110 protein-coding genes and 2 tRNA genes (2 of these 112 running past the window's edge) are annotated in these 114287 nt (G+C 68.5%); 89 read left to right on the top strand and 23 right to left on the bottom strand.

The window, feature by feature from the left end; translation table 11 throughout:
* A protein-coding gene (locus tag AUC47_RS13650; RefSeq protein WP_096715701.1) for a DNA polymerase Y family protein crosses the window boundary here: on the bottom strand, positions 1-713 show its start. Its footprint begins 826 nt before the window's first position; the window shows 713 of its 1539 coding nt (coding positions 1-713); the start codon lies at positions 711-713; the stop codon falls past the left edge of the window.
* Positions 710-1495, bottom strand: a complete 786-nt coding sequence (locus AUC47_RS13645; protein ID WP_096715700.1) for a hypothetical protein — start codon at positions 1493-1495, stop codon at positions 710-712. Before AUC47_RS13645 ends, AUC47_RS13650 begins: the two co-directional genes overlap by 4 nt.
* Before the next feature lie 116 nt (positions 1496-1611).
* Here AUC47_RS13645 and AUC47_RS13640 point away from each other — a divergent pair, with 116 nt between their 5' ends.
* The 7 genes from AUC47_RS13640 to AUC47_RS13610 all read left to right on the top strand — a co-directional run bounded on the left by AUC47_RS13640 (position 1612) and on the right by AUC47_RS13610 (position 6342).
* The gene (locus AUC47_RS13640; protein ID WP_096715699.1) at positions 1612-1902 is read left to right on the top strand and encodes a DUF1905 domain-containing protein; all 291 of its coding nucleotides are present in this window, start codon (positions 1612-1614) and stop codon (positions 1900-1902) included.
* Between the two features lie 63 nt (positions 1903-1965).
* The gene (locus AUC47_RS13635; protein ID WP_096715698.1) at positions 1966-2436 is read left to right on the top strand and encodes a prepilin peptidase; all 471 of its coding nucleotides are present in this window, start codon (positions 1966-1968) and stop codon (positions 2434-2436) included.
* A 35-nt stretch (positions 2437-2471) separates the two neighbouring features.
* Positions 2472-2687: a response regulator gene (locus AUC47_RS13630; protein WP_096715697.1), complete on the top strand. Its 216-nt coding sequence runs from the start codon at positions 2472-2474 to the stop codon at positions 2685-2687.
* Positions 2680-3312 carry a CYTH domain-containing protein gene (locus tag AUC47_RS13625; RefSeq protein WP_096715696.1) on the top strand — a complete coding sequence of 211 codons (633 nt, stop codon included), beginning with the start codon at positions 2680-2682 and terminating at the stop codon, positions 3310-3312. The genes AUC47_RS13630 and AUC47_RS13625 overlap by 8 nt, the downstream gene beginning before the upstream one ends.
* Positions 3313-3363: 51 nt before the next feature.
* Positions 3364-4521 carry a type III polyketide synthase gene (locus AUC47_RS13620; protein WP_096715695.1) on the top strand — a complete coding sequence of 386 codons (1158 nt, stop codon included), beginning with the start codon at positions 3364-3366 and terminating at the stop codon, positions 4519-4521.
* Positions 4518-5240 (top strand): methyltransferase domain-containing protein, encoded by a 723-nt coding sequence (locus AUC47_RS13615; RefSeq protein ID WP_096715694.1) that lies wholly within the window; start codon positions 4518-4520, stop codon positions 5238-5240. The genes AUC47_RS13620 and AUC47_RS13615 overlap by 4 nt, the downstream gene beginning before the upstream one ends.
* Positions 5227-6342 (top strand): FAD-dependent oxidoreductase, encoded by a 1116-nt coding sequence (locus AUC47_RS13610; RefSeq protein WP_096715693.1) that lies wholly within the window; start codon positions 5227-5229, stop codon positions 6340-6342. The genes AUC47_RS13615 and AUC47_RS13610 overlap by 14 nt, the downstream gene beginning before the upstream one ends.
* Positions 6343-6399: 57 nt before the next feature.
* On the opposite strand, the gene lpdA is transcribed toward AUC47_RS13610, so the two are convergent.
* Both lpdA and AUC47_RS13600 read right to left on the bottom strand, forming a co-directional pair.
* Positions 6400-7797, bottom strand: a complete 1398-nt coding sequence (gene lpdA / locus AUC47_RS13605) for a dihydrolipoyl dehydrogenase (protein WP_096715692.1) — start codon at positions 7795-7797, stop codon at positions 6400-6402.
* Positions 7798-7806: 9 nt separating this feature from the next.
* A complete protein-coding gene (locus AUC47_RS13600; protein ID WP_256999582.1) occupies positions 7807-8487 on the bottom strand; it encodes a copper resistance CopC family protein in 681 nt (226 codons plus the stop codon).
* Between the two features lie 100 nt (positions 8488-8587).
* Here AUC47_RS13600 and AUC47_RS13595 point away from each other — a divergent pair, with 100 nt between their 5' ends.
* The 3 genes from AUC47_RS13595 (at position 8588) to AUC47_RS13585 (ending at position 10401) form a co-directional block, all read left to right on the top strand.
* Positions 8588-9073, top strand: a complete 486-nt coding sequence (locus tag AUC47_RS13595) for an FHA domain-containing protein (protein WP_096715691.1) — start codon at positions 8588-8590, stop codon at positions 9071-9073.
* Positions 9073-9756, top strand: a complete 684-nt coding sequence (ftsR, locus tag AUC47_RS13590) for a transcriptional regulator FtsR (RefSeq protein WP_096715690.1) — start codon at positions 9073-9075, stop codon at positions 9754-9756. Before AUC47_RS13595 ends, ftsR begins: the two co-directional genes overlap by 1 nt.
* Before the next feature lie 99 nt (positions 9757-9855).
* Entirely contained in the window at positions 9856-10401 is a 546-nt protein-coding gene (locus tag AUC47_RS13585) for a MerR family transcriptional regulator (RefSeq protein ID WP_096715689.1), read from the top strand.
* Positions 10402-10488: 87 nt separating this feature from the next.
* Here the strand turns inward: AUC47_RS13585 and AUC47_RS13580 are convergent, their stop codons facing one another.
* Positions 10489-11301: a ParA family protein gene (locus AUC47_RS13580; RefSeq protein ID WP_096715767.1), complete on the bottom strand. Its 813-nt coding sequence runs from the start codon at positions 11299-11301 to the stop codon at positions 10489-10491.
* Positions 11302-11394: 93 nt separating this feature from the next.
* On the opposite strand from AUC47_RS13580, the gene AUC47_RS13575 reads away from it, so the two are divergent.
* The 3 genes from AUC47_RS13575 to def all read left to right on the top strand — a co-directional run bounded on the left by AUC47_RS13575 (position 11395) and on the right by def (position 17250).
* Positions 11395-14802, top strand: coding sequence for a pyruvate carboxylase (locus AUC47_RS13575; protein WP_096715688.1), 3408 nt, complete (start codon positions 11395-11397; stop codon positions 14800-14802).
* A gap of 67 nt (positions 14803-14869) precedes the next feature.
* Positions 14870-16759, top strand: coding sequence for a MinD/ParA family ATP-binding protein (locus tag AUC47_RS16950; protein WP_256999581.1), 1890 nt, complete (start codon positions 14870-14872; stop codon positions 16757-16759).
* Positions 16759-17250, top strand: a complete 492-nt coding sequence (def, locus tag AUC47_RS13565) for a peptide deformylase (protein WP_096715687.1) — start codon at positions 16759-16761, stop codon at positions 17248-17250. Before AUC47_RS16950 ends, def begins: the two co-directional genes overlap by 1 nt.
* Positions 17251-17349: 99 nt before the next feature.
* Here def and AUC47_RS13560 read toward each other — a convergent pair whose 3' ends face one another.
* Positions 17350-19182 (bottom strand): AMP-dependent synthetase/ligase, encoded by a 1833-nt coding sequence (locus AUC47_RS13560; protein WP_096715686.1) that lies wholly within the window; start codon positions 19180-19182, stop codon positions 17350-17352.
* Positions 19183-19333: 151 nt separating this feature from the next.
* On the opposite strand from AUC47_RS13560, the gene AUC47_RS13555 reads away from it, so the two are divergent.
* Both AUC47_RS13555 and AUC47_RS13550 read left to right on the top strand, forming a co-directional pair.
* Entirely contained in the window at positions 19334-20032 is a 699-nt protein-coding gene (locus AUC47_RS13555; RefSeq protein ID WP_096715685.1) for a lysophospholipid acyltransferase family protein, read from the top strand.
* A gap of 38 nt (positions 20033-20070) precedes the next feature.
* Entirely contained in the window at positions 20071-21411 is a 1341-nt protein-coding gene (locus AUC47_RS13550) for a class II 3-deoxy-7-phosphoheptulonate synthase (RefSeq protein WP_096715684.1), read from the top strand.
* Between the two features lie 76 nt (positions 21412-21487).
* On the opposite strand, the gene pknB is transcribed toward AUC47_RS13550, so the two are convergent.
* Positions 21488-23434: a Stk1 family PASTA domain-containing Ser/Thr kinase gene (gene pknB, locus AUC47_RS13545; protein WP_096715683.1), complete on the bottom strand. Its 1947-nt coding sequence runs from the start codon at positions 23432-23434 to the stop codon at positions 21488-21490.
* Between the two features lie 79 nt (positions 23435-23513).
* Complete coding sequence (locus AUC47_RS13540) at positions 23514-24698, bottom strand: muramidase family protein (protein ID WP_256999580.1); 1185 nt, start codon at positions 24696-24698, stop codon at positions 23514-23516.
* Between the two features lie 196 nt (positions 24699-24894).
* Here AUC47_RS13540 and AUC47_RS13535 point away from each other — a divergent pair, with 196 nt between their 5' ends.
* Complete coding sequence (locus tag AUC47_RS13535) at positions 24895-25200, top strand: Rv2175c family DNA-binding protein (RefSeq protein ID WP_096715765.1); 306 nt, start codon at positions 24895-24897, stop codon at positions 25198-25200.
* 36 nt (positions 25201-25236) lie between these two features.
* Here AUC47_RS13535 and AUC47_RS13530 read toward each other — a convergent pair whose 3' ends face one another.
* The gene (locus tag AUC47_RS13530) at positions 25237-26325 is read right to left on the bottom strand and encodes a polyprenyl synthetase family protein (protein WP_256999579.1); all 1089 of its coding nucleotides are present in this window, start codon (positions 26323-26325) and stop codon (positions 25237-25239) included.
* Positions 26326-26422: 97 nt separating this feature from the next.
* On the opposite strand from AUC47_RS13530, the gene AUC47_RS13525 reads away from it, so the two are divergent.
* From AUC47_RS13525 to AUC47_RS13385, 29 genes are all read left to right on the top strand, one after another.
* On the top strand, positions 26423-26797 hold the full coding sequence (locus tag AUC47_RS13525) for a DUF3040 domain-containing protein (protein ID WP_096715680.1): 375 nt from the start codon (positions 26423-26425) through the stop codon (positions 26795-26797).
* A gap of 264 nt (positions 26798-27061) precedes the next feature.
* On the top strand, positions 27062-27493 hold the full coding sequence (gene mraZ / locus AUC47_RS13520; protein WP_067120554.1) for a division/cell wall cluster transcriptional repressor MraZ: 432 nt from the start codon (positions 27062-27064) through the stop codon (positions 27491-27493).
* A gap of 115 nt (positions 27494-27608) precedes the next feature.
* Entirely contained in the window at positions 27609-28544 is a 936-nt protein-coding gene (rsmH, locus tag AUC47_RS13515) for a 16S rRNA (cytosine(1402)-N(4))-methyltransferase RsmH (RefSeq protein WP_096715679.1), read from the top strand.
* Positions 28541-29113: a hypothetical protein gene (locus tag AUC47_RS13510; RefSeq protein ID WP_096715678.1), complete on the top strand. Its 573-nt coding sequence runs from the start codon at positions 28541-28543 to the stop codon at positions 29111-29113. Before rsmH ends, AUC47_RS13510 begins: the two co-directional genes overlap by 4 nt.
* Positions 29114-29144: 31 nt before the next feature.
* On the top strand, positions 29145-30932 hold the full coding sequence (locus AUC47_RS13505) for a peptidoglycan D,D-transpeptidase FtsI family protein (RefSeq protein WP_096715677.1): 1788 nt from the start codon (positions 29145-29147) through the stop codon (positions 30930-30932).
* Positions 30933-30959: 27 nt separating this feature from the next.
* The gene (locus tag AUC47_RS13500; protein ID WP_096715676.1) at positions 30960-32372 is read left to right on the top strand and encodes a UDP-N-acetylmuramoyl-tripeptide--D-alanyl-D-alanine ligase; all 1413 of its coding nucleotides are present in this window, start codon (positions 30960-30962) and stop codon (positions 32370-32372) included.
* Complete coding sequence (gene mraY, locus AUC47_RS13495; RefSeq protein WP_096715675.1) at positions 32369-33481, top strand: phospho-N-acetylmuramoyl-pentapeptide-transferase; 1113 nt, start codon at positions 32369-32371, stop codon at positions 33479-33481. Before AUC47_RS13500 ends, mraY begins: the two co-directional genes overlap by 4 nt.
* A complete protein-coding gene (murD, locus tag AUC47_RS13490) occupies positions 33471-35009 on the top strand; it encodes a UDP-N-acetylmuramoyl-L-alanine--D-glutamate ligase (RefSeq protein WP_096715674.1) in 1539 nt (512 codons plus the stop codon). The genes mraY and murD overlap by 11 nt, the downstream gene beginning before the upstream one ends.
* Entirely contained in the window at positions 34978-36246 is a 1269-nt protein-coding gene (gene ftsW, locus AUC47_RS13485) for a putative lipid II flippase FtsW (RefSeq protein ID WP_096715673.1), read from the top strand. Before murD ends, ftsW begins: the two co-directional genes overlap by 32 nt.
* Positions 36243-37319 (top strand): UDP-N-acetylglucosamine--N-acetylmuramyl-(pentapeptide) pyrophosphoryl-undecaprenol N-acetylglucosamine transferase, encoded by a 1077-nt coding sequence (locus AUC47_RS13480; RefSeq protein ID WP_096715672.1) that lies wholly within the window; start codon positions 36243-36245, stop codon positions 37317-37319. The genes ftsW and AUC47_RS13480 overlap by 4 nt, the downstream gene beginning before the upstream one ends.
* A 53-nt stretch (positions 37320-37372) precedes the next feature.
* Positions 37373-38770: a UDP-N-acetylmuramate--L-alanine ligase gene (gene murC, locus AUC47_RS13475; protein WP_096715671.1), complete on the top strand. Its 1398-nt coding sequence runs from the start codon at positions 37373-37375 to the stop codon at positions 38768-38770.
* Between the two features lie 3 nt (positions 38771-38773).
* On the top strand, positions 38774-39697 hold the full coding sequence (locus AUC47_RS13470; protein WP_096715670.1) for an FtsQ-type POTRA domain-containing protein: 924 nt from the start codon (positions 38774-38776) through the stop codon (positions 39695-39697).
* A 178-nt stretch (positions 39698-39875) separates the two neighbouring features.
* Complete coding sequence (gene ftsZ / locus AUC47_RS13465) at positions 39876-41033, top strand: cell division protein FtsZ (protein WP_096715669.1); 1158 nt, start codon at positions 39876-39878, stop codon at positions 41031-41033.
* Positions 41030-41710: a YggS family pyridoxal phosphate-dependent enzyme gene (locus AUC47_RS13460; protein ID WP_096715668.1), complete on the top strand. Its 681-nt coding sequence runs from the start codon at positions 41030-41032 to the stop codon at positions 41708-41710. Before ftsZ ends, AUC47_RS13460 begins: the two co-directional genes overlap by 4 nt.
* A gap of 43 nt (positions 41711-41753) precedes the next feature.
* Positions 41754-42227, top strand: a complete 474-nt coding sequence (locus AUC47_RS13455) for a cell division protein SepF (protein WP_096715667.1) — start codon at positions 41754-41756, stop codon at positions 42225-42227.
* A 3-nt stretch (positions 42228-42230) separates the two neighbouring features.
* Positions 42231-42527, top strand: a complete 297-nt coding sequence (locus AUC47_RS13450; protein ID WP_096715666.1) for a YggT family protein — start codon at positions 42231-42233, stop codon at positions 42525-42527.
* A gap of 153 nt (positions 42528-42680) precedes the next feature.
* A complete protein-coding gene (locus AUC47_RS13445) occupies positions 42681-43274 on the top strand; it encodes a DivIVA domain-containing protein (protein WP_096715665.1) in 594 nt (197 codons plus the stop codon).
* A 96-nt stretch (positions 43275-43370) separates the two neighbouring features.
* Complete coding sequence (locus tag AUC47_RS13440; RefSeq protein ID WP_373557867.1) at positions 43371-43937, top strand: signal peptidase II; 567 nt, start codon at positions 43371-43373, stop codon at positions 43935-43937.
* 2 nt (positions 43938-43939) lie between these two features.
* Positions 43940-44860 (top strand): RluA family pseudouridine synthase, encoded by a 921-nt coding sequence (locus AUC47_RS13435; protein ID WP_096715663.1) that lies wholly within the window; start codon positions 43940-43942, stop codon positions 44858-44860.
* A gap of 82 nt (positions 44861-44942) precedes the next feature.
* Positions 44943-45530 carry a GNAT family N-acetyltransferase gene (locus tag AUC47_RS13430; RefSeq protein WP_096715662.1) on the top strand — a complete coding sequence of 196 codons (588 nt, stop codon included), beginning with the start codon at positions 44943-44945 and terminating at the stop codon, positions 45528-45530.
* Positions 45531-45561: 31 nt separating this feature from the next.
* Positions 45562-46170 (top strand): RNA polymerase sigma factor, encoded by a 609-nt coding sequence (locus AUC47_RS13425; protein ID WP_096715661.1) that lies wholly within the window; start codon positions 45562-45564, stop codon positions 46168-46170.
* The gene (locus AUC47_RS13420) at positions 46167-47297 is read left to right on the top strand and encodes a hypothetical protein (RefSeq protein WP_096715660.1); all 1131 of its coding nucleotides are present in this window, start codon (positions 46167-46169) and stop codon (positions 47295-47297) included. Before AUC47_RS13425 ends, AUC47_RS13420 begins: the two co-directional genes overlap by 4 nt.
* Before the next feature lie 41 nt (positions 47298-47338).
* Positions 47339-47944 (top strand): RNA polymerase sigma factor, encoded by a 606-nt coding sequence (locus tag AUC47_RS13415; protein ID WP_096715659.1) that lies wholly within the window; start codon positions 47339-47341, stop codon positions 47942-47944.
* Positions 47919-49031 (top strand): hypothetical protein, encoded by a 1113-nt coding sequence (locus AUC47_RS13410; protein WP_096715658.1) that lies wholly within the window; start codon positions 47919-47921, stop codon positions 49029-49031. Before AUC47_RS13415 ends, AUC47_RS13410 begins: the two co-directional genes overlap by 26 nt.
* Positions 49032-49144: 113 nt before the next feature.
* Positions 49145-52663 (top strand): DNA polymerase III subunit alpha, encoded by a 3519-nt coding sequence (gene dnaE, locus AUC47_RS13405; protein ID WP_096715657.1) that lies wholly within the window; start codon positions 49145-49147, stop codon positions 52661-52663.
* Between the two features lie 111 nt (positions 52664-52774).
* A complete protein-coding gene (locus AUC47_RS13400; protein ID WP_256999578.1) occupies positions 52775-54043 on the top strand; it encodes a hypothetical protein in 1269 nt (422 codons plus the stop codon).
* A gap of 2 nt (positions 54044-54045) precedes the next feature.
* Positions 54046-55350: a histidinol dehydrogenase gene (gene hisD / locus AUC47_RS13395; RefSeq protein WP_096715656.1), complete on the top strand. Its 1305-nt coding sequence runs from the start codon at positions 54046-54048 to the stop codon at positions 55348-55350.
* A 10-nt stretch (positions 55351-55360) separates the two neighbouring features.
* Positions 55361-55831: a transcriptional regulator NrdR gene (nrdR, locus tag AUC47_RS13390; RefSeq protein ID WP_096715655.1), complete on the top strand. Its 471-nt coding sequence runs from the start codon at positions 55361-55363 to the stop codon at positions 55829-55831.
* A gap of 10 nt (positions 55832-55841) precedes the next feature.
* The gene (locus AUC47_RS13385) at positions 55842-56873 is read left to right on the top strand and encodes a quinone-dependent dihydroorotate dehydrogenase (RefSeq protein ID WP_096715654.1); all 1032 of its coding nucleotides are present in this window, start codon (positions 55842-55844) and stop codon (positions 56871-56873) included.
* Positions 56874-56952: 79 nt separating this feature from the next.
* Here the strand turns inward: AUC47_RS13385 and AUC47_RS13380 are convergent, their stop codons facing one another.
* Positions 56953-57543 carry a DUF3043 domain-containing protein gene (locus AUC47_RS13380; protein WP_096715653.1) on the bottom strand — a complete coding sequence of 197 codons (591 nt, stop codon included), beginning with the start codon at positions 57541-57543 and terminating at the stop codon, positions 56953-56955.
* A 46-nt stretch (positions 57544-57589) separates the two neighbouring features.
* Here AUC47_RS13380 and AUC47_RS13375 point away from each other — a divergent pair, with 46 nt between their 5' ends.
* From AUC47_RS13375 to AUC47_RS13355, 5 genes are all read left to right on the top strand, one after another.
* Positions 57590-59011 (top strand): dipeptidase, encoded by a 1422-nt coding sequence (locus AUC47_RS13375; RefSeq protein ID WP_096715652.1) that lies wholly within the window; start codon positions 57590-57592, stop codon positions 59009-59011.
* A 109-nt stretch (positions 59012-59120) separates the two neighbouring features.
* A complete protein-coding gene (gene erpA / locus AUC47_RS13370; protein ID WP_096715651.1) occupies positions 59121-59486 on the top strand; it encodes an iron-sulfur cluster insertion protein ErpA in 366 nt (121 codons plus the stop codon).
* 97 nt (positions 59487-59583) lie between these two features.
* Positions 59584-60486, top strand: coding sequence for an aa3-type cytochrome oxidase subunit II (gene ctaC / locus AUC47_RS13365; RefSeq protein WP_096715650.1), 903 nt, complete (start codon positions 59584-59586; stop codon positions 60484-60486).
* 3 nt (positions 60487-60489) lie between these two features.
* Positions 60490-62223 carry an aa3-type cytochrome oxidase subunit I gene (gene ctaD, locus AUC47_RS13360; RefSeq protein WP_179297632.1) on the top strand — a complete coding sequence of 578 codons (1734 nt, stop codon included), beginning with the start codon at positions 60490-60492 and terminating at the stop codon, positions 62221-62223.
* A 3-nt stretch (positions 62224-62226) separates the two neighbouring features.
* A complete protein-coding gene (locus tag AUC47_RS13355) occupies positions 62227-62661 on the top strand; it encodes a cytochrome c oxidase subunit 4 (protein WP_096715649.1) in 435 nt (144 codons plus the stop codon).
* A 69-nt stretch (positions 62662-62730) separates the two neighbouring features.
* Here the strand turns inward: AUC47_RS13355 and AUC47_RS13350 are convergent, their stop codons facing one another.
* The 6 genes from AUC47_RS13350 to ctaE all read right to left on the bottom strand — a co-directional run bounded on the left by AUC47_RS13350 (position 62731) and on the right by ctaE (position 68285).
* On the bottom strand, positions 62731-63150 hold the full coding sequence (locus AUC47_RS13350) for a rhodanese-like domain-containing protein (protein ID WP_096715762.1): 420 nt from the start codon (positions 63148-63150) through the stop codon (positions 62731-62733).
* Positions 63151-63238: 88 nt separating this feature from the next.
* Complete coding sequence (locus AUC47_RS13345; protein ID WP_096715648.1) at positions 63239-63742, bottom strand: GNAT family N-acetyltransferase; 504 nt, start codon at positions 63740-63742, stop codon at positions 63239-63241.
* A 138-nt stretch (positions 63743-63880) separates the two neighbouring features.
* Positions 63881-65698, bottom strand: a complete 1818-nt coding sequence (qcrB, locus tag AUC47_RS13340) for a cytochrome bc1 complex cytochrome b subunit (RefSeq protein ID WP_096715647.1) — start codon at positions 65696-65698, stop codon at positions 63881-63883.
* Positions 65695-66771: a cytochrome bc1 complex Rieske iron-sulfur subunit gene (qcrA, locus tag AUC47_RS13335; protein WP_096715646.1), complete on the bottom strand. Its 1077-nt coding sequence runs from the start codon at positions 66769-66771 to the stop codon at positions 65695-65697. The genes qcrB and qcrA overlap by 4 nt, the downstream gene beginning before the upstream one ends.
* Positions 66772-66807: 36 nt before the next feature.
* Positions 66808-67611, bottom strand: a complete 804-nt coding sequence (gene qcrC / locus AUC47_RS13330; RefSeq protein WP_096715645.1) for a cytochrome bc1 complex diheme cytochrome c subunit — start codon at positions 67609-67611, stop codon at positions 66808-66810.
* 20 nt (positions 67612-67631) lie between these two features.
* The gene (ctaE, locus tag AUC47_RS13325; protein ID WP_096715644.1) at positions 67632-68285 is read right to left on the bottom strand and encodes an aa3-type cytochrome oxidase subunit III; all 654 of its coding nucleotides are present in this window, start codon (positions 68283-68285) and stop codon (positions 67632-67634) included.
* A gap of 192 nt (positions 68286-68477) precedes the next feature.
* On the opposite strand from ctaE, the gene trpD reads away from it, so the two are divergent.
* Positions 68478-69542: an anthranilate phosphoribosyltransferase gene (gene trpD / locus AUC47_RS13320; RefSeq protein ID WP_096715643.1), complete on the top strand. Its 1065-nt coding sequence runs from the start codon at positions 68478-68480 to the stop codon at positions 69540-69542.
* An 8-nt stretch (positions 69543-69550) separates the two neighbouring features.
* The gene (locus AUC47_RS13315; protein WP_096715642.1) at positions 69551-70537 is read left to right on the top strand and encodes a PHP domain-containing protein; all 987 of its coding nucleotides are present in this window, start codon (positions 69551-69553) and stop codon (positions 70535-70537) included.
* Between the two features lie 3 nt (positions 70538-70540).
* Here the strand turns inward: AUC47_RS13315 and AUC47_RS13310 are convergent, their stop codons facing one another.
* Positions 70541-71476, bottom strand: a complete 936-nt coding sequence (locus tag AUC47_RS13310) for a 5'-3' exonuclease (protein ID WP_096715641.1) — start codon at positions 71474-71476, stop codon at positions 70541-70543.
* Positions 71477-71687: 211 nt separating this feature from the next.
* Between AUC47_RS13310 and rpsA the strand changes: the two genes are divergently transcribed.
* The 11 genes from rpsA (at position 71688) to AUC47_RS13255 (ending at position 84268) form a co-directional block, all read left to right on the top strand.
* Positions 71688-73142 (top strand): 30S ribosomal protein S1, encoded by a 1455-nt coding sequence (rpsA, locus tag AUC47_RS13305; protein ID WP_096715640.1) that lies wholly within the window; start codon positions 71688-71690, stop codon positions 73140-73142.
* Between the two features lie 153 nt (positions 73143-73295).
* Complete coding sequence (locus tag AUC47_RS13300) at positions 73296-74150, top strand: ABC transporter ATP-binding protein (protein ID WP_096715639.1); 855 nt, start codon at positions 73296-73298, stop codon at positions 74148-74150.
* Positions 74147-75190, top strand: a complete 1044-nt coding sequence (locus AUC47_RS13295) for an aliphatic sulfonate ABC transporter substrate-binding protein (protein ID WP_096715638.1) — start codon at positions 74147-74149, stop codon at positions 75188-75190. Before AUC47_RS13300 ends, AUC47_RS13295 begins: the two co-directional genes overlap by 4 nt.
* Positions 75187-76047, top strand: a complete 861-nt coding sequence (locus AUC47_RS13290) for an ABC transporter permease (protein WP_096715637.1) — start codon at positions 75187-75189, stop codon at positions 76045-76047. Before AUC47_RS13295 ends, AUC47_RS13290 begins: the two co-directional genes overlap by 4 nt.
* 2 nt (positions 76048-76049) lie before the next feature.
* A complete protein-coding gene (gene acs, locus AUC47_RS13285) occupies positions 76050-78050 on the top strand; it encodes an acetate--CoA ligase (RefSeq protein WP_096715636.1) in 2001 nt (666 codons plus the stop codon).
* Entirely contained in the window at positions 78047-79351 is a 1305-nt protein-coding gene (locus AUC47_RS13280; RefSeq protein WP_096715635.1) for an O-acetylhomoserine aminocarboxypropyltransferase/cysteine synthase family protein, read from the top strand. Before acs ends, AUC47_RS13280 begins: the two co-directional genes overlap by 4 nt.
* Positions 79348-79929, top strand: a complete 582-nt coding sequence (locus AUC47_RS13275; protein ID WP_096715634.1) for a CoA-binding protein — start codon at positions 79348-79350, stop codon at positions 79927-79929. Before AUC47_RS13280 ends, AUC47_RS13275 begins: the two co-directional genes overlap by 4 nt.
* Before the next feature lie 30 nt (positions 79930-79959).
* A complete protein-coding gene (gene coaE / locus AUC47_RS13270) occupies positions 79960-80559 on the top strand; it encodes a dephospho-CoA kinase (RefSeq protein ID WP_096715633.1) in 600 nt (199 codons plus the stop codon).
* Complete coding sequence (locus AUC47_RS13265; protein ID WP_096715632.1) at positions 80556-81785, top strand: MFS transporter; 1230 nt, start codon at positions 80556-80558, stop codon at positions 81783-81785. The genes coaE and AUC47_RS13265 overlap by 4 nt, the downstream gene beginning before the upstream one ends.
* Before the next feature lie 60 nt (positions 81786-81845).
* Complete coding sequence (gene uvrB / locus AUC47_RS13260; RefSeq protein WP_096715631.1) at positions 81846-83918, top strand: excinuclease ABC subunit UvrB; 2073 nt, start codon at positions 81846-81848, stop codon at positions 83916-83918.
* Positions 83919-83935: 17 nt separating this feature from the next.
* Entirely contained in the window at positions 83936-84268 is a 333-nt protein-coding gene (locus AUC47_RS13255) for a TfoX/Sxy family protein (protein WP_096715630.1), read from the top strand.
* A 54-nt stretch (positions 84269-84322) separates the two neighbouring features.
* Here AUC47_RS13255 and AUC47_RS13250 read toward each other — a convergent pair whose 3' ends face one another.
* Positions 84323-84562 (bottom strand): hypothetical protein, encoded by a 240-nt coding sequence (locus AUC47_RS13250; RefSeq protein WP_096715629.1) that lies wholly within the window; start codon positions 84560-84562, stop codon positions 84323-84325.
* A 44-nt stretch (positions 84563-84606) separates the two neighbouring features.
* Here AUC47_RS13250 and AUC47_RS13245 point away from each other — a divergent pair, with 44 nt between their 5' ends.
* The 11 genes from AUC47_RS13245 (at position 84607) to AUC47_RS13195 (ending at position 96636) form a co-directional block, all read left to right on the top strand.
* Positions 84607-85047: a MarR family winged helix-turn-helix transcriptional regulator gene (locus AUC47_RS13245; protein WP_096715628.1), complete on the top strand. Its 441-nt coding sequence runs from the start codon at positions 84607-84609 to the stop codon at positions 85045-85047.
* A 202-nt stretch (positions 85048-85249) separates the two neighbouring features.
* Positions 85250-88138 carry an excinuclease ABC subunit UvrA gene (gene uvrA / locus AUC47_RS13240; RefSeq protein ID WP_096715627.1) on the top strand — a complete coding sequence of 963 codons (2889 nt, stop codon included), beginning with the start codon at positions 85250-85252 and terminating at the stop codon, positions 88136-88138.
* Positions 88138-90042 carry an excinuclease ABC subunit UvrC gene (gene uvrC / locus AUC47_RS13235; RefSeq protein WP_096715626.1) on the top strand — a complete coding sequence of 635 codons (1905 nt, stop codon included), beginning with the start codon at positions 88138-88140 and terminating at the stop codon, positions 90040-90042. Before uvrA ends, uvrC begins: the two co-directional genes overlap by 1 nt.
* 44 nt (positions 90043-90086) lie before the next feature.
* A complete protein-coding gene (rapZ, locus tag AUC47_RS13230) occupies positions 90087-90959 on the top strand; it encodes an RNase adapter RapZ (protein WP_096715761.1) in 873 nt (290 codons plus the stop codon).
* A gap of 68 nt (positions 90960-91027) precedes the next feature.
* Complete coding sequence (whiA, locus tag AUC47_RS13225; protein WP_096715625.1) at positions 91028-92005, top strand: DNA-binding protein WhiA; 978 nt, start codon at positions 91028-91030, stop codon at positions 92003-92005.
* A 184-nt stretch (positions 92006-92189) separates the two neighbouring features.
* Positions 92190-92816: a superoxide dismutase gene (locus tag AUC47_RS13220; RefSeq protein ID WP_096715624.1), complete on the top strand. Its 627-nt coding sequence runs from the start codon at positions 92190-92192 to the stop codon at positions 92814-92816.
* 115 nt (positions 92817-92931) lie between these two features.
* Positions 92932-93942, top strand: a complete 1011-nt coding sequence (gene gap / locus AUC47_RS13215) for a type I glyceraldehyde-3-phosphate dehydrogenase (protein ID WP_096715623.1) — start codon at positions 92932-92934, stop codon at positions 93940-93942.
* A gap of 10 nt (positions 93943-93952) precedes the next feature.
* Positions 93953-95167: a phosphoglycerate kinase gene (locus AUC47_RS13210; protein ID WP_096715622.1), complete on the top strand. Its 1215-nt coding sequence runs from the start codon at positions 93953-93955 to the stop codon at positions 95165-95167.
* Positions 95158-95949 (top strand): triose-phosphate isomerase, encoded by a 792-nt coding sequence (gene tpiA / locus AUC47_RS13205; protein WP_096715621.1) that lies wholly within the window; start codon positions 95158-95160, stop codon positions 95947-95949. The genes AUC47_RS13210 and tpiA overlap by 10 nt, the downstream gene beginning before the upstream one ends.
* Positions 95950-96034: 85 nt before the next feature.
* A complete protein-coding gene (secG, locus tag AUC47_RS13200; protein WP_096715620.1) occupies positions 96035-96283 on the top strand; it encodes a preprotein translocase subunit SecG in 249 nt (82 codons plus the stop codon).
* Positions 96283-96636, top strand: a complete 354-nt coding sequence (locus tag AUC47_RS13195) for an RNA polymerase-binding protein RbpA (RefSeq protein ID WP_096715619.1) — start codon at positions 96283-96285, stop codon at positions 96634-96636. The genes secG and AUC47_RS13195 overlap by 1 nt, the downstream gene beginning before the upstream one ends.
* 75 nt (positions 96637-96711) lie before the next feature.
* Here the strand turns inward: AUC47_RS13195 and AUC47_RS13190 are convergent, their stop codons facing one another.
* A complete protein-coding gene (locus tag AUC47_RS13190) occupies positions 96712-97914 on the bottom strand; it encodes a hypothetical protein (RefSeq protein ID WP_096715618.1) in 1203 nt (400 codons plus the stop codon).
* A 112-nt stretch (positions 97915-98026) separates the two neighbouring features.
* Positions 98027-98097 (bottom strand) — tRNA-Gly (locus tag AUC47_RS13185).
* A gap of 121 nt (positions 98098-98218) precedes the next feature.
* On the opposite strand from AUC47_RS13185, the gene AUC47_RS13180 reads away from it, so the two are divergent.
* From AUC47_RS13180 to AUC47_RS13130, 11 genes are all read left to right on the top strand, one after another.
* Positions 98219-98292 (top strand) — tRNA-Pro (locus AUC47_RS13180).
* 63 nt (positions 98293-98355) lie between these two features.
* On the top strand, positions 98356-99825 hold the full coding sequence (gene tig / locus AUC47_RS13175) for a trigger factor (protein WP_096715617.1): 1470 nt from the start codon (positions 98356-98358) through the stop codon (positions 99823-99825).
* 78 nt (positions 99826-99903) lie between these two features.
* Complete coding sequence (locus AUC47_RS13170) at positions 99904-100398, top strand: tetratricopeptide repeat protein (RefSeq protein ID WP_096715616.1); 495 nt, start codon at positions 99904-99906, stop codon at positions 100396-100398.
* A gap of 81 nt (positions 100399-100479) precedes the next feature.
* On the top strand, positions 100480-101070 hold the full coding sequence (locus AUC47_RS13165) for an ATP-dependent Clp protease proteolytic subunit (protein WP_096715615.1): 591 nt from the start codon (positions 100480-100482) through the stop codon (positions 101068-101070).
* A 19-nt stretch (positions 101071-101089) separates the two neighbouring features.
* Positions 101090-101731 (top strand): ATP-dependent Clp protease proteolytic subunit, encoded by a 642-nt coding sequence (locus tag AUC47_RS13160; RefSeq protein WP_096715614.1) that lies wholly within the window; start codon positions 101090-101092, stop codon positions 101729-101731.
* 153 nt (positions 101732-101884) lie between these two features.
* The gene (locus tag AUC47_RS13155) at positions 101885-102820 is read left to right on the top strand and encodes a sugar-binding transcriptional regulator (RefSeq protein WP_096715613.1); all 936 of its coding nucleotides are present in this window, start codon (positions 101885-101887) and stop codon (positions 102818-102820) included.
* Positions 102817-103818: a deoxyribose-phosphate aldolase gene (deoC, locus tag AUC47_RS13150; RefSeq protein WP_096715612.1), complete on the top strand. Its 1002-nt coding sequence runs from the start codon at positions 102817-102819 to the stop codon at positions 103816-103818. The genes AUC47_RS13155 and deoC overlap by 4 nt, the downstream gene beginning before the upstream one ends.
* 9 nt (positions 103819-103827) lie before the next feature.
* Positions 103828-105270, top strand: a complete 1443-nt coding sequence (locus AUC47_RS13145; RefSeq protein WP_096715611.1) for an aldehyde dehydrogenase family protein — start codon at positions 103828-103830, stop codon at positions 105268-105270.
* Complete coding sequence (locus AUC47_RS13140) at positions 105267-106118, top strand: aldehyde dehydrogenase family protein (RefSeq protein WP_096715610.1); 852 nt, start codon at positions 105267-105269, stop codon at positions 106116-106118. The genes AUC47_RS13145 and AUC47_RS13140 overlap by 4 nt, the downstream gene beginning before the upstream one ends.
* Positions 106119-106353: 235 nt before the next feature.
* Positions 106354-107622, top strand: a complete 1269-nt coding sequence (clpX, locus tag AUC47_RS13135) for an ATP-dependent Clp protease ATP-binding subunit ClpX (RefSeq protein WP_096715609.1) — start codon at positions 106354-106356, stop codon at positions 107620-107622.
* A 2-nt stretch (positions 107623-107624) separates the two neighbouring features.
* Entirely contained in the window at positions 107625-107924 is a 300-nt protein-coding gene (locus AUC47_RS13130; RefSeq protein WP_256999577.1) for a Type 1 glutamine amidotransferase-like domain-containing protein, read from the top strand.
* Positions 107925-107934: 10 nt separating this feature from the next.
* On the opposite strand, the gene AUC47_RS13125 is transcribed toward AUC47_RS13130, so the two are convergent.
* On the bottom strand, positions 107935-109983 hold the full coding sequence (locus AUC47_RS13125; protein WP_096715608.1) for a M3 family metallopeptidase: 2049 nt from the start codon (positions 109981-109983) through the stop codon (positions 107935-107937).
* Complete coding sequence (locus tag AUC47_RS13120) at positions 109980-110882, bottom strand: LysR family transcriptional regulator (protein WP_096715607.1); 903 nt, start codon at positions 110880-110882, stop codon at positions 109980-109982. The genes AUC47_RS13125 and AUC47_RS13120 overlap by 4 nt, the downstream gene beginning before the upstream one ends.
* A gap of 81 nt (positions 110883-110963) precedes the next feature.
* On the opposite strand from AUC47_RS13120, the gene tdh reads away from it, so the two are divergent.
* The 4 genes from tdh to AUC47_RS13100 all read left to right on the top strand — a co-directional run bounded on the left by tdh (position 110964) and on the right by AUC47_RS13100 (position 114062).
* Positions 110964-112007 carry an L-threonine 3-dehydrogenase gene (tdh, locus tag AUC47_RS13115; RefSeq protein WP_096715606.1) on the top strand — a complete coding sequence of 348 codons (1044 nt, stop codon included), beginning with the start codon at positions 110964-110966 and terminating at the stop codon, positions 112005-112007.
* Positions 112007-113185, top strand: a complete 1179-nt coding sequence (locus AUC47_RS13110; protein ID WP_096715605.1) for a glycine C-acetyltransferase — start codon at positions 112007-112009, stop codon at positions 113183-113185. The genes tdh and AUC47_RS13110 overlap by 1 nt, the downstream gene beginning before the upstream one ends.
* A 65-nt stretch (positions 113186-113250) precedes the next feature.
* Positions 113251-113847, top strand: a complete 597-nt coding sequence (locus AUC47_RS13105; RefSeq protein ID WP_096715604.1) for an ArsR/SmtB family transcription factor — start codon at positions 113251-113253, stop codon at positions 113845-113847.
* Positions 113844-114062: a hypothetical protein gene (locus AUC47_RS13100; protein ID WP_096715603.1), complete on the top strand. Its 219-nt coding sequence runs from the start codon at positions 113844-113846 to the stop codon at positions 114060-114062. The genes AUC47_RS13105 and AUC47_RS13100 overlap by 4 nt, the downstream gene beginning before the upstream one ends.
* Before the next feature lie 123 nt (positions 114063-114185).
* On the opposite strand, the gene AUC47_RS13095 is transcribed toward AUC47_RS13100, so the two are convergent.
* Positions 114186-114287, bottom strand: the 3' portion of a protein-coding gene (locus AUC47_RS13095) for a hypothetical protein (protein ID WP_096715759.1). It continues 114 nt past the right edge of the window; the window shows 102 of its 216 coding nt (coding positions 115-216); its start codon lies off the right edge, out of view; its stop codon occupies positions 114186-114188.

Raw genomic sequence — 114287 nt, 5'->3', positions numbered from 1 at the left:
CGCACGAGCTCCGGGTCGGGCGGTCGGGGCACGACCGCCCGGGAGTCGGCGCCGGCCGCGAGGGCGTGCAGTCGTGCTCCGCGCTCGCCGAAGCGGTCGCGCACCTCGATCGCGTCGAGCCGAGCGAACTCGCCGAGGGTGCGCACTCCGAGGCGGGTGAGCAGCCCGGTGAGCTGCTCGTCGCGCAGCACCCCGACGGGGAGCGGATGCAGGAACTCCTCGGCACGCCCGGAGGGGACGACCGTGCAGGGCCCGGAACCGCGGGCGGCGAGTTCGGCGGTGAAGGGGCCGTCGGCGATCCCCACGCGCACCTCGGGATACCCCGCCTCGGCGAGGATGCGGATCAGAGCGTGACCGGCTTCCGGTTCGCCGTCGTGATAGCGGGAGATGCCCCGTGCCCGCAGCGCGGCGAGGCCGGGGCGCAGCAGGGCGGCACCCGGCGCGTGCTTCTCGATGAGCTGCAGCACGGGCAGGAACGCACGCTCGTCCCGCGCCGGGTCGTGCGGGAGCACCCGCAGCGACGAGATGTGCCCCTGCGCGACGCGGCGGCGCTGGCCTGCGCGCACGCCGTGCTCTCGCGCCGACGCCGTGCAGGCGACCACCGTGTTGGCATGAACGATCGCGGTGGGCGGATGCGGCGGCGCTCCGCCCAGGGCCGCCCGGAGCGGCCAGTCGGGGAACCAGAGGACCAGGACGCGGAGGGGAGCGGTCATCCGGCCACCGCCAGCGGGTACTCGGGCGGGCTCGCGTCGCCCTCACGCAGGGTCGGCAGCGCGGTCAGCTCGGTGATTGTCTCCGCGGCAGCCTGCTCGGCGATCGCCTCGACGGCACCGTGGCTGCCCGGGAGTCGCACCCGCACGCTCGCACCCGTCGGGGTGTGCCTGGTGCGTGCGGTCACGGTCGCCGTCGATCCCTCGATCAGTCCCCAGCCCTCGCCGATGCCCTCCCACTGCTGGTCGTGCAGGCGGATGGCCCCCTCGCTCTGCGGCCACGCTCCGAAATGCTCGGACTCGGTGACCAGCAGCGTGCTGCCGCGGTCGCGCAGCCGGGCGCTCAGACGGGAGACATCGGCATCGCGCACCCGTCCTCCCGGCTGCACGGCGATGAGGGGCACGACCTCGGCGAGAGCGGAGGTGGCGGCGAGCCAGCGGTCTCCTGGGTCGGGGACGAGGATCAGCCGGGGCAGCTCGATCCCGAACGCCGAAGCGGCCTCGACGCCCAGCGTCGGCATGCCGACCACGGCGCACCAGAGACCGCGTCGGGAGGAAGCGCTGAGCAGAGCGAGCACGAGGCTGGGGGAAGGAGACACCGTGTACGCGGCACCCGCCTGCAGACCCTGATCGGGGAGCAGCGGGGCGAGGGCCTCGTCGATCGGGAGCAGGGGGAGGTCGCTGCGGCGACGCTGCATGCGGCTGATCTCCCGGCGCAGCCGGAGCACCTCCCCGGCGCGGGCGTCGCCCGCCGGGGAGATCGTCGACACCGCATCGAACCCCATGCATCCATCCTCGAAGCTATGTACGAATAAATCAACTGGATCAGATGACGCTAGTTCGAACCTCCGACATCCCTTCGCGAACGGTCATGTCGGAGACTCCGGCTACGCTGTGGCCCATGCAGATCGAGTTCGAGAGCGCTGTCACCCGCTGGGAGAAGCGCGTCGACGACTGGTTCTTCGCCACCATGCCGGAGGAGATCTCACTCGAGATCCGAGAGCTTCCCGCCCCGCAGCGTGGATTCGGATCCCTGCGAGTACGGGCGCGCATCGGCTCGTCCCTCTGGAGCACCTCCATCTTCTTCGACGGGGTCGCATTCGTGCTCCCGCTCAAGAAGGCGATCCGCGACGCGCAGGGCATCACCGAGGGAGACGTGGTGCTCGTCGACCTCGACATCATCGACCTCTGACCAGGCGGCGGGTTATCCACACCCGGCGGCGCACGGCATCCGGGCATTCCCTAGCCTTCCCGGATGGATCCGCGTCCCGTGCTCATCGTCCTCGTGCATCTCGGCCTCGTCGTCGTCGCCGCCCGGCTCGTCGTGATCGACCTCCGCGCCCACCGACTGCCCGATCGCATCGTGCTCCCGACCCTCGGCGCGCTGCTCCTCCTCGCCGTCGTCGACGCCGCGCTCACTCGCGACGCGGCATCGCTGATCAGGGGCGGGTTGGGGCTCCTGATCCTGGGCGGCTTCTACGCGCTGCTGCGCCTGATCAGCCGCGACGGCATGGGCGGGGGAGACGTGAAGCTCGCCGCCGCGATCGGCCTGGTGCTCGGCTGGCACGGCTGGCAGGAGCTCGTCGTCGGCGCGGCGGCCGCCTTCGTGCTCGGGGCCCTCTTCGCCGGCGCACTGATGCTCCTCCGTCGAGCGGACGGAGCCACCCGCATCGCCTTCGGGCCGTGGATGATCGCCGGAGCGGTGCTCGGTCTCGCCGTGGGCTGAGAACGGAACCGAGGCGACGGGACTAGGGTGAGGGCATGGCACTCGCACGACTTCACGGAGGCCCGCTCGACGGGCAGATCATCCCTCTCGACGGCGACGCGGACGACAAGCTGATCGTCCCCTACAGCGAGACGCAGGTGGTGTACAACCGTCGCGGAGACGCGCAGAACACCGGCGACTCCGACGGCCCCACCGAACTGGACTACTGGTACGACGAGTCCCTCGAGGAAATCAACCCAGCGGATGACTGACGCGCACGACCCCGCCGAGCCGTCGCGCGTCGTCGAGGTCGAGCGCAAGTACGACGTCGATGCGGGAACACCGCTGCCGGACTGGCACGGCCTCCCCGGTGTCGACGCGGTGTCGGAGGGCGAGGTGCGCGAGCTCGACGCCCGCTACCTGGACACCGCGGATGCCTCGTTGTCGCGCTCCGGTGTGGCGCTCCGCCGCCGCACCGGCGGCCCCGACGCCGGCTGGCACATCAAGGGTCCTCGCGAGGGCGATGGGCGCCTCGAGATGGGGTGGCCGCTCGGAGACGACGACTCCGTCCCGCAGGCGATCCTCGACACGCTCGCGCGCTGGACCAGCGACGAGCTGTCGCCGCTCGCACGCATCGAGAACCGTCGCACCGCCTACCTGCTCTCCGGGCCGCGCGGCGTGATCGCCGAGTTCGTCGACGACCACGTCAGAGCCACGGATCTGCGTCAGCACGTGCAGCGCGAATGGCGCGAGTGGGAGCTCGAACTCGGGCCCGCGGCCCCGACCGAGGCCGCCGCCCGCGAAGCCTTCTTCGCGGCAGCCGAAGAGGCGATCTCCGCCGCGGGCGCGCGCGCAGCGGCATCGGACTCGAAGCTCGCCAGAGCACTCGGGTTCTGAGAGAGCGCAACCCCCTTCCAGCGCCGGGGCGGCTCATGCTTGAGTGACAGCATGAGCCGTCCCGCTGTACTCCGATCGCTGCACACGATCGTCCCCGCCACCGTCCTCCATCAGAACGAGGTGCGCGACGTGTTCGCGTCACAACCCGACGTCGGCCGTCTGGGCCAGCGTCTCATCGGAGCATCGTTCAACGGGTCGGGCATCGACACGCGCCACACGGTCATCGACGAGCTCTCGCTCACCACCCACGCCGATGATCCGACGTTCTTCGATCGCGAATCGGGCAGGCTCCTCGCGCCGGGCACCAAAGCCCGCAACGAGTTCTACGTGGAGCAGGCGACCCCGCTCTTCATCGCGGCGGCGCGGGGTGCGCTCGATGCGGACCCCGACGTGCAGGCCGCAGACGTGACCCACGTGATCACGGTCTCCTGCACGGGCTTCCACGCTCCGGGGCCGGAGTACGAGATCGTCCGGGCGCTGGGGCTGCGCGACAGCGTGCAGCGCTTCCACCTGGGCTTCATGGGATGCTACGCCGCGATGCCCGCGCTGAAGGCGGCGAGCCAGTTCTGCGCGGCGGACCCGGAGGCCGTGGTGCTGGTGGTCAGCGTCGAGCTGTGCACCCTGCACCTGAGGTCCTCGGACGACCCCGATCTCATCGTCGCGTGCTCGCTCTTCGCCGACGGCGCAGCCGCCGGCATCGTGACGGCTCGCGATCTTCCTGCGGGGGAGCGCGGCGTGGTGCTCGACGGCTTCCACACCGCGATCGCCGAAGAGGGCGAGAAGGACATGGCGTGGACCATCGGCGACAGCGGCTTCGAGATGATCCTGTCGACGGCCGTGCCGCAGATCATCGGCGAGACGATCATCGGCGCCATCCGCCCCCTCTACGCCCGAGACGAGGACCTGGCCGAGGCCTTCGACCAGGGGCGCGTCGGCGATCGGGTCGAGCACTGGGCCATACATCCCGGCGGTCGCAGCATCCTCGACCGCATCCAGGACCGGTTGCATCTGAGCGACGAGCAGATGATGCCGGCGCGCGAGACGCTGCGCGAGAAAGGCAACATGTCGAGCGCGACCATCCTCTTCGTGATCAAGCGGATCCTCGACGAGGGGGCGCGGAACGGGTCGCGCGTGGCGGCGATGGCCTTCGGCCCTGGGCTCACCGCCGAGAGCGCGCTGATGACCGTCGTCGCGCCTGACGCCGCATGAGGCACGACCTCTCCGTCCGCGACGAGCGGGTGCGCGAGCTCATGGACGAGACGGACGCCGATCTCGAGATGCTGGAGCGCACCTACGAGCGGTTCGGACTGGTGAACGCACTCGTCTCCCGCCCGGGACTGCTCTACCGCAGAGACGTCCGTCCGCGGGCGCGGCGCGGACCCGTGCGCGTCCTCGACATCGGCGCCGGGGGTGCCGATGCGTGCCGTCTGCTCGCGGCCCGTCTGCGCCGCGACGGGCTCACCGGCTCGATCACGGCACTCGATGCGGATGCGCGGGCGATCGACTGGGCGGCCCGGCACGACGACGGCGCAGGCATCGAGTACCGTCACGCCCTGTCGTCCGATCTCGTCGCCGAAGGAGTGACGTTCGATGTGATCTTCTCCAACCACGTGCTGCATCACCTCGACGACGGCGAGCTGCTTGGCATCCTCGACGACTCCCAGCGTCTCCTCGCGCCGGGCGGAATCGCCGTGCACCGAGACATCGCGCGCAGCTCGACGGCCTACGCGCTTTTCGCTTCGGTGACCTGGCCGTTTGCCGGCAGTCTCTTCCGTGGTTCATTCATCCGCGAGGACGGCCTGATCAGCATCCGTCGCTCGTACACGCCACGAGAGCTCGCCACCGTCGTTCCGGACGGATGGCGAGTGGTCGCAGGGCTCCCGGCCCGGCTCGAGGCGAGGTGGGAGGCGGTCGATGCCCGCCCATGAGGTGATGGTCGTCGGAGGCGGCCCGGTCGGCCTCCTCTTCGCCACTTTGCTCGTTCAGCAGGGCGTGGATGCCGTGGTCTTCGAGCGACGAGGCGCGGCGGACACGAGGACGAGGGCGATCGGCATCCACCCGCCCGGTCTCGACGCTCTCGATGCCGCGGGGGTCGGCGCAGCCGTGCGATCTGAGGCTCTGGTGCTCGACGGTGGTGAGGTGCGCAGCCGACGCCGTCTGCTCGCCGCCGTGAGCTTCGATGCTGAGCGGCCCGTGCACGTCCTCGCCCAGCCGCGCACGGACGCCCTGCTGCGGGCGCGACTGCGAGAGCTCTCTCCCGAGGCGCTGCGGACCGGTCGCGCGGTGAGGTCGCTGCGCGACGACGGTCGCGAAGTGACCGCGCAGGTCGAGGGAGCCGAGGGCGCTTTCGAGGTCTCGGCGGCGGTGGCTGTCGTGGCCGACGGCGTGCACAGCGGACTCCGTCGGGCGCTGGGAGCGGGCTGGCGACGGAGGCCCGGATCGGCACCGTATGCGATGCTCGATGCGGATGACCCCGAACCGGATCGCGTGGCCGTGCTGCACTGCGAGCCGGAGGGACTCGTGGAGTCGTTCCCCCTGCCCGGAGGGCGTCGTCGGTGGGTGCTTCGTCAAGGGCGCCCTGCGGCGATCGATGCAGAGGACTTCCGTGCTCGGATCATGCAGCGCACCGGCATCCGCCCACCCATCGACCCGGCGGCGCAGCCTGCGCGGTTCCTGGCGTCGCAGCATGTCGTCGAGCGGTTCGCACACGGCCGGATCGCTCTGCTGGGCGATGCGGCCCGCGAGATCAGCCCCATCGGAGGGCAGGGGATGAACCTCGGCTGGTCGGATGCCGTCACGCTGGCCGACATCGTCGGCCGCGCTCCTCGGCGTCGTTTCGATCTCGAGCCCTATGCGCGCGCCGCCCGGCGGTCGGCGGTGCGCGCACAGCGCCGGTCGGCCTTCTACATGTCGATGGGCGCTCCGGCCACGGGCACGCGTCTCGTCGCCCGGGAGGCGCTGATGTCGGCGCTCGGCGCACGTCCGATGCGAGGATGGACGGCGGGGCTGATCACCATGCGCGGTCTGTGACCGGACGCACGAAGGCCCGACTCCGCATGAGCGGGCCGGGCCTTCGAGACGTCGGGATCAGAAGTTGATCATGTGACCCGCGAGACCGTGGAAGCCCTCCTGCAGAGCCTCGGACAGCGTCGGGTGGGTGTGCACGTTGCGGGCGAGTTCGAGCGCGGTGAGGTCCCACTTCTGCGCGAGGGTGAGCTCGGGCAGAAGCTCCGAGACGTCGGGGCCGATCATGTGCGCGCCGATGAGCTCGAGGTGCTCCGCGTCGGCGATCAGCTTGACGAAGCCCACGGGCTCGCCGAGGCCGTGCGCCTTGCCGTTCGCCATGAAGGGGAAGGTGGCGACCTTGATCTCGCGACCCTCGTCCTTGGCCTGCTGCTCGGTGAGACCGAACGACGCGACCTGCGGCGAGCAGAACGTCGCGCGCGGCATCATGCGGTAGTCGCCGAGCGTCTGGGTCTCGGCCTTGCCGATGGTCTCGGCCGCGACCACGCCCTGCGCCTCTGCCACGTGGGCGAGCTGCAGCTTCATCGTCACGTCGCCGATGGCGTAGATGCCCTCGACGTTGGTGCGCATGTGGTCGTCGATGTCGATGGCGCCGCGCTCGGTGAGCGTGACGCCGGTCTTCTCGAGTCCGAAGCCCTCGACATTCGGAGCGAATCCGACCGACATGAGCACCTTGTCGGCCTCGATCGACGACTGCTGGCCGTCCTTGCCCGTGTACGAGACGGTGACGGACGAGCCGTTGTCGACGACGCTCTCGACCTTGGTGGAGGTGAGGATGTCGACGCCGTAGTTCTTGTACTGCTTCGTGATCTCCTTCGACACGTCGGCGTCCTCGTTGGGGAGCGCGCGGTCGAGGAACTCGATGATGGTCACCTTCACGCCGTAGTTCGTCATGACGTAGGCGAACTCCATGCCGATGGCGCCGGCGCCGACGATGACGATCGACTTCGGGAGCTCGCGACTGAGGATCTGCTCCTCGTAGGTCACGACGTTGTCGCTGAGCTGCACGCCGGGGAGCAGACGGACCTTCGAGCCGGTGGCGATGATCACGTTGTCGAACGTGACCTCTTCGGTCGTGCCGTCGGACTTGGCGACCGAGATGGCCTTCGGGCCGGTGAAGGTGCCGCGACCGTCGTACTCGGTGACCTTGTTCTTCTTCATGAGGAAGTGGATGCCCTTGACGCGGCCGTCCGCGACGACGCGGCTGCGGTCGAACGCCTTGCCGTAGTCGATCGTGAACTCGCCCGAGATGCCGAAGAAGTCGGCCTTGTGGTTCAGGGTGTGCGCGAGTTCCGCGTTCTTGAGAAGGGCCTTGGAGGGGATGCAGCCGACGTTGAGGCAGACACCGCCCCAGTACTTCTCTTCGATGATGGCCGTGGAGAGGCCGAGCTGTGCGCTGCGGACGGCGGCGACGTATCCACCAGGACCGGCACCGAGGATGACGACATCGTAGTGAGGCATGGATCCAGCCTATCGCTCCGCCGGGCCGTCGGAACCGGGATCGGAGGGGTCCGCGACGGCGGTCTCGGAGTCGCGGGCGCGGCCCTTCAGGGCGACGGCGATGACACCCGCGACGGCGGCGGCGAGCACGCCGGCGATCGCGAGGAGCCAGATCCACGTCGTGGCCGATGACCCGTCCTCCGGGGACTCCGACGGCTGCGGCGTCGGAGTCGCAGCCGGAGCGGCGGTCGCCTCCGCGGACGGCGTCGCCTCGGCGGTCGCGCTCGGGTCTGGAGTCGGGGCGGTGACCGTGCTGTTCGCGACCGTGAAGTCGAACTCGCCGGAGGTGGGGTGGCCGTCGCTCGAGACGATCTTCCAGATCACGTGGTAGCCGCCCGCCGTCGCCTCGGCGGCCAGCGGCTGGGTGACGATCGCGCCGTCCACGCTCGCGGGTCCGTCGGTGACCGACGCGCCCGAGGCGTCGGTGACGACCACCTCCGTCGCACCCTCGCCGTCGATGAGCTTCGCGCTGAAGGTCAGTGTCAGCGCGGCCGGGAGGGTCTCGACGGTGCTGTCGGCCTCCGGGGAGGATGCGATCAGGCTGTCGTGGGCGGATGCCGACATCGGGGCGACCAGGATGAGGAATGCCGTCAGCAGCGCGGCGGCCAGGGCGACGGGGACGAGGGGACGGCGGCGGGCGACGGTTTTCACGCTCCCAGCCTAGGAGCGTCCGATATACGACGGCTGAGTGGCGCTCGGCCCTCCCGCGAGCGCCCGGCGATCAGTTAGTCTGGACGACGAGGAGGGCACAGTGACAGACAGCGACAGCCGACCGGCCCACGACGCCGCGATCCACCGTTCCGGCGAGCAGCGGCACGACGTGACGCAGACGTTCGGGCACGATTCAGACCTCTCGTTCGTGCCGTTCGGCGTGGAGTTGACCGACGTCGAGCAGAGCGCCATCGCAGCCCTCCCCGCGGGCTCGGCACTCCTCCTCGTCCGCTCCGGTGCTCTCGCCGGAGCCCGATACCTCCTCGACACCGACGTCACCACGGTCGGGCGTCACCCCGAGGCCGACATCTTCTTCGACGACGTGACGGTGTCGCGTCGTCACGCCGAGATCACCCGCAACGGGTCGACCTTCGAGATCATCGACCAGCGGTCGCTCAACGGCACGTATGTCAACGGCGAGCGGGTCGACCGCAGTGTCCTGGTCGACGGCTCGGAGCTGCGCGTCGGCAAGTTCCGGTTGAACTTCTTCGTCTCCCCGGTCGATCGCCCAGCGGCGAACGCCTGATGGCGGCGTCCCCCGCCCGTGAACGCTCGGCGTCCGCGGGCCTTCTGAGCATCGGTCAGGTGCTCGCCAGGCTCACGCCGGAGTTCCCCGATCTCACGTCGAGCAAGCTGCGCTTCCTCGAAGTCCAGGGCATCGTCACCCCGTCTCGGACCGAATCGGGGTACCGCAAGTTCTCGCAGGCCGACATCGAGCGTCTTCGGCTTGGCCTCACGCTCCAGCGCGACCACTACCTCCCGCTCAGCGTGATCCGCGAGCAGCTCGACGAGGCGCAGGCCGGCGGGGATGCCGCGCTGAGCGCCCCTCCGTCGATCGCCCCCACCCCGCGGCGGTACCGCCGCGACGAGCTGCTGTCCGCCGCAGGAGCGGGCCCGCAGCTGCTCAACGATGCGATCAGCACAGGCGTCGTCACGGCACAGGAGACCTATCCCGAGTCGACGGTGTCGCTGCTGCGCGGCCTCGTCGCTCTCGACCGGCACGGCATCGAACCGCGTCACCTCCGCTCGCTGCGACAGAGCGCCGACCGCGAGGTGGCGCTCATCGAGTCGGCACTGTCTGCGCTGCTGCGCCGGACCGATGCCGCCTCCCGCGGCAAAGCGGGGGAGATGGCGCCGAGTCTCGCCGCCAAGATCGACGAGGTGCGCTCGCACTTCGTGAAGGAAGCGATCGCGAAACTGCTTTCGTAACGAACTGATTGCGACACGCCTTCGGGGTGGCGCGGATGTCGTTGCCGCTGCCGAGGGCCTGCTCTACCGTGGAGGTAACGGCTCCAGAGAGGAATTCAGATGAATGCGGACGAGCGTGCAGACGACCCGCGGTTCGTGACCGAACTCCTCTTCACCGACGGTCTGCCGGCGATGGACGACGAGGTCGGCTACCGCGGTGCGGTCGCCGCCCGAGCCGCAGGCATCACCTACCGTCAGCTCGACTACTGGGCCCGCACCGAGCTCGTCGAGCCCACCGTGCGGGGCGCGAGCGGCTCCGGCTCTCAGCGTCTCTACGGGTTCCGCGACATCCTGGTTCTCAAGCTCGTGAAGAGCCTGCTCGACACCGGCATCTCCCTGCAGCAGATCCGGACGGCCGTCGACGAACTGCGCCGAGCGGGCATCCGCGATCTCGCCGGGACCACGCTGATGAGCGACGGCGCGTCCGTCTACCTGTGCACGTCGAATGACGAGGTGATCGACCTCGTGAGCCGCGGCCAGGGAGTCTTCGGAATCGCCGTCGGCAAGGTGCTGCGCGAGGTGGAGTCGACGCTGGTCGAGTTCGACCCGACCGCGCCGGATCCCGTCGACGAGCTCAGCGCCCGTCGCGCCAAGCGCTCCGCCTGAGTCGCTTCGAACTGCAGCGACAAACGGAGAACGCCCGCTCGATGAGCGGGCGTTTCGCGTGTGTGCCGGCCTCCTGGCCGCTGCGGATCAGGCCTGCGCGCCGGACTCCGAGACGGGGATGCGACCGGTGCGGATGATGCGGTCGAGCAGCGAGTCGAAATCGGCGGCGAGCTCCTGAGCGGAGTCTCCGGGCCAGATGTGCAGGGGCTTCGCCGCGCCCTGTGCCTGCTGCAGCGATGTGCGCTCCGGCAGCTGGGGCGAGAGGACGAGCGGGCCGAACATGTCGCGCAGCTCCTTGATGCGGAACTGGTGCTCGATGGACTGGGGTCGCACCCGGTTCACGACGATGCCGAGCGGCTGGAGACGAGGGGAGAGGCCGCGGCGGATCTCCTCGATCGCCCGCAGGGCGCGGTCGGCCGCGGCGACGGAGAACAGCCCCGGCTCCGTGACGACCATGACGCGGTCGCTGGCGGCCCATGCCGTGCGGGTGAGGGCGTTCAACGACGGCGCGCAGTCGATGAGCACGAGGTCGTAATCGGCCTCGACGGCGGCGAGCGCCTCTTCGAGCTTCCAGACATCGCGGACGCTCGGGTGGGGGCCGTCGAAGTTGATGGCCGAGGGGCTGCCGATGAGCACGTCGATGGTGCCGGGGTGCACCTTGGCCCAGCCGCTGGAGGTGATCGCCTGACGGACCACCTTTTCCTTGGGGTTGGCGAGGACGTCGGCGATGTTGAGCCGACCGGCCACCTGAATGTCCATTCCGGTGGACACATCCGACTGGGGGTCGAGGTCGACGACGAGAGTGCGGACACCGCGGGCGAAGGCCGCTGAGGCCAGTCCGAGTGTCACGGTCGTCTTGCCGACGCCTCCTTTGAGAGAGCTGACGCTGAGTACGTGCACGGACTCCACGTTACCTTCCCCTAGGCTGGGTGCACACTCAGCCCCGCCCCATGCGCGCCCATCACGTCGCGCATCGAGCTCTCAGAGGTGTGCATGTTCCAGAAGATCCTGGTGGCGAACCGCGGCGAGATCGCGATCCGTGCCTTCCGTGCAGCAGTCGAGGTCGGAGCGAGGACGGTGGCCGTCTTCCCGCACGAGGACCGGGGCTCGGTCCACAGGCTGAAGGCCGACGAGGCCTACGAGATCGGCGAGCGAGGGCATCCGGTCAGGGCGTACCTCGACGTCGACGAGATCATCCGGGTTGCCAAGGAGGCGGGCGCCGATGCCGTCTACCCCGGTTACGGCTTCCTGTCGGAGAACCCCGACCTCGCCGAGAAGGCCGCGGCGAACGGGATCGCGTTCATCGGCCCGCCTGCGTCGGTGCTCGAGATGGCCGGCAACAAGGTGGAGGCCAAGCGGCACGCGGTCGAGGCCGGCGTGCCCGTGCTCCGGTCGACCGAGGCGTCGGACGACGTCGACGTGCTTGTCGCGCAGGCCGAGGAGATCGGGTTCCCCCTCTTCGCGAAGGCGGTCGCCGGCGGCGGCGGCCGCGGCATGCGGCGCGTGGAGGCCGCTGCAGAGCTCGCTCCCGCACTCTCCGAGGCGATGCGGGAGGCGCAGAGCGCGTTCGGCGACCCGCGCATGTTCCTCGAGCAGGCCGTGGTGCGGCCGCGGCACATCGAAGTGCAGATCCTCGCCGACAAGACCGGCGAGACCGTCCATCTGTTCGAGCGCGACTGCTCTGTGCAGCGACGCCACCAGAAGGTCGTAGAGATCGCGCCGGCCCCCAACCTCGACGACGACGTGCGTGCCGCCCTGCACGGTTACGCGGTCGCCTTCGCCCGGTCGATCGGGTACGAGAACGCCGGCACCGTGGAGTTCCTGCTGGAGACAGCGGGGGAGCGAGCCGGCGAGGTCGTCTTCATCGAGATGAACCCCCGCATCCAGGTCGAGCACACGGTCACCGAAGAGGTGACCGACGTCGACCTCGTGCAGAGCCAGATGCGCATCGCGGCCGGTCAGACCCTCGCCGACCTCGGCCTGCAGCAGCAGGACCTCCGCTTGCGCGGTGCCGCGCTGCAGTGCCGGATCACGACGGAGGACCCCACGCAGGGCTTCCGACCCGACACGGGGAAGATCACCACCTACCGCTCGCCGGGCGGCGCCGGCATCCGCCTCGACGGGGGCACGGTGCACCAGGGCGCGCAGATCAGCCCGCACTTCGACTCGATGCTCGCGAAGCTGACCTGCCGCGGACGGGATTTCCCCGCAGCGGTCGCCAGGGCGCGTCGAGCTCTCGCCGAGTTCCGCATCCGAGGAGTCTCGACGAACATCCCCTTCCTCCAGGCTCTGCTCGACGACGACGCGTTCGTCGCGGGAGATGTCAGCACGTCGTTCATCGACGAGCGTCCGGAGCTGCTGCGCGGCCGAGCCTCGAAGGACCGCGGCACGAAGATCCTGAACTGGCTCGTCGACGTCACGGTCAACAAGCCGCACGGCGCGCATCCCGGCGTGATCGATCCGCGTGCCAAGCTCCCGACGATCGACCTCTCGGCTGAGCCGGTCGCCGGTTCCCGGCAGCGACTGCTCGAGCTCGGTCCCGAGGGATTCGCGCGCGGTCTGCGCGAGCAGAGCGCTCTCGCGATCACCGACACGACGTTCCGGGATGCGCACCAGTCGTTGCTCGCCACCCGGGTCCGCACCCGCGACCTGGCCGCCGCCGCACCCTACCTGGCGCGCCTGACTCCCGGACTCCTCTCCGTCGAGGCCTGGGGAGGGGCGACCTACGACGTCGCGCTGCGGTTCCTCGGTGAAGACCCATGGGAACGCCTCGACAGACTCCGGGCCGCGCTGCCGAACATCGCCATCCAGATGCTGCTGCGAGGGCGCAACACGGTCGGGTACACGCCGTACCCGGCAGCCGTCACCGACGCGTTCGTGCAGGAGGCCGCCGCGAGCGGCATCGACATCTTCCGCATCTTCGACGCGCTGAACGATGTCGGTCAGATGCGTCCGGCGATCGACGCCGTGCGCAGCACGGGCACGGCCGTGGCGGAGGTCGCGCTGTGCTACACGGGGGACCTGCTGAACCCCGCCGAGAACCTCTACACGCTCGACTACTACCTGCGCCTCGCCGAGCAGATCGTCGACGCCGGTGCGCACGTCATCGCCATCAAGGACATGGCAGGGCTCCTCCGGCCGGCGGCCGCAGCGAGGCTCGTCACGGCGTTGCGCGAGCGCTTCGACCAGCCCGTGCACCTGCACACCCACGACACTCCCGGCGGACAGCTCGCCACGCTGCTCGCCGCGAGCGCCGCGGGAGTGGATGCCGTCGACGCGGCATCCGCTCCGCTCTCCGGCACCACGAGTCAGCCGTCGCTGTCGTCACTCGTCGCGGCCCTCGCCCACACCGAGCGGGACAGCGGCATCGATCTCGCGGGGGTCTCGGACCTCGAGCCGTACTGGGAGGCGGTGCGGCGCCAGTACGCGCCCTTCGAGTCCGGCCTCCCCGGACCCACGGGGCGCGTATACCACCACGAGATCCCGGGCGGTCAGCTCTCGAACCTCCGCCAGCAGGCCAAGGCGCTCGGCCTCGCCGACGATTTCGAGCTCATCGAGGAGATGTACGCGGCTGCCGACCGCATCCTCGGCCGGGTGCCGAAGGTGACTCCGTCGTCGAAGGTGGTCGGTGATCTCGCCCTGCACCTCGCCGCCGTGAAGGCCGACCCGGCGGACTTCGAGGCGAACCCCGAGAAGTACGACGTGCCCCACTCGGTCGTCGGTTTCATGGCGGGTGAGCTCGGCGATCTGCCGGGCGGATGGCCCGAGCCGTTCCGCTCGAAGGTGCTGGCCGGCCGCTCGATCCGCGCCGGTGTCACCGACATCTCCGCGGACGACGAGCGCGCTCTCTCCGGGAAGAGCGCGGAGCGGCGTGAACGTCTCAACACGCTGCTCTTCCCCGCTCCGACCCGCGAGTTCATGCAGGTTCGCGAGCAGTTCGGCGATCTCTCGGTGCTCGACACCGGCGACTACCTGTACGGCCTCGTCCAAGGGCAGGAGCACCTGGTCGAGATCGACCGCGGGGTGCAGCTGTACGTCGGCCTCGAAGCGATCGGAGACGCCGACGAACGCGGCATCCGCACGGTCATGACGACGCTCAACGGTCAGCTGCGCCCGGTGTTCGTGCGCGACCGATCCGTGGCGGTCGACGCGCACGAGGTCGAGAAGGCCGACACCTCGGTACCAGGTCAGGTGGCTGCTCCGTTCTCCGGTGTCGTCACGCTCAAGACCGAGGTCGGAGCATCGGTGTCGGCGGGGGAACCGGTCGCGTCGATCGAGGCGATGAAGATGGAGGCGGCCATCACCGCCCCCGTCTCGGGCGTCGTGGAGCGCCTCGCCATCGGAGAGACGCAGCAGGTCGACGCGGGAGACCTTTTGGTCGTCATCCGTCCTGCGCACTAATCTTGTGCGGGCGAGGGCCGCGCTCGCTGCAGCGCTCCCGAGGCCCGACCGAGCTTGGAGTGACGACGTGACCCCGAAGAACGTGGCAGAGCCGCCGGACGACGAATCCCGCGGTGTGCTCGACGACGCCGCATCCCTGGACACCACGGGGATCGGCATCCTCGGACACACCGCTCAGGTGAGCGTCCAGCTGCCGAAGGACGAGGACGACGCACTGGAGGACGACGGCGTCGTCGAGGGCGAGGTCGTCGCCGAGCTCATCGTCGACGAGCCTGTCGCCGCCGCGAAGGCGGCTGCCGAGATCTCCGAGGTGTCGCTCTCGACGCCGATGATCATCGAGCTGCCCGCGGAGCGGGCGGACGCGAAGCCGGACCTGGCGGAGGCGGCCGACGTTCCGAAGGCCGAGGCCGACTCCGAGAGGGCGGACGAGGAACTCTCCGTCGTCGACACCGACGAGGCGATCATCGAGCAGGAGCCCTCCGTCGAACCGGAGGCCGATGGCGAGAGTGACGGGCTCGACGACGAGATCATCGAGCCCGGCCCCGTCGCGGAGTCCGATGAGGTCGTGAAGCCCGACGAGGCTGCGGATGTCGAGGACGCACCCGAGTCGCCGGAGCCGGAGACGATCGTCGAGCGCGAGCCGGCAGCCGAGACCGTGCCGGAGGAGGTCGCGGCATCCGACCGTGCCGACGACGGGCTCCCGGAGCACAGGGAGCCCGAGCACACGGAGCCCGAGCACACGGACCCCGAGGATGCCGCGCCCGCGCTGCCTGCCTCGGCATCCGAGCCGGACCATGAGGCGGAGGCGGCCGCGGCGGCGGCGTTCATCGCACGCGCTCGTGCCGATCTCGACACCCGCTCGCGCACCCGCGCGAGCGGCGTCGTGCGACCGAAGGAGGATGCCGTGGTGGAGCAGCCCGAGACACCGGTGCCGACGCGTCACGCGGCCCGTGCGTCGAGATCCGATGTGCAGCTGACGGCGAAGCGCCTCGACGACCTGAGCGATACCTCGCGCGAGAGCGCCGACCTGCTCACGGCCGACCGACTGCTCGATCCGCACCGCGTCACGAAGCCCGAGCCCGAGGGCGCGTGGAGTCACTTCCTGTACACGATCTCCGGGCGACGCATCAACATCGGCGACGGTCGACGCGCGCGCGAGCGCAAGGCGCTCACGACGCGCATCGCAGCACCGCTCGCGGGCGGGGCGCGATTCGTGCCCGTGTTGTCGCGCAAGGGCGGTGTGGGCAAGACGACTCTGACGACGCTGCTCGGCATGGCGCTTGCCGATGCCAGGGACGACCGGGTGATAGCGGTGGACGCCAATCCCGACCGCGGCACCCTGGCCGACCGCGTGGTGCGCCCGCAGCACAACCGCTCCGTGCGCGACCTCGTGCGCATCCACGACGACATCAAGGGGTATCACGACATCTCCGCGGTCGTCTCCCGCGACGCCACGCGCCTCGACGTGCTCGCCTCGGACTCCGACCCTCGCATCGCAGAGGCCTTCAGCGACAGCGATTACCGCGACGTCGCCGAGGTCGCAGCGCACTACTACTCGCTCGTGCTCACCGACACGGGCACGGGGATCGTGCACTCGGTGATGGCGGCGACGCTCGACCTCGCCGATCAATTCGTCATCGTGTCCGGGCTCAGCGTCGACGAGGCGCGGCTCGCGTCCGAGACCCTGACCTGGCTCGAGACCAACGGCTACGCGGAGCAGGCGAGGGATGCCGTCGTCGTGCTCAACCAGTCGCACCCCGGCGCTCCGCTGGTGCGTCTGGACGAGCTCGAGAACCACTTCCGCACGCGGGCGAAGCATGTCGTGCGGATGCCGTACGACGCGCAGATCGCGGGCGGAGGTCCGATCGTGTTCGCCAACCTGCAACCCGAGACGAGGAGGGCGGCGCGGGAGATCGCGGCGCTGCTCGTCGAGGGGCTCCGAGCGAAGGCCGCCTGATGACGGTCCGTGAGATCAGGGTGTTCGGCGATCCGGTGCTCCGCACGATGTGCGCCCCGATCGAGGAGATCGACGACGGCGTGCGTGCACTCGTCGCCGATCTCGTCGACACCGTCGAGCTGCCGGGGCGAGCCGGTGTCGCCGCGCCGCAGATCGGCGTCGCGCTGCGCGCGTTCAGCTACAACATCGACGGCGACATCGGGTACGTGATCAATCCCGTGCTCACCGAGGTCCGCGGCGAGCCGGTGCCGACGGGGGAGGGCTGCCTGTCGGTCCCGGGTCTCTGGCACGACGCACTGCGCCACCCCTGGGCGCGGGTCGAGGGGATCGACCTCGACGGCAAGCCGGTGGTGCTCGAGGGCGAGGGGCTGCTCGCCCAGGCCCTGCAGCACGAGACCGACCACCTCGATGGCAAGCTCTACCTCTCCCGGCTCGACGCCGAGACCCGCAAGCGCGCGATGCGCGAGGTGCGCGAGAGCTCGTGGTTCTGACCCTCCGGCCCTCGTCGAGCCACCCCGTCACGGACGAACCCGCCCTCTGCGATCGGTACGCAGAGGGCGGGTTCGAGCCATAAGGGGTGGCTCGGCGGATCAGCCGCCGATCGCGACGTTGGTGGTCGACACCGGTTCGTCGTAGATCGCGGCGATCTCGTCGGCGAAGTCGTTCATGATCACGTTGCGCTTGATCGAGAGCTTCGGCGTGAGGTGGCCCGAGGCTTCCGTCCACTCGCTCTCGAGAATCGTGAACTTGCGGATCGACTCCGCGCGCGAGACACGGGTGTTCGCGGCATCCACCGCACTCTGCACCTCGGCGCGGACCGCCGCGTTCTTCGCAGCCTCGGCGAGGGACATGTCCTTGTCGAGCCCGTTGTTGGCGAGCCAGGTCGGCAGCATCTCGGGGTCGAGGGTGACGAGCGCCGAGATGAACGGGCGCTGATCGCCGACGACGACGACCTGGCCGATGATCGGGTTCGCGCGGATCGGATCCTCGAGCGCGGCGGGGGCGACGTTCTTGCCGCCGGCCGTCACGATGATCTCCTTCTTCCGGCCGGTGATGGTGAGGAACCCCTCGGAATCGAAGCTGCCGATGTCGCCGGTGCGGAACCAGCCGCCGTCGCTGAAGGCCTCGGCCGTGGCCTCGGGGTTGTTCCAGTACTCGCGGAAGACGTTGATGCCGCGCACCTCGATCTCGCCGTCGTCGGCGAGACGCACGCCGACGCCGGGCAGGGCGGGGCCGACCGTGCCGATCTTCGACTTGTCGGCCAGGTTCACGGTCGCCGGAGCGGTGGTCTCGGTGAGACCGTATCCCTCGAGGATCACGACTCCGAGACTGTGGAAGAAATGGCCGAGGCGCGAGCCGAGCGGTGCGGACCCGGACACGGCGTACACGACCCGGCCGCCCATGGCCTCGCGCAGCTTGCCGTAGACGAGCTTGTTGAACAGGGCGAATTTCAGACGCATGCCGAAGGGAATGCTCTTGCCCTGCTCCAGCAGCTTCGAGTGCTCGATCGCGACGTCGGCGGCGGCGCGGAAGATCTTGCCCTTGCCCCCGGCCTCGGCCTTCTGCTCGGCGGAGTTGTAGACCTTCTCGAAGACACGCGGAACCGCGAGGAGGAACGTCGGCTTGAACGAGCCGAGCGCCGGGAGCAGCTGACGCGTGTCGGGCTGGTGCCCGGTGCGAACACCCGCGTGCACGTTGAGGATCGAGATGAACCGCGCGAAGACATGCGCGGTCGTGATGAACAGCAGGGTGGACGACCCGGGCGTCTGCACGACCTCGTCGAGAGCCTTGGCGGAGTTGCGGGCGAGCTCGACGAAGTTGCTGTGGGTGAGGACGCACCCCTTCGGGCGACCGGTGGAGCCCGAGGTGTAGATGAGGGTCGCGATGTCGGAGCCGACGGCGATGCTGCGCAGCCGCTCGATCTCCTCGTCGGCGACGGACGCGCCCTGCGCGGTGAGCGTGTCGATCGCTCCCAGGTGCAGCTGCCAGACCTCGCGCAGCAGCGGCAGGTCGCCGCGCACCTCGTCGACGCGGGCGAAGTGCTCCGGCGACTCGACGAGCAGCGCGATGGCACCGGAGTCTTCGAGGATCCACTGGATCTGCGCGGGGGAGCTGGTCTCGTAGATCGGCACCATCACGGCGCCCGCGTAGAACAGGGCGAAGTCGACGAGCGACCACTCGTAGGTGGTGCGGGCGAGGAAGCCCACCTTCTCACCGGGCTGGATGCCGGCCGCGACGAAGCCCTTGGCCAGCGCGATGACCGCGGACTGGAAGTCGGAAGCAGAGATGTCGCGCCATCCGCCGTTCTCCGGGATCGCGAACAGCGGGCGATCGGGAGTGGTCTTGACGCGCTCGACCAGCAGATCTGAGATGTTCGCGTCGGGGTCGGCAGGGACGACGGCGGGGACTTCAAACTGGACCACGGCAGCTCCTTCGGTACCGGTCGGGCACGGGGTTGCTCCCGAGTCTAAGGCATGGGACCGGGTCGCATGGAGGGTGGAACTCAGTCGCCTCAACGCCGTCGCCAGAGTCCGTCGCCGACGTGACCGGCGTGCGGCGCTAGACTTCACATCGATGTTCTACTGGCTGATGAAGTACGTCGTGATCGGCCCCGTGGTCAAGGCGGTGTTCCGCCCCTGGATCGTGGGGCGCGGCAACGTGCCCCGGACCGGTGCGGCGATCCTCGCCAGCAATCATCTGTCTTTCGCGGACTCGATCTTCCTGCCCCTCATGATCGACAGGTCGATGTCGTTCCTCGCCAAGAGCGACTACTTCACCGGCCGCGGCCTCAAGGGCTGGGCGACGAAGTTCTTCATGAAGGCGACCGGCCAGATCCCGATCGACCGTTCAGGGGGCAAGGCCTCGGAGGCATCGCTCAACACCGGTCTGCAGGTACTCGGGGGAGGCGAACTCCTCGGCATCTATCCGGAGGGGACGCGCAGCCCCGACGGCAAGCTCTACCGCGGCCGCACCGGACTCGCTCGGATGGCGCTCGAGGCAAAGGTTCCCGTCATCCCGGTCATCATGGTCGACACGGACACGGCGATGCCGATCGGGCAGCGTCTGCCGCGCGTGGTGCGTGTCGGCATCGTCATCGGCGAGCCCCTCGACTTCTCGCGCTACGCGGGCATGGAGAACGACAGGTACATCCTTCGCTCCGTCACGGACGAGATCATGGTGGCCCTGCAGAGGCTCGGCGAGCAGGAGTACGACGACGTCTACGCGTCGACCGTGAAAGACCGTCTGCCGGCGCGCGTCACACGGCGCTCCTGAGGCATCTGCGCGTCGCCGCGCCCAGTAGGCTGGGAGCCATGCTCCAGCACCACATCGACGCGCTCGACGCGTGGCGTTCGCTCCCGATCAAGCAGCAGCCTCAGTGGCCCGACGCCGAGCGCGTGGCCGAGGTCTCCGCTCAGATCGCAGCGCTTCCGCCCCTGGTGTTCGCCGGCGAGGTAGACAACCTCCGCGATCGGCTCGCGCGCGCCGCCTCCGGGCAGGCCTTCCTGCTCCAGGGCGGGGACTGCGCCGAGACGTTCGCCGGCGCCACCGCCGACCAGATCCGCAACCGCATCAAGACGGTCCTGCAGATGGCGGTCGTGCTGACGTATGGCGCCTCGATGCCGATCGTCAAGATGGGTCGCATGGCCGGGCAGTTCGCCAAGCCCCGCTCCAGCGACACCGAGACGCGTGGTGACGTCACTCTGCCCGCGTACCGAGGCGACATCGTCAACGGCTACGACTTCACCGAGGGATCGCGCCAGGCCGACCCGGGCCGGCTGCTCCAGGGCTACCACACGGCTGCGTCGACCCTGAACCTGATCCGTGCCTTCACGCAGGGTGGATTCGCCGACCTCCGCGAGGTGCACTCGTGGAACAAGGGCTTCGCGCAGAACCCGGCGAACCAGCGGTACGAGCGCATGGCTGCCGAGATCGACCGTGCCATCAAGTTCATGGAGGCGGCGGGCGCAGACTTCGACGAACTCAAGCGCGTCGAGTTCTTCACCGGCCACGAGGGCCTGCTGATGGACTACGAGCGTCCGATGACCCGGATCGACTCGCGCACCGACACCCCGTTCAACACGTCGGCTCACTTCCTCTGGATCGGTGAGCGCACCCGCGAGCTCGACGGCGCGCACGTCGACTACTTCTCGAAGATCCGCAACCCGATCGGCGTGAAGCTCGGCCCGACGACGACGCCCGAGACGGCGCTCGCACTCATCGACAAGCTCGACCCGAATCGTGAGCCCGGCCGGCTGACCTTCATCACGCGTATGGGTGCGGGCAAGATCCGCGACGCGCTGCCGCCGCTGCTCGAGGCCGTCCGTGAATCAGGGGCTCAGCCGCTCTGGGTCACCGACCCCATGCACGGCAACGGCATCACGACCCCGACCGGCTACAAGACGCGCCGATTCGACGACGTGGTCGACGAGGTGCGCGGCTTCTTCGAGGCGCACCGTGCGGTGGGCACCTTCCCCGGCGGCATCCACGTCGAGCTCACAGGCGACGACGTCACCGAGTGCCTCGGCGGTTCCGAGCAGATCGATGAGGCTGCACTGGCCACTCGCTACGAGAGCCTCTGCGATCCGCGTCTCAACCACATGCAGTCGCTCGAGCTGGCGTTCCTCGTGGCCGAGGAGCTCGAGAAGCGCTGACGACGGCATCGACACGACGAAGGCCCTCCCCGAATCGGGGAGGGCCTTCGTGGTCTGCGATGACGACGGATGCCGCTCAGCCGCTGAGCTGGATGGAGAGCTTGACCGTTCCCCCGCGGGGGAGCTGCTTGTCGGCCCCCGGATCCTGCGCCGTGACCTTGGCCAGATCGGCGAACCCGGGCAGGTCGCCCCAGGCGGCATAGGTCGCCGTGAAGCCCGCGCCCTCGATGATCTGCTTGGCCTCGACCAGCGTCTTGTTCGTGACGTCCGGGACCGGGAACAGCTCGGGTCCCTTCGAGACGATCAGCTGCACGGTGTCGCCGGGACGCCAGTTGCCCTCTTCCGCGCGGTCGGACACGCCGATGACGAGGTCCTTCTGAAGCTTCTCGCTGAACGCATAGACGATCTCCGGTGAGACCTGCAGCTGCTTGTCTGTGAGCGTCGTCGTGGCCTGATCGACCGACATCCCGCTGACGTCGGGGAACTGGCCGGCAGAGACGTAGAGTTCGACGGAGTCGTCTTCGAGCAGATCGCACCCGTCGCCGCAGCCGTACACCTCGCCGCCGTCGCGCGGGGTCACGAAGGCGTTGATGACCCGCCCGGCTTCGGCGTCGGAGAAGAGGAGCAGGGGCTGCTCCGCGACGTTGACCTTGATGTCGCCGAGGTAATCGCGCGCCTCCTGCTCGGTCTTGCCGTTCAGAGCCTCCGCGGTGTGGCTGGCGGGACCGATCGAGATGTACACCGTGACCTCGGCGCCCTTGTCGAGGCGCTTGCCCTCTTCAGGGTCGGTGCGGATCGTCTGATCCCTCGCGACCTCGATCGAGTTCTCCTCACCGCGGACCGGGACGAAGCCCTCCTCGGTGAGAGCCGACGCCGCTTCGTCGTAGGTGAGTCCTGCGACATCGGGCACGGCCACGAGAGAACCGGGGCCGGAGCCGAACCACCAACCCACCCCGCCCGCGACGGTGGCGAGCAGCAGCACGAGGGTGAGGAGCAGAGCTCCACGCGCGCGGCGGCGCGAAGAGCGCCGACGCAGCAGCGTCGCGTTGTCGACGGCCTGCGGTGTCGGCGCCGTGGGGTCGGAGAGCACCATCGTGCTCGGCATGATCTTGGTGAGCTCCGCGGAATCCGCCTGGGAGCGCTGGGGAGCGGTCGCCGCCGCGACGGCGGGGGCGATACCGAGGTCGCGCTCGATATCGCGCAGACGCTCGAGCATCTGCTGAGCGTCGTCCGGTCGCTCGTCCGGCGACTTCTCGGTGGCCCACAGCACGAGCTCGTCGAGCTGCTCGGGCACGGCCGGATTGCGGACGCTCGGGCGGGGCACCGATTCCGTCGCGTGCTGGAACGCGATCTGCATGGGCTGCTCGCCCTTGTACGGCTGCTCGCCGACGAGCATCTCGTACAGCATGATTCCGAGGGCGTAGATGTCGCTGCGCGCGTCGGCCGTGCCTCGGGTGACGAGCTCGGGTGCGAGGTAAGCGATGGTGCCGAGCAGTTGCTGACCGGTCGCCGTATTGGCGGTGGTCGCGCGGGCCAGACCGAAGTCGCCGATCTTGATGCGACCGTCTTCGGCGAGAAGCACGTTCTCGGGCTTCACGTCGCGGTGCACGATGCCGGCGCGGTGCGCGGCAGACAGACCGGCGAGCACGGCGTCCATGATCGTGATCGTCTGAGGGACGGTCAGCCGTTTCTGCTCGCGGAGCAGCTCGCGCAGGGTGATGCCGGGCAGGTATTCCATGACCAGATAGGCCAGCTCCCCGTCCTGCCCCTGATCGAAGACGTTGACGACGTGCGGGTCGGCGAGGCGGGCGGCGGCTCGAGCCTCCTGGATGAAGCGGCTCTGGAACGACGAGTCGTCGCTGAGGTGCGCGTGCATGACCTTGAGGGCGATGCGACGCTCGAGACGGAGGTCGGTCGCGACGTACACGGTGGCCATGCCGCCGCGGGCGATCCGAGCGCGGACCCGGTACCGACCGTCGACAAGCCGCCCGATGAGGGGGTCGGCCTGCTGATTGGTCGTCACGTCAAGATTCTATTGAGGACTGCCTGAAAGCTCCGGGAGCGGCTCGCCCTCTGCTCCTGCACGTTTGCCCGGAACCGGCTCATCCGTACTGCGCGAGCCACTGGTAAGCCTGCGTCTCCCACTGCCCGTAGCGCTCGGGATAGGCGGAGATCTGCACGGCCTGCGCGGCATCCGTGAAGCGCATGGACTCCCAGCCGGAGATGTCGAGCAGGCCGCGGGTGGCCTGACCGTTGGGGTCGCCGCTGCCGCCGAAGAACACCCGCGTGCTGCGATCGGCGTCGAGGATCTGCTCGGGTGAGCCCCATCCGGTGCTCGGGCGCTGCTGGAAGAGGCCGAGCGAGTCACGGTCTCCCCACGAGAGGTTGCGCATGCTCGACTCGACCATCGCGGTCGCGAGTCCGATCGCGATCGCGCGATCCGAGACGCCGAGCTGTCTGCCGATGCGGATGATGAGGGCCGCGTTTCCGGCCTGCTCCGCATCGAGCGAGACGAACGACTGCGACGGAGCGCTCGGCGCCGGCGCCGGCGCCGGCGCGGGTGCTGCCGCCGGCGCCTCGCCGACGGCGATGCTCTGCCCGGGATAGATGATCGACCCCGAGGACAGGCCGTTCAGGGCGAACAGCGCAGCCGTGGTCGTGCCGTACTTCTGCGCGATGCCGAAGAGCGTGTCTCCCGCGGCCACGACATGGGTCTGCGTCGAGGCCGCAGGCGGGGGAGTCTGGGGTGCTGCGGCGGGAGCGGGTGCGGCGGCGCCGGAGACCGCCAGGGTCTGGCCGGGGTGGATGACCGAGGCGCGCGTGAGGCCGTTGGCCGCGAGCACGGCGTCGACCGTCGTCCCGTACTTCTGCGCGATGCCGAACACCGTGTCGCCGCTCACGACGACGTGCGAGGCGCCCGCGGGCGCGGTGGGGGCCGAGACCGGAGCCGCGGGGGCCGCGGCGGGCGCGCCCGAGAGGGTCAGCGACTGGCCGGGGTAGATGACCGAGCGCCAGCTGAGCCCGTTCCAGGCGAGGACGTCGACCGTGCGGAGACCGTGCTGTCGAGCGATCGACGAGACGGTGTCGCCGGGCTGCACCACATAGGTGGAGGGAGTCGTCGTCGCGGGGATGACGCCGCCGGGGCCCGCCTGCAGCCGTTCGATCGGGGCGGTCGTATCGGCCTGGGCCGGAACGACCGTGAGGGGCCCGGTGAGCGATCCGATGACCGCGGCGGGAACTCCGATCTGCAGATATCGGGCGCGACGGCGTGCCAGTGGCTGTCTCAAGGCTTCCCCCTTGTTCGGCGTCTGCCTACGCTGACACGGGTGTAGACAGAAGTCAACAAGAGTGACGTATGTGACGGATGTGATCACGGACGCTCGCATGCGATCGCCTCGCGGAGATGAGATAGTGAACAGCGTGTCTGAGCAGTCTGAGAACCACATTCCCGAGAACGGCGCCACCCCGACCGAGTGGCTGACGATGCCCGACCTGGTCGAGGTGCTCGGTGAGCCGCTCGGTCGCGTCCGACGCCTCATCGACGAGCACTACCTCATCGGATCCCGCCGCTCCGGCGTCTTCGCCGTACCGTCGGTGTTCATCGTCGACGGCCACCCGCTCTCGTCGCTTCGCGGAACCGTCATCGCGCTCCAGGACGCGGGTTTCACCGACGACGAGGTCGTCGATTGGCTCCTCGCCGATGAGGAGACTCTCGGTCGCGCGCCGATCGCCGCGCTGCTCGCCGGCCACAAGAGCGAGGTCCGTCGCATCGCGCGCACCCTCGCCTGACTCGGCGCTCGTCGCCTTGCGGCCGCGCTCGGAGGATCAGGCCGCGCGCACCGTCGCCGCGCGGGCGAGGTCGCGCAGGTCCCCGACGGCGGCGTTGTCGAGACGTGCGCCCGAGAGAGCGCGGTCGGCCTCCCTCGCGTACTCCTCGATCATCGCCTCCACCCGCTCGAGCGCTCCGGATTCGGAGATCGTCGCCTGGAGGAAGCGGATCTGCTCGGGGGTGAGCTCGGAGTCGCCCAGCAGCTCGTCGAACAGGTTGCGCGCCGACGTGTCGAGTGTCTGCCGGGTGAGCGCGACGAGAACCGTGCGCTTCCCCTCCCGGAGGTCGTCTCCGGCCGGCTTGCCGGTGACGGCCGCATCGCCGAACACCCCGAGCACGTCGTCGCGGAGCTGGAACGCCATGCCCACGGGGTGCCCGAACCGTCGCAGCGCGCGCAGCTGCTCCGCATCGGCCTCCGCCACCGCCGCGCCCAGCACGAGCGGCTGCTCGATGCTGTATCTCGCCGACTTCAGCGACACCACGCGCAGTGCGCGTTCGACGTGCGACTCAGCGGCATTCACACTCCATGCGGACTCCTCGGCGATGTCGAGGAACTGACCGACCGTGACGTCGCGCCGCATGCGCGCGTACTCTCGGCGGACGGTCGCGGCATGCGGGAGGGAGTCGACGGCCTCCTCGAAGAGGTCGTCGCTCCACGCGACGAGCAGATCGCCGAGCAGGATAGCGGACGAGCGGCCGAACGCCGCGGCGTCGCCGGTCCATCGGGCTTCGCGGTGCGACGCCTCGAGCGCACGATGCGCGGCCGGGCGTCCGCGACGCGTGTCGGAGTTGTCGATGATGTCGTCGTGCACGAGTGCGGCGGATTGGAAGATCTCCAGCGCGGCGCAGACGTCCCAGAGCGGATCGCGTTCGACCGCCCCGCGGTCGCGGTGACGAGCCACGGCCCGCCATCCCGCGTGGCAGAAGCGCGCGCGCAGCCGCTTCCCGCCGACGAGGGTCTCGGCGCCGGATTCGACGAGGGCTGCGGCATCCGGTCCATAGGTGATCGCCTCCGCACGCATCCTGTCCATGAACATCTGCAGGCGGGCGGCCACCGCATCGGGCACGGGGGAAGGGGTCGGCACGACTCCCAGCATACGTAAAGCCAATGAGAGGCCCGTTCACTAGCCCGCGGCCTCATACCGCGCGTAGAATGAGGAGACCATACCCGAGGGGGACGAAATGCCACTCTCCGAACAGGAGCAGCGTCTGCTCGACGAGATGGAGCGCCATCTCCTCCACAACGACGCCGATGTCGTGAGTGCGCCGTCAGGCGACCGAGCACTCAGCTATCGCAATCTCGTGTACGGAGCGCTTCTGCTCCTCGCCGGAGTCGGCGGGTTGATCGTGGGTGTCGTCCTCGGCGACGTGTGGGGTGTCGTGGTCGGAGTCGTCGGCTTCGCCGCCATGCTCGGCGGCGTGATGCTCGCCGTGACCCCGGTTCGACGCTCCGCCTCCTCGACGCCGACCGAGCGCGCCCCCCGGAAGGCGCGCGGATCGGCCTCCTTCATGGACCGCATGAACGATCGTTGGGATCGCCGTCAAGACGGCCGCTGACCTCTTCTCCTTCTCGAAGGCCCGGATGCTCTGAGCATCCGGGCCTTCGTCGTCTCCGGACGAGGATGAAGCGCTCCCTCCACTTTTCCTCCACCGCGCTCCACTTCGGTTGCCCCGCGTAATTCCGCGGTGTGGCGGCCGCGACTGTGCACTCCCGTGCGCTTGGGGGCCGTCATCGTCGAATTCGCCATAGGTTTGTGGAGGAAAGTGGAGTAAAGTGGGGCGCACCTCGAAGTTGGCCGGACGAAGAGGGGGTGATGGCCGATGCTGCTGGGTACGCACTCTCCGAAGCTGGACGACAAAGGGCGGGTCATCCTCCCCGCGAAGTTCCGCGAAGACCTCGGTGGCGGCATCGTCGTCACCCGTGGCCAGGAGCGCTGTCTCTACGTCTTCAGCACGGCCGAGTTCGAGGCGATGCACGAGCGGATCCGTCAGGCGCCGCTCGCGAACAAGCAGGCGCGCGACTTCATGCGCCTGTTCCTCTCCGGAGCCAGTGCGGAGATGCCCGACAGCCAGAACCGCATCACCATCCCCGCGCACCTCCGCCAGTACGCGGGCCTGCAGAAGGAGCTCATCGTCACCGGAGTCGGCGCCCACGCCGAGATCTGGGATGCCGAGAGCTGGAACGCCTACCTCGCCGCCGGCGAGGAGTCCTACGCCGACCTGGAGCAGGAGGTGATTCCGGGACTGTTCTGACCACGGCTGTGATGCCCCGCCGCTCCCGCCCCGACACACTTCCCCGGTGCCGGGTCGAGAAGCGGAGGGGGATCAGGGCCCTGGTCACCGAGACAGAGGTCACCCGAGAGAGATCATGAACCTCCGCGACATCCACACCCCGGTTCTGCTCGAGCGCTGCATCGAGCTGCTCGCCCCCGCCCTTCAGCGCGACGGGGCCATCCTGGTCGATGCCACGCTCGGTATGGGCGGCCACTCCGAGGCGCTCCTGGAGCGGTTCCCGAACATTCGGCTCGTCGGCCTCGACCGCGACACCGACGCGCTCCGCATCGCGGGCGAGCGCCTGGCGCGCTTCCGCGATCGCATCACGCTCGTCCACACCGTGTACGACGAGATCGGACTCCACGCGCAGGGAGCGTCCGGCATCCTCTTCGACCTCGGCGTCTCGTCCCTGCAGCTCGATGAGGCGGATCGCGGATTCGCGTACTCGAAGGATGCGCCGCTCGACATGCGGATGGACCAGACCAGGGGCGTGACCGCCGCCGAGGTCATCGCCACGTACAGCGAGGGAAATCTGCGCCGGATCTTCGAGCGCTACGGCGAGGAGAAGCTCGCCGGCCGCTACGCCCGGTTCATCATCGAGGCGCGTCAGCAGAAGCCCATCACCCGATCGGGAGAGCTGGTCGAGATCCTCATCGCGGCGACCCCCGCAGCGGCGCAGCGGGCCGGCCACCCCGCGAAGCGCGTCTTCCAGGCACTGCGGATCGAGGTCAACACCGAGCTCAGCGTGCTCGCAGACGCGATCCCCTCCGCCATGGACTCCCTCGCGGTGGGAGGTCGGATCGTCGTGATGTCGTATCAGTCGCTCGAAGACCGACTCGTGAAGCAGGCTTTCGCGGCGGGCGCCGCATCCACCGCGCCGAAGGGCCTCCCTGTCGAGCTGCCCGAACACGCACCCCGCTTCCGCATCATCACCCGCGGAGCGGAACTGGCCGATGACGACGAGCGGGCACGCAATCCCCGCGCGATCCCCGTACGCCTCCGGGCCGCGGAGAAGGTGCGTGACGCATGAGTCTCACCGCAGCAGCCCGAGCCCCCAGGAACGACGAGAGGGAGGCGCCGACCCGCGCGCCTCGTCGACAGCTGCAGCCGGTCACCGGAACACCGCCCCGCCGCAAGCCCAAGCTGGCGTACGCACTGGTCGCTCTCGCCGGTGCCATGGCGATCGGCGCGGCGCAGATCGGACTGTCGCTGGCCATCACGCAGGACTCCTTCCTGCTCGCCAGCCTCACCTCGCAGCAGCACGACCTCGACCTCCGCACCGACGCGCTGAAGGAGGACCTGACGGGCCTCAGCTCCCCGCAGGCGTTGGCGACGGGTGCGGCATCTCTCGGGATGGTGGTCGCAGGCACCCCGTCGTACCTCCGTCTCAGTGACGGCGCCATCTTCGGTCAGGGGACGGGCGCGGGCGGCATGTCGACGATCGACCCGAACGGCGCAGGTGCAGTCGGGAACGCGCTGCTTCAGGCTCCGGTCGCCGAGACGACGACGGAGGAAGCAGGCGACCCCGCGGCCGGACAGACGCAGCAGGAACTGCCACCCGCGATCACAGACGGCCTTCCGAGCCCCACGACGCGCTGAACCCACCACCACGATCTGACGGAGAGAGTCCATGACGACACGAGCCACCCGGACGCCGCGGCGACGCACGGTCGTCGCGCTGGCCGTGATCCTCTCGATCCTCGCCGCCTTCATCGTGCGCCTCGTCGACATCCAGATCGTCCGCGCCGACGAGCACGTGTCGCAGTCGCTCGAGTTCATCTCGCACGGCACCACGATCTACGGCGACCGCGGATCGATCGTGGACTCGGACGGCAATGTGCTGGCCGAGAGCGTGGCCGTGTACGACGCCAACGTCGACCCCAAGGTCATGAACCTGCTCGAGACCGATGAGAAGAACCCGCCGAAGATCCCGTGGGCGGAAGCCGCACAGCGGATCGCCGAGATCACGGGCGTGGACGCCGAGGCTCTCCGCACGGGAGTCGAGGCGCAGCACGCCGCGGACCCCGAGTCGCAGTGGTACCAGGTGAAAACGGGTCTCAACGCCGAGCAGTACATCCAGCTCAAGGAGCTCAAGGCGGACGGCGTGAAGTACCTGCACTTCGAGGAGCGCGAGACCCGGGTGTACCCGAACGGCGCGGTCGCCGGCAACGTCGTCGGCTTCCTCGACGGCACCGGCTCTGCGCAGGCCGGCGTCGAGAAGATGGACGACAGGTGCCTCGCGCCGACGAACGGCGAGGAGAGCTACCGCACCGGCAAGGACGGGGTCATCATCCCGGGGAGCGAGAGTCGGACGGATGCCGTGGACGGCGGCACCGTGCAGCTGACGATCAACAGCGATTTGCAGTGGTACATGCAGCAGATGATCGCGGAGGAGGCGCAGGCGCAGGGCGCCAAGGGCGGCACGGTCACGGTGGTCGAGGTCGCGACGGGCAAGATCCGCGCCGCCGCCGAGTGGCCGACCATGGACCCCAATGATCTCAACGCCTCCAGCTCGGACACCTGGGGCAGCAAGCTCTTCACCTACCCGTTCGAGCCGGGGTCGACGTTCAAGGCCGTGACCGCGGCAGCCGTCATGGAGAACGGGGGCGTCACGATGACGAGCCCGACGGTGTCGGCGTCCTCGAAGGAGAAGTTCCCGAACGGCGCCGTCATCAACGACGCGTTCGTGCACCCGACGTTCCAGTACACGCTCGCCGGCGCGCTCATCGACTCGTCGAACGTCGCGCTGTCGAAGTTCGGCACCATGGTGAGCCCTGAGGTGCGCCACGACTACCTGCAGCGCTTCGGCGTCGGCGAGACGACCGTCGGCTTCCCCGACGAGTCGTCCGGCCTCCTGCACCCCACGGACCAGTGGGACAACCAGTCGCTGTACACGACCACCTTCGGACAGTACTTCACGGTGACCGCCCCGCAGCTCGCCGGTGCCTACCAGGCGATCGCGAACGGCGGCGAGAAGATCGGCCTCTCGCTGGTCGAGTCGTGCACGGCACCGGACGGCACGGTCGTCACCCCCGACGCCCCGAGCCGTGAGCAGATCATCCAGCCGCAGACGGCGGCCGATCTCACCCGGATGCTCGAGAACGTCGCGGTGCAGGGCGGGAACGCAGAGCGCATCCAGGTTCCCGGCTACCGCGTGACCAGCAAGACCGGTACCGCGCAGATCCCGGACGGCAACGGCGGCTACAAGCAGGGCGTGTACTACACCAGCATGGTCGGCTTCGCGCCCGTCGACGACCCGCAGTACGTCGTCGTGGTGACTCTCGACGAGCCGACTAGAGTTACATCATCCGCGGCGACCGCGTCGGCTTTCCAGAAGGCGATGACGCAGACCATGAAGACGTACCGCGTGATGCCGTCCTCCACCCCGATGGACGCACTGCTTCCCAAGTTCGAATGATCGGCGCGCCTCGCGCCTGGAGATGTCATGATCGCCCTGTCGCTTGCTGAGATCGCCGCCGTCCTGGGGGGTGATCTGCGGCTCGCCGGAGACGCCACGGCCGAGACCCTGGTGGATGGCGTCGTCGACACCGACTCCCGCACCATGGAGCCCGGCTCGATCTTCGTCGCGAAGCCCGGCGCGGCGACCGACGGGCACAACTTCGTCGGAGCGGCTCTCGCGTCCGGCGCCGCGCTTGCGATCGTCGAGCGCCCGGTCGACGAGGCGATCAGCCAGATCGTCGTCGCGGACGCCGTGCGGGCGCTGGCCGACCTCGCGAGAGAGGTCGTGGCGCGCGTCCGCGCCGCCGGTTCGCTCACGATCGTCGGCATCACCGGTTCGAACGGCAAGACGACGACCAAGAACTTCCTCGCCCGGATCCTGTCTGATGAGGGGGCAACCGTGGCTCCCATCAACTCGTACAACAACGAGGTCGGCGCCCCGGTCACCATGCTGCGCGTCACGTACGACACGCGCTTCCTCGTCAGCGAGTTCGGAGCGGACGCCCCCGGCAGCATCGCCCGTCTGGCTGGGCTGGTGGAGCCGGATGTGGTCGTCGTGCTCATGGTCGGCCTGGCGCACGCCGGCGGCTTCGGCGGCATCGAGGCCACGGCGAAGGCGAAGTCCGAACTCGTCGCGGCTGCGGCCCCCACCGGCACAGCCGTGCTGAACATCGACGATCCGCGTGTCGCGGCGATGCGCGAGCTCGCCGAGTCCCGCGGCATGAGCGTCGTCGGATTCGGCCAGGGCACCGCGGCGCAGGTGCGGGCCGAGGGGCTCGAGGTGACGGCATCCGGCACGTCGTGCACGATCGAGGCCGCCGGGGCGCGGGTGCCGCTGCACCTCCGCGTGCTCGGGGCGCATCACATCAACAACGCCCTCGCAGCCATCGCCGCCGCCGGTGTGCTCGGGGTCTCGACGGCGGATGCCGTCGCGCGTCTCGAGACCGTGGAGATCGCGGAGCGCTGGCGCATGCAGCCCCTCGGGAACGACCGTGTCCGCATCATCAACGACGCCTACAACGCGAGTCCCGACTCCATGGCGGCCGCACTGCGCACGCTCGCGCAGATCACCGGCCCCGGAGAGCGCACGGTCGCCGTCCTCGGCGCCATGAGCGAGCTGGGCGAGACCGCGGGGGAGGAGCACGACCGCATCGGCCTGCTCGCCGTGCGTCTCAACATCCAGCGCATCGTGGTCGTCGGACCCGAGGCGCGCCGCCTCTACATCTCCGCGATCGGCGAGGGGTCGTGGGACAGCGAGGCCGTCTTCTTCCCCGACCAGGACGCGGCTTTCGAGTATCTGCGTGAGGAGCTCCGCGACGGCGACCGCGTGCTCGTGAAGTCCTCCAACTCGGTCGGCCTCCGGCATCTCGGTGATCGTCTGGGAGAATTGTTCTCGTGAGGTCACTCATCATGGCGGCGGCCATCTCGCTCGCCTTCACACTCTTCCTGACTCCCGTCTTCCTCCGGCTCTTCCGCAAGTGGGGATGGGGTCAGGTCATCCGCACCCCCGAGGCGCTCGAGAATCCGAGCCACGAGGCCAAGCGCGGCACCCCGACAATGGGCGGTGTCATCTTCATCGCAGGCACGATGGTGGGCTACTTCACCGGCGTCCTCGTCGGCGGAGGAACACCGGCCCTGTCGGCGATCCTCGTGATCTGGCTCATGGTGGGCTTCGGAGCCGTCGGCTTCATCGACGACTACATGAAGGTGCGCAGCCAGCGCAGTCTCGGCCTGTCCGGATGGCGCAAGATCATCGGGCAGCTGATCGTGATGATCCCGTTCGGCATCGTCGCTCTGAACTTCCCGAACAAGTTCGACCAGACGCCCGCGTCGGGATCGATCTCCCTGTTCCGCGACATCCCGTGGCTGAACCTGTTCGCGTTCACGGTCGTCGTCGGCTGGGTGCTGTATCTGCTGTGGATCTCGGTGATCGGCGTCGCGACCTCGAACAGCGTGAACCTCACCGACGGACTCGACGGGCTCGCCGCCGGCGCCGGCGTGATCGTCGTCGGCGCCTACAGCCTCATCGCCTTCTGGCAGTTCAAGCAGTCGTGCGTCGGCGAAGGCGTCGAGAAGGCGGCGATCGGCGGATGCTACGAGGTGCGCGACCCGTTCAGTCTCGCCATCGTCGCCGCATCCTTCGCCGCCAGTCTCATCGGCTTCCTGTGGTGGAACGCGCCCAAGGCCAAGGTCTTCATGGGCGACGTGGGCTCGATGGCCATCGGCGGCGTCATCACCGCCATGGCGATCCTCACGCGCACAGAGCTGCTGCTGCTCGTCATCGCTGGCGTGTTCGTGCTCGCCTCGGGCTCCGTCATCCTGCAGCGCGCCTACTTCAAGATCACCCGCGGCAAGCGGCTGTTCCTCATGAGCCCGTTCCACCACCATCTCGAGATGCGCGGGTGGTCCGAGGTGACGATCGTGGTGCGGATGTGGATCATCGCCGGACTCCTCGCCGTCTCCGCGGTCGGGCTCTTCTACGTGGAATGGCTGACCCGTGTCGGTTGAGTCCCGGCTCGCGTCGCTCACCAGCTGGAATGCCGACTGGGCCGGCCTCCGCGTCGCCGTTCTCGGTCTGTCGATGACAGGGTTCTCGGTCGCCGACACCCTCACAGAGCTCGGCGCCGAGGTGCTCGTGCTCAGCGAATCGGCCGACGAGGAGTACGCGAAGCTCGTTCCGGTCGTCGGGGCGCGCCTCGAGCTCGGGCCCCTGAGCGATGTGCCGCAGGCTCTCGTTGATTTCGACGCGCAGGTCGTGATCGCGTCACCCGGGTTCTCGCCGTCGCACCCCGTCATCCGCTGGGTGCAGGAATCGGGCATCGCCCTCTGGGGCGACGTCGAGCTGGCCTGGCGGGTGCGTGACAAGGTCGTGCGCGCCGACGGAACCCCGGCCGACTGGGTGCTCATCACGGGCACGAACGGCAAGACCACCACGACTCAGCTCACCGCGAGCCTGCTCGTCGAGGGCGGTCTGCGCGCGGCTCCGTGCGGCAACATCGGCGTGCCGGTGCTGGATGCCGTGCGCGACCCCTCCGGCTTCGACGTGCTGGTCGTCGAGCTGTCGAGCCATCAGCTCTGGTACCTCGGCCTCGCAGAGCCCGAGGGCGAGCTGTACCCCCATTCCTCCGTCTGCCTGAACCTCGCCGACGATCACCTCGTCTGGCACGGCAGCGCCCGCGCCTACCGCGACGCGAAGGCGCTCGTCTACCGCAACACCCGCGTCGCCTGCGTCTACAACAAGGCCGATGAGGCGACCCGTCTGATGGTGGAGGACGCCGAGGTGGTCGAGGGTGCGCGCGCGATCGGCTTCGACCTCGGCATCCCGGGACCCAGCGACCTCGGTGTCGTCGAGGGACTCCTCGTCGATCGCGCGTTCCTCGACGATCGCGCACGCAGCGCGCTCGAGCTCACGACCGTCGCGGATCTCGAGGCCGCCGGGCTCAGCGCCCCGCACATCGTGCAGAACATCCTCGCGGCGAGTGCGCTCGCACGGTCTCTCGACGTCGCCCCCGAGGCGATCCACGACGCTCTCCGAGGCTTCCGTCTCGACGCTCACCGCATCCAGGTCGTCGCCCGCCACGCCGGCATCACCTGGGTCGACGACTCGAAGGCGACGAACCCGCACGCCGCGGCGTCGTCGCTGCGCGCGTACCCCGGCGCGGTGTGGGTCGTCGGGGGAGACCTGAAGGGCGTCGACATCGCCGACCTCATCGCCTCCGCAGGCTCGACGGCCCGCGCGGCCGTCGTCATCGGCGTCGAGCGCTCCGAGGTCGTGACGGCATTCGAGCGACACGCGCCGGCGGTGCCCGTGTTCGAGGTCGATGCTGGCGAGACTGGTGAGGTCATGAACCGCGTCGTGGAGATCGCTGCGGGGATCGTCGACGGCGAGGGCACGGTGCTGCTGGCCCCCGCCGCGGCATCCTTCGATCAGTTCACGAGCTACGCGGATCGCGGCCGCCGCTTCGCCGAAGCGGTGCAGGACTGGATCGACCGGGGGAGCGCCGATGACACAGGTCGCACGCCCCCCGCGCTCTGAGTCCGGGTCCTCGGGAGGTCTCGCCGCACGCGTCTCGCTCGGGCGCCGCTTCACGCCGCTCTCGACCGAGTTCCTCATGATCGCCTCCGCGGCGCTGCTGCTGACGATCTTCGGGCTCGTGATGGTGCTGTCGGCGACGAGCGCCACCGCCGTCTCCCGGGGCGAGAACCCGATGGACGGGGCTCTGCGCCAGGGTGTGTTCGCCGTGCTCGGCGTGCCGCTCATGTTCCTCATCTCGCGGATGCCCGTCCGCTTCCTGAAGCGCATGGCCTGGCCGGCGCTGTTCGGGGCGATCGCGCTGCAGCTGCTGGTCTTCACACCCCTCGGCATCGAGGACGGCGGAAACCGCAACTGGATCAAGATCGCCGGGTTCACCCTGCAGCCGTCGGAGTTCCTCAAGCTCGCGCTCGCGCTGTGGATCGGCTACGTGCTCATGCGCAAGCAGACGATGCTCGGCACCTGGCACCAGGTCTTCATCCCCGTCGTGCCCGTCGGCGCGCTCGCGATCGGGACCGTGCTCGCGGGCAAGGACCTCGGTACCGCCATGGTGCTCGTCCTCGTCCTCCTCGGCTGCCTCTTCTTCTCGGGGGTGAAGCTGCGGCTCTTCATCCTGCCGGTGCTGCTCGGCATCGCCTCCGTGATCGCCCTGGCCGTGACCAGTCCTGACCGGATGCGGCGCATCACCGCGACGTGCTCGGACATGTCCGCCTACACCGGCGACTGCTACCAGTCCATCCACGGGATCTGGGGCATGGCCTCCGGCGGCGTCTTCGGCGTCGGCCTCGGCAACTCGCAGGAGAAGTACGGCTGGCTGCCCGCGGCGGGCAACGACTTCATCTTCGCGATCGTGGGGGAGGAGCTCGGACTCATCGGCTGCGTCGTCGTGCTCGCGCTCTTCACGCTGTTCACCGTCGGCGCCTTCCACATCATCCGCAAGACCTCCGACCCGTTCATCCGCATCGCCGCCGGCGGCGTCACGGTATGGATCACCGGTCAGGCCGTCCTGAACATCGGCGTCGTGATCGGAGTCTTCCCGGTCATGGGCGTGCCGCTGCCCTTCATGTCGCAGGGCGGCACGGCGCTGCTCGCCGTGCTGATCGCCTGCGGAGTGCTGCTCGCCTTCGCCAGGACGGTCCCCGCCGCCGAGGCGCGCGCTGCTGAGCGCACAGCCTCGCCGGGGCGGGCGCCGTCGCCTGGGCGGGGTCCCTCGGTCCGGCGGGGTAGGGTCTCACGGTGACCACGTACCTTCTCGCCGGCGGGGGAACCGCCGGTCACGTCAACCCTCTGCTCGCCGTCGCCGACGGACTGCGGTCCCGCGACGCGGACGCGGCGGTTCTGGTGCTCGGCACGGCGGAGGGACTGGAGTCCCGCCTGGTGCCCGCGCGCGGCTACGAGCTCCTCGTGGTCGACAAGGTGCCGTTCCCGCGGCGTCCCGACGCGCAGGCGGCGCGGTTCCCGCTGCGGTTCCGTCGAGCGGTCGCCCAGGTGCGCGACCACATCCGCGCACACGGCGTCGATGTGGTCGTCGGGTTCGGCGGCTACGCCTCGGCCCCCGCCTACGTCGCCGCGCGTCGCGAGCGGATCCCGTTCGTCGTGCACGAGGCGAACGCGCGGCCCGGCCTCGCGAACGTCCTCGGCGCGCGTCGCGCCGCCGCCACGGGTCTCGCCTTCGCCGGCACCCCGCTGCGCGGCGGCGAGGTGGTCGGGATGCCGTTGCGCAGGGAGGTCATCGAGCTCGATCGCGCGGCGGCGCGCGACGAGGCGGCCGCGCACTTCGGCCTGGATGCCGCGCGGCCCGTGCTGCTCGTCTTCGGCGGATCGCTCGGCGCCCAGCGCCTCAACGACGCTCTCGCAGACTCCTGGGGCGATGTGCTCGCCGCGGGGTGGCAGCTGCTGCACGTCACGGGCGAGCGCAGCGACCTCGCCGATCCCGGCGTCCCCGGCTACGCGCTCGTGCGGTACGTCGACCGCATGGACCTCGCGTTCGCCGTGGCGGATCTCATCGTGTCGCGCTCGGGGGCGGCCACCGTCAGCGAGATCAGCGCCCTCGGCATCCCGGCGCTGTACGTGCCGTATTCGGTCGGCAACGGGGAGCAGCGACTCAACGCCGCCACCGCGGTCGCCGCCGGCGCCGCGAAGCTCCTCGATGACGCGACGTTCGACGGAGACGCCGTGCGACGGATCGTCGTCCCCCTCCTGGGTGATCCCGACCGCCTCGCCGCCATGTCGGCGGCCGCGTCGGAAGTCGGGACCCGGAGCGGCACGGAGAACCTCATCGCGCTCGTCGACCGCGCCATCGCCTCCGTGTGACCGGCGTCGCCCTGCGCCGCTCCGTCCGACCCGAAAAGTAGACTGAACCCGACATGATCAGACCTGACCTCTCCCTCCCGATCCCCGAGTCGATCTCCTCCGCGCACTTCATCGGCATCGGCGGATCCGGTATGAGCGGCCTCGCGCGCATGTTCCTCGATGCGGGCATCCGCGTCTCCGGAAGCGATCGGGCCGACAGCGACAACCTGCGCGCCCTGGCCGCGGCCGGCGCGACCGTCCACGTCGGGCACGACGCCGCACATCTGGGCGACGCCGACACGGTCGTGCACACCGGAGCGATCTGGCCGGAGAACCCGGAGTTCGTCACGGCGAAGGAGCGCGGTCTGCACGTCATCCACCGCTCTCAGGCGCTGCACTGGCTGATCGGCTCCCGTCGTCTCGTGTCGGTCGCGGGCGCCCACGGCAAGACGACGTCGACCGGCATGATCGTGACGGCGCTCCAGGCGCTGGGCGCCGATCCGAACTTCGTGAACGGCGGCGTGATCGAGCAGCTCGGCGTCTCGAGCGCCTCGGGGTCGGGCGAGCTGTTCGTGATCGAGGCCGACGAGTCCGACGGCACGTTCCTGCTGTACGACACCGCCGTCGCCCTCATCACGAACGTCGACCCCGACCACCTCGACCACTACGGATCGGACGAGGCGTTCCACGACGCGTTCGTGCGCTTCGCGGACGCGGCGACCGAGGCCGTCGTCATCTCGAGCGACGATGCGGGCGCGCTGCGCGTGGGTGCGGGTCTCTCGCACCCGAACGTCGTGACCTTCGGCCAGGCCGAGGCTTCCGATCTCCGCATCACCGACATCGTCGCCGCGGGCCCGGTGGCCGCGACCCTCACCCACGGCGACGAGAGCGTCCGCCTGCAGCTGGCCGTGCCTGGCGTGCACAACGCCGTGAACGCGGCGGGTGCCGTCGCCGTGCTCCGTGCCCTGGGATTCGGCCTCGAGGAGTCGGCGCGAGCCGTCGAGGGTTTCGCCGGCACCGTTCGTCGCCTCGAGAAGCACGGCGTGGAGCGGGGGGTCGCGGTCTTCGACGACTACTCCCACCACCCCACCGAGGTGCGCGCGGCGCTCGAGGCGATGCGGTCGATCTCCGGTGACGGTCGCATCATCGCGATCCAGCAGCCGCATACCTACTCGCGCACGCAGCACATGTTCCGCGAGTTCGCCGATGTGCTCGAGACGTACGCCGACCACACGGTCATGCTCGACGTGTACGGCGCCAGGGAGGACCCGGTCCCCGGGGTCACCGGCGAGCTGGTGAGCGGGGCGTTCCGCGACCCGTCCCATGTCCACTACGTCGCCGACTGGCAGCAGGCCGCCGACTACACGGCATCCGTCGCTCGAGAGGGCGATTACGTGATCACGCTGGGGTGCGGCAACGTCTACCAGATCATCCCGCAGGTGTTCGAGTCGCTGCGGTCCACCGAGGCGTAGCTCATGCGCCGCCCGCCCCCGCTCCCGACGCCTGCCGGCGAGTCCGTGGAGAACGCGTCCGCGCGTCGCCGCCGGGACACCGCGGCCGGACAGGACGGTGTCGGACGAGGCGGAGCGGCACCGGGGGCGATCTCGGAGCTCTCCCGGACGGAGGTCGTCGACGATGATCAGGAGATGTCCGCGCGCGACGTCTGGCGTGCCGCGCGAGCGCGGCGGAAGGCGCTCCGTGCGGAGATCCGGCGGTTCACACAGCGGTCCCGTCGCCGCAGGATCGTCTGGCTGAGCGCGATCGGAGCCGCTGTCCTCCTCGTGGGCGGGAGCGTCGCCGCGGCGTACAGCCCGCTGTTCGCCGTCGAGAGGATCACGGTGGTCGGCGCGACGACTCTCGACCCGGCCACGCTCGAGGCCGCGCTCGCGGACCAGCTGGGAACCCCGCTGGCGCTCGTGGATTCGAGCGAGGTCAAGGCATCGCTGCTCGCCTTCCCGCTCATCGAGACCTACGCGCTCGAGGCGAAACCGCCGCACGACCTCACGGTGCGCATCGTCGAGCGCACTCCCGTCGGAGTGATCCGGTCCGACGCGGGCTACACCCTGGTGGATGCCGCGGGCGTCGCGCTGTCGACGACCTCCGACCAGCCGGCGGGTCAGCCGATCCTCAACATCACCGGAGGCACGGACTCCGCGGCGTTCGAGACGGCAGGACTCGTGGTGCGCTCGGTCCCGACGGATCTGCGCGCGGCACTCACCAACGTCACGGCGACGACGCCCGACGACGTCACGTTGACGCTCAGCACCGGGCTCACGGTCGTCTGGGGCAACTCCGAGGAGTCACCGCTGAAGAGCGAGGCCCTGGCGAAGGCGCTTCTCGCGGTCCCCGGGGCGTCGTCGATCGACGTCACCTCGCCGCACGCGGTCGTCATCGGCTGAGTTCGCGCGGCAAACACACGACACGCCCGTGTCGTTGCGTGCGCGCGACCACGCGGCGCTTACCTTCGAACAAGAGAAACCATTGCCGGGAAATACTTTACACCTCTAGTTGAGGTTTAAGGTTCGCCCCGGCGAGGTGGCTCTCCATCAGACAGGCTCGATTATTCGGAGGCCGGCCATGAGCCAGAACCAGAACTACCTCGCCGTGATCAAGGTCGTCGGCGTCGGCGGTGGCGGCGTCAACGCCGTCAACCGCATGATCGAACTCGGTCTCCGCGGAGTCGAGTTCATCGCCGTGAACACCGACGCTCAGGCGCTCCTCATGAGCGACGCGGACGTCAAGCTCGACGTGGGCCGCGAGCTCACGCGCGGACTCGGCGCCGGCGCCGACCCCGAGGTCGGCCGCCGCGCCGCCGAAGACCACGCCGAGGAGATCGAGCAGGCGCTGACCGGTGCCGACATGGTCTTCGTCACCGCTGGCGAGGGAGGCGGCACCGGAACCGGCGGCGCCCCCGTGGTCGCCCGTATCGCGAAGTCGATCGGCGCGCTGACCATCGGTGTCGTCACCAAGCCGTTCTCCTTCGAAGGTCGTCGTCGCCAGAGCCAGGCCGAGGCCGGCGTCTCCAAGCTCAAGGAAGAGGTCGACACCCTCATCGTGGTGCCGAACGACCGACTGCTGGAGATCAGCGACCGCGGCATCTCGATGATCGAGGCGTTCGCCACGGCCGACCAGGTGCTCCTTGCCGGTGTGCAGGGCATCACCGACCTCATCACCACCCCCGGTCTCATCAACCTCGACTTCGCCGACGTGAAGTCCGTCATGCAGGGTGCGGGTTCCGCGCTCATGGGCATCGGATCCGCACGCGGCGCCGACCGAGCGATCAAGGCAGCAGAGCTCGCGGTCGAGTCCCCGCTGCTCGAGGCGAGCATCGAGGGAGCGCACGGTGTGCTGCTGTCGATCCAGGGTGGGTCGAACCTCGGCATCTTCGAGATCCACGACGCCGCCGACCTCGTCAAGGAGGCCGCGCACCCTGAGGCGAACATCATCTTCGGCACGGTCATCGACGACACCCTCGGCGACGAGGTGCGCGTCACGGTGATCGCGGCCGGATTCGACGGTGGCGAGCCCTCGCTGCGCCTCGACCCGATGGTGGTCACTCGCCCCGCCGCGGCCGGCACGTTGCCCGAGGTCACGCTCTCGAACGACGAGGAGAGCACGCCGGCGGCATCCGAGCAGGCTGAGAAGAACGAGCCCGCTCCGCAGCGCGTCACGGCCACGAGCATCGAGCCGGCGTTCGCCGACGACGACATCGACATCCCCGAATTCCTGAAGTGACCGACCTGGCCGCACGGCTGTCGGCGATCGATGAGCGGATCGCCGACGCCGCGCGCCTGGCCGGGCGCGACCCGCAGGAGATCACGCGGATCGTCGTCACGAAGTTCCACCCCGCATCGCTCGTGCGGGAGCTGACGGCTCTCGGTGTCACCGACGTGGGAGAGAACCGACAGCAGGAGCTCTCCGCGAAGACCGCTGAGCTCGACGGCCTCGACGTGCGGTGGCATTTCATCGGACAGGCGCAGACGAACAAGGCGGCCGCGATCAGACGGAGCGCGGATGCCGTGCACTCTGTCGATCGCGAGCGCCTAGCCGACGCTCTGCACAGGGCGGCGGAGGACGACAGCATCCTCGACGTCCTGGTGCAGGTGAATCTCACCGACGACCCCGGGCGTGGAGGAATCGCGCCCGATGCGGCGCGCGCGCTGGCCGAGCACGTGCTCACGCTGCCCACCCTGCGGCTGCGCGGGGTGATGGCCGTCGCGCCGCTCGACGAGGACCCCGCCCCGGCTTTCGCGCGGTTGCGCGAGATATCCGACGACGTCCGCACGGTCGACCCCGCGGCGACGTGGATCTCCGCCGGGATGACCGGCGACTTCGTCGAGGCGATCTCCGCAGGTGCGACACACCTTCGGATCGGCTCCGCAATCACAGGACCCCGCCCCGACCGGGGTTAACCTCTAACCAGACCAGCCCGACACGTTCGAACCGGAGGACACGATGGGTAACCCGCTGAAGAAGACCATGGTGTATCTCGGCCTCGCCGACGAGGAAGAGGTCTACGAGGAGGAGCAGCAGGCTCCGGCCCGTGCCCACCGAGAGCGTGACCGCGAGCGCGACGAGCCCGCCCCCGCCCCGATCACCCCGCTGCGTCGTCCCGTCGCGGTGCGACAGCCCGCAGGAGGGGCAGTGAACGAGATCCTCACCGTGCACCCCAAGCAGTACCGCGATGCGCAGCTCATCGCCGAGAGCTTCCGCGAGGGCGTGCCGGTCATCATCAACCTCTCGCAGATGAGCGATGCGGATGCCCGCCGTCTGATCGACTTCGCCTCCGGTCTCTCCCTGGGCCTGTACGGCCGCATCGAGCGCGTGACCTCGAAGGTGTTCCTCCTCTCGCCGGAGAACATCAACGTCTCTGGTCACGGGGGCATCGCGCACGCGGACGCAGAGTCCGCGGGCTTCGACCAGTCGTAACCCGTGGGGCTCGTCTCCGTCTTCGCGAGCATCGTCCACACGGCGCTGCTGCTGTACCTCCTGGTGCTCTTCGCACGGTTGATCCTCGACTACATCCCGATGTTCAACCGCGAGTGGCGCCCCAAGGGCGCCGGGCTCGTGGCCGCAGAGATCGTCTACACGATCACCGATCCGCCCATCCGGTTCTTCCGGCGGATCATCCCTCCGCTGCGCATCGGCTCGCTGTCGCTGGACTTCGGATTCTCCCTGACGATCCTGATCGTGCTGATCCTCATGAACATCGTGGGCATCTTCCGCTGACACCGGCCGAGTTGCCCTGGGTCGAGTGTCGCGGCATCGCGGCGGACAGACTCGGGGACTATGCTTGGCTCCCAGGTGCGCGCCCCGGGTTCGCGCCACATCACGACCGCGCCATTCTCGAAACTGGCAACCGAACTCATCGAAGGAGCCACCATGGCACTTACCCCGGATGACGTCGTCACCAAGCAGTTCCAGCACGTCCGCTTCAAGGACGGCTTCGACCCGGACGAGGTCGACGACTTCCTCGACGAGATCGTCATCGAGTGGCGTAAGGCCCTCGAGGAGAACGCCGAGCTGAAGGCGAAGCTCGCGGCATACGAGTCGGGCGCCGCCCCCGCCGCCGCTCCCGCTCCTGCTGCCGAGGCACCCGCCGCTCCGGCCCCCGTCGAGACGCCCGCCGAGCCTGCTCCGTCGGGCTCTGCGACCGCCACCGCCGGCATCATCGAGCTCGCGCAGCGTCTGCACGACGAGCACGTCGCCGAGGGTGAGGCCAAGCGCGCCCAGCTCATCGCCGAAGCGGAGGGCGAGGTCAACCGCATCCGCACCGAGGCCGAGGCCAAGCAGCGCGAGGAGTCCGCACGTCTCGAGCGCGAGCGCAACACGCTCGAAGCCCGCATCACCGAGCTCCGCAACTTCGAGCGCGACTACCGTTCGCAGCTGCGCGGCTACATCGAGGGTCAGCTCCGCGACCTCGACGAGAAGTCGGCGTCGACGGACTCGACCCCGGTCTCCGCGATCGGACTGTAGGTCGTCCTCTTGCCAGGACGCCGTCCTCTTCGTCGGTCGGCGGCCGGCGCGATCGTTGCGATTCTCGCAGTGGTCGTGCTGGCCGCCGATCAGTTTGTGAAGTACCTCACCATCGAGAACCTGCCCCTGCAGGAGCCGGTACCGGTGCTCGGTGAGTTCCTTCAGCTGTACTACGTCCGCAATCCCGGTGCCGCATTCTCGCTGGGCTCGGACGTCACCTGGATCTTCACGATCGCCCTCGCGGTGGTCGCCGGCGTGATCGTGTGGAAAGCCTTCGGCCTTCGCTCGCGCCTCTGGGCCGTCGTGCTGGGCGGGCTCCTGGGCGGCGTGCTCGGCAACCTGACCGACCGCCTCTTCCGCGACCCCGGCTTCCCCATGGGGCACGTGGTTGACATGATCTCGATGCCGTGGATGATGCCGGCGATCTTCAACGTCGCCGATATCTTCATCGTCACGGGCATGATCTCGGTGGCGCTGCTCGTGGTGTTCGGTCTGCGATTCGACGGGTCGCGCGAGCGCGACCACCCGGTCGTCGAGACCGAGGAAGAGGCTGAGGCCGTCGCTGTGGCCGACGCGGTCGCGCACGAGGGGACCGCGTCCGGGGACTCGGGAGGCGACCCGACGCCGCGGTCCTCGGGCACCACGACCACCGACGGGCGCTGATCGTGGAGTTCCGGACCCTTCCCGTCCCCGACGGGCTGGACGGCGTGCGCGTCGATGCCGCGCTGGCGAAGATGCTCGGTTTCTCCCGCACGTTCGCGGCCGACGTGGCAGCGACGGGCGGCGTGCGTCTCGACGGCATCACCCTGGACAAGTCGGACCGCCTCCGCGGCGGAGGCTGGCTCGAGGTCGAGTGGCAGCCGAAGGAGGAGCCCCGCATCGTGCCGATCGCGGTTCCGGAGCTCGGAATCGTCTACGACGACGACGACATCGTCGTGGTCGATAAGCCGACCGGCGTTGCGGCTCATCCGTCGCTCGGCTGGGACGGCCCGACCGTGGTCGGCGCGTTGGCGGCGGCCGGGTTCCGCGTGGCGACCAGCGGTGCTCCGGAGCGGCAGGGTGTCGTGCACCGGCTCGACGTCGGAACCAGCGGCCTCATGGTGGTCGCGAAGACGGAGGCCGCCTACACGGCGCTCAAGCGCGCCTTCAAGGAACGCACCGTCGAGAAGATCTATCACGCGGTCGTACAGGGGCATCCCGATCCGCTCGCCGGGACGATAGACGCGCCCATCGGACGGCATCCGAATCACTCCTGGAAGTTCGCCGTGGTCCCCGATGGCAAGCCCTCGGTCACTCACTACGAGACGCTCGAGGCGTTCCCCGGCGCCTCGCTGCTCGAGGTCCACCTCGAGACGGGCCGCACGCATCAGATCCGCGTGCACATGGCCGCCCACCGGCATCCGTGCGTGGGCGATCCGCTGTACGGAGCCGACCCCACCCTCTCCGCGCGTCTGGGGCTCACACGCCAATGGCTGCACGCGCACCAGCTCGCTTTCACTCATCCGGCCACGGGGGAGTGGGTGCAGTTCGAGTCCGAGTACCCCGCCGACTTCCAACACGCCCTCGACGTGCTGCGCGCCGACTAGTCCGCGCCTGATCGGTCGCGCCTGATCGGGTCGCTCCGCCCGTCGTGCGTGCGATGTCGTCGGCGTGCGTCACACTGGGCGCATGAGCATCGAGGTTCGTCCGGCGACCGTGTTCGACGACGTCGCGACGCTGGTGGGGCCGAAGAAGCCGACGTCGAACGTCTGCTTCTGTCTGAGCTATCGCGTCGGCAGTAAGGAGAACGTCGCGCTGAAGGGTCCGGCGCGCGCCGAACGGGTGCGGGAGCTGTGCGCCCAGGACCCGCCGCCTGGGGTCATCGCCTACCTCGACGACGAGCCCGTCGGCTGGTCGGCCCTGCATCCGCGGCGCGACACCAGCTTCGCGCGCAACCGGCTGATCCCGCACATCGACGACCTCGACGTCTGGTCGCTGTGGTGCTTCCGCGTGCGGCCCGGCCACCGGAGGCAGGGGATCTCGCACGCGCTCGTCGACGGCGCCGTGGCGTACGCCAGCGAGCGCGGTGCGCCGGCCATCGAGGGGTACCCGGTGGACAACCGAGGCGAGAAGGTCGACCTCACGATGGCGTACGTCGGCACGAGGAGCCTGTTCGAGAGCGCGGGCTTCACCAAGGCGGCCGAGACCGGGTCGGTGCTGAGCGGCTTCCCGAGGGTGTTGATGCGGCTCGATCTCGGGACGTCGAAGAAAACGTGAACCCATTCTGCGCGCACAGACAATACTCAGCGTGAGCACAGACAGCGAGATCATCCAACGGTCTCTGGACCAACCCTCAGCCTTCGCCCAGCTGTTCGATCGACATGCGCGCGTGGTCAACGCCTTCGCGACGTATCGGATCGGCCGGCATGCCGCGGAGGACGTCTTGAGCGAGACGTTCCTCGTGGCGTTCCGGCGTCGCGCGGACTTCGACCCGGGCGTCGAGTCGGCCGTCCCGTGGCTGCTCGGCATCGCCTCTCGCCTGATCCGCCGGCACCGCGCGGTGGAGGCGAAGCACTGGCGTTCGTTCGCGGCTGTCGTCTTGGGTGAGGAGCACGCTTCCGAGGGCGGCGTCGACGACGCGATGACGCGGATCGACGCGGAGCGCGAGGTCGCAGGGCTCAGAGCGCGCATCGCCGCTCTCGCGCCGAGGGATCGGGAGACGCTCCTTCTCTACGCGTGGCAGGGGCTGTCCTACGACGAGGTGGCGACGGCGCTCGGCGTCCCGGTCGGGACTGTGCGGTCCCGGTTGAGCCGCGTACGCAAGCGCCTGGACCCCGCACGCAGGGCGCAGGCGAGGAAACAGGCAGAGCAACGGACAGAGACGCAGACAGACCGAGCAGCAGGGAAGATCCGATGAACGTTTTCGAGAAGGTGCAGGAGACCCGACCGGCGATCGACGGGGCCGAGGAGAACATCTCGGCGGCCCGGGCGCGACTTCTGAGCGCGATCCACTCCGAACAGCGGCCTGCGCGGTCGCGTGCGGCACGACGCCCGTGGCTCATCACGGCAGGCCTCGTCGGCGCTGTGGCGGCAGTGACGGCCGGGGTTCTCGTGATCGGCAACCTCACGACACCGACGACCGGCGGCGTCGAGGCGATTCCGACCGTCGTGCCCGAGCCGACAGCGGAGCCGACGCCGGAGCCGACAGCGGAGCCGACAGTGGAGCCGTTGACGGCTGCCGGAGCCTTCAGCGCGGCAGGGGCATCTTCGAGCACGTTCACCGGATTGACGGTCGCACCGGGGCAGTATCTCCGCGTCGCGACGACGACGACCGGTCTCGTCTTCCACGAGCCGGTCAACGGGTGGGGAGAGTATTCCGCCGATCGCTCCAATGCCACGAGCGCGTGGAGCGTGCTGGGAGGTTCGGAGACGTACCTTCCGGCCGACCAGTACGACGAGTGGCGCTACGTCGGACGACCAGTCCAGATCGGCGAGCTCTTCGGCGCCGATGCCGGGGCGAAGGCGCAGCAGTACCTCCAGGAGGTCGCGCACAGCTCCTACGACCCCTACGGTGAGATCGGCGGGGCCGGCGCGCCCTGGCCGACGGCGGGTGGCAGCTCTCTGGCCGCGTTCTACGACGCGATGCCGAACGACCCCGCGCAGCTCATCGCCTGGATCGACGAAAATCAGCAGACGCCACCGGAGTCCGACAACGTGAAGGTCGGCTGGTTGCTGATCGAGTTGCTCGCCCGCAACGGCGGTTCCGCCGAGACCCGCGCAACGATGTATGCCGCGCTGAGCATGCTGGACGGATTCGCTGTGACGAGCACGGTCGGCAACGTCGTGACAGTCGCACTCGACACGCCGACCCAGGATGTGTCCGGGAATCCCACCATCCAGCGCCGTACCGCCACGATCGACATCAGCACGGGGCTCGTGCAGGAGACGACATCGACGACCGGATCGGGATCCGCACTGGTTCCGGATTCGATCCCCGACATGAGGAGCGTGTACGCGATGACCGTCGTCAACAGCGCTCCTTGACGAATTTCGAACCGTCCGCCGGCGTACGGGCAATACATAGTGTGAGCACAGACAGCGAGATCATTCAGCGGTCGCTCGGGCAGCCCCGGGCGTTCGCCGAACTCTTCGACAGACATGCCGGAGTGGTCGGGCGCTACGCAGCCCGGCGCCTCGGAGCGGATGCCGGGGAGGACATCCTGAGCGAGACGTTCCTGGTCGCATTCGTCCGCCGCACGGCGTTCGACACGACGTGGGACAGTGCCCTGCCGTGGTTGTTCGGGATCGCCTCCCGGCTGATCAGGAAACACCGGGCGACGGAGGCCAAGCACCTCCGATCGAGCAGCGAGTCGGCACAGCGAGAAGAACACATCTCGCACGGTGACCTCGAGACGACGATCGCGCGGCTGGATGCGGAGATATCGACCAGGGAGCTCGCCCCACGGATCGCCTCGCTGTCGGCGAAGGACCGCGAGACGCTCCTGTTGTACGCCTGGGGGGATCTGACCTACGAGGAGGTCGCCGACGCCCTCGGCGTTCCCGTGGGCACGGTGCGCTCCCGCATCAACCGAGTGCGCACGAGGCTGGATCCGCACCGCGGCGCCAGTCGCACCCGAATCCCGAAGCAGAAGGAAGGAGAAGTCGATGGACGTTTTCGAGCGCGTGCGTGAGGTCAACACGGGGGTGAGCCTCACCGACGAGCGGATCGCCGGGGCGCGAGCCCGACTTCTCGAGGGTATCGACTCCGGTATGGTGACCGCGCGCAAGCGCGTGAGCCGCCGGCCGATGTTCCTCATCGCCGGGGCCGTCGTCGGGGTCGCCGCAGCGACCGCGACGGTCGTGGTGGTCGGTCTGCTCACGGCGCCGGACGCGCGGGTGGAGGCGATACCCGCTCCCTCGCCCACTGCGGAGTCGACGCGACAGCCGGGGGAGGTGCTCCCGCATCCCGCACCGACCGGAGGAACCGGGATCACGGAGCCGTTCCCCGGCACCACCCCGCAGGCGGGACAGTACCTGAGCATCGAGACGACGGACGACCGGATCATGTATCGCGGCGCAGGAGACTCCTGGTTCTACGAATGGTCGTATCGTCCCGACGGTGCTGCGCCGATCACCGCCGCGATCTACCGCAACGTCAACACTCTCTTCGTACCCGGCGACCGCAGCGGCGAGTGGGTCGGTCGATCGGGTCCGGCCAATGATCGGATCGCTTCCTTCCCCGCCGATCAGAGCGGAGATTGGGAGGCGATGCTCCCATTCAGCGGCGACGTACAGACCTGGACGTACCCGGGCGGCATCGGAGGCGAAACCCTTCCGCTCACTGGATCCGAGGAGTGGTATCTGCAGTATCCGCAGGACCCGCAGGCACTGCTCCAGTGGTTCCGGGACAGGGCTTCGGAGGGGATGGCGGATCCAGCGGCGGTCGACGAGGTGGCTCTCAGCAACGTCATCGACGTGCTGGTCGAGAACTACGCGCCGGCGCCGACTAGGGCAACGTTCATCGAAGCTCTCGCCGTCTCCGGGCACGCTGAGATTACCTCGACGGACGGTGACATCGTGACCTACCGGTGCCGATTCACAGAGATGAGCGACCCTTCGACCGTCACCGTGTCGGTCGATCGAACGACGGGCTGGGTCGTCGAGTACACCTCGCGTCACGATCGTACGGACGCCGATTCGCTCGCTGACCCCGCGCCGACCGCGACCCCGGACATCCGCAAGACCATCACGACGAGGATCGTCGACGCGCTGCCTTGACGGCCGTGCGCTCCGACGTGGGCTGCCGTGGCCCGCGTCGGTCTCCGGTATCCGACTGGATGCACGGGCCTGGATGCGTCCTCGATGTCGGACGCCGAAAGTAGACTCGAAGCATGGCATCCGACTCCTTCGTCCACCTCCATGTGCACAGCGAGTACTCGATGCTGGACGGCGCGGCGAAGATCGCATCGATGACCCAGGCGGCAGCCGACTACGGGATGCCGGCGATCGCCGTCACCGACCATGGCAACACGTTCGCGGCGTTCGAGTTCTACAAGGCGGCCAACGCCGCGGGCATCAAACCGATCGTGGGTCTCGAGGCCTACGTCACCCCCGGCACGCACCGCAGCGACAAGTCGCGCGTGCAGTGGGGGTCGCCCGATCAGAAGAGCGACGACGTCTCGGGCTCCGGGGCGTACACCCACATGACCATGTGGAGCGAGAGCACGCAGGGCATGCACAACCTCTTCCGCCTCAGCTCGCTGTCGAGCATGGAGGGGTACTACTTCAAACCCCGCATGGACCGCGAGCTGCTCCAGACCTACGGCAAGGGACTGATCGCCACCACGGGATGCCCGTCGGGAGAGATCCAGACCCGCCTCCGGCTCGGGCAGTACGACGCGGCGCGCGCGGCGGCGGCAGAGTTCCAGGACCTGTTCGGCAAGGAGAACTACTTCGCCGAGATCATGGACCACGGGCTCTCGATCGAGCGACGTGTCATGACCGACCTGATCCGGCTCGCGAAGGATCTGGGCATCCCGCTGGTCGGAACGAACGACTCCCACTACACGAACCAGCACGAGGCAGATGCGCACGAGGCGCTGCTCTGCGTGCAGTCCGGCTCGACTCTCGACGATCCGAACCGCTTCAAGTTCGACGGCGACGGGTACTACATCAAGACCGCCGCCGAGATGCGGCAGCTCTTCCGCGACCACCCCGAGGCCTGCGACAACACCCTTCTCATCGCCGAGCGCTGCGAAGTCGAGTTCAACACCTCCGCGAACTACATGCCGCGGTTCCCGGTTCCGGACGGCGAGACGGAGGACAGCTGGCTGATCAAGGAGGTCGAGGCCGGCCTGCACTACCGCTACCCGAATGGCATCCCCGACAAGGTGCGCAAGCAAGCCGAGTACGAGACCGGCATCATCCTGCAGATGGGGTTCCCCGGGTACTTCCTCGTCGTCGCCGACTTCATCAACTGGGCAAAGGACAACGGCATCCGCGTCGGTCCGGGCCGCGGGTCCGGTGCGGGCTCGATGGTCGCCTACGCCATGCGGATCACCGACCTCGACCCGCTCGAGCACGGCCTCATCTTCGAGCGGTTCCTCAACCCCGATCGCGTCTCCATGCCCGACTTCGACGTCGACTTCGACGACCGGCGCCGCGGCGAGGTCATCGACTATGTGACGCGGAAATACGGCTCCGAGCGCGTCGCGCAGATCGTCACCTACGGCACGATCAAGTCCAAGCAGGCGCTCAAGGACGCCGGGCGCGTTCTCGGGTTCCCGTTCAGCATGGGGGAGCGCCTCACCAAGGCCATGCCGCCCCCCGTCATGGGCAAGGACATGGAGCTCGGCGGCATGTTCGACTCCGCGCACCCGCGCTACAAGGAGGCGAGCGAGTTCCGCGCGCTCATCGAGACCGATCCCGAGGCGAAGACAGTCTTCGACCGGGCGCTCGGACTCGAGGGACTTAAGCGCCAATGGGGCGTGCACGCGGCCGGCGTGATCATGTCGTCCGAGCCGCTGCTCGACATCATCCCCATCATGCGCCGAGAGCAGGACGGCCAGATCGTCACGCAGTTCGACTACCCGTCGTGCGAGTCGCTCGGTCTGATCAAGATGGACTTCCTGGGGCTCCGCAACCTCACGATCATCTCGGACGCGCTCGACAACATCCGCACGAACCGCGGCGAGGAGCTTGACCTCGAGCACCTCGCGCTCGACGACCGCGGAGCCTACGACCTTCTCGCTCGAGGCGACTCTCTCGGCGTCTTCCAGCTCGACGGCGGGCCGATGCGCTCTCTCATGCGACTGATGAAGCCCGACAATTTCGGTGACATCTCGGCCCTCATCGCGCTGTACCGACCGGGGCCCATGGGGGCGAATTCGCACACGAACTACGCGCTCCGCAAGAACGGGATGCAGCCGATCACGCCGATCCACCCGGAGTTCACCGAGTCGCTGGCGGACATCCTCGAGGAGTCCTACGGTCTCATCATCTACCAGGAGCAGGTCATGGCCATCGCCCAGCGCGTGGCCGGATTCTCGCTCGGCCAGGCAGACATCCTGCGTAGAGCCATGGGTAAGAAGAAGAAGTCCGAGCTCGACAAGCAGTTCGAGGGCTTCCGGGCAGGCATGCACACCAACGGGTACTCCGACGGAGCCGTGAACGCCCTGTGGGAGATCCTGCTCCCGTTCTCCGACTACGCCTTCAACAAAGCGCACTCCGCCGCGTACGGCGTCGTGTCGTACTGGACGGCCTATCTCAAGGCGCACTATCCCGCCGAGTACATGGCCGCGCTTCTCACCAGCGTCGGCGACTCCAAGGACAAGATGGCGCTGTATCTCAACGAGTGCCGTCGCATGGGCATCAAGGTCCTGCCGCCCGACGTCTCCGAGTCCATCAACTTCTTCGCCGCCGTCGGAGACGACATCCGCTTCGGACTGGGAGCCGTCCGCAACGTCGGCAGCAACGTGGTCGACGGCATCGTCCAGGCGCGCAAGGACGAGCGCTTCACCTCTTTCCACCACTTCCTCGACAAGGTCCCCCTGCACGTCTCGAACAAGCGGACGGTCGAGTCGCTCATTAAGGCCGGCGCGTTCGACTCGATGGGCGACACCCGTCGTGCGCTCATGGAGATACACGAAGACGCCGTCGAGGCGGCCGTCGACCGGAAACGCAATGAGGCTCAGGGAGCCATAGGCTTCGACTTCGACAGTCTGTACGACGGCATGGAGGAGGCGGCGCCCGCGAAGGTGCCCGCTCGTCCCGAATGGATCAAGAAGGACAAGCTCGCCTTCGAGCGGGAGATGCTCGGGCTGTACGTGTCCGATCACCCGCTCGCCGGCCTCGAAGTGCCGCTTGCCAAACACGCCTCCATCTCGATTCACGACCTCAACAACTCGGAGGATCTTCAGGACGGAGATCAGGTCACGGTGGCGGGGCTCGTCACGAGCGTGCAGCACCGTGTTGCGAAGGCCAGCGGAAATCCGTACGGCATGATCACGATCGAGGACTTCAACGGCGAAGTGACGGTCATGTTCATGGGCAAGACCTACACGGAGTTCCAGCACACGCTGCAGCAAGACTCCATCCTGGCGGTCCGCGGTCGGGTGTCGCGCCGCGACGACGGGCTGAATCTGCATGCCCAGTCGGCGTTCGCCCCCGACGTGGGATCGTTCGACGCCGCGGGGCCGCTGTCGCTCGTGCTCGCCGAGCAGCGTGCGACAGAGCGGGTCATGCAGGAGCTCGCCGACGTGCTTCGGCGGCATAACGGCGACACCGAGGTTGTGCTGCGGGTTCATCGTGGAGGCACGGCGAAGGTGTTCGACGTGCCTATGCCGGTGAAGGTCTCGGCCGATCTCTTCGGCGATCTCAAGTCGCTCCTCGGACCGACCTGCCTGGGCTGACGCGCCGTCATCGAGCGTCGCTTCCTGCACTCCTCCCCGGGGCACCGGGTAGGATCATGACCCGTTGGGTGCGAGGCGTCCGAACTCCGCACCGTGACGAAAGGACCACCCATGAGCACGGAATCCCCCTTCCTGAACAGTGATCCCGCCGAACCTTCGACCTCGGCACCCGCGGTCTCCTCTCTCGACGAGGAGTTCTCCGACGACGACGGTGTGCTCTACGACGAGGAGATCACGCCCGAATACGGCATCCTCGGCTTCACTCTCCGCGAACTGATCATCGTCGGCGCCTGGCTCGTCCTATTCGTCCTCTCCTTCTTCCCGCTCGGCTGGTCCCCGGCGCTCTGGGCGCAGGGGATCTCGTGGATCCTGCCCATCGGCGTCCCGACCGTCGCGGTCTTCCTCCTCGTGCTCCGACGTCTGTCGCCCGACGGCATCCGTCGCGTCGGGTCGCTCGGGATCGACCAGTTCGCCTCCGTGGCCTTCTCCGTCACCGCCGTCTGGTGGGCCGCGCTGCTCTGGGAGTACCTTGCAGGGGTCATCGGCAGCGGCATCGATGTCATCGTCTGGGTGCCGTGGGTGCAACTGGTCGTCGCCCTGGCGCTCGTCGCGCTCTCCGTGTTCGCCCCGCTGATCCCCGGGATCAAAGAGGACTTCCACGGCCGCCTGGTGACCCTCGCTCATCGCAACGCGAATCCGGTCCGTCCCGTCATCGCGCGTCCGCGGCCCGAGCGGCCCGAGCCGTCGGTTGCCGAGACGCCCGCCACCGTCGCAGACGAGACGGCGACGTCTGTCGGATATGTGCCCGCTCCCGCACCCGCCCCCTACATCGCGCCGAACACCCAGGTCACCGTGCCTGCGATTGGGCTCGACGCCGAGCTCTCCGGCGAGCAGGCGACCGACGAGGTCGCGCGCCTCGACGTCGCCGAGCAGGTCCCCCTGTCGTCTCACGCTTCGGGCGGGGGAACCGGCACCGAGCAGGCGACCAGCGACGAGACCTACACACCGTCCTATTCGCGCAGCTCGTGGGAACGCGAACCCGAGGTCGTGTCGGACACGGGCAGCATCGAGGCGATGCTCGGAGCCCGCGCCCAGCACATCGACGCGGCACCGCAGACACAGGCGTTCCCGGCGATCGACGAGACCGACCTCGACGCGACGAACCCGCGTGACCCGGCCCCGGCACCGACCCCGCAGCCGTTCTGGGTCCTCGCGCCCACCGAGCGCGACGTTCACGACGAGCTGGGCGAGCCGATCTTCCGCATCGGGCCGTCGGCGTGGGCGCTCGTGATCGAGGACCGCGGCGGCGCCTATGTCGTGCGCCACGACGACGGACGAATCGGATACCTGCACGACATCGCCGACATCACGAAGGGCTGACCTTGCGCACGATCGATCTGCGGGGGCGCGAGCTCTCGCCCGCCGACATGCTCGCAGCCGTGCCACGGGCCGCTCTCGCGAGGGCCGAAGCACTCGACACCGCCGCACGAATCGTCGACGACGTCCGCGAGCGCGGCGAGGAGGCCCTGCGCGAGCAGGCAGAGCGATTTGACCGCGTTACCGGACACGACCTCCGAGTGCCGGCATCGCACATCGAGCAGGCATTGGCGGGTCTCGAGCCCCACGTGCGGGCTGCCCTGGAGGAGGCGATCCGCCGAGTCCGCGGTGCCTCCGAGGCTCAGGTCCCCGCGCCGCAGGTTACACGCATCGGGCAGGGAGCGACCATCACCCAGCGGTGGCAGCCCGTGCAGCGGGTAGGGGTCTACATCCCCGGAGGCAAGGCGGTCTACCCGTCGAGCGTCATCATGAACGTCGTTCCCGCGCAGGTGGCGGGCGTCACCCAGATCGCGCTCGCGTCGCCGCCCCAGGACGATCAGGGCGGTCGCATCCACCCGACGATCCTCGCGGCCGCAGGGCTCCTCGGCGTGACCGAGGTATACGCGATGGGTGGCGCAGGGGCGATCGGCGCCTTCGCACACGGTGTCGCCGGGATCGGGCTCGACCCGGTCGATGTCGTGTCGGGCCCCGGGAACAACTACGTCGCCTCCGCGAAGCGTGCGGTCGCGGGAGTCGTCGGCACCGACTCGGAGGCGGGCGCCACCGAGATCCTCGTGGTCGCAGACGCCGAGGCCGACGTGCGCCTCATCGCCGCCGATCTCGTGAGCCAGGCCGAGCACGACGAGCAGGCCTCGGCTGTCCTCGTCACAGACTCCGAGCAGCTCGCCGGGGCCGTGGCGCAGGAGGTCGAGCGGCAGGCGGCAGCGACCCGCCACGCGGCGAGGGTCGCCGCAGCGCTGTCCGGTCCGCAATCAGCGATCGTCCTCGTCGACGACCGGGCGATGGCGACCGCGTTCAGCAACGCGTACGCTCCCGAGCACCTCGAGCTGCACCTGGCGGATGCCGAGGCGGCGGCGGACTCGTTCACCAACGCGGGCGCCGTATTCGTCGGCGATCAGACCCCCGTGAGCCTGGGCGACTACATGGCTGGCAGCAATCACGTGCTCCCGACCGGTGGTCAAGCGCGCTACGCACCGGGGCTCGGGGCGTACACGTTCCTCCGTCCGCAGCAGGTCATCGCCTACGATCGCGAGGCTCTCGCAGCCGTGCGTGAAGGCGTCGTCGCGCTCGCGAACACCGAGGTGCTGCCCGCGCACGGTGAGGCGATCGAGGCGCGGTTCACCGCGTAGGATCGGTCAGATGCACTGCCCCTTCTGCCGTCACCCCGACTCGCGCGTGATCGACTCGCGCACCAGCGACGACGGACTCTCCATCCGTCGTCGTCGTCAGTGTCCCGAATGCGGGGGTCGCTTCACGACGACCGAGACGGCGAGCCTCAACGTCATCAAGCGCTCCGGCGTGATGGAGCCGTTCAGCCGCGAGAAGGTCATCTCGGGTGTCCGCAAGGCGTGCCAGGGTCGCCCCGTCACCGAGGCCGATCTGGCTATCCTCGCGCAGCGCGTCGAGGAGGCCGTCCGGCAGACAGGTGTGTCGCAGTTGGACACCAACGAGATCGGCCTCGCCATCCTCGGCCCGCTGCGGGACCTCGACGAGGTCGCCTATCTGCGGTTCGCCAGCGTGTACCAGGCCTTCGACTCTCTCGACGACTTCGAGAGCGCCATCACCGACCTCCGTGCCGACCACGCGAAGAGGGAGTCGGTCGACCGGTAACCTGGCAGGGATGTATCCGCTGCTCTTCCGCGCCGTCCTGTCGCGCTTCGACCCCGAGTTCGCCCATCACGCCGGCATGGCGGTGATCCGCGTGCTCGGAGTGCCGCCGTTCGCCGGCGTCACCCGCGCTCTCACGAAGCCGGACCCGTCACTCCGGGTCGACGCGCTCGGACTCAGATTCCCGTCGCCGTTCGGCGTCGCCGCGGGGTTCGACAAGAACGCCGTCGGCGTGCGCGGACTCGCGGCTCTGGGATTCGGCCACGTCGAGGTCGGCACGGTGACCGCCATCCCACAGGAGGGCAATCCGAAGCCGCGCCTCTTCCGTCTCGTGGCGGACCGGGCCGTCATCAACCGCATGGGTTTCAACAACAGGGGAGCGGATGCCGCTGCGCGGCGCCTCGCGCGTCTGCGCCGCGGAGCCCCGGACACCGTGATCGGGGTCAACATCGGCAAGAGCCGCGTCGTCGATGTCGAGAACGCGACCGAGGACTACGTGGCGTCAGCCAGGCGTCTCGCGCCGCTCGCGGACTACCTCGCGGTCAATGTGTCGTCGCCGAACACCCCTGGTCTTCGCGGGTTGCAGGCCATCGAGACGCTCGCCCCCCTGCTCCGCGCCGTGAAGGAGGCGTCAGGGTCCACACCCCTGCTCGTCAAGATCGCTCCCGACCTGCCCGACGACGAGATCGCGGCGATCGCCAGGCTGGCCGTCGCCGAGGGACTCGCGGGGATCATCGCGCACAACACGACGATCAGCAGGGACGATCTCCTCAGCGATGCGGCGACTGTCGAGGCGGCGGGTGCGGGTGGCCTTTCCGGCGCGCCGCTGAAGGAGCGGTCGCTGCAGGTGCTCCGCCTCGTGCGCGCAGCCGTCCCGACGGATTTCTGCGTCATCGCGGTCGGAGGGGTGGAGACGCCGGAGGACGTTCAGGAGCGCCTCGACGCCGGGGCGACCCTCGTCCAGGGCTATACCGCGTTCCTCTACCGAGGGCCCTTCTGGGGTCGCGAGATCAACCGCGGTCTGCTCCGGCTGCGGCGACGCTGACGAATCCGGCGCACCGCTCCATCGACCGAACGAAGAGGGCCCCGCCGAATCGGCGGGGCCCTCTTGGTGTCGGAGAGTGTCAGGCGGGGTACTGTCCGCGCTTGACCTGAGCCTTCGGCAGACGCATGAACCGCATCTGCAGGGACCGCATGGCTGCGTACCAGCCCAGACCGCGCTCCATGCGCTCGGCCCCGAACTTCGCGGACACCTTGCGCTTGACCCGGATCGCCAGGAAGATCATGCCGCCGATCGCGAGGACGAGGTACGCCATCATCACGAGGTATGCCCAGCCGGCGATCGCGAACCCGCCGATCGCGAGGTTCGGCGGGAGGAGGGAGATGAGGATGACGAGCACCATGACGCCCATGACGAACTCGGCGGGATGCCAGCCGGCATCCACGTAGTCGCGCACCCAGCGTCGCTGCGGTCCCTTGTCGCGGGCGGGGAGGTACTTCTCGTCGCCGGCAGCGAGACCCGCCTGCGCGCGAGCGCGGCGCTCGTTCAGCTCGGCGCGCGCGGCCGCCTTGGCCTCCTTGGTGTTCGCCACCAGAGGGCGGCGGCGGGCGGCCTCCTGCTCCGCCCGGGTCGGCGTCGCACGTCCCTTGCCCGCGGCGGGCTTGTCGGCGGCGGCGTCGTCGTTCGTCGGAGGGGATGCGGGGGAGATGGCCACGAGGTTCCTCGGTTCGGGTGAAATGGATCACCTTAAGATTACTCGCATGACATCTCCTGCCCACCCCGGCGACCAGAACCTCTCCAGCGACCGCGAGCCGGCGCTCCTCGAAGCCGCGGCGACCGGACTTCCCGCCGCGCTGAGCGACCTCGGCGCGCTCGTGCGCATCCCGGGCATGGCCTGGCCGGCCTTCGACCAGATCCAACTGGAGCGCAGCGCCGAGGCCGTCGCCGCTCTCGCCGAGGGAACGGGGATCTTCGACGAGGTGCGCGTCCTCCGTGCGGCGATCCCCGGCACCGACGAGCTCGGTCAGCCGGCCGTGCTCGCCACCCGCGCTGCGCGGGGCGGCAAGCCCACCATCCTCCTGTACGCCCATCACGACGTGCAGCCGCCGGGAGACGACGCGCTGTGGGAGACCCCTCCCTTCGAGCCGACCGTGCGCGACGGGCGCCTCTACGGTCGAGGTGCCGCCGACGACAAGGCGGGGATCATGGCGCACATCGCGTCGATCCGCGCCGTGGCCGAAGTCGTCGGTGACGATCTCGAGCTCGGCATCGCGCTGTTCATCGAGGGGGAGGAGGAGTACGGGTCGCGATCCTTCGCGCAGTTCCTCTCCGACAACAAGGATGCGCTACGTGCCGACGCGATCGTCGTGGCCGACTCCGGCAACTGGGACTCCGTGACCCCCGGGCTGACGGTCTCGCTGCGCGGCAACGCGCGTTTCACCGTCCGCGTTCGCACGCTCGACCACGCCTCGCACTCCGGCATGTTCGGGGGAGCGGTGCCCGACGCCATGATGGCCACCATCTCGATGCTCTCGACTCTCTGGAACGAGGACGGCTCGGTCGCCGTCGAGGGGATGACCGAGCGCGACGCCCCCACCCCGGACTACACCGAGGAGACCCTGCGCGACGAAGCCGGACTCCTGCCCGGGACGACGCCGATCGGCGACGGTTCGATCCTCAGCCGGATCTGGAACAAGCCGTCCGTCACCGTCATCGGCATCGACGCCACGAGCGTGGCCGCGGCCTCGAACACGCTGCTGCCCGAGGTCACGGTCGTCATCAGCGCCCGCGTCGCTCCCGGGCAGTCCGGCGAGGACGCGTACGCGGCGCTCGAAGCGCATCTGCGCGCTCACGCGCCGTTCGGCGCCGAGCTGACGTTCTCCGACGTCGACCTCGGAAACGGATTCCTCGTCGACACGAGCGGATGGGCGGTGGCGCTCACCCGCGACGCGATGCGCGACGGTTACGGCGTCGCGCCGATCGACCTCGGCGTCGGCGGGTCGATCCCGTTCATCGCCGACCTCGTGCGGGAGTTCCCCGAGGCGCAGATCCTCGTCACCGGCGTCGAGGACCCGCACTCCCGGGCCCACAGCCCGAACGAATCACTGCACCTCGACACTTTCCGTCACGCGGTCGCGACCGAGGCCCTCCTCCTGTCGCGCATGAACGACATCGTGATCTGACCACGACTCCGATGCCCACGGCCCGGGCGAAACCGACCCGTCCGGGCCGCGGCGAAGGTAAAATCGATTCACCAGCCGTGTGCGAACGCGGCCCACCCCAAGGAGCGACATGAGCGACACCGCACTCACCCCCGCAGAGACCACCCAGGCGCACGGCGTGAAGCTGACCGACGCCGCCGCCACCAAGGTCAAGAACCTCCTCGAGCAGGAAGGGCGTGACGACCTGCGCCTGCGCGTCGCGGTGCAGCCCGGTGGATGCTCCGGACTGATCTACCAGCTCTACTTCGACGAGCGCTTCCTCGAGGGCGACGAGACCGTCGACTTCGATGGCGTCGAGGTCATCGTCGACAACATGAGCGTGCCGTATCTCGACGGCGCGTCGATCGATTTCAAGGACACGATCTCGGAGCAGGGCTTCACGATCGATAACCCGAACGCAGCGGGCAGCTGCGCATGCGGCGACAGCTTCCACTGATCGGACCGCCTCCGCCAACCTGCACGGTTGGCATGAATCAGGTGTGAGGTTGCCCTAGACTTGGGGTGTGCCCTGTCCGCAATCTGAAAGGTGCATCGTGCCCTCGAAACGCCGCCTTCGTTGGGTCGCTCTCCCGCTGGGAGTAGCGACAGCCGTGGCCCTGGCGGGATGTACTGCCACCGAGCTGAACGGCTACCTCCCGGGCTTCGTGGAGGGTGAGCCGGCCGTCACCAACCAGACCGAGCGCGTCTCGTCGCTCTGGGTCAACTCCTGGATCGTCCTCCTCGCCGTCGGCGTGATCACCTGGGCTCTCATGGCCTGGGCCGCGATCGCGTACCGTCGCCGCAAGGGGCAGACCGGGCTTCCGGTGCAGATGCGCTACAACATGCCGATCGAGATCTTCTACACGGTCGTGCCGCTGATCCTCGTGCTCGGCATGTTCTTCTTCACGGCACGCGACCAGGCCGCGATCGAGACGAAGTGGGACGACCCCGACGTCGAGATCACCGCGATCGCCAAGCAGTGGGCATGGGACTTCCAGTACGACGGCGAAGAGGACGACAACTCCGACGCCGTGTGGACCATGGGCATCCAGGCTCAGCCGGATGCCGCGGGCAACATCGACCAGGATCAGCTTCCGACCCTGGTGCTGCCGGTCGACCAGAAGGTCACCATCAACCTGCAGTCCCGCGACGTCATCCACTCCTTCTGGATCATCGACTTCCTGTACAAGAAGGACATGTACATCGGGAAGGACAACTCCTGGTCCTTCATCCCGACCCGCGTCGGCGAGTACTCCGGCAAGTGCGCCGAGCTCTGCGGCGAGTACCACTCGATGATGCTCTTCAACGTGAAGGTCGTCGAGCAGGACGAATACGACGCCTACCTCCAGTCTCTCGAGGAGGAAGGCAACACCGGCGACATCACCGACGCCTACGACCGTCTGTCGAACCTGCCGGGCACCGCCGGCCAGAACGACTCCGAGGAAGGAGAGGAGTAAGCCATGTCGACCACTGAAGCACCCCGTACCGACGAGGCCCCTCGCTCCCGTCCCACCACTCTGCCCGCGCGCCAGGCCGCTCTCATGAGCTCGTCGCGCGTCCAGCAGAAGGGCAACATCGTCGTCAAGTGGATCACGTCCACCGACCACAAGACGATCGGGTACATGTACCTCATCGCGTCGGTGCTGTTCTTCCTCCTCGGCGGCGTGATGGCGCTCGTCATCCGCGCTGAGCTGTTCGCGCCCGGCATGCAGATCGTGCCGACGAAGGAGCAGTACAACCAGCTGTTCACGATGCACGGCACGATCATGCTGCTGATGTTCGCGACGCCGCTGTTCGCCGGTTTCGCGAATGCCATCCTGCCGCTGCAGATCGGTGCTCCGGACGTCGCTTTCCCGCGCCTCAACGCGTTCGCGTTCTGGCTGTTCCTCTTCGGCTCCACGATCGCCGTCGCCGGCTTCCTCACCCCGCAGGGCGCGGCGTCATTCGGATGGTTCGCCTATCAGCCGCTCGCGAGCGCGTCGTTCTCGCCCGGCGCCGGCGGAAACCTGTGGATGCTCGGTCTCGGCATCTCGGGCTTCGGAACCATCCTCGGCGCGGTGAACTTCATCACCACCATCATCACGATGCGCGCCCCGGGTATGACGATGTGGCGCATGCCGATCTTCTCGTGGAACACGCTCATCACGAGCCTGCTCATCCTCATGGCGTTCCCGGTGCTCGCCGCCGCGATCTTCGCTGCCGGCGCCGACCGCGTGCTCGGCGCCCACATCTACGACCCGCAGAACGGCGGCGTGCTCCTCTGGCAGCACCTGTTCTGGTTCTTCGGTCACCCCGAGGTGTACATCATCGCGCTGCCGTTCTTCGGCATCGTGTCGGAGGTCTTCCCGGTCTTCAGCCGCAAGCCGATCTTCGGGTACAAGACGCTGGTCTACGCGACGATCGCCATCGCCGCCCTCTCCGTCGCCGTGTGGGCCCACCACATGTACGTCACGGGCTCCGTCCTGCTGCCGTTCTTCGCGCTCATGACGATGCTCATCGCCGTTCCGACGGGTGTGAAGATCTTCAACTGGATCGGCACGCTCTGGCGAGGGTCCGTGACCTTCGAGACCCCGATGGTCTTCGCTCTCGGCTTCCTCGTGTCGTTCGTCTTCGGCGGTCTGACCGGTGTCATCCTCGCGGCCCCGCCGCTTGACTTCCACCTGAGCGACTCGTACTTCGTCGTCGCCCACTTCCACTACGTGGTGTTCGGAACCGTCGTCTTCGCGATGTTCTCCGGCTTCTACTTCTGGTGGCCGAAGTGGACCGGCCGCATGCTGAACGAGCGCCTCGGTTACGTGCACTTCTGGATGCTGTTCATCGGCTTCCACATGACCTTCCTCATCCAGCACTGGCTGGGTGTCGACGGCATGGTTCGTCGCTACGCGGACTACTCCGAGGCCGATGGATGGACCTGGGGCAACCAGGTCTCCACGATCGGCGCGATCATCCTCGGTGCGTCCATGCTGCCGTTCTTCCTCAACGTGTGGATCACGGCCCGCAAGGCGCCGAAGGTCACGGTCAACGACCCGTGGGGCTACGGCGCATCGCTCGAGTGGGCGACCTCGTGCCCGCCGCCGCGTCACAACTTCACCTCGATCCCGCGCATCCGCAGCGAGCGGCCCGCGTTCGATCTGAACCACCCGGAGGCGGCCGAGTTCGCCACCACCGCCCCCGGCGAGCGAGAGGGGCACTGACCCATGCGCGACAACGTCATCCTCTGGTGGATCCTCACCGCGTTCTTCGCGCTGATGGGTGTCACCTACACCGGCTGGCACATCCTTGCCACTCCGAACGACAACTTCGCCATGCGAATCGAGTGGGTCGGAACCGTGGCGCTGTTCTTCGCCGCATTCATGGGCGCCATGGTGGCGTTCTACCTCGACCGCACACACAAGGCGCAGAAGGGTGAGCTCCCGGAGGATATCCTCACGAGCGACATCGACGACGGCGACCCGGAGCTCGGCGAGTTCAGCCCGTGGTCCTGGTGGCCCCTGGTGCTCGCCGCCTCGGCCGGAATCTTCGTGGTCGGCCTCGCCGTCGGACACTTCCTGCTCCCGATCGGACTGGCGATCTTCGTGGTCGCGATCGTCGGCTGGGTGTACGAGTACTACCGCGGCAACTTCGCCCGCTGAGTATCGCGAGAAGGGCCCTGAGGAGTGATCCTCGGGGCCCGTCTTCTGTGCCGGACGGTTCGCGGTGTGTCAGCTGTGAATGCGGATGCGTGCGATGCCGGTGAGCGGGTCGACCGGTCGACGGTGGATGCCGTCGGCGTCTTCCACGGGGTATCCCTCCCGCACCCAGTACTCGAATCCGCCGATCATCTCTTTGACGTCGTACCCGAGCGACGCGAACTCCAGCGCGCCCTTCGCCCCCGCGTTGCATCCAGGGCTCCAGCAGTAGACGACGACCGTCGCATCCTTCCCGATCTCCCGGGGCGCACGAGCAGCGATTTCGCTGTAGTGCATGTGCACAGCTCCCGCCACGCGTCCCTGGGCCCAGGCCTCGTCCGATCGGACGTCGACGATGACGATGCTCTCCCCTCGTCGTTGCGCGGCGTAAGCATCGCTCGCGTCGGTCTCGGCGGCGAGTTTGGTGGCGTAGTAGGCGGCTCGATCCAACATGATCACAGCCTAGGGACGCCCGGTGCGGTGTGCCGCTCGAATCCGGACGATCCTGCACCCGAATCCCGCCATGGTGCCGGGCAGGGCGTCAGAGCAGGATCGTCATCTGCAGCCGGCGTCCGTACCGATCCAGACCGAGTTCCGTCTCCGCCTCGACGAGCTGTCGGTGGAACCCCGACTCGGGGATGCTCTCCTTGAATCCGCACGACCCGTAGAACGGCGCGTTCCAGGGGATGTCCGCGTACGTGCGGAGCGTCATGCGGGAGTACCCGCGTCGGCGGGCTTCGTCCAGAGCAGCGTCGATGAGTCGGCGTCCGTGGCCACGGCGTCCGTGCTCGGGGAGGACCGACAGCTGTTCCAGGTGAGCGGTGCCGTCGGCATCCACCACGTGCACGAATCCGACGGCGGAGGAGTCCGCGTCCTCTTCGAGGAGGAGCACGTATCCCGGTTGTCCGATGCGCTCGGTCCCGTCTGCGGGCGGCGGCCACTCGGGCGCGCCGAGCGCCGTGACGAGGAGTGCGTCGGCGATGGCCTCGATCGTCTGGACGACCTCCGCATCCGCAGCGACCGCTTCGCGGATTGCGACCGTCATCGCGGGTCTCCCGAGACGGACAGAAGCGAGTCTGAGCGGATGAGGCGGACGAGGGAGCTCATGGGAAGATCCTTTCACGCCCACGTGAAAGGGCCCTGTCCGCGAACGGACAGGGCCCTGGGTGGGGGAGCGGCGCGACTACTCCGCGTCCTCCTCCGACTTCTTGTCACGAGGGTGCTTGGGAGGGTCCGTCGCGATGACGGTGCTCGGAGTGTTCGCCGTCTCGTCGACGTGGTTCTCCTCGGCCGTGAGAGGGGCGTCGGGGAACCCTGCGCGCTCGTGAGCGCCCTGGATCTCCGCCAGTTCCGTCTCCTCGTTCTGAGCGATGACGTGGTGCTGGTGCGCATCCGCCTCGTCGACCTCGGCCTGCGTGAGCGGAGCAAGGCGGTCTTCGAAGAACCAGCGCGAGATCGAGGAGCGCAGGTTCTCGCTCCACGGGATGCGGCCCTTCTCGTTGGGGCGGACGACGAGCGGCTCGTAGCCGTCGACGTCGATGAGCTTCCAGCGGTCGTACTTGTCGACGGGTTCGTGCACCTCGATGAACTCGCCGCCGGGGAGGCGCACGATGCGCCCCGACTCGAATCCGTGGAGGACGATCTCGCGGTCCTTCTTCTGCAGCGCGAGTGCGATGCGCTTGGTGACGAAGTAGGCGAGGACAGGGCCGACGAACAGCATGGCCTGCAGGGTGTGGATCACGCCCTCCATCGTCAGCATGAAGTGCGTCGCGATGAGGTCGGAGGATGCCGCAGCCCACAGGACCGCGTAGAACACGACACCGGCGACGCCGATGGCGGTGCGGGTGGCGGCGTTGCGCGGACGCTGGGCGATGTGGTGCTCGCGCTTGTCGCCGGTGATCCACGCCTCGATGAAGGGGTAGATCGCGACGACGACGATGAACAGACCGAGGACGGCCACCGGCGCGAGGATGCCGAACGACCAGGTGTGGTCGAGGAACACGATGTCCCAGTTCGACGGAGCAAGACGCAGAGCGCCGTCGGCGAATCCGATGTACCAGTCAGGCTGCGTACCCGCCGACACGGGGGACGGGTCGTACGGGCCGTAGTTCCAGATCGGGTTGATCTGGAAGAACGTCGCGATCAGCACGATGGCGCCGAAGACGATGAACAGGAAGCCGCCCATCTTCGACATGTAGACCGGCATCATCGGGTAGCCCACGACGTTGTCGTTGGTGCGGCCGGGGCCGGCGAACTGCGTGTGCTTGTTGATGATCATGAGCATCAGGTGCAGACCGATGAGGGCGATGATGATCAGCGGCAGGAGCAGGATGTGCAGCGTGTACAGGCGCCCGACGATCGCAGTACCCGGGAACTCGCCGCCGAAGAGCATGAACGAGGTCCAGGTGCCGATGAGGGGGAGGCCCTTGATCATGCCGTCGATGATGCGGAGTCCGTTACCGGACAGCAGGTCGTCGGGCAGCGAGTAGCCCGTGAAGCCCTCGGCCATCGCGAGGATGAAGAGGACGAAGCCGATGACCCAGTTGAGCTCGCGGGGCTTGCGGAAAGCACCCGTGAAGTACACGCGCAGCATGTGCACGCCGATGCCGGCGATGAACACCAGTGCAGCCCAGTGATGGATCTGGCGCACCAGGAGTCCGCCGCGGATGTCGAACGAGATGTTCAGTGACGATTCGAGCGCTGCGGACATCTCGATGCCGCGCATCGGGGCGTAGGCGCCCGTGTAGTGCGTCTCGACCATCGACGCCTCGAAGAAGAACGTCAGGAAGGTTCCGGAGAGGAACACGACGACGAAGCTCCACAGCGCGATCTCGCCGAGCATGAACGACCAGTGGTCGGGGAAGATCTTGCGACCGAGCTCCTTGACCATGCCGGAGAGGCTGGTGCGCTCGTCGAGGTAGTTCGACGCGGCGCCGACGAAGCGGCCGCCGAGAGGCGCCTTGGTGTCCTTGTCCTCTTTGGACAGCGTTGCGGTGCTCAATGGCGCTCCCAGAAGCTCGGGCCGACGGGCTCGGTGAAGTCACTGCGTGCGACGAGGTAACCCTCGTCGTCGACGGTGATGGGCAGCTGCGGCAGCGGACGTGCTGCCGGGCCGAAGATGACCTTGGCATGGTCCGTGACGTCGAACTGCGACTGGTGGCAGGGGCAGAGGAGGTGGTGCGTCTGCTGCTCGTACAGCGCGACGGGGCACCCGACGTGCGTGCAGACTTTCGAGTACGCGACGATGCCGTCGTACGACCAGTCCTTGCGGTCCTCGGCCTCGATGAGCTGCTCCGGACGGAGACGCATCATGAGGACGATGGCCTTGGCCTTCTCCTCGAGGTACCCGTCGTGGTGGCTCAGCGTCGCGAGCTCCTCCGGGATGACATGGAAGGCGGAGCCGAGCGTGACGTCCGCTGCGCGGATCGGCGTGCCGTCGGGGTCTCGGACGAGGCGCGCGCCCTTCTCCCACATCGTGTGCTTGAGCAGCGCGACGGGGTCGCCCGCGGTGGGGTCGTCGGGGGTGCTGTGCGGGGCCAGCCCGCGGAAGAGCGTCACGCCGGGGATGATCGATGCGACGATCGCCGCGAACAGCGAGTTGCGGATCATCGTGCGGCGTCCGAAGCCCGACTCCTCGTTCGCTGCAGCGAACGCCTGGATGGTCGCCTCGCGAGTCGAGTCCTTGCCCCGGGTGGGGTGGCGGTGCTCGATGTGCTCCTTGTCGCTCATCAGCGCCTTGGACCAGTGGATCGCGCCGACGCCGAGGGCGAGGAGCGCGAGAGCGATGCCGAGACCGATGAAGAGGTTGTTCTGACGGATGTCGATGAGAGCGCCGCTCTCGATGGGGAAGAGCATGTAGGCGGCGACCGCCCAGATGCTTCCGGCGAGCGACAGGTAGAACAGGGTGTAGACGGTCCGCTCGGCGGTCTTCTCGACGCGCGGGTCCTTGTCGGTCATCCGCTCGCGGTGCGGCGGCAGCCCCGGGTTCTGCACAGGGTCGCTGACTGCGACGCCCAGCCCCGGAGAGGGCTGGTAGGCCCTGTCAAGAGCCTGCGAGTCGTCGTCGTGTGCCATGGTGCTCCTCGTACGTTCCTCTTCGATGAATAAGCGTCAGTTGGACTTCGCCGTGATCCACACGGTGATGGCGACGAGCGCGCCGATCCCGAAGATCCAGGCGAACAGGCCCTCGGACACAGGACCGAGCGAGCCCAGCGAGAAGCCGCCGACCTGCACCGACTGCTGCTGGAACAGCAGAGCCGAGATGATGTCGCGCTTGTCCTCGTCGGACAGGTTCATGTCACCGAAGACGGGCATGTTCTGGGGGCCGGTGACCATGGCGGCGTAGATGTGCAGCGCGCTGGTCTCGGTGAGGGCGGGGGCGTACTTGCCCTCGGTGAGCGCTCCACCCGCCGCGGCCACGTTGTGGCACATGGCGCAGTTGACGCGGAAGAGCTCGGCGCCGTGCGAGACGTCACCCTCGCCGTCGAGGATCTCGTCGTTCGGGAAGGTCGGGCCCGGGGCCGTCTCCTGCACGTACGAGGCCATGGCGAGGATCTGCTCCTCGGTGAACTGCGGCTCCTTCTGCGGAGCCTGCGGTCCCTGCATCTGCAGCGGCATGCGTCCGGTGGAGACCTGGAACTCCACGGCCAGCTCGCCGACGCCGTAGAGGCTCGGGCCGTTGGGGGTTCCCTGCAGGTCGAGTCCGTGACAGGTGGCGCAGTTCGCCTGGAACAGCTTCTCGCCGTCCTCGACCGTCAGCGTGCTCGACGCGGCGGTCTGGGTGTCGGTCGCGGCGAAGGCCGCGGATGCTCCGGCGTACACGGCGCCGGTGATCATGAGGCCTGCTCCGATGAGGGCCGCTGCTGCCAGGGGGCTGCGGCGGCCGTTAGAACGGCGCTTCTTCTCTCGTGCCATCTCGGGGATCAGCTCCGCTCTTATTTCAGGAAGTAGATAACGACGAACAGCACGATCCAGACGACGTCGACGAAGTGCCAGTAGTAGGACACCACGATCGAGGAGGTCGCCTCCTTGTGCCGGAAATTCTTGACCGCGTAGGCGCGCCCGATGACGAGCAGGAACGCGATGAGTCCGCCGGTGACGTGCAGGGCGTGGAAGCCGGTGGTGATGTAGAACGCCGATGCGTAGGAGTCGGCGCTGATGGGCATGCCCTCGGCGACCAGCTGGGCGTACTCCCAGACCTGGCCGGACACGAAGATCGCGCCGAGCGCGAAGGTGAGGAAGAACCACTCGACCATGCCCCAGCCGAACAGGCGGCGACGACCGGCGCCGTTCTTCTGACCCTTGGGCAGGCGGTACGGCTGCAGATCCTCAGCGGCGAACACGCCCATCTGGCAGGTGAACGACGAGAGCACCAGGATGGCCGTGTTCACGAAGGCGAACGGCACGTTCAGGAGCTCGGTGCGGTCGGCCCACAGCTCGGGTGAGGTGCTGCGGAGGGTGAAGTAGATCGCGAAGAGTCCCGCGAAGAACATCACCTCGCTGCCGAGCCACACAATGGTGCCGACAGCTACCGGGTTGGGCCGCTTGATCGTTCTCGCCGCCGGGGCATACGTCGCTGAGGTCGTCACCCTTCCATTATGGCCGATCCGCGGGCATGATTCTCGCACCACGGGGGTTCGAATACCCGTCCGGCGACTTAGGGGACCCTAAGAAAACACTGCGAATCCACGGTGAATCCCCGGGAAACTGCGGATGCCGCGGGCGCCACCTCGCTTCGATAACCATCCGAGCCGTTCGTCCGCGCCGATAGGATCGCTCACATGCCTGAAACGCTGACCTGGTCCGACGTGCTCACCACTCTTCTGGAGCGCCGTGACCTCAGTGTCTGGGAGTCCACCTGGGCCATGCGTCAGATCATGCGCGGCGATGTGACGGAGGCGCAGCTGGCGGGCTTCCTCGTCGCGCTGCGTGCGAAGGGCGAGACCATCGACGAGATCGTCGGCTTCCGCGACGCGATCCTCGAGGCGGCGGTTCCTCTGCCGGTGTCTCCCGACGTGCTCGACATCGTCGGCACCGGCGGGGATCGGGTGGGCACCGTCAACGTGTCCACGACAGCCGCCATCATCATCGGCTCGGCCGGGATCCCCGTCGTGAAGCACGGGAACCGCGCGGCGAGCTCGGCATCCGGATCATCCGACGTGCTGAGCGCGCTGGGCCTCGAGCTGACACTCGACCCGGCGGCCGTGTCGTCGATCCTCGACCGCACGGGCATCACTTTCGCGTGGGCCGGTGCCTTCCACCCGGGATTCAAGCACGCGGGCGGCGTGCGTGCGGAGCTCGGCGTGCCGACGGTCTTCAACATGCTCGGCCCGCTCTGCAACCCCGCCCGCGCAGAAGCGAACGCCGTCGGAGTCGCCCAGATGGAGCGCGTCCCTCTCATCACGGGCGTCTTCCGCACTCGCGGCGCGACAGCGCTCGTGTTCCGGGGTGACGACGGCCTCGACGAGCTGACGACGACCGGCCACAGCCGCATCTGGGAGGTCACGCGCGGCGACATCCACGAGCACGATCTGGATCCGCGGGATCTCGGCATCCCGCTGGCCGATCTCTCCGACCTCATCGGCGGGACCCCCGAGCACAACGCCGAGGTACTGCGGCGCACCCTCGCGGGGGAGCAGGGACCCGTCCGCGACATCGTGCTGCTCAACGCGGCGGCCGGCATCGTCGCCTTCGAGCTCTCGCAGGACCCGACGCAGGCAACGCTCCCGATCGTCGAACGTCTCAGGACGGGCTACGAGAAGGCCGCTGCCGCAGTCGACGACGGCCGAGCCGCCGCCAAGCTCGACCAGTGGATCGGCGTCAGCCGGGAGCTGGCCGCCGCCTAGGGGGAGCCATGGATCCGATCGCCGCACTTCTCGAGATCGCCTCGCTGCTCGAGCGCGAACGGGCGTCGCGATATCGGGCGAAGGCCTTCCGACAGGCGGCCGCCACGCTCCAGCAGCTCCCGGAGGACGTGCGCTCTGATCCCACGCGACTCCGTGCGGCGAAGGGGATCGGCGAGTCGACGTTCTCCGTGATCCGTCAGGCGCAGGCGGGTGAGGTGCCCGACTACCTCGTCGAACTGCGCGGGGAGGTCGAGCCGGAGATCGTGTCGGAGCTCCGCTCCAAGCTGCGAGGCGACCTGCACGCCCACACGGAGTGGTCGGACGGGACGACGCCGATCGGGGTCATGGCGGCTGCCGCGCGCGCTCTCGGACACGAGTATCAGGCGATCACCGACCACTCGCCACGCCTGCGGGTCGCCCGAGGCCTGTCCGCGGAGCGGCTGCGGGAGCAGATCCCGCAGGTGCGCGCAGAGTCCGGCGACGGCTTCACGCTCCTCGCGGGGATCGAGGTCGACATCCTGGAGGACGGCGCACTCGACCAGGAGGACGACCTCCTCGCGGAACTCGACATCGTCGTCGCGTCGGTGCACTCGAAGCTGCGGATGGACCAGCGACCCATGACCGCGCGCATGCTCGCGGCGGTCGCGCACCCCCGGGTGAACGTGCTCGGACACTGCACCGGGCGTCTCGTGCAGGGGGACCGAGGGACGCGTCCGCAATCGCAGTTCGACGCCCAGGCCGTGTTCGCGGCGTGCGCCGAGAACGGTGTCGCGGTCGAGATCAACTCCCGTCCCGAGCGGCAGGACCCGCCGGACGATCTCATCGCGATCGCGCTGGAGGCGGGCTGCCTGTTCTCGATCGACTCCGATGCGCACGCCCCGGGACAGCTCTCGCTGCTCGACCACGGGGCGCAGCGCGCGGAGCGTGCGGGAGTGCCTGCATCCCGGATCATCACGACCTGGGGACTCGAGCGTCTCCTCGCCTGGACGCGCTGACGCTCAGTCGGCCGTGCCGACGGCGGCGATGGCTCGCGTCATCGAGCCGCCGAGGTTCCAGGTCTCGGCCAACGCCAGGGCGGCGTCGACCTCGTCTGGCAGAAGGGGGAGGAGCGGTTCGACGGGCGCTGTGATGTCGAGATCCTTGGCCACCTCGACGACGGTCGGCGCGACGTCGAGGTACGCGGATGCCGCGAGCACCTTCGCCCGCACCCCGGCGCTCATGCCCTCGCCGGCCTCGGCGGCCGCCCGGATGCCGGCGAGGTCACCGTGCTCCTTGAGCAGCGTCGCCGCGGTCTTCTCGCCGACCCCGGCGACGCCGGGCAGTCCGTCGGAGGCGTCGCCGCGCATCGTGGCGAAATCCGCGTACTGCGTGGGCAGCACTCCGTACTTGGCGACGACGACGGCATCCGTCACGATCTCGAGATTGCTCATGCCCTTCGCGGTGTACACGACGCGCACATCGCGCTCGTCGTCGACGAGCTGGAAGAGATCGCGATCCCCGGTCACGATGTCGACCGGCATCGTCGCGTGGGTGGCCAGGGTGCCGATGACGTCGTCCGCCTCGTGCTCGGCGACGCCGATGATCGGGATGCGCAGGGCGGTCAGGGTCTGGCGGATCAGGGGGATCTGCGCTTCGAGCGGATCGGGCACCTCCTCGACGTCCGGCCCCGCCGGAACGACCTCGACCACGCGGTGCGCCTTGTAGCTCGGGATCAGGTCGACACGCCACTGCGGGCGCCAGTCGTCATCCCAGCACGCGACCACGTGCGTGGGCTCGTACAGGGTGACGAGCTTGGCGATGATGTCGAGCAGACCGCGAGCGGCGTTGATGGGGGAGCCATCGGGGGCGGTCACCTTGTCCGGTACGCCGTAGAAGGCGCGGAAGTAGAGGCTGGCGGTGTCGAGCAGGAGCAGCTTGTCGGCGCGATCTGGCATGCCGACAGTCTGACAGGGAGAGTCGCTCGCCGGTCGATATCCGGAGGGAGCGGTCGGGCTGCCGGTCTGATAGTCTGAACTGTCACTCGTGGCGTGTCTCGCATGCCCTCGTGACAGAAATCACAATCCAACCGCTGTGAAGCATGCAGCATGACCGTGCGCGGTCGCAGCTTCCGGCCCGAGTTCCCATTCAACAAGGACAACCCACTACATGACTACCGCAACGACCGCCCCGGCCACCAAGCAGGTCGCCATCAACGACATCGGATCTGCTGAGGACTTCCTGGCCGCGGTCGAGAAGACCCTGAAGTTCTTCAACGACGGCGACATCATCGAGGGCACGATCGTCAAGATCGACCGCGATGAGGTTCTGCTCGACGTCGGCTACAAGACCGAGGGTGTCATCCCCTCGCGCGAGCTCTCCATCAAGCACGACGTCGACCCCAACGAGGTCGTCAAGGTCGGCGACGAGGTCGAGGCCCTCGTTCTCCAGAAGGAGGACAAGGAAGGTCGCCTGATCCTCTCCAAGAAGCGTGCGCAGTACGAGCGCGCCTGGGGAGACGTCGAGAAGATCAAGGAGAACGACGGCGTCGTCACCGGTACGGTCATCGAGGTCGTCAAGGGTGGACTCATCGTCGACATCGGCCTCCGCGGCTTCCTGCCTGCCTCGCTCATCGAGCTGCGCCGCGTCCGCGACCTCACGCCGTACCTCGGCCAGGAGATCGAGGCCAAGATCCTCGAGCTCGACAAGAACCGCAACAACGTGGTGCTCTCGCGTCGCGCCCTGCTCGAGCAGACGCAGTCCGAGTCGCGCACCACGTTCCTCAACAACCTGCACAAGGGCCAGGTCCGCAAGGGTGTCGTCTCGTCGATCGTCAACTTCGGTGCGTTCGTCGACCTCGGCGGCGTCGACGGTCTCGTGCACGTCTCCGAGCTGTCCTGGAAGCACATCGAGCACGCCTCCGAGGTCGTCGAGGTGGGCCAGGAGGTCACCGTCGAGATCCTCGAGGTCGACCTCGACCGCGAGCGCGTCTCGCTGTCGCTGAAGGCGACGCAGGAGGACCCGTGGCAGGTCTTCGCCCGCACCCACGCGATCGGACAGGTCACGCCGGGTAAGGTCACCAAGCTCGTTCCGTTCGGCGCCTTCGTGCGCGTTGCAGACGGCATCGAGGGCCTCGTGCACATCTCGGAGCTCTCGAGCAAGCACGTCGAGCTCGCCGAGCAGGTCGTGTCGGTCGGCGAAGAGGTCTTCGTCAAGGTCATCGACATCGACCTCGAGCGTCGTCGCATCTCGCTGTCGCTGAAGCAGGCCAACGAGTCGGTCGACCCCAACGGCACCGAGTTCGACCCGGCCCTGTACGGCATGGTCGCGGAATACGACGAGAACGGCGAGTACAAGTACCCGGAGGGCTTCGACGCCGAGACGGGTGCCTGGAAGGAAGGCTTCGACGCCCAGCGCGAGGCATGGGAGCAGGAGTACGCTGCGGCCCAGGCTCGCTGGGAGGCACACAAGGCTCAGGTCGCGAAGGCGGCCGAGGCCGAGGCTGCGGCTGGCGACGACTTCGGCGGTCAGTCCTTCTCGAGCGAGGCCGCCGGTGCGGGCACGCTCGCGGATGACGAGGCTCTCGCGGCTCTGCGTGAGAAGCTCTCGGGCGGCAACTCCTGAGCATCAGCTCTCATCGGAACGGGCCGTCACTCTTCGGAGTGGCGGCCCGTTCCGCGTATCCGGCGCGGGCCGTCGGAGTCGGTCTGCCGCCTGCATGACCGAACATTACGGAGCGGTTCGTAACAAAGGGGTGTCCTCGGACAGCATGAGGGAATGACCTCCCTGCTGAACGCGCGCGCATCGACGCGCGCTCCGGGATCGCCCGGTGCTGCGGCGAACGTGCGACTGGACGCCGTCGAACGCGCGTTCCCGCTCGGGCAGGGCACGCGGGAGGTCCTGCGCGGCGTCGACCTCGACGTCACGGCCGGTGAGATCGTCGCCGTCGTCGGCCCCTCCGGGTGCGGCAAGTCCACGCTCCTCCGGCTGATCGGCGGACTCGATACCCCGAGCCGCGGTCTGATCGAACTCGGCGGCGAGGCCGTCGCGTATGCCGATGAGCGCACCGCCGTCGCCTTCCAGGAGCCGCGCCTGCTGCCCTGGCGGACCCTCGCCCAGAACGTCGAGCTCGGACTCCCTCGGCGCACGCCCCGCCGCGAGGGCCGGGAGCGCGTCGACGAACTGCTCCACCTCGTCGGCCTCGAGCATGCGGCAGGGCAACGACCGCGCGAGGTGTCAGGCGGAATGGCGCAGCGCGCATCTCTCGCCCGTGCTCTCGCGAGGAACCCCGGCGTGCTCCTGCTCGACGAGCCGTTCGGTGCCCTCGACGCCCTGACCAGGCTGCGCATGCACGACCTGCTCCTGAAGATCCACGCGGCCGAGCCGACCACCGTCCTCCTCGTGACGCACGACGTCGAGGAGGCGCTCTACCTCGCTGATCGCGTGCTCCTGCTGCGCACCCTCACGAGCGACACGGATCCCGCGGCTCCATCGATCGCGCGTACGGTCACCGTTCCGGGCGCACGGCCCCGGGACCGCGCCGACCGCGGACTCGCAGACCTCCGCGCCGAGCTCCTCGAGGGACTCGGCGTCGACACCCACCACCGCACGTCACCCGAGGAGACCCGATGAGCACCATCACCCGCCGAATCATCCCCGCGATCGCGATCGCCGGGACCATGATGCTCGTCGCCACCGGCTGCGTGGCAGGCGAGGACGCCCCCGTCGACACCGCTGAGGCCGATACTGCGGCGTCCGGCGAATGGTCGTCCGACACGATCTCGCTCGACTTCGCGACCTACAACCCGCTCAGCCTCGTCGTGAAGGACCAGGGGCTGCTGGAAGAGATGCTCGGCGACGACGTCACCGTGGAATGGGTGCAGTCCGCCGGCTCGAACAAGGCGAACGAGCTGCTGCGCTCGGGATCGATCGACGTCGGCTCGACGGCGGGTTCGGCAGCCCTGCTCGCGCGCGCCAACGGCTCTCCGATCCAGGTCATCGACATCTACTCGCAGCCGGAGTGGGCGGCGATCGTCGTCGGTCCCGACAGCGACATCACCTCGGTCGAGGACCTCGCTGGCAAGTCCGTCGCGGCGACCAAGGGCACCGACCCCTACTTCTTCCTGCTTCAGGCGCTCGAGGAGGCAGGGCTGTCGATCGACGACGTCGAGGTGCAGAATCTGCAGCACGCTGACGGACGCGCAGCCCTCGATGGCGGATCCGTGGCCGCCTGGTCGGGGCTCGACCCCATCATGGCCGCCGCGGAGGTCGAGTCTGGTGACAAGCTGATCTACCGCAACGTCGACTTCAACTCCTACGGCTTCCTGAACGCCACCGAGGACTTCATCGAGAAGCACGCCGACCTTGCCCAGGCCGTCGTCGACGCGTACGAGCAGGCCCGCGAGTGGGCGCTGGAGAACCCCGAGGAGACCGCCGCTCTGCTCGCCGACGTCGCCGGCATCGACCCTGCCGTCGCGACGACCGTGATCGAGGAGCGTTCCAACCTCGACGTGAGCGGCGTCCCCGGCGACGACCAGATCGCGGTCCTCGAGAAGATCGCACCGGTGCTCGTGGACTCGGGCGACGTGCAGGGCGGCAAGGAGTCCGTCGACAAGGCGCTGGACACCATCGTCAACGACTCGTTCGCCAAGAAGGCGGTCGGCGGAGAGTGACCGATCTCGACCAGCACGTGGTCGTGCCCGCAGACGCACGCGACGCGCTCGACGCCGCGAAGGGGCAGTATCGCCCCTCCGACCGACGAGCCCGCCGCGGATGGGACCGCCCAGGGATTCGCATCGCGGGAGGTCTGTTGCTGCCGATCCTGATCATCGCGGCGTGGCAGATCTCGACGACCAGCGGGATGGTCGAGTCCTATCGGCTGCCCACGCCGGCATCCGTCTTCGCCGCGGGTGCGGAGCTCGCCGAGGGAGGCGCGCTGTACACGCACATCGCGATCTCGGTGCAGCGGGTGCTGCTGGGATTCGCGATCGGCTCGGTCATCGGTCTTGCTGCCGCGGGCATCGTCGGCCTGTCCCGACTGGGCGACATCCTGCTCAGCCCTACGCTCGCCGCCATCCGTGCGGTGCCTTCGCTCGCCTGGGTGCCGCTGCTGATCCTGTGGATGCAGATCGGCGAGTCATCGAAGGTGACTCTGATCGCGATCGGCGCGTTCTTCCCCGTCTACACGACCGTCGCCTCCGCGCTCCGGCACGTTGACCCGCAGCTCGTGGAGGCGGGGCGGTCCTTCAGCCTCCGAGGGTGGTCGCTGTTCCGTACCGTGCAGCTCCCCGCCGTCGTGCCGTCCGTCGTCGCGGGTCTTCGCCTCGCGCTCGCGCAGGCCTGGCTCTTCCTCGTCGCTGCCGAACTCATCGCCTCGTCGATGGGTCTCGGATTCCTCCTCACGGACTCGCAGAGCAACGGGCGTGTCGATCGCATCATCCTCTCGATCATCCTGCTCGCGCTCCTCGGCACGATCACGAACGGCGTGCTCGCGCTCGTCGAGAAGTACCTGCTGCGGCGGTGGGCGTGACGATGGACGAGGCGCGACTGGTCGAGCAGCGGACCTACCCGGCGCCGGCCGGGCTCGCCGCCGACGCGAACGTGACGGCCGAGGCCTACGGGGAGGCGGAGAGCGATCCGATCGCGTTCTGGGAGCAGGCTGCGCGGCGGCTGAACTGGGCGACGCCCTGGGAGACGGCGCTCCACTGGCAGCCGCCGACGGCTGAGGCCGGGCCATCGGCACGATGGTTCACGGGCGGTCGGCTGAACGTGGCGTACAACTGCGTCGACCGGCACGTGGAGGCCGGACGGGGTGACAAGGTCGCGCTGCACTTCGAGGGAGAGCCCGGCGACCGCACCACGGTGACCTACACCGACCTGCAGCGCCGCGTGGCGCAGGCCGCGAACGCGCTCATCGCGCTCGGCATCCGGGCGGGTGACCGCGTGGTCATCTACCTGCCGGTGCTCGTGGAGACCGTCGTCATCACGCTGGCGTGCGCGCGCGTCGGCGCCGCGCACTCCCTGGTCTTCGGTGGGTTCTCCGCCGAGGCCGTGCGGTTCCGCCTCGCCGACACGGGAGCCAAACTCCTCGTCACGAGCGACGGCCAGTTCCGTCGGGGCACGGCGACGGAGGTCAAGTCCACGGCGGACGTCGCGGCCGCCGACCTCCCAGACCTCGAGCACGTCCTCGTCCTGCGGCGCACCGGTCAGGACGTGCCCTGGACCGACGGACGCGACGTGTGGTGGCACGAGGTCGTCGACACCGCGTCGAGCGACCATGTGGCGGACGCATTCGACTCGGAGCATCCCCTCTTCATCATCTACACCTCGGGGACGACGGGGAAGCCGAAGGGCCTCGTGCACACATCGGGCGGCTACCTGACGCATGCGAACTGGGCGCACTGGGCGCACTTCGACGCGAAGCCGGACGACGTGCACTGGTGCACGGCCGACCTCGCCTGGGTCACGGCACACACGTACGAGATCTATGGACCGCTGTCCAACGGGCTCACCCAGGTCATCTACGAGGGCACTCCGGACACCCCGGATCGTGAGCGCCACCTCGAGATCATCGAGCGCTACGGCGTCACCGTCTACTACACGGCCCCCACGCTCATCCGGACCTTCATGACCTGGTTCGGAGCCGACCTCCCGGCGGGGCACGATCTCTCGAGCCTGCGCCTTCTCGGCACGGTCGGCGAGGCGATCAACCCGGAGGCGTGGGTGTGGTTCCGTCGCAACTTCGGACGCGATGAGCTTCCGGTGGTCGACACCTGGTGGCAGTCGGAGACCGGCGCGGCGATGATCGCTCCGCTACCCGGCGTGACCGCACTCAAGCCGGGCTCCGCGTCCGTCCCGCTTCCCGGCATCGACGCGACCGTCGTCGACGAGCACGGCGTCGAGGTCGCACCCGGTCGCTCCGGCACCCTGGTGGTCCGCCGGCCCTGGCCGGGAATGGCGAGGACCGTGTGGGGCGACCCCGCGCGCTACCGGTCCGCCTACTGGGCGGCGTACGCCGGGCACGGCGACTGGGGTGGCTACTACGTCGCGGGAGACGGAGCCACGCGCGATGTCGACGGCTACATCTGGATCCTCGGACGCCTCGACGACGTCGTGAACGTCTCGGGGCACCGCCTCTCCACGATCGAGATCGAGTCGGCCCTCGTCGCCCACGACACCGTGGGGGAGGCGGGCACCGCCGGCGTCTCCGACCCCGTGACCGGACAGGCCGTGGTCGCCTTCGTGACGCCGTCCGGCCGGTCCGAGGTCTCGTCGGTCGAGCTCCGCGGCGAGGTGGCGCGCGCCATCGGGCCGGTCGCCAAACCCAAGCACGTCGTCGTCGTGCCCGATCTGCCCAAGACCCGCTCCGGCAAGATCATGCGCCGCCTGCTCGCACAGCTGTGGGAGGCCGAGCAGGACCGGCGCGCCGGCCGCGAGGCGCCGCCGCTCGGCGACACGACTTCTCTGCAGAACCCCTGGGCCGTCGACGACATCGCCGCCGTGCTCGCGAACGCCGAACTGAGGACATCATGACGGAAGAACACCGCTTCGGATTCCGCACCAGAGCGCTCCACGCCGGAGGCACGCCGGATGCGTCGACCGGCGCGCGCGCCGTGCCGATCTACCAGACCACGTCGTTCGTCTTCGACGACGCCGCCGACGCCGGCAACCTCTTCGCTCTGCAGAAGTACGGCAACATCTACTCGCGCATCGGCAACCCCACTGTCGCCGCGCTGGAGGAGCGCCTCGCCTCGCTCGAGGGCGGGATCGGCGCCGTCGCGACGGCATCCGGCATGAGTGCCGAGTTCATCACATTCGCCGCGCTCGTCGGCGCGGGCGATCACGTCGTCGCGGCAGCCCAGCTGTACGGCGGCACGGTGACGCAGCTCGACGTGACCCTGCGGCGCTTCGGCGTCGACACGACGTTCGTCGCCTCGACGGATCCGGCGGATTTCGCGGACGCCATCCGCCCGGAGACCAAGGTCGTGTACGTCGAGATGATCGGCAACCCCTCCGGTGAGATCGCCGACATCGAAGGTCTCGCCGAGGTCGCTCACGCGGCCGGCGTCCCGCTCGTCGTCGATGCGACCCTGGCGACGCCCTACCTCGCGCGCCCGCTCGAGCACGGTGCCGACATCGTCATCCACTCGGTCACGAAGTTCCTGGGCGGGCACGGCACGACCCTCGGCGGGATAGTGATCGAGAAGGGCACGTTCGACTGGGGCAACGGCCGCTTCCCGCAGATGACCGAGCCGGTCGCCTCCTACGGCGGCATCAAGTGGTGGGACAATTTCGGGGAGTACGGGTTCCTCACCAAGCTCCGCACCGAGCAGCTGCGCGACATCGGCCCGGCCCTGAGCCCGCAGGCCGCGTTCAACCTGCTGCAGGGCATCGAGACGCTTCCGCAGCGGATCGACGCCCACCTCGCGAACGCGAGGGTCGTCGCGGGATGGCTCGCCGCCGATCCTCGGGTCGCCTACGTGACCTGGGCGGGGCTCGAGGAGCATCCGCATCACGAGCGGGCCGCGAAGTACCTGCCGCTGGGCCCCGGGTCGGTCTTCGCCTTCGGCGTCAAGGCCGACGACGGCCGCGTAGCGGGGGAGAAGCTCATCGAGAACCTGCAGCTCGCCTCGCACCTCGCGAACATCGGCGATGCGAGGACCCTCGTGATCCATCCCGCATCGACGACCCACCGACAGCTCACGGACGAGCAGCTCATCGGGGCGGGCGTGCGCTCGGACCTCATCCGCATCTCAGTCGGCCTCGAAGACGCCGAGGACATCATCTGGGACCTGGACCAGGCCCTCACGATCGCGACGGGGGAGAACCGATGAGCGACACGACTGTGGCGGGCGACAGCTGCGCCGTTCCCACCCCGCAGGATGCCGCGGCCTGCGCGCTGCCAGGCACCGCGCCGGAGCCCACCGGACGCACCTGGGTCGGCCCCGGGCAGCAGGAGCGGTTCGCCATCCTCCGCCGCACGAAGTCCATCGCGATCGTCGGCGCGTCGAACAACCCGGCCCGCGCCTCGTACTTCGTCGCCACGTACCTCCTCTCGAGCACGCCGTACGACGTCTATCTGGTGAATCCGAGGGAGAAGGAGATCCTCGGTCAGCCGGTGTACGCATCGCTCGCCGACCTGCCCGTCGCGCCCGACCTCGTCGACGTGTTCCGCCGCCACGAAGACCTTCCCGGGGTCGCCCAGGAGGCGATCGACGTCGGCGCGAAGGCGCTGTGGCTGCAGCTCGGATCCTGGAACGAGGATGCCGCGGAGCTGGCTCAGAGCGCAGGTCTCTCCGTCGTGATGGACCGCTGCGTCAAGATCGAGCACGCGCGGTTCCACGGCGGGCTGCACCTCGCCGGCTTCGACACCGGAGTGATCAGCTCGCGTCGCCAGCTGCTGGCGCGCTGAGCGTCGACGCGCGAAGCCTAGACTGGCGGCATGCCTCTCATCGCGCTGACCGGCGGCATCGCCTCGGGCAAGTCGACCATCGCCCGCAGGCTCGCGGAGCACGGCGCGACCGTCGTCGACGCCGACCAGATCGTCCGCGACGTGCAGGCACCGGACAGCCCGGTGCTGCGAGAGATCGTGGAGGTCTTCGGCGATGAGGTGATCGCCCCCGACGGGTCACTCGACCGAGCGGCTCTCGGTGCCCGGGTCTTCGCGGATGCCGACCTGCTCGCGCGGCTCAACGCCATCGTGCACCCCGCGGTGCGCGCCGAGTCCCAGCGGCGCTTCGACGCGGCATCCGCTCGAGACCCCGACGGGATCGTCGTCTACGACGTGCCGCTCCTCGTCGAAGCCAGGGTGGACGATCCCTGGGACCTGATCGTGGTGGCGCACGCCCCCGCGGACGTCCGCCTGGAACGACTCGTCGAACTTCGCGGAATGGAGCGCGGAGCAGCGCAGGATCGCATCGACGCCCAGGTGTCCGATGAGCGACGGCTGGCGATCGCCGACGAGGTGATCGACACCTCGGGGACGCTGGAGCAGACCATCGCGCAGACCGACGCCCTCTGGCAACGGATCCGCGCCCGGTGATCTTCACCGGCCACGCGCCGGGGTCGTCCTCGTACCGCCGGTTGATCGTCGGGCTGTTCTTCGCGGGCATCGCCACCTTCGCCCAGCTCTACTCGCCGCAGGCCGTGCTGCCGCAGCTCGCGGCGGATCTCGAGGTGTCGCCGGCGACCGCGGCGCTCACGGTGTCGGCGGCGACGCTGGGACTCGCCGCGGCGGTGATCCCCTGGTCGCTCGTCGCCGACCGCATCGGCCGGGTGCAGGCCATGGCCATCGGTGTGATCGCCGCGACGGTGTTCGGTCTGCTCGCCCCGCTGAGCTCCGCTCTCGAGATGCTCCTCCTGCTGCGGCTGCTCGAAGGAATCGCGTTGGGGGCCGTTCCCGCGGTCGCCCTGGCGTTCCTGAGCGAGGAGGTGGCGGCGCGCAGTGCGGCGGCCGCCGCCGGCAGCTACATCGCGGGCACGACGGTGGGAGGACTGCTCGGCCGAGTGCTGTCGGGGATCGTGGCCGAGCCGGCGGGATGGCGAGCGGGCATGTGGACCGTGGCCGCCGTGTGCGTCGGAGCCGCCGTCCTGTTCCTCTGGCTCACGCCGAGGGCGCAGGGGTTCGTGCCCGGTCGGCTCCGGGCGGGAGGGGACGTCACCGGAGTCCTGGCTCGGCTGGTGACGCCGCTGCGATCAGGGGCCCAGCTCGCGCTCAACGCCCAGGGCTTCCTGCTCATGGGCGCCTTCGTGGCGGTATACAACTACCTCGGCTTCCATCTGGCTGCTCCGCCGTTCGCGCTGCCGGCGTGGCTCGTGACGCTGCTGTTCCTCGCCTACCTGGCCGGGACCGTCTCGTCGCCGTGGGCAGGCACGCTCGCCTCGCGGATCGGGCGGTATCCGGTGCTGCTCTGCGCGACGGCGCTGATGGCGGTCGGCTCTCTGGCGATGCTGGCGGGGGTCGCGTGGGTCGTCCTGATCGGGCTCCTGCTGTTCACCGCCGGCTTCTTCGCCGCGCATGCCGTCGCGTCGGGCTGGGCTCCTGTCGCCGCCGGGCCCGCGACTCGCGCGCAGGCCTCCTCGCTGTACTACTTCGGCTACTACGCGGGGTCGAGTCTGTTCGGTTGGGCGCTCGGCATCGTCTTCGGCTCGGCCGACTGGACGTGGTTCGTCATCGCCGTGGTCGCCCTCTGCGCGGTCGCCGCCGGACTCGCGTCCGTGGCACTGCGGGGGACGCCGGGAGCACGGCCCTTCGCCGACGCCGCCTGACCGGAGGGGCGGCATGCCCGCCGCGACCCCGATGTCGGTGGCCCGGCCTACGCTTGATGTATGCAGACCACCCGCAGCGTCCGACCGTTCGAGGTCATCAGCGAGTACGCCCCGGCCGGCGACCAGCCCCAGGCGATCGCGGAGCTCGCCTCGCGCATCAACGCCGGCGAGACCGACATCGTGCTGCTGGGCGCCACCGGTACCGGCAAGTCGGCGACGACGGCTTGGCTCGTCGAGCAGGTGCAGCGTCCGACGCTCGTCCTCGCCCACAACAAGACCCTCGCCGCACAGCTGGCGAACGAGTTCCGCGAGCTCATGCCGAACAACGCGGTCGAGTACTTCGTCTCGTACTACGACTACTACCAACCGGAGGCGTACGTCCCCCAGACCGACACCTTCATCGAGAAGGACTCGTCGATCAACGCCGAGGTCGAGCGTCTCCGCCACTCGACGACCAACTCTCTGCTGAGCAGACGAGACGTCGTCGTGGTGTCGACCGTGTCGTGCATCTACGGACTCGGTGCGCCGGAGGAGTACCTGCGCGCCATGGTCGCGTTGCAGGTGGGGGAGCGGTACGACCGCGACGCCCTCATCCGACAGTTCATCGCGATGCAGTACAACCGCAACGACGTGGACTTCTCGCGCGGCAATTTCCGCGTGCGCGGCGACACCATCGAGATCATCCCGGTGTACGAGGAGCACGCGATCCGCATCGAGCTCTTCGGCGATGAGATCGAGGCGCTGTACTCGCTCCACCCGCTGACCGGCGAGGTGATCGAGAAGCTGGACTCCGTTCCCATCTTCCCTGCGTCGCACTACGTCGCGGGCACCGACGTCATCCAGCGCTCCATCGGCACGATCGAGCACGAGCTCGAAGAGCGTCTGGCGGAGTTCGAGCGCCAGGGAAAACTGCTCGAAGCGCAGCGTCTCCGCATGCGCACCACGTTCGACCTCGAGATGCTGCAGCAGCTCGGGTTCTGCTCGGGCATCGAGAACTACTCGCGCCACATGGACGGACGGATGCCGGGCGAGCCCCCGCACACGCTGCTCGACTTCTTCCCCGACGACTTCCTGCTCGTGATCGACGAGTCGCACGTGACCGTTCCACAGATCGGCGCGATGTACGAGGGCGACGCGTCCCGCAAGCGCACACTCGTCGACCACGGGTTCCGGCTGCCGAGCGCCATGGACAACCGACCTCTGCGGTGGGACGAGTTCAAGAACCGCGTGGGGCAGACCGTGTATCTGTCGGCCACGCCGGGCAAGTACGAGATGGGCATCGCCGACGGAGTGGTGGAGCAGATCATCCGCCCGACCGGCCTCGTCGACCCGCACATCGTCGTCAAGCCGTCGAAGGGCCAGATCGACGACCTGCTCGAAGAGATCCGAGTCCGTGTCGAGCGTGACGAGCGAGTCCTCGTCACGACCCTGACGAAGAAGATGGCGGAGGAGCTCACCGACTTCCTCGGCGAGCACGGCGTGCGGGTGCGATATCTGCACTCCGACGTCGACACCCTGCGCCGGGTCGAACTCCTGAGCGAGCTGCGCTCCGGCGTCTACGACGTACTCGTCGGCATCAACCTCCTCCGCGAGGGACTCGACCTGCCCGAGGTCTCTCTGGTGGCGATTCTCGACGCCGACAAGGAGGGGTTCCTGCGTTCCGGCACGTCGCTCATCCAGACCATCGGTCGTGCCGCGCGAAACGTGTCCGGCGAAGTGCATATGTACGCCGACAACATGACGGACTCGATGGCCAAGGCGATCGAGGAGACCGATCGGCGCCGGGACAAGCAGATCGCCTACAACAAGGAGCACGGCATCGATCCGCAGCCCCTGCGCAAGCGCATCGCAGACATCACCGAGGTCCTCGCCCGAGAAGGCGCCGACACCGCCGACATGCTGGCCGGTCGCGGCAAGGCGTCGGGCAAGGGCAAGTCTCCGACGCCGAATCTGCGTCGCACCGGTATCGCGGCAGAGGGCGCTCAGCAGCTCGAGGCGACGATCGAGGATCTGTCGAACCAGATGCTTGCCGCGGCCGCCGAGCTCAAGTTCGAGCTCGCGGGTCGTCTGCGCGACGAGGTGCAGGACCTGAAGAAGGAACTGCGGGCCATGGAGCGTGCCGGGCACGCCTGAGCGGAAGGCGTCTGACGATGGATGCTGCCGGAGAAGAGCTCGCGGACCGGGTGCGGGCGCTCCTGACGCTGGACGGAGACGTCGAGGAGAAGCGGATGTTCGGCACCCGGGCTTTCCTCGTCGACGGCCACATCCTCGTCGGTGCGCGCTCGGCGGGAGTGCTTCTGGTCCGAGTGCACGAAGAGACCGGCGCGGCGCTGGTCGCGCGACCCGGTGTGACGACCGCGGTGATGGGTCCCCGCACGATGGGGACTGGCTGGCTCGACGTGGCACCCGAGGCGACCGCCGACGACGAGGCACTCGTGTTCTGGCTCGACATCGCGCGTGAGGATGCCGACCGACAGGAGTGAGGGTCAGCAGGGCCGCTGGATGCCGAGAGGGCGGCTCAGCGGCGCGTGCTCAGCTCATGGGCAGTGCACGAGCGTCTTCGGCCCCGATCGATCGATGACATGAGTACTCATCGGGGCACCGCACAGCGGGCAGGCGCGCTCGGCGCGCTCGGCCGCGCTGGGCGGCGGAGTCTTCTCGTACGGGCCGACCGAGGCTGGGCCGGCGAGGCGGATCAGGTTCGAGTTGACCCACGAGTAGAGACCGCCGGCGGCGCGAATGCGGTCGCGGAGGGGCACACGATCGGGGTTCGACATGTTGATTAGTGTACTAACTATTAGCGCTCTTGTATAGTGACCACATGGCGACTCCCGACGACCTCCTTCGGCTCGAGAACCAACTGTGCTTCGCGCTCGTCACCGCGGCGCGCAACGTCGTCGCGATCTACCGTCCGATCCTTGAGCCTCTCGGACTCACCCATCCGCAGTACCTCGTGATGCTGGCGCTGTGGGAGAGGGCACCGCGGTCGTTGAACGACCTCGCGTCGGACCTCGCGCTCGAACCGGCCAGCGCGTCACCCCTGGTCAAGCGTCTGGAGGCCGACGGCCTCATCGCGCGACTCCGGAGTGCGCGAGACGAACGTCGCCTCGACATCACGCTGACCGATGCGGGGAGGGCGCTCCGCGAGCGGGCGCTCGATGTGCCGCGTCAGGTGATGGACGCCGTCGGGATGGACGCGGCCGGGATCGCCGATCTGCGCGACGGCCTCGCGCCGTTCGCCGGACGCCGGGTAGAAGCCTGACGGAGAGCGCCCACGGTTCGGCTCCTCGTCCGCATCGAAGCGACCGGCGTGCATCGCACCGGCAGCGGCCCGCTCGCTCATCGCCGGCTCGGCGGTGGCGCCGGCGGGCCTGAGGCGGGCGGATACGGAGTCTCGGCCGCTTCCCAGGCGCGCAGGCCCCCTCGGCGGAGCCAATGTCCGTGGCCCCTCGTAGACTTGACCGGTGCCAATCGTCCCCGTCGCCTCCCCAGGAAAACTCAGTGTTCGCGGTGCCCGCGTCCACAATCTGAAGAACGTCGACATCGACATCCCGCGTGATTCGCTCGTCGTATTCACCGGCCTGTCCGGGTCGGGAAAGTCGAGCCTCGCGTTTGACACGATCTTCGCCGAAGGGCAGCGGCGCTACGTCGAATCGCTGAGCGCGTACGCGCGCCAGTTCCTCGGTCAGGTCGACCGTCCCGATGTCGATTTCATCGAGGGTCTCAGCCCCGCGGTGTCGATCGACCAGAAGTCGACGAACCGCAACCCGCGATCGACCGTCGGCACGATCACCGAGATCTACGACTACATGCGACTGCTCTGGGCGCGCATCGGCGTCCCGCACTGCCCCGAGTGCGGTGAGCGGATCCAGCGCCAGACCGTGCAGCAGATCGCCGATCAGCTCATGACGCTTCCCGAGCGCACGCGCTATCAGATCGTCGCGCCGATCGTCTCGCAGAAGAAGGGCGAGTTCGTCGACCTGTTCCGCGAGCTCGGCGCCAAGGGATACTCGCGAGCGATCGTCGACGGCGAACTCATCCAGCTCGCGGAGCCGCCGACGCTGAAGAAGAGCTACAAGCACGACATCGCGGTGGTGGTCGACCGCCTCGTGGCCTCCGACGACATCCTGGGGCGCGTGACCGACTCGGTCGAGACCGCCCTCGGCCTCGCCGGCGGCGTCATGCAGGTCAACTACGTCGACGAGGAGGGCGACGCCGCATGGCAGTCGTTCTCCGAGAAGCTGGCGTGCCCCAACGGGCACCCGCTCAGCCTCACCGAGATCGAGCCCCGCACGTTCTCGTTCAACGCCCCGTTCGGCGCCTGCCCGGCCTGCTCGGGACTCGGCACGCGCATGTCGGTGGACGTCGACCTCATGCTCGGCGACGAGGAGCTCTCGATCCGCGAGGGCGCGATCATCCCCTGGACCACCCAGGGCAAGGGACTGTTCCAGTACTACGAGCGCCTGCTCGAGGGGCTCGCCGCCGACCTCAACTTCTCGCTCGACACCCCGTGGCAGGACCTCAGGGTTGACGTGCAGGATGCGATCCTCCGCGGCGACAACTACAAGGTGACGGTCAAGTGGAAGAACCGCTACGGCCGCGAGATGCGATACGCCTCCGGATTCGAGGGCGTCGTGCCCTACATCGAGCGGCAGTACGCTCAGGCGGAGTCCGACACGCAGCGGGCCCGCTGGGGAGAGTACCTGCGCGAAGTCCCTTGTCCCGTCTGCAACGGTGATCGTCTCAAGCCAGAGGTGCTCGCGGTGCAGGTGCACGGGCACTCGATCGCCGAGGTCTCGCACCTGAGCCTCGCCGATGCCCGCGCCTTCATGGAGACCCTCACGCTCACCGACCGTGAGGCCAAGATCGCCGCTCAGGTGCTTCGCGAGATCCGCTTGCGTCTCGACTTCCTCCTGCAGGTGGGTCTGTCGTACCTGAACCTCAGCCGCTCGGCCGGGTCGCTCTCCGGAGGTGAGGCACAGCGCATCCGCCTCGCCACGCAGATCGGCTCCGGTCTCACCGGTGTGCTGTACGTGCTCGACGAGCCGTCTATCGGCCTTCACCAGCGGGACAACCGCCGGCTCATCAACACACTCCTCAAGCTCCGCGACCTCGGGAACACCCTCATCGTCGTCGAGCATGACGAGGAGACGATCGAGGCCGCTGACTGGGTCGTCGACATCGGCCCCGGTGCCGGCGTCAACGGTGGCGAGGTCGTTCACTCCGGCCCGTACTCGGCGCTGCTGAACGAGTCGGACTCGATGACGGGCGAGTACCTGTCGGGTGCTCGCGAGATCCCGACGCCGACGAAGCGCCGCAAGATCGACAAGAAGCGCAAGGTGAGCGTCGTCGGGGCGCGTGAGAACAACCTGAAGAACGTGAGCGTGGACTTCCCGCTCGGAGTGCTCACCGCCGTCACCGGCGTGAGCGGTTCGGGAAAGTCGTCCCTCGTGAACGACATCCTCTACCAGGTGCTCGCGTCGCGTCTCAACGGCGCGAGGACGGTTCCGGGCAAGCACACGCGCGTCTCCGGTCTCGACAACCTCGACAAGGTCGTGCACGTCGACCAGGCGCCGATCGGCCGCACGCCGCGGTCCAACCCGGCCACGTACACCGGCGTCTTCGACCGGATCCGCTCGCTGTTCAGCGAGACGCCGGAGGCGAAGGTGCGGGGATACCAGCCCGGCCGCTTCAGCTTCAACGTGAAGGGCGGTCGCTGCGAGGCATGTTCGGGCGACGGCACGATCAAGATCGAGATGAACTTCCTGCCCGACGTGTACGTCGACTGCGAGGTCTGCCACGGCAAGCGGTACAACCGCGACACCCTGGCCGTGCACTACAAGGGCAAGAACATCGCCGAGGTCCTCGAGATGCCGATCGCGGAGGCGGCCGAGTTCTTCGAGCCGATCCAGGCGATCCACCGCTACATGAAGACGCTCGTCGACGTCGGTCTCGGGTACGTCCGGCTCGGTCAGTCGGCGACGACTCTCTCCGGCGGCGAGGCGCAGCGCGTGAAGCTCGCCACCGAGCTCCAGCGCCGCAGCAACGGACGCAGCATCTACGTGCTCGACGAGCCGACCACGGGTCTGCACTTCGAAGACGTGCGCAAGCTGCTCGAGGTGCTGAACGGACTCGTCGACAAGGGCAACACCGTGATCGTGATCGAGCACAACCTCGACGTGATCAAGTCGGCCGACTGGGTGATCGACCTCGGACCGGAGGGCGGGTCGGGCGGTGGAGAGATTCTCGCGACGGGCACCCCCGAGCAGATCGCCCGTGTCGAAGAGAGCCACACCGGGCAGTTCCTCGCCGAGATCCTGGATGAGGGGCGCTCTGCGCGGAAGGCCAGCTGATGGCCGATGTCCTCCCGTACAAGCCGAGGACCGGTGAGATCCCCACCGATCCCGGCGTGTACCGATTCCGCGACGCCGATGGGCGCGTTCTCTACGTGGGCAAGGCGAAGAACCTGCGCCAGCGCCTCTCGAACTACTTCGCTCCGCTGCGCACGCTGCACGAGCGCACCCGACGCATGGTCACGACTGCGGCCTCCGTGGAGTGGACGGTCGTGCCGACCGACGTCGACTCGCTCCAGCTCGAGTACATGTGGATCAAGGAGTTCGATCCGCCCTTCAACGTCCGCTACCGCGACGACAAGTCCTACCCGTTCATGGCGGTGACCCTCGGCGACGAGGCCCCCCGCGTGATCGTGACCCGGAACCGCAAGATCCCCGGCGCTCGGTATTTCGGCCCTTACCCGAAGGTCTGGGCGGTGCACGAGACCATCGACCTCATGATCAAGGCGTTCCCGATCCGCACCTGCAGCGACGCGAGCTACAAGCGGGCCATGCAGACCGGGCGACCATGCTTCCCCGGGCAGATCGGCAAGTGCGGGGGACCGTGCTCGATGACCGTCACGATCGAGGAGCACCGGGCGATGGTCGACGACTTCGTCGCCTTCATGGCCGGCGGCGACGAGCGATTCACGCGCGAACTGCGGAAGCGGATGCTGGCCGCGTCGGCCGCGATGGACTACGAAGCCGCCGCGAAGTTCCGCGACAAGCTGTCGGCCATCGAAGCGGTCCTGGGCAAGAGCGCGCTCGTGCTCGCCGCCGACGAGGACGCCGATCTCTTCGGCATCGCCGAAGACGAGCTCGCGGCGGCAGTCCAGCACTTCGTCATCCGCGGCGGACGCGTGCGCGGTGTGCGGGCACTGACGATCGAGAAGGAGATCGACATCTCCTCGGCCGACCTCGTCGACCAGGTCCTGCAGCGCGCCTACGGCGATGCGCAGGACGTGCCGCGTCGCATCCTCGTGCCGACACTGCCCGACGACGCGGCCGAACTCGAGCAATGGCTCCGCGAGCGGCGAGGCAAGAAGGTCGAGATCGCCGTCGCCCAGCGCGGACAGCGAGCCGACCTCATGCGCACAGCGACGATCAACGCGCAGCAGGCTCTCATCAGGCACAAGACCCGCCGCACGAGCGACTACGTCGCCCGCACCCAGGCGCTGACCGATCTGCAGGAGGCGCTCGGCATATCCGAGGCCCCGCTGCGCATCGAGTGCTTCGACATCTCCCACCTCGGTGGCACCAACGTCGTCGCCTCCATGGTGGTCTTCGAAGACGGGCTGCCTCGTAAAGACCAGTACCGCTCGTTCAACATCGCAGAGACGACCGACGACACCGATTCCATGTACCAGGTGCTCACCCGCCGTCTCGCCTACCTCGACAAGCCGGACGAGACGGAGGTCATCGACCCGACGACCGACGAGATCGTGGGGGAGGACGTCGGCGAGGCCACCGTCAAGCGGCGGCCGCGCTTCGCGTACCCACCGCAGCTCCTGCTCGTCGACGGCGGGCAGCCGCAGGTCGAGGCCGCGGCGCGCGCCCTGCGGGATTCGGGTCACACCGAGATCGCCGTGTGCGGCATCGCCAAGCGGCTCGAGGAGATCTGGCTGCCGGGCGACGACTTCCCGGTGATCCTCCCTCGCACCAGCGAGGCGCTGTATCTCCTGCAGCGGCTTCGCGACGAGGCGCACCGCTTCGCGATCACGCATCAGCGCAAGCGCCGCAAGAACGACATCACCACCGTCCTCGCCGAGGTGCCGGGGCTCGGATCCTCGCGCATCAAGCTCCTGCTCAAGCATTTCGGCTCGGTCACCGCGCTCCGTGCCGCGGCTCCCGGCGAGATCGAAGAGGTGCAGGGCATCGGCCCCGTGCTGGCCCAGAACATCCACACGCATCTCGCCACCCGGTAGCCCCGTTCTCGCTAGGCTGGATGCGGCGGGGAGAAGGGGTAATGATGACTGACGGGGACAAGGGCGAGTTCTTCATCGTCACGGGCATGTCTGGCGCCGGTCGGACGACCGTCGCCAATGCTCTGGAGGACTTGGGCTGGTACGTCGTCGACAACCTGCCGCCGCAGATCCTGCGGCCGCTGCTCGACCTCACTGACATGGGCGGCAACGCCCTGCCCAAGGTCGCGGCCGTGGTCGACGTGCGCGGCCGCAATCTCTTCGACGACTTCCCCGGCGTCGCCAGGGCGCTGCGTTCGCGCGGCTCGGTGCGTGTGCTGTTTCTCGACGCCTCCGACGACGTGCTCGTCCGGCGGTTCGAGTCGGTGCGGCGTCCGCACCCTCTCCAGGAGGACGGGACGCTGCTCGACGGCATCCGCGGCGAACGCTCGCGTCTCGCCCCGATCCGCGAAGCCGCCGACATCGTGATCGACACCTCGGCGTTGAACATCCACCAGCTGGCCACGCAGGTGTCCGAGCTGTTCGCCGAGGAGGGTGCGCCTCGCCACCGCCTGACGCTCATGAGCTTCGGCTTCAAGTACGGGCTCCCCACCGACGTCGACCTCGTCGCCGACATGCGCTTCCTCCCGAACCCGTTCTGGAACGAAGATCTGCGCGGACTGACCGGGAAGGACGAGGAGGTGAGGGACTTCGTGCTGTCGCGCGAAGGAGCCGCCGAGTTCCTCGAGGCGTACACGGCCGCGCTGACCCCCGTACTCGAGGGCTATCAGCGCGAGAACAAGAGCCATTCGACGGTGGCTGTCGGCTGCACCGGCGGCAAGCACCGCTCTGTCGCGATGGTCGAGGAGCTGGCGCGCCGGCTCGCGGCGGTACCGGGAGTGGCCGTCAACGTTCGTCATCGCGACCTCGGCAGGGAATAGCAGGCGCCTCCGCCAGAGTAGGCTGGAGGTTTGCGTCGCGATCCGGCGCGTGAGCGTAGAGGAGTGTCGTGGCACTAACCACCGACGTCAAGGCTGAGCTGGTCAGCATCCGCAATGCACCCCCCACGGTGCGTGTCGCGGAGGTCACATCCATCCTGCGGTTCGCGGGTGGGCTGCATTCGATCGCCGGACGGGTCGCCGTCGAGGCGGAGGTGGATGCCGAGGTGCTGGCGCAGCGCGTGGCACGCGACCTCGCGGAGATCTACGGCGTCCGTCCCGAGATCGCCCAGGTCCAGTCGAGCACCGCGAACGACGGAGCCAGGTGGGCTGTGCGAGTGATCGCCGCGGGGGAGACCCTCGCTCGACAGACCGGCCTGCTCGACCAGCGCCGCCGCCCCGTCCGGGGCCTGCCCAACCGCCTCACCACAGGCTCGCGCGCCGAGGTCGCCGGTCTCTGGCGCGGCGCCTTCCTGGCCGCCGGAACGCTCAGCGAGCCCGGTCGTTCCGCGATGCTCGAGATCGCCTGCCCGTCGTCCGAAGCCGCGATGGCTCTGGTCGGCGCCGCCCACCGTCTGGGGGTCGCCGCGAAGGCTCGCGAGGTCCGCGGCATGCCCCGCGTCGTCGTCCGCGAGGGCGAGGCGATCCGCACGATCCTCGCCGAGATGGGCGCCCAGAAGACCGCGGTCGCGTGGGAGGAGATGCGTCAGCGACGCGAGGTCCGCGCCGGCGTGAACCGTCTCGTGAACTTCGACGACGCGAACCTGCGTCGCTCCGCTCAGGCCGCCGTCGCCGCGTGCGCCCGCGTCGAGCGCGCGCTCGAGATCCTCGCCGACGAGGTTCCGGACCACCTGCGGGTCGCCGGAGAGCTGCGACTCGCCCACCGTGACGCGAGCCTCGACGAGCTCGGCCACCACGCCGACCCGCCCATGACGAAGGATGCGGTCGCGGGACGCATCCGCCGCCTGCTCGCGATGGCGGACAAGCGTGCCCAGCAGGAGGGCATCCCCGGTACCGAGGCCGCCGTTCCCGCAGGACTCGACGTCTGATCCGAGCCGGAGAGAAGAGAGGCGATCCCTGTCAAGGGGTCGCCTCTCTTCGTCATACGGCGGAAGGATCGGGGGTGACGATGTGTTGTCCTCACTAGGATGAGTTATGTCTGCTCCGCACCGCATTCGGCAGCGCGGAGGATCGGCAAGCGCCGCGGCGCGGCGCGGATTGGATGAAAGCGATATGGCGACCTACACGCTCCCCGACCTTCCCTACGACTTCGCAGCCCTCGAGCCGCACATCAGCGGCAAGATCATGGAGCTGCACCACGACAAGCACCACGCCACCTACGTCGCCGGCGCGAACACGGCCCTCGAGCAGCTCGCCGAGGCCCGCGAGAGCGGCAACCTCGCGAATGTGAACAAGCTCGAGAAGGACCTCGCGTTCAACCTCGGCGGCCACGTCAACCACTCCATCTTCTGGACCAACCTGTCGCCGAACGGCGGCGGACAGCCCGAGGGCGAGCTGAAGGCGGCCATCGACGAGTACTTCGGCTCGTTCGAGAAGTTCCAGGCCCACTTCACCGCGGCCGCCACCGGCATCCAGGGTTCGGGCTGGGCTGTGCTCAGCTGGGACTCGATCGGACAGCGCCTCATCATCCAGCAGCTGTTCGACCAGCAGTCGAACACCGCGCAGGGGACCATCCCCCTGTTCCAGCTCGACATGTGGGAGCACGCCTTCTACCTCGACTACCTCAACGTGAAGGCCGACTACGTCAAGGCCGCATGGAACATCGCCAACTGGGAGAACGTGGCCCAGCGCCTCGACGTCGCCCGGCAGCAGACGAACGGCCTGCTGGTACTGTCGTAATTGGGTCGCGTCCCGACGGGCCTGGTCTCGTCGGGACGCCATCTCAGCCAAAAACCCCCGCGCATCGCGCACGCACGAATGCTGCGCACAGCGCACGAGAAACAGGGAGACCTGAGTGTCTGTCAAGATCGGTATCAACGGCTTCGGCCGCATCGGACGCAACTACTTCCGCGCGGCTCTCGCGCAGGGCGCTGACCTCGAGATCGTCGCGGTCAACGACCTCACCGACAACAAGACCCTGGCGCACCTGCTCAAGTACGACTCGGTCGGCGGCGTCCTCGACGCCGAGATCAGCTACGACGACGAGAGCATCACGGTCAACGGCAAGGCCATCAAGGCGTTCGCCGAGCGCGACCCCGCCAACCTCCCGTGGGGCGAGCTGGGCGTCGACATCGTGATCGAGTCGACCGGCTTCTTCACCAAGGCCGAGGCCGCGAAGAAGCACATCGACGCGGGCGCGAAGAAGGTCCTCATCTCGGCTCCGGGCACCGGCGTCGACGCGACCTTCGTCATGGGCGTGAACGAGGACACCTACGACCCCGCCGCGCACCACATCATCTCGAATGCGTCGTGCACCACGAACTGCCTGGCCCCGCTCGCCAAGGTCTTCAACGACGAGTTCGGCATCGACCGCGGTTTCATGATGACCGCACACGCCTACACGGCCGACCAGAACCTGCAGGACGGCCCGCACAGCGACCTCCGTCGTGCCCGCGCCGCCGCGATCAACATCACCCCCGCGTCGACCGGTGCCGCCAAGGCCATCGGCGAGGTGCTCCCGGAGCTCAACGGCAAGCTCAGCGGCTCGTCGTACCGTGTTCCGGTCCCCACGGGCTCGATCGTCGACCTCACTCTCATCACCGACCGCGAGAACCTCACGGTCGACGAGGTCAACGAGGCGTACAAGAAGGCTGCGGCCGACGGCCGCCTCGCCGGTTACCTGCAGTACAACGCCGACCCGATCGTGTCGAGCGACATCGTGCACAACCCGCACTCCTCGATCTTCGACTCGACGCTGACCAACGTCAGCGGCAACCTGGTCAAGGTCTCCAGCTGGTACGACAACGAGTGGGGTTACTCCAACCGTCTCGTCGACCTCACCGAGTACGTGGCCGAGCGTCTCTGAGACACCTCCCATGACTCTGCGCACCCTGGATTCACTGGGTTCGCTCGAGGGCAAGCGCGTCATCGTCCGTTGTGACCTGAACGTCCCCCTGCGGGACGGGGTCATAACGGACGATGGCCGTGTACGCGCCTCGCTGCCGACCCTCAACGCCCTCATCAACGCGGGCGCCCGCGTCGTCGTGTGCTCGCACCTCGGTCGTCCCGACGGCGCTCCCGACCCGCAGTACAGCCTCGAGCCGGTGGCTCAGCGGCTTTCCGAGCTGCTCGGCAAGCCCGTCGCGTTCGCGCGCGACACGGTGGGCGAGTCGGCTCACGAGGCCGTCTCCTCGCTGGAGGACGGCGGCGTCGTCGTCATCGAGAACCTGCGGTTCAACCCGGGGGAGACCTCGAAGGATGACGAAGAGCGCGGTGCCTTCGCCGCGCAGCTCGCCGAGCTCGGTGACGTGCTCGTCTCCGACGGCTTCGGCGTGGTGCACCGCAAGCAGGCGAGCGTCTACGACCTCGCCGAGCGGATCCCGTCCGCGGCGGGCCTGCTCATCGCCGCCGAGCTCGACGTGCTCGACCGCCTGACCGAGAATCCCGAGCGGCCGTACGCGGTCGTCCTCGGCGGCTCGAAGGTCAGCGACAAGCTCGGCGTGATCTCGCACCTGCTGCCGCGCGTCGACCGCATCCTCGTCGGCGGCGGAATGCTGTTCACCTTCCTGAAGGCGCAGGGCCACGCCGTGGCATCCAGCCTCCTCGAAGAGGATCAGCTCGACACCGTCCGCGGCTACATCGCGGAAGCGGAGGAGCGCGGCGTCGAGCTCGTTCTCCCGACGGACGTCGTCGTGGCGTCCGCGTTCTCGGCCGATGCCGACCACGAGGTCGCCGCGGCCGATGCGATCGAGGACACGGCTTTCGGCGCTTCGGGCATCGGCCTCGACATCGGACCGGAGACGGCGGCGCGATTCGCCGAGGTCATCCGCAGCTCCAAGACCGTGTTCTGGAACGGGCCGATGGGCGTGTTCGAGTTCCCCGCCTTCGCCGCCGGCACCAAAGCGGTCGCTCAGGCGCTCACCGAGGTCGACGGTCTCAGCGTCGTCGGCGGCGGCGACTCCGCTGCCGCCGTGCGTCAGCTCGGCTTCGACGATGACCGATTCGGTCACATCTCGACCGGCGGCGGCGCCAGCCTCGAGTTCCTCGAGGGCAAGAAACTACCCGGCCTGGAGGTACTCGGATGGCAGTGAACACCCGGACCCCGCTGATCGCGGGCAACTGGAAGATGAACCTCGACCACCTGCAGGCGGTCGCCTTCGTGCAGAAGCTGCACTGGACGCTGAAGGATGCGAAGCACGAGGAAGGGTCTGTGGAGGTTGCGGTGTTCCCGCCCTTCACCGACATCCGCAGCGTGCAGACGCTCATCGACGCCGACAAGATCCCCTTCGCGCTCGGTGCTCAGGACGTCTCCGCCCACGACTCCGGTGCATACACCGGCGAGGTGTCGGGCGCGTTCCTGGCGAAGCTCGACGCGAAGTACGTCATCATCGGCCACTCGGAGCGTCGTGAGTACCACGCCGAGTCCGACGAGGTCGTGGCGGCGAAGACCAAGGCGGCGCTGAAGCACGGTCTGGTGCCGGTCATCTGCGTGGGGGAGACCTCCGAGGACCTCGAGAAGTTCGGTGCGAGCGCCGTTCCGGTCGGTCAGCTCGAGACCGCTCTCCAGGGCCTGTCGAAGGACGCGGACATCGTCGTGGCGTACGAGCCGGTCTGGGCCATCGGCTCCGGCCAAGCCGCCACTCCGCAGCAGGCGCAGGACGTCTGTGCGGCCCTGCGCGGCGTGATCGCGAAGGTGCTCGGCGATGACGCGGCAGCGCGCACCCGGATCCTGTACGGCGGATCGGTCAAGGCGGCGAACATCGCCAGCTTCATGCGCGAGCCCGACGTCGACGGCGCTCTCGTCGGAGGCGCGAGCCTCGTGGTCGACGAGTTCGCGGCGATCATCCGCTTCGAGAAGCACGTCGGAGTATGAGCGAGTGCGGCGGGGCTCGGGTCCCGCCGCACCGTATACTTGACCGTTACGGGGGCAGTCGTGCCCCAGCGAAAGGCTCTTCCTCGTGGAAATTCTCGAGTTCGTCCTGCAGGTCGTGCTGGGCATCACCAGCGTCCTGCTGACCCTCCTCATCCTGCTCCACAAGGGGCGCGGCGGCGGCCTGTCCGACATGTTCGGCGGCGGCATGTCGACGGCGGTCGGCTCCTCCGGCCTCGCCGAGCGCAACCTCAACCGTTTCACCGTGATCCTCGCCCTGACGTGGTTCGTGGCGATCGTCGCGCTCGGACTCATCACGAAGTTCGAGGTGATCTGATGGCTACCGGTGGCAACGCGATCCGTGGAACCCGCGTGGGTTCCGGACCGATGGGCGAGCAGGACCACGGCTATCACGCCGACCGCATCGCCGTCTCCTACTGGGACGGTCTCGGCAACGAGACCGTGCGCTACTTCGCGGCCGGTCTCCCCGAGGAGGAGATCCCCGAGATCATCGATCACCCGCAGTCGGGGCTCCCGGCCGGTCGCGACAAGGAGAACCCTCCTGCGCTCGCGAAGACCGAGCCCTACAAGACGCACCTCGCCTACGTGAAGGAGCGTCGCACCGACGAGGAGGCCGTCCAGCTTCTGGAAGACGCCCTCGCACAGCTGCGCGAGCGCCGGGGGCAGTGATCCCCAACTCGACTCGCACAGAGGCCGCCGCGATTCGATCGCGGCGGCCTCCGTCGTACGTCCTGAGATGCCTGATCAGCGGCAGCCGAGGGAGGCGTCGATGTACGACTGCGGTGGGTAGCCGTACGCCCAGACGCCGTTCGCGTCGTCGGTGAAGCCCATTCCGATGGCCCACGCGGTCGCCCACTTCTCGATGCTGTCCTGGGTGGACGAGTCGTACATGTCCTCGCACTTCACGCTGATGGCGTGACCCACCTCGTGCGCGACGAGCGCCTTGCTGCGGTCGGCGGGCCACTGCTCGGCGACCGAGTTGGAGAGCTCGATGACGGCGCGGTCGGGCTCGTCCCACCACCACGTCGTCAAGCCGCCCATGCTGCCGTTGTCGCCGGCGTTGTTCACGATGGGGTTCCAGTCGAACTCGAGCAGGACACCCGGGGCCAGCGAACGGGCGAACGCCTCGATCTCCAGTCGCGTCCCCTGCAGCGGGCCCGCCTTCTCGGCGAGTTCTGCCTGCTCCGAGGCGACGACCTGCGCCGCGGCATCCTGGAGAGCGACGAACGAAGTCACCGTCAGGTCGTCGAGACTCGCCGTGGCGGAGACGTCAGAGGCGGCGTCGCGAAGCGCGATGACGTCGAGGTTCTTCGCGGAGATGTGGGCGGCCTCGAACGCGGCCGCCGCGGTCGCGGCTGATCCGAGGAATCCGAGTCCGGCCTTCTCCACGGCGGTGTCCGCGTCAGTGAGGGCCGGCACCTCGGCATCCAGCTCGCCGACGAGCTCGTCGAGATCGTCGGCTTCCTCGTCGAGCCGGCTCGCCTCGCCGAAGAGCTCCCAGAAGAGGGTGGGCTTCGGGTCGGCATCCGGCAGCGAGATCAGGGCCTGCTCCGATGCTGACGAAGCGAGCTCGTCCGCCTCGGCGACCGCCGCGCCGAGCGACTCCTTCGCCGCGGGATCGGTCAGGATGCCGCTGTCGCCCTGGAGAAGCTGATTCGCGACTTCGGAGGTCGCTGTCAGAGCATCGGTGGTCTGCTGCAGGTTAGACACCGAGACCTGAGCGCTGTCGCGGGCGGACTGGAAATTCGCCTCGGCGTCGTCGTAACCGAGATTCGCGGTCGTCTGCAGGGCGGCGATCGTTCCCACGGCGACGACGCCGACGGCGAGTCCGACCCAGAGTCCGGGGTGCCGCTTGCGCGGTGCGCGCCGGGGGGAGTGGCCGAGGATGTGCGCGGGAAGCTCATGACCGCCCCGCGGGGTGACGGCTGTGCCGATGGGGGCTGTCATGCCGAGGACCTCCAGGTGCGGACGCTGCGTACAACGACTCTGCCAGAGAAACACCGATCGGTACGGAGAAAAAGAGGAAGGCCTCCGCATCTCTGCGGAGGCCTTCGAAGCGAGGGGGTGACGGGAATCGAACCCGCGCAATCAGTTTGGAAGACTGAGACTCTACCATTGAGCTACACCCCCGGACCCGTCGTGTTGCTCCGGGACCGATCGGCGACGTGCACCGACTGTTCGATCATAGCGGACGGTCGAGGGTGCTCCCGTCCGTTAGACTCGGTGGGGCTGAATCTGCGTGCGGATTCCCCGGGGCGTAGCTCAGTTTGGTAGAGCGCCCGCTTTGGGAGCGGGAGGTCGCAGGTTCAACTCCTGTCGCCCCGACACGGCTCGACAAAGCCTGGCAGCCGCGATTCAGCGCGGAAATTACAAGGAGAACACACCAGCATGGCGAACAGCACCGTCGAGAAGCTGACCCCGACCCGGGTCAAGCTCAGCATCACGGTCACCCCCGAAGACCTCAAGCCCAGCATCTCGCACGCCTACGAGCACATCGCGCAGGACGTCCAGATCCCCGGCTTCCGCAAGGGCAAGGTTCCCGCCCCGATCATCGACCAGCGCATCGGTCGCGGCGCGGTCATCGAGCACGCTGTCAACGAGGGGCTCGACAGGTTCTTCCGCGAGGCGACCGCCGAGCACAAGCTCCGCGTCGTCGGCCGCCCGTCGGCCGACATCACGCAGTGGCCGAGCGAGAAGGACTTCTCGGGCGATCTGCTCGTCGACGTCGAGGTGGACGTCCGCCCCGACATCGAGCTTCCCGACTACGCGGGCATCACGCTGACCGTCGACGCCGTCGAGGCCGATGACGCGGCGCTCGACGCCGAGCTCGACAACATGCGCGCTCGCTTCGGCACCCTCGTGCCCGTCGACCGTCCGGCCGCGAAGGGCGACTTCGTCGAACTCGACCTCGTCGCCACGATCGACGGCGCCGAGATCGATCGCGCCGAGGGCGTGTCGTACGAGGTCGGATCCGGCGAACTGCTCGAGGGCATCGACGACGCCATCGAGTCACTGACCGCCGGCGAGGACACCACGTTCCGCTCCACCCTCGTGGGCGGCGACCACGCCGGCTCCGAGGCCGAGGTCGCCGTCTCGGTCAAGGCCGTCAAGGAGCGCGAGCTCCCCGAGGCCGACGACGACTTCGCGCAGATCGCGAGCGAGTTCGACACGATCGCCGAGCTCCGCGAGAGCCTCGCCGAGCGTGTCTCGCAGCAGGGCGTCTTCACGCAGGGATCCGCCGCTCGCGACAAGCTCGTCGAGACGCTGCTCGAGCAGATCGAGATCCCGGTCCCGCCGCAGCTCATCGAGGACGAGGTGCACAACCACCTCGAAGGCGAGGGTCGTCTCGAGGACGACGTGCACCGCGCCGAGGTCACCGAGGCGAGCGAGAAGCAGTTCCGCACGCAGGTGCTGCTCGACACGATCGCCGAGCAGGCCGACGTGCAGGTGTCGCAGGAGGAGCTGTCGCAGTACCTCATCCAGTCCGCCGCGCAGTACGGCATGGCTCCGCAGGAGTTCGTCGAGGCGCTGCAGTCGTCGAACCAGCTCCCCGCCCTCGTCGGCGAGGTCGCGCGCAACAAGGCCCTCGCGATCGCGCTCGGCAAGGTGAAGGTCGTCGACACGAACGGCAAGGCCGTCGACCTGTCCGACTTCATCGTGACCGACGACGAGGCTGCCGACGAGGCCGAGGCCACCGAAGCCCCCGCCGACGAGAAGCCCGCCAAGAAGGCTCCGGCCAAGAAGGCGGCGTCGAAGAAGGCTGACAAGGCCGATGACGCCGACGCCGACGAGAAGCCGGCCAAGAAGCCCGCCGCCAAGAAGGCTCCGGCCAAGAAGGCTGCCGACAAGGGCGAGTGATCGATCACGATCTCGAAAGGGGCGGATGCTGCGGCATCCGCCCCTTTCTCGTCACACTGGACCTTCCGAGGAGAAGACATGAAGAGCTGGGATGAGCGGATCGACGACGTCTGGGCGGATGCGTCGGGCGAGGAGGTCGGCGACGACACCATCGCGCGGATCGACGCCCTCGCCGCCGAGCGGGGGAGCGATGATGCCCGAGCGGAGTTCGAGCGCGCCGGAGCGCGGGATTCCGCCGGTCGACCCGCGGAGGCGGTCGCCCTGTACCGCCGCGCCCTCGAGCTCGGGTTGGACGCGGAGCACCGCCCGCAGTGCGTGATCCAGCTCGCGAGCTCGCTGCGCAACCTCGGCGACTACGACCAGGCGCTCGAGGTCATCACGGCCGAGAGGGAACTGTTGGCCGACGGCCCGTACCGCGACGCGATCGCAACCGTGCACGCCCTCATCCTCGCCAGTGCCGGTAAGCCCGCGACCGGCCTGTCGGTGGCGCTGCTCGCGCTGGTCCCACACCTGCCGCGGTACCACCGGTCGATGACGGCCTACGCCCACGAGATCGCGGATCTCGACACCTGATATGCCGACGGCGAACACGGCCTGGGCGCCGTGTTGTCGCCGGTAGATTCGAATCACTGAAACACGGAATCAGGAGCTGACATGGCTGCAGAACCCCTCCTCGCGACGAGCGTCTTCGACAGGCTGTTGAAGGACCGCATCATCTGGCTGGGATCAGAGGTGCGTGACGAGAACGCCAACGAGATCTGCGCGAAGATCCTTCTTCTCGCCGCAGAGGACTCGGAAAAGGACATCTACCTCTACATCAACTCGCCCGGCGGCTCCATCACCGCGGGAATGGCGATCTACGACACGATGCAGTTCGTGCCGAACGACATCGTCACGGTCGGCATCGGAATGGCCGCATCGATGGGGCAGCTCCTGCTGACCGCCGGCACCAAGGGCAAGCGCTACATCACCCCGAACGCCCGCGTACTGCTGCACCAGCCGCACGGTGGCTTCGGCGGCACGTCGAGCGACATCCAGACCCAGGCCCAGCTCATCGTCTCGATGAAGAACCGCCTGGCCGAGATCACCGCCGCGCAGACCGGCAAGTCGGTCGAGCAGATCAACGAAGACGGTGACCGCGACCGCTGGTTCACCGCCGATGAGGCGCTCGAGTACGGCTTCGTCGACCACATCCGCGAGTCCGCCACCGACGTCGTCGGCGGCGGCGGCACGGACGCCAACTGAGAGAGCGAGAGGAATCTTCATGTACACACCCACCTTCCGCTCCGCCGGTGACCTGCCCTCCAGCCGTTACGTCCTCCCGCAGTTCGAGGAGCGCACGGCGTACGGCTTCAAGCGCCAGGACCCGTACAACAAGCTGTTCGAAGATCGCGTGATCTTCCTCGGCGTGCAGGTCGACGACGCGTCGGCCGACGACGTCATGGCGCAGCTGCTCGTGCTCGAGAGCCAGGACGCCGAGCGCGACATCACGATGTACATCAACTCGCCCGGTGGCTCGTTCACCGCCATGACCGCCATCTACGACACGATGCAGTACGTCGCGCCGCAGATCCAGACGGTCGTGCTCGGACAGGCTGCGTCCGCGGCATCCGTGCTGCTCGCGGCCGGAGCTCCCGGCAAGCGGCTCGCGCTGCCCAACGCCCGCGTGCTCATGCACCAGCCGGCGATGGGCGAGGCGGGTCACGGACAGGCCTCCGACATCGAGATCCAGGCGGCGGAGATCCTCCGCATGCGCACCTGGCTCGAGGAGACCATGGCCCGCCACACGGGCAAGCCGGTCGAGCAGGTGAACCGCGACATCGACCGTGACAAGATCCTGTCGGCCGCCGAGGCTCACGAGTACGGCATCGTCGACCAGGTGCTCAGCTCGCGCAAGCGCGCCTGACCTCGGTCATCAACGAGAGGACGTCGGCCTTCGGGCCGGCGTCCTCTTCTCATCCCGGCGGATGCGCGGAGCGATCCCGCGGTACTGCTCATATGAGCAGAGAGATGCGCGAACGGTGATACCGACGTACCCTGGAAGGGAGAGGAGGATGCCGTGGAAGACGAACTGACGATGGTTCGCGTCGCCGAGCTGTACTACGACGAGGACAAGACGCAGGACGAGATCGGCGCCCTCCTCAAGATCTCGCGGTGGAAGGTCGGACGCCTGCTCACGCAGGCGCGCGAGCGCGGCATCGTGCGCATCGAGATCATCCACCCGCGCGCCCGTCGGCTCGGACTCGAGCGGCAGCTCGTCGAGCAGTACGGGCTCTCGGCGGGCGTCGTCGTCCCGGCGCCCGACGGCGATGACGGCACCCTGGAGCGCGTGGCGCAGGCCGCCGCCGACTACCTCAGCGCCATGCGGCCCGTTCCCCGCACGCTCGGCGTGAGCTGGGGGCGCACACTCCGCGCCGTTGCCGAGGCCCTGCCCGACGGCTGGGCGACCGGTGTCACGGTCGTGCAGCTCAACGGGGGAGTGAGCCTCAATCGGCGTTCCGGCGGTGCCGCCGGACTCGCGGTCACGATCGCGCAGCGCGCCTCGGGGCACGTGTCGCTGCTCCCGAGCCCGGCGATCCTCGAGCGCGTCGAGACCAAGCAGGCCATCGAGGCCGACCGCACTGTCGCCACCGTGCTCGAGGAGGCCGGTCACGCTCAGGCGTTCCTGTTCACCGCCGGCCCGTGCGACGCCAGCTCCGCCCACGTCGAGAACGGCTACCTGACGGCGTCCGAGGTCGAGGAACTCGCTCGTCGCGGCGCCGTCGGCGACCTGCTCGGGCGCTACATCGACGCCGACGGCAACATCGTCGATCCGCAGCTCGACTCGCGCACGGTCGGCGTCGACCTCGCTCGGCTGCGCGAGGCTGAGCGAGCCATCTTCGTCACCGCGGGCGAGGCGAAGCACGACATCGCACGGACGGTCGTGTCGAACGGCCTGTGCAGCGTCCTGGTGACCGACGAGACCACAGCACGAGCATTGTTGGAGGAACGATGACGACCCAAGAACTCAGCCGCAGATCGGCGGTGGACGTGCTCGGCGGAGAACCCGACGACGCCACCCTCCGCCGCTTCCTGCACGGACTCCCCGGCGTCGATGCGGTCGGGCTCGAACAGCGGGCAGCCGGGCTTGGAACGCGGTCGATCAAGACGACCTCGAAGGCGTGGGCGCTCGACACGATCATCAGGCTGATCGACCTCACCACCCTCGAGGGCGCGGACACGCCCGGCAAGGTGCGGTCGCTGGTCGCGAAGGCCAAGAACCCGGATGCCGCGGACCAGACCACCCCGAAGGTCGCCGCCGTGTGCGTGTACGGCGATATGGTGCCTGATGCCGTCGAGGCCCTGGGATCGATGCACGGTGACCCCGATGACGGCCTCATCTCCGTCGCCGCCGTCGCCACCGCCTTCCCGAGCGGACGTTCGTCGCTCGCCATCAAGCTGGCCGACACCGCCGAGGCCGTGGCCGCCGGCGCCGACGAGATCGACATGGTCATCGACCGCGGCGCATTCCTGGCCGGCCGCTACGGACTCGTCTTCGACCAGATCGCCCAGGTCAAAGAGGCCTGCCGCCGCGCGGACGGCTCCTACGCGTCGCTCAAGGTGATCCTGGAGACGGGCGAACTGAACACCTACGACAACATCAAGCGGGCGTCGTGGCTCGGCATCCTGGCCGGAGGCGACTTCATCAAGACGTCGACCGGCAAGGTTCAGCCCGCCGCCACTCTGCCGACGACGCTGCTCATGCTCGAGACCGTGCGCGACTGGTATCGCGGCACAGGGCAGCGCATCGGCGTGAAGCCGGCCGGCGGCATCCGCGCCTCGAAGGACGCGGTGAAGTACCTCGTCACCGTCGCCGAGACCGTGGGGGAGGAGTGGCTTCAGCCGCACCTCTTCCGCTTCGGAGCCTCGAGCCTGCTCAACGACGTGCTGCTGCAGCGGCAGAAGCTCACCACCGGCCACTACTCCGGCCCCGACTACGTCACGATCGACTGAGGACGAGATATGTCATTCCTGGAATACGCTCCGGCACCGGAGTCGAAGGCCGTGCTGAACCTCAAGGACAGCTACGGTCTGTTCATCGACGGCGACTTCGTCGACGGGTCCGGATCGAGCTTCACCACGATCTCGCCCGCCGACGAGTCGCGCATCGCCGAGATCGCGTCGGCGACCGACGAGGACATCGACCGCGCCGTCGCCGCCGCGCGCCGCGCCTACGACAGGACGTGGTCGCGCATGAGCGGACGCGACCGCGGCAAGTACCTCTTCCGCATCGCCCGCCTCGTGCAGGAGCGAGCTCGCGAGCTCGCCGTCGCGGAGAGCCTCGACAACGGCAAGCCGATCAAGGAGAGCCGCGACGTCGACGTGCCGCTCGTCGCCTCCTGGTTCTTCTACTACGCCGGCTGGGCCGACAAGCTCGACTACGCGGGACTCGGCGCGAACCCCCGCGCGCTCGGGGTGGCCGGCCAGGTCATCCCGTGGAACTTCCCGCTGCTCATGCTCGCGTGGAAGCTCGCGCCCGCCCTCGCGGCAGGAAACACCGTCGTGCTGAAGCCGGCCGAGACGACGCCGCTCACGGCGCTGATCTTCGCCGAGATCCTGCAGCAGGCCGACCTCCCGGCCGGTGTCGTGAACATCGTCACCGGCGCCGGAGCCACGGGTGCTGCACTCGTACGCCACCCCGATGTCGACAAGGTCGCGTTCACCGGCTCGACGGGCGTGGGCCGCGACATCGCCCGGGCTGTCGCCGGTACGAACAAGAAGCTGACGCTGGAACTCGGCGGGAAGGCCGCGAACATCGTGTTCGACGACGCCCCCATCGACCAGGCGGTCGAGGGCATCGTCAACGGCATCTTCTTCAATCAGGGGCATGTGTGCTGCGCCGGCAGTCGACTGCTCGTGCAGGAATCGATCCATGACGAGGTCATCGACCGCCTGAAGAACCGCCTGTCGACGCTGCGTCTCGGCGACCCGCTCGACAAGAACACCGATATCGGCGCCGTCAACTCCGCCGCGCAGCTCGCCCGCATCCGCGAGCTCAGCGACATCGGAGAGGCGGAGGGCGCGGAGCGCTGGACCGCGGACTGCGCCATCCCGGAGAAGGGGTTCTGGTTCGCCCCGACGATCTTCACCGGAGTCGAGGCCTCGCACCGGATCGCGCGCGACGAGGTCTTCGGGCCGGTGCTCTCGGTGCTCACGTTCCGCACTCCGGCCGAGGCGATCGCCAAGGCGAACAACACCCCGTACGGTCTGTCGGCGGGGATCTGGTCGGACAAGGGATCGCGCATCCTCGCGGTCGCCGATCGGCTGCGCGCCGGCGTCGTGTGGGCCAACACGTTCAACCGATTCGACCCGTCGAGCCCGTTCGGCGGTTACAAGGAGTCCGGCTACGGTCGCGAAGGCGGACGCCAGGGTCTCACCGCGTACCTGAAGGGGGCCGCAGCATGAGCAAGCGACTCAGTGTTCCGAAGACGTACAAGCTCGCCATCGGCGGTGCCTTTCCTCGCAGCGAGTCCGGCCGCACGTATGAGGTGCTCTCGGCGAAGGGCGCGTTCCTCGCGAACGCCGCGAAGGGCTCCCGCAAGGATGCCAGGGACGCTGTCGTCGCCGCGCGCGCCGCCGTGAAGAGCTGGTCGGGCGCGACCGCGTACAACCGCGGCCAGGTGCTCTACCGCGTCGCCGAGGTGCTCGAAGGCCGCCGCGCGCAGTTCATCGACGAGATCTCGGCCCAGGAGGGCGTGTCGTCGTCGGCGGCGTCCGCACAGGTCGACGAGGCGATCGACCTGTGGGTCTGGTATGCGGGCTGGTGCGACAAATACGCGCAGGTCGCGGGCAACGCGAACCCGGTGTCCGGTCCCTACTTCAACATCTCGGTGCCCGAGCCCACGGGCGTCGTCGCGATCGTCGCGCCGCAGGACTCCGCCCTGCTCGGGCTCGTGTCGGTCGTCGCCCCGGCGCTCGTCGCGGGGAACGCGGTCGTCGTGGTCGCCAGCGAGCGGCATCCGCTCTCCGCGATCAGCCTCGCAGAGGTCCTCGCGACCAGCGATGTGCCGGGGGGAGTGGTGAACGTGCTCACAGGCTCGCCCGCCGAGATCGTGCCGTGGCTCGCCTCGCACCAGGACGTGAACGCGCTCGATCTCGCCGGTGCCGGCGACCTCGACTGGGTCGACATGCAGATCGCCGCCGCCGAGACGCTGAAGCGCGTTCTGGCGCCCGGTGCCGTCACCGCCTCGCCCGAGCGGATCGCCGCGTTCACCGAGGTGAAGACGGTCTGGCACACGAAGAGCATGGTCTGACGCCCGCTCGCGAGCCGACGCCCCTGTCTGCTGCCGAAGCCCCTGCTCATTCACGCGAATGAGCAGAGGCTCCGGCGATCAGCAGGGGCGTCGAGTGACGGATGCCGCGTCCGCCCTGCGCCGACGGAGCGGCGTCCGAACTCGCGGAGCCCCGGGCACGCGCCAATGCGTCCCTGTGTCGGATGCTCCGGTTAGGCTCAGTAGACGATCTCTGGATCCCTCGAGGAGGACGCGCATGGCCCGTATCGGTGAAAGCGCTGACCTGTTCAAGTGCTCGTTCTGCGGAAAGAGCCAGAAGCAGGTGCAGCAGCTCATCGCTGGCCCCGGTGTGTACATCTGCGACGAATGCGTCGAGCTGTGCAACGAGATCATCGAGGAGCGCATGGCGGAGTCGTCCGCCGAGGGAACGGCCGACTTCGAGCTGCCCAAGCCCCGCGAGATCTTCTCGTTCCTCGAGGAGTACGTCGTCGGGCAGGAGCCCGCCAAGAAGGCGCTGGCCGTCGCGGTCTACAACCACTACAAGCGCATCCGCGCGCACGGCACCCTGCAGCCGGCCGAGCAGAAGGCCGAGAGCGTCGAGATCGCGAAGAGTAACATCCTGCTCATCGGCCCGACGGGCTGCGGCAAGACCTACCTGGCGCAGACCCTCGCCAAGCGACTGAACGTGCCCTTCGCGGTCGCGGACGCCACGGCCCTCACGGAGGCGGGCTACGTCGGTGAGGACGTCGAGAACATCCTCCTCAAGCTGATCCAGGCCGCCGACTACGACGTCAAGCGCGCCGAGCAGGGCATCATCTACATCGACGAGGTCGACAAGATCGCCCGCAAGGCCGAGAACCCGTCGATCACGCGCGACGTCTCGGGCGAGGGTGTGCAGCAGGCGCTCCTCAAGATCATCGAGGGAACGGTCGCGTCGGTCCCGCCGCAGGGTGGTCGCAAGCACCCGCACCAGGAGTTCCTGCAGATCGACACATCGAACGTCCTCTTCATCGTCGCGGGTGCCTTCGCCGGGCTCGAAGACATCGTGTCGGCCCGCGTCGGCAAGCACGGCATCGGCTTCGGCGCCCCCCTGCACGACAAGGGCAAAGACCTCGACCTGTTCAGCGAGGTGCTGCCCGAGGACTTGCACAAGTTCGGCCTGATCCCCGAGTTCATCGGACGACTGCCCGTCGTGACCAACGTGTCGCCCCTCGACCAGGACGCACTGATCGACATCCTTACCGGTCCGCGCAACGCTCTCGTCAAGCAGTATCAGCGGATGTTCGAGCTCGACGGCGTCGAGCTCGAGTTCGAGGACGACGCCCTCCGGTCGATCGCGGACCTCGCGGTCGAGCGCAAGACCGGCGCTCGCGGGCTGCGAGCCATCCTCGAGGACGTGCTCGGGCCGATCATGTTCGAGATCCCGTCGGCGGAAGACGTCGCCAAGGTCATCGTGACCCGGGCGGCCGTCGAAGAGGGCGCGCCGCCCACCATCGTCATGGAACGCAAGCGCAAGAGCGCCTGATCGTGCGGCCCGTCGGGACGGTCGTCGCGCTCGGCGGCGGCGGATTCTCGATGTCGGATGACGGTCGTTCCGCGATCGACGATCACATCCTCGAGCTCGCGGGCGTCGACCGCCCCCGGGTATGCTTCGTTCCCACCGCCAGCGGGGACTCTGCCGACTATCGTCGCCGATTCGAGGATGTGTTCCGCGACGGAGTGCTGACCGAGGCTGTGGCCGAGCGGGCGGGGGGCACGGCGTTCCGCGTCCACCGCGGGGAAGGCGCCGTGATCGAGGACCCGATCGAGGTGCGATCGCTGGGCTGACCCCGGCGACTCAGCTCTCGAGGCCGCGCCGCTTAAGGAGCGGGGCGATCTCGGCATCCCTTCCGCGGAAGTCGCGGTAGGCCGCGAGCGGATCCTTCGACCCGCCGACGCCGAGCAGGCGCGCGCGGAAGCGGTCGCCGTTCGCGCGGGTCAGGCCGCCGTTCTCGCGGAACCAGTCGACCGTGTCCGCGTCGAGCACCTCGCTCCAGATGTACGAGTAGTACCCCGCGCTGTAGCCGCCGGAGAAGACGTGCGCGAAGTACGCCGATGAGTACCGGGTGGGAACGGCCGGGTCGTCGAGTCCGATGTCGGCGAGCGCGGATGCCTCGAACGCGGCGGCGTCCGTGACCTCATCATCCGGACCCTGACGGTGCCAGGCCTGGTCGAGCCACGCGGCGGCGAGGTACTCGCTCGTGGCGTGCCCCTGATCGAACGTCTCGGCCGAGCGCAGACGCTCGACGACCGCGGCATCCAGGGGTTCTCCCGTGAGATGATGACGGGCGTAGTTACCGAGCACCTCCGGCCACAGGATCCACATCTCGTTCACCTGGCTGGGGAACTCCACGAAGTCGCGGAACACGTTGGTTCCGGCGAAATGCGGGTAGGTGACGACCGCGAACAGGCCGTGCAGCGCGTGACCGAACTCGTGGAAGAGCGTGGTGACCTCGTCGAGCGTGAGCAGCGTCGGCTCGCCGTCCGCAGGCTTCGGCACGTTGAGATTGTTGACGACGACCGGCCGCGTCCCGCGGAGTCGCGACTGGCTCACGATCGGGTTCATCCACGCACCGCCCCGCTTCGAGTCGCGCGTGTACAGGTCGAGTACGTAGAGCCCGAGCTCGGAGCCGTCGTCATTGCGCACCTCGAACACGCGGGCGCCCGCGTGGTACGCCACCAGGTCGGGGCGTTCCGCGAAGGTCACGCCGTAAAGCTGCGTCGCGGCGAAGAAGACGCCGTCGTGCAGCACTCGCTCCGCCTCGAACCAGGGCCGCAGCGCTGCCGTGTCGATGTCGTAGCGTGCCGACCGCACCTTCTCGGTGTAGAACGCCCAGTCATGGGCCTCGACGGGGAAGGGCTCCGGTTCGAGCTCGTCGACGATCTCCTGCAGCGCGGCGCGTTCGGTGGACGCGTTGCGGGCCGACGGTGCGGCGAGCTCGCGCAGCATCCGCTCGACGGCCTCCGGTGTGCCGGCGGTCTCGTCTGCCGTGACGTAGGCCGCGTGCGATGCGTAGCCGAGCAGCGCCGCCCTCTCCGCGCGCAGCCGGGCGATCTCGATGAGCACGGGGCGGTTGTCATTCCCGTTGCCCCGCGACGCCCTGCTGCGCGAAGCCTCCATGATGCGGCGACGCGACTCGCGGTTCTGCAGCTGCGCAAGATACGGGTGGCCCGTGAAGAGCGGGAGCGAGACGAGGTACCCGTCGACTCCGCGCTCCTCGGCGGAGCGCGCGGCGGCCGAGAGCTCACCCGCACCCAGTCCTGCGAGCTCGTCGGCGGTCTCGAACAGCACTGCCAAGTCGTTGGTGTCGTTCAGCAGGTTGCGCTCGAAGGTGTTGCTGAGCGTTGAGAGCTGCTGGTTCAGAAGGGTCAGTCGTGCCTTCGCCTCGTCGTCGAGCGCCGCACCGGCATGGGTCATCTCGCGGTGGTGGCGTTCCACGAGGTACCGCTGCTCCTCGTCGAGATCGAGCTCGTCGAGCTGCGAGTGGACCTGCTGCACGCGCCAGTACAGGGCGCCGTCGAGCGTCACCGCGTCATGGTGCGCGGCCATCAGCGGGGCCAGCTGCTCGTCGACCGCCTGGATCTCGGGCGTCGCGTCGGCCGAGCTCACGGTGTAGAACGCGTGCGAGACGCGGTCGAGCAGTTCGCCTGAGCGTTCCAGCGCCTCGACCGTGTTCTCGAACGTCGGCATCGACCGCACCATCGTGATGCGAGAGATTTCGCGGCGGTGCTCGTCGAACGCCGCTCGGAAGGCGGGCAGATAGTGCTCGGCGCGGATGCGGGCGTAGTCCGGTAGTCCGTAGGGGAGTGTCGACGGCTGCAGCAACGGATTCGTGGCGTCGGTCATCCTCTGAGCCTAGCCATCGCGCGCTCGAGGGCCTCGACCACGAGGCGCACCGAGCGGCGACGCAGATTCTCGGGGCGGGCGAGCAGGTCGATGAGACGATGCGTCGACACTCCGCGCAGCGGCAGGCGGACGATCCCAGGGGTGTCTCCTGTGCGCGAGGTGTAGCGAGGCAGCATCCCGATGACACCCCCTGCGGCGATGACCGCGGCCACGGCGCCGTAGTCGTTAATGCGATGCCGGATCTCGACGGGGCGGCCGGCCACTGCCGCCACCGCCCCGAGGACGTCGTCGGGGGAGTAGCCAGCCCGACTGGTCACCCACGGTCCGTCGACCACGTCGAGGGGTGTCACGCGCGTGCGCTGCGCGAGCGGGTGCGCTGCCGCGACTGCGACGTCGAGAGGTTCCTTCACGAGCGTCATGCTGCGCATGCCCTGCGTCGGCCAGGGGGTGGAGTGCTCCATCCGATGTGCCAGCACCAGGTCGTAGCGAGCCGTCAGCGCGGGGAACTCGCTCTGCGCGACGTCTTCGTCGGTCAGCTCGACGGTCGGCGCGTCATCTCCGAGTTCCCGGATCAGCTCGCCGAAGAGCGCCTGACCGACGCTGTGGAATCCGCTCACCGTGACCACCCCCGTGTGATCGCTCTCGAATGCGTCGACGGCGTTGCGGGCGGAGGCGATCGCGTCGATCGCCTCGACTCCGGCGGCGGCGAGCACCTCTCCCGCCGGCGTGAGGATGAGGCGGCGTCCGTCCTTGCGCGTGAGCGGGGTGCGGAAGCCGCGCTGCAGGGCGGCCAGATGCTGCGACACCGCGGAGGGGGTCACCGACAGCGCGTCGGCGACGGCGGCGACGCTGCCGAGGGCGCCGAGCTCACGAAGGATCTGCAGCTGGTGGATCTCCACACGAAAAGTTTAGTGAAAGCTACACCGACCCTGCAGATCAAACGCCTTGCTCTAAACGGTAGCGTGCGGTGTGATCGACACATGAGAGCTCTGTTCAAGGGGGAACGTGCCGCGGGCCTGGAACTCGTCGAGCGACCGGATCCCGTCGCCGCGTCCGATGAGGTCGTCATCCGGGTGCTACGAACGGGCATCTGCGGCACCGACCTGCATATCCGCCGCTGGGACGACTGGGCCGCCTCGGCGATCGACGCCCCGCTGATCCCCGGTCACGAATTCTACGGAGAGGTCGTCGAGGTCGGACCGCTCGTGCACGACATCTCCGTCGGCGACCGCGTCTCGGGCGAGGGACACATCGTCTGCGGTACGTGTCGCAACTGTCGCGCCGGTCGGCGGCAGATGTGCATCCGCACGGTCGGCCTCGGACTGCAGCGTGACGGAGCGTTCGCCGAGTACCTGGCGCTCCCCGCGACGAACGTCTGGGTGCACCACGCCGACGTCACCCCCGAACTCGGCGCGATCTTCGACCCTCTCGGCAACGCGGTGCACACGGCCCTGACCTATCCGCTCGTGGGCGAGGACGTTCTCGTGACGGGATGCGGTCCGATCGGCCTCATGGCGATCGCGGTCGCCCGACACGCCGGAGCGCGGTTCATCACCGCCACGGACGTGAGTGCGCCACGGCTCGAGATGGCGACGCTCATGGGCGCGGACGAGGTCGTCGATGTCTCGCAGCGCGACATCCGCGACGCACAGCACACCCTCGGCATGCGCGAGGGGTTCGACATCGGCTTCGAGATGAGCGGGGCGCCCGCGGCTCTCCCCGCCATGATCGACAACATGAACCACGGCGGCCGCATCGCCATGCTGGGCCTGCCCAGCGACGGGTTCGGCATCGACTGGGGCAAGCTCGTCACCCACATGCTCACGATCAAGGGCATCTACGGCCGCGAGATGTTCGAGACGTGGAACGCCATGGGCGCGATGCTCCAGACGAGCGCCACGCTGCGCGAATCGATCGGTCGCGTCATCGCAGACGTGCTGCCGGCCAGAGACTGGGAGCGCGGTTTCGCGGCGGCGGAGTCCGCCGGCACGGGCAAGATCATCCTCGACTGGACGGAGCTGTGATGTACGGAACCTTTGAGAAGCACGTGGCGGCGGAGCTCGCAGGGATCGACGAAGCAGGCCTCACCAAGCGTGAGCGCGGCATCCGGGGTCCGCAACGCGCCGAGATCACGGCGGACGGCGAGGAAGTGCTCAACTTCTGCGCCAACAACTACCTCGGGCTCGCCGACGACCAGCGGATCCTGGATGCCGCGAAGTCGGCGCTCGACGAATGGGGCTACGGCCTCGCGAGCGTGCGCTTCATCTGCGGGACCCAGGAGCAGCACCTCGAGCTCGAGCGCCGCCTGGCGGGCTTCCTCGGCACGGACGACGCCATCCTCTACTCCTCCTGCTTCGACGCGAACGGCGGGGTCTTCGAGACGCTGTTCTCCGCCGAGGACGCGATCATCTCGGACGAGTTGAACCACGCGTCGATCATCGACGGCATCCGGCTGTCGAAGGCCCGCCGTCTGCGCTATCGCAACCGCGACATCGCTGACCTCGAGGCACAGCTGCAGGCGGCATCCGATGCTCGCTTCCGTGTCGTCGTCACGGACGGCGTGTTCTCGATGGACGGATACATCGCACCGCTCGCAGAGATCTGCGACCTCGCAGAGCGCTACGACGCCCTCGTCTTCGTCGACGACTCGCACGCCGTCGGATTCGTGGGAGAGAACGGTCGGGGCACGCCCGAGCTGTGCGGTGTCGCGGACCGGGTCGACATCTACACCGGGACCTTCGGCAAAGCGCTCGGCGGAGCATCCGGAGGCTATGTCGCCTCGCACGCCGACATCGTCGCGCTGCTGCGCCAGCGCTCTCGTCCGTACCTGTTCTCGAACACGCTCGCGCCGTCGATCGTGGCCGGTACGCTCACGGCTCTCGACCTCGTGGAGGGATCGGCCGATCTCCGAGCCCGGCTGCGAGAGAACGCGGCGCTGTTCCGCGAACGTATGACGGCGGAGGGATTCGACCTCCTGCCGGGGGAGCACCCCATCGTCCCGGTGATGTTCGGGGACGCCGCCCTCACCGCGCGCATCGCGGCCGAGATGCAGCGACAGGGCGTGTACGTGACGGCGTTCAGCTTCCCGGTCGTTCCTCGGGGCCTCGCGCGGATCCGTGTGCAGCTTTCGGCCGCGCACACCGCAGAGCAGGTCGAGCGGTGCGTTTCGGCGTTCATCGCTGCGCGCGCTGTCGTGAGCTGAGCCCGCAAGGAACATCTGCAAAGGAAAGTTTGCAAAGAGAGTTTTGCAAGCGTATCTTTGCATGCATGACGAATCAGCGAGAGTCCCGCAGCCTGGATGCCGGCGCGCTCAAGGCGCTCGCGCATCCGCTGCGGGTGCGGATCTTCGACCTGCTGAGCGAGCGCGGTCCGCAGACCGCCAGCACTCTCGCTGCGCTCGTGGGCGAGACCTCGGGCTCCATGAGCTACCACCTGCGAGCGCTTGCCGCTCACGACCTGATCCGTGAGGTCGAGGGGCGGGGGACTGCGAGAGAACGGTGGTGGGAGCGCCCGAAGGGACGGATCGATCTGCCGGGACCCGACGACACGATGACGCCGTCGGACAGGGCGTCCGCGCAGATCGTCACGTCGGAGTTCTTCCGACTCCGTCACGAGACGCTCATGGCCTACCTCAACCGCTCCGAGGCCGGTATCCCCGAGGAGTGGCGCGATGCCGGCATCGTCATGACGACCTACCTCGATCTCACGGCCGAACAGATGGCAGAGCTCAAAGCCGAGCTGACAGCGGTGGTCGACCGGGTCGTCGACCGATATCAGGGCCAGACCGGGCCAGACGTGCGCCGTGTGACCCTCCGCACGGAGCTCTTCGACCTGCCCACCGCGACGCGAACGGAGGAATCATGACCAGCGCAGCCCTGCACCTCGCGGCACCGACTCTCGTCGAACGGCGCATTCTCGGTGTCGCGCACCGGCTCACCGCGTTCGTCGAACACCGCATCGCGGCGCGTGCCGGGCGCCGGGAGATCGCACTCGACCTCCTGCGTGAGCAGCAGGCCCGACGACACGACCCGCGGGCCGTCGAGCATCTGCTCGCGCAGATGGGCGTACCCGGAAGGTGAGTCGAGCGGAGAGAGGCGCGTTTCGTCTCGCTTCGCTCGCTCAACGACCCGTCGGGGCGAGGCGCGTTTCGTCTCGCTTCGCTCGCTCAACGACCCCTGGGGGTGCGGTGGCTCGGGCTCGAATCAGTCCTCGAACGGGCGGGCGACGATCTCGCCGGATGCCGTCTGCATGACCTCCCAGCCGGCGTCGAGCTCGGCGATCGCTCGGCCTTCGAGCCAGGTGAG

Source organism: Microbacterium sp. SZ1, from assembly GCF_002362255.1.
Classification (GTDB): domain Bacteria; phylum Actinomycetota; class Actinomycetes; order Actinomycetales; family Microbacteriaceae; genus Microbacterium.
The sequence above is the reverse complement of the archived record's forward strand: the minus strand, read 5'-3'. Positions and strand labels throughout refer to the sequence as shown.

Excerpts from the sequence above, each read along its gene's own strand:
- AUC47_RS13615 (WP_096715694.1), top strand. The coding sequence starts at position 4,518 with ATGAGGCACGACCTCTCCGTCCGCGACGAGCGGGTGCGCGAGCTCATG.
- AUC47_RS13140 (WP_096715610.1), top strand. The coding sequence starts at position 105,267 with ATGAGCAAGCGACTCAGTGTTCCGAAGACGTACAAGCTCGCCATCGGC.
- AUC47_RS13640 (WP_096715699.1), top strand. The coding sequence starts at position 1,612 with ATGCAGATCGAGTTCGAGAGCGCTGTCACCCGCTGGGAGAAGCGCGTC.
- clpX (WP_096715609.1), top strand. The coding sequence starts at position 106,354 with ATGGCCCGTATCGGTGAAAGCGCTGACCTGTTCAAGTGCTCGTTCTGC.
- AUC47_RS13245 (WP_096715628.1), top strand. The coding sequence starts at position 84,607 with ATGGCGACTCCCGACGACCTCCTTCGGCTCGAGAACCAACTGTGCTTC.
- AUC47_RS13110 (WP_096715605.1), top strand. The coding sequence starts at position 112,007 with ATGTACGGAACCTTTGAGAAGCACGTGGCGGCGGAGCTCGCAGGGATC.
- tdh (WP_096715606.1), top strand. The coding sequence starts at position 110,964 with ATGAGAGCTCTGTTCAAGGGGGAACGTGCCGCGGGCCTGGAACTCGTC.
- AUC47_RS13610 (WP_096715693.1), top strand. The coding sequence starts at position 5,227 with ATGCCCGCCCATGAGGTGATGGTCGTCGGAGGCGGCCCGGTCGGCCTC.
- AUC47_RS13645 (WP_096715700.1), bottom strand. The coding sequence starts at position 1,495 with ATGGGGTTCGATGCGGTGTCGACGATCTCCCCGGCGGGCGACGCCCGC.
- murC (WP_096715671.1), top strand. The coding sequence starts at position 37,373 with ATGATCAGACCTGACCTCTCCCTCCCGATCCCCGAGTCGATCTCCTCC.
- AUC47_RS13280 (WP_096715635.1), top strand. The coding sequence starts at position 78,047 with ATGACGGAAGAACACCGCTTCGGATTCCGCACCAGAGCGCTCCACGCC.
- AUC47_RS13550 (WP_096715684.1), top strand. The coding sequence starts at position 20,071 with ATGCTCCAGCACCACATCGACGCGCTCGACGCGTGGCGTTCGCTCCCG.
- ftsW (WP_096715673.1), top strand. The coding sequence starts at position 34,978 with ATGACACAGGTCGCACGCCCCCCGCGCTCTGAGTCCGGGTCCTCGGGA.
- ftsZ (WP_096715669.1), top strand. The coding sequence starts at position 39,876 with ATGAGCCAGAACCAGAACTACCTCGCCGTGATCAAGGTCGTCGGCGTC.
- AUC47_RS13575 (WP_096715688.1), top strand. The coding sequence starts at position 11,395 with ATGTTCCAGAAGATCCTGGTGGCGAACCGCGGCGAGATCGCGATCCGT.
- dnaE (WP_096715657.1), top strand. The coding sequence starts at position 49,145 with ATGGCATCCGACTCCTTCGTCCACCTCCATGTGCACAGCGAGTACTCG.
- AUC47_RS13525 (WP_096715680.1), top strand. The coding sequence starts at position 26,423 with ATGCCACTCTCCGAACAGGAGCAGCGTCTGCTCGACGAGATGGAGCGC.
- AUC47_RS13295 (WP_096715638.1), top strand. The coding sequence starts at position 74,147 with ATGAGCACCATCACCCGCCGAATCATCCCCGCGATCGCGATCGCCGGG.
- AUC47_RS13355 (WP_096715649.1), top strand. The coding sequence starts at position 62,227 with ATGCGCGACAACGTCATCCTCTGGTGGATCCTCACCGCGTTCTTCGCG.
- rsmH (WP_096715679.1), top strand. The coding sequence starts at position 27,609 with ATGAACCTCCGCGACATCCACACCCCGGTTCTGCTCGAGCGCTGCATC.
- AUC47_RS13275 (WP_096715634.1), top strand. The coding sequence starts at position 79,348 with ATGAGCGACACGACTGTGGCGGGCGACAGCTGCGCCGTTCCCACCCCG.
- mraZ (WP_067120554.1), top strand. The coding sequence starts at position 27,062 with ATGCTGCTGGGTACGCACTCTCCGAAGCTGGACGACAAAGGGCGGGTC.
- AUC47_RS13375 (WP_096715652.1), top strand. The coding sequence starts at position 57,590 with ATGACATCTCCTGCCCACCCCGGCGACCAGAACCTCTCCAGCGACCGC.
- AUC47_RS13505 (WP_096715677.1), top strand. The coding sequence starts at position 29,145 with ATGACGACACGAGCCACCCGGACGCCGCGGCGACGCACGGTCGTCGCG.
- AUC47_RS13190 (WP_096715618.1), bottom strand. The coding sequence starts at position 97,914 with ATGACAGCCCCCATCGGCACAGCCGTCACCCCGCGGGGCGGTCATGAG.
- AUC47_RS13400 (WP_256999578.1), top strand. The coding sequence starts at position 52,775 with ATGAGCACGGAATCCCCCTTCCTGAACAGTGATCCCGCCGAACCTTCG.
- acs (WP_096715636.1), top strand. The coding sequence starts at position 76,050 with ATGGACGAGGCGCGACTGGTCGAGCAGCGGACCTACCCGGCGCCGGCC.
- AUC47_RS13445 (WP_096715665.1), top strand. The coding sequence starts at position 42,681 with ATGGCACTTACCCCGGATGACGTCGTCACCAAGCAGTTCCAGCACGTC.
- nrdR (WP_096715655.1), top strand. The coding sequence starts at position 55,361 with ATGCACTGCCCCTTCTGCCGTCACCCCGACTCGCGCGTGATCGACTCG.
- qcrA (WP_096715646.1), bottom strand. The coding sequence starts at position 66,771 with ATGGCACACGACGACGACTCGCAGGCTCTTGACAGGGCCTACCAGCCC.
- uvrC (WP_096715626.1), top strand. The coding sequence starts at position 88,138 with ATGGCCGATGTCCTCCCGTACAAGCCGAGGACCGGTGAGATCCCCACC.
- AUC47_RS13125 (WP_096715608.1), bottom strand. The coding sequence starts at position 109,983 with ATGACCGACGCCACGAATCCGTTGCTGCAGCCGTCGACACTCCCCTAC.
- deoC (WP_096715612.1), top strand. The coding sequence starts at position 102,817 with ATGACGACCCAAGAACTCAGCCGCAGATCGGCGGTGGACGTGCTCGGC.
- AUC47_RS13510 (WP_096715678.1), top strand. The coding sequence starts at position 28,541 with ATGAGTCTCACCGCAGCAGCCCGAGCCCCCAGGAACGACGAGAGGGAG.
- AUC47_RS13310 (WP_096715641.1), bottom strand. The coding sequence starts at position 71,476 with ATGCCAGATCGCGCCGACAAGCTGCTCCTGCTCGACACCGCCAGCCTC.
- AUC47_RS13210 (WP_096715622.1), top strand. The coding sequence starts at position 93,953 with ATGACTCTGCGCACCCTGGATTCACTGGGTTCGCTCGAGGGCAAGCGC.
- AUC47_RS13250 (WP_096715629.1), bottom strand. The coding sequence starts at position 84,562 with ATGTCGAACCCCGATCGTGTGCCCCTCCGCGACCGCATTCGCGCCGCC.
- AUC47_RS13160 (WP_096715614.1), top strand. The coding sequence starts at position 101,090 with ATGTACACACCCACCTTCCGCTCCGCCGGTGACCTGCCCTCCAGCCGT.
- AUC47_RS13500 (WP_096715676.1), top strand. The coding sequence starts at position 30,960 with ATGATCGCCCTGTCGCTTGCTGAGATCGCCGCCGTCCTGGGGGGTGAT.
- ctaD (WP_179297632.1), top strand. The coding sequence starts at position 60,490 with ATGTCGACCACTGAAGCACCCCGTACCGACGAGGCCCCTCGCTCCCGT.
- AUC47_RS13195 (WP_096715619.1), top strand. The coding sequence starts at position 96,283 with ATGGCTACCGGTGGCAACGCGATCCGTGGAACCCGCGTGGGTTCCGGA.
- AUC47_RS13345 (WP_096715648.1), bottom strand. The coding sequence starts at position 63,742 with ATGACGGTCGCAATCCGCGAAGCGGTCGCTGCGGATGCGGAGGTCGTC.
- uvrB (WP_096715631.1), top strand. The coding sequence starts at position 81,846 with ATGCAGACCACCCGCAGCGTCCGACCGTTCGAGGTCATCAGCGAGTAC.
- rpsA (WP_096715640.1), top strand. The coding sequence starts at position 71,688 with ATGACTACCGCAACGACCGCCCCGGCCACCAAGCAGGTCGCCATCAAC.
- AUC47_RS13385 (WP_096715654.1), top strand. The coding sequence starts at position 55,842 with ATGTATCCGCTGCTCTTCCGCGCCGTCCTGTCGCGCTTCGACCCCGAG.
- AUC47_RS13470 (WP_096715670.1), top strand. The coding sequence starts at position 38,774 with ATGCGCCGCCCGCCCCCGCTCCCGACGCCTGCCGGCGAGTCCGTGGAG.
- tig (WP_096715617.1), top strand. The coding sequence starts at position 98,356 with ATGGCGAACAGCACCGTCGAGAAGCTGACCCCGACCCGGGTCAAGCTC.
- AUC47_RS13105 (WP_096715604.1), top strand. The coding sequence starts at position 113,251 with ATGACGAATCAGCGAGAGTCCCGCAGCCTGGATGCCGGCGCGCTCAAG.
- AUC47_RS13145 (WP_096715611.1), top strand. The coding sequence starts at position 103,828 with ATGTCATTCCTGGAATACGCTCCGGCACCGGAGTCGAAGGCCGTGCTG.
- rapZ (WP_096715761.1), top strand. The coding sequence starts at position 90,087 with ATGACTGACGGGGACAAGGGCGAGTTCTTCATCGTCACGGGCATGTCT.
- AUC47_RS13410 (WP_096715658.1), top strand. The coding sequence starts at position 47,919 with ATGGACGTTTTCGAGCGCGTGCGTGAGGTCAACACGGGGGTGAGCCTC.
- AUC47_RS13220 (WP_096715624.1), top strand. The coding sequence starts at position 92,190 with ATGGCGACCTACACGCTCCCCGACCTTCCCTACGACTTCGCAGCCCTC.
- trpD (WP_096715643.1), top strand. The coding sequence starts at position 68,478 with ATGCCTGAAACGCTGACCTGGTCCGACGTGCTCACCACTCTTCTGGAG.
- tpiA (WP_096715621.1), top strand. The coding sequence starts at position 95,158 with ATGGCAGTGAACACCCGGACCCCGCTGATCGCGGGCAACTGGAAGATG.
- AUC47_RS13535 (WP_096715765.1), top strand. The coding sequence starts at position 24,895 with ATGCCCGACCTGGTCGAGGTGCTCGGTGAGCCGCTCGGTCGCGTCCGA.
- AUC47_RS13625 (WP_096715696.1), top strand. The coding sequence starts at position 2,680 with ATGACTGACGCGCACGACCCCGCCGAGCCGTCGCGCGTCGTCGAGGTC.
- AUC47_RS13255 (WP_096715630.1), top strand. The coding sequence starts at position 83,936 with ATGGATGCTGCCGGAGAAGAGCTCGCGGACCGGGTGCGGGCGCTCCTG.
- lpdA (WP_096715692.1), bottom strand. The coding sequence starts at position 7,797 with ATGCCTCACTACGATGTCGTCATCCTCGGTGCCGGTCCTGGTGGATAC.
- def (WP_096715687.1), top strand. The coding sequence starts at position 16,759 with ATGACGGTCCGTGAGATCAGGGTGTTCGGCGATCCGGTGCTCCGCACG.
- ftsR (WP_096715690.1), top strand. The coding sequence starts at position 9,073 with ATGGCGGCGTCCCCCGCCCGTGAACGCTCGGCGTCCGCGGGCCTTCTG.
- AUC47_RS13555 (WP_096715685.1), top strand. The coding sequence starts at position 19,334 with ATGTTCTACTGGCTGATGAAGTACGTCGTGATCGGCCCCGTGGTCAAG.
- AUC47_RS13620 (WP_096715695.1), top strand. The coding sequence starts at position 3,364 with ATGAGCCGTCCCGCTGTACTCCGATCGCTGCACACGATCGTCCCCGCC.
- AUC47_RS13630 (WP_096715697.1), top strand. The coding sequence starts at position 2,472 with ATGGCACTCGCACGACTTCACGGAGGCCCGCTCGACGGGCAGATCATC.
- AUC47_RS13350 (WP_096715762.1), bottom strand. The coding sequence starts at position 63,150 with ATGTTGGATCGAGCCGCCTACTACGCCACCAAACTCGCCGCCGAGACC.
- AUC47_RS13635 (WP_096715698.1), top strand. The coding sequence starts at position 1,966 with ATGGATCCGCGTCCCGTGCTCATCGTCCTCGTGCATCTCGGCCTCGTC.
- AUC47_RS13455 (WP_096715667.1), top strand. The coding sequence starts at position 41,754 with ATGGGTAACCCGCTGAAGAAGACCATGGTGTATCTCGGCCTCGCCGAC.
- AUC47_RS13300 (WP_096715639.1), top strand. The coding sequence starts at position 73,296 with ATGACCTCCCTGCTGAACGCGCGCGCATCGACGCGCGCTCCGGGATCG.
- qcrC (WP_096715645.1), bottom strand. The coding sequence starts at position 67,611 with ATGGCACGAGAGAAGAAGCGCCGTTCTAACGGCCGCCGCAGCCCCCTG.
- erpA (WP_096715651.1), top strand. The coding sequence starts at position 59,121 with ATGAGCGACACCGCACTCACCCCCGCAGAGACCACCCAGGCGCACGGC.
- AUC47_RS13170 (WP_096715616.1), top strand. The coding sequence starts at position 99,904 with ATGAAGAGCTGGGATGAGCGGATCGACGACGTCTGGGCGGATGCGTCG.
- AUC47_RS13420 (WP_096715660.1), top strand. The coding sequence starts at position 46,167 with ATGAACGTTTTCGAGAAGGTGCAGGAGACCCGACCGGCGATCGACGGG.
- coaE (WP_096715633.1), top strand. The coding sequence starts at position 79,960 with ATGCCTCTCATCGCGCTGACCGGCGGCATCGCCTCGGGCAAGTCGACC.
- AUC47_RS13165 (WP_096715615.1), top strand. The coding sequence starts at position 100,480 with ATGGCTGCAGAACCCCTCCTCGCGACGAGCGTCTTCGACAGGCTGTTG.
- AUC47_RS13315 (WP_096715642.1), top strand. The coding sequence starts at position 69,551 with ATGGATCCGATCGCCGCACTTCTCGAGATCGCCTCGCTGCTCGAGCGC.
- AUC47_RS13585 (WP_096715689.1), top strand. The coding sequence starts at position 9,856 with ATGAATGCGGACGAGCGTGCAGACGACCCGCGGTTCGTGACCGAACTC.
- AUC47_RS13430 (WP_096715662.1), top strand. The coding sequence starts at position 44,943 with ATGAGCATCGAGGTTCGTCCGGCGACCGTGTTCGACGACGTCGCGACG.
- AUC47_RS13100 (WP_096715603.1), top strand. The coding sequence starts at position 113,844 with ATGACCAGCGCAGCCCTGCACCTCGCGGCACCGACTCTCGTCGAACGG.